We start from the raw sequence: 115,343 nt of genomic DNA, 5'->3' as shown, positions 1-115,343 counted from the left end.
CAATCTCAAAGGCCAATTCTGGGTTCAATTCGACTCCAAATACCGAAGTAAGTCATCCACGTATCGCCATTGCCGATGATTCTGCGTTCTGTTTTCGATATCCTGCAACAGTGGAACGGCTAAATAACCGTGCTGATGTAATTACGTTTTCACCACTTGCGGATGATCCTTTACCAATATGTGACGGTGTATATCTTCCGGGCGGCTATCCGGAGTTGCATGGGGCTGCACTTGCTGAAAGTCAAGCATTGCGTTCACTCGCCGATCGTGCGACTGATGGACTCCCTGTGCTTGCCGAGTGTGGTGGATTAATGACGCTTGCTGACTCACTCACCACGACTGACGGTGATACATATGAAATGGCGGGCGTTCTTCCGCTGAGCGTACAGATGGAAGATAGGTACCAAGCACTTGATCATGTCAAGTTGCGAGCAGACCATTCAACGCTTACTGCAGATACAGGGGAAGCCCGCAAAGGACATGAGTTTCATTACTCTGCAGCAACAGTCGACTCAGATGCGCGATTTGCATTCACCGTTGAACGTGGTGATGGAATCGACGGGACACATGACGGTGTAATTGAGTATCAAACACTTGCTACATACTGCCATCTTCACCCAGCGAGTGGTGCATTTGATACTTTTATTGAGAGAGTACGCTCATGATAGTATCATGTACGGTCATATACGGTCATGTACGTGTGATTCCGAAATCTTGACTTCCTCTCCGCCTCTCAGCAAGGATTTTCTAGGGCGAGATTTTGAACTGCTCTCATACGTTGAATTATTATTTGCGGTTAGAATCCGCTAGACAGGTCATCATTAATCGCGAGACACGCTGAGATTCCGCGTTGGACCACCGCATTCTGGACATGACTCCGGTTGATGATCAGAGGTTATTCGATTGCCGCACTCAACACATTCATACATATAAGGTGAATCCGCTGATGCGAGTCCGACGTACATACCAATGGCTGTTTCATGCGATTCTGAGAGTGCACCGGTAAGGTCAGTCACTGATATGATGCCAATAAATCGCTCGTCAGCATTTTCATGCTGTTCAACGGCAATCCTCTTGACGTTATGATCTTCCATCTTATCAACTGCCTGCTGCACGGTCGCATCAGACATGACCGAAATGACCGGTTGTGTCATTAATTCAGCAACTGTCGTCTCTTCAAGACTATCTACTGTGTGGATGCCACTGACAAGATCGGTTTTTGTGAGAATTCCAGCAGGCTCTTTCGCGATAACAGATCCAATATCTTCATCCAACAGGATCTCTGCAGCGTTGACAACGGATGTATCAGCACTTACTGAGTGGACTGGTGTCGTCATCAATTCTGTGACTGATTGCGTGAGTGATACGGTCATCAATACACATATTCATGGCTACATGTATCAATATTGTTTTTTCACCAGTTTCCACAGGCTAGTCTATACACATCAGTATCGTATCAATTAGACGTGGTGCTTTGAGTACTGTCTTCGCCAAAGGACCCTTGTAGACGCATCGACTAACTATGAGATATATGCGTCCAAACAACGCCGCCGCTGACCCATCAACGCTCGCTGATAAGCTTCCAGATCCACCAGCAGGATGGCAACGGAGTGATGCAACTGGTGGAATTACTGAGTATCGGTATGCAGGCGATGATGGTGTCTGTGCAGTTGCAAAATTAAGTATTCGTCCTGATTTACTTGGATCTGATGCCGTTCGCGTTGACCCAAAGCGTGGATGTAGCAGCGGTGAAACACGATATTATGAGTCAGTTGAGGCTGCTGTAGATGGTGTGACGGCTGAACTGCGTCGTGTGACAGAGTTGATTAATGAAGAATCAGCAAATCAATCTGAGATGATATCAACAGATAATCGCGATTCCGCGACGGTAGCTGAATTGAATGAGATGTCGTGAGCGTACTCTCAAGAGAATGAGTATAATCATATTTGTATGAATCACGTCCCTGATGCTGCTGTTGAAGCAATCGATACATTTGGTAAATCTCGTCTTTTTGGGAATCCAGAGCAAGTCAATGAGCAGCTTCGGGATGATCTTTCGATTAAAATCAGACAGACAAGAGGTTCATCGACGCAAATGGATAATGCCTCTATCGATGCCAGTGAAGATAATTGTAACAAACATGCTAAATCAGCTCAAAGCTCAACTGCATATATCATCTACTGCCGATATGAGACGGTGCACACTCACGCGCCACCAACACTCCGTGACCGTGGATCGTTTGTGACAACAATTGTTGATGCGATTGATTCACGTCTGAGATCCTGGGGGATTGACCCACCGACAGCATATACCTACAGTAACACTGTCGATGGAGTCCACTGGTATGATGGTCGACTTAACCCTCGGTGATCCGAATAAAACTGTATAACATCTCAGCAGAATTCCTGCACTTTATACCAATTCGATATCATATTCACTGTTGATAGTATGAAGAGGTATCAATAGTCAGCGTGAGACACTGATATGAATACAATCCTGGTTATAAGCGAACTCACTGTTTCGCTCAGATTTCTTCTTGGCATTATCGCGGCCGCTATCGCAACGATTGTGATGAACTATGTCATGGCAGAGCTTCCTGAAGGAAACACACCACCACGAGTCGCTGCTGGTGTGTTAACCATGTTACGGCCTGAGGACGCTCCGCGTCGGCTTGCATGGGTTGTACACTATGTTGCAGCTTTGTTAACCGGTCCACTTTTTGTCTGGCTGATTTTTTCTGTTGAGGCGCTTCTCAGTGATACGGCACTGTCAGTTGCTGTCTCCGCGATTATCCTGTACGCTCTTATGATTGGATTCTTTATGATTATCGTCCTGCCACAATCACGAGTTTCGGCATCACGAGTAAATACAATTCGTCGTGACTGGGCACTCACCGCCGGAGGATATCTTGGAGTGCTTGTACCATTGATTGGTGGCGTTTCACTTTTATTATCATGATGTAATGGTGAGTGAACTGCTTCAGGATCAAGCTCCAGAACTTCTTTTTTCACTCGTGTCTGTAAAGGAATGAATCTATTTGATGAATAATAGTCTTGCCGACTCAACAATTGCTAAGATACACCACGCACTCAAATTGAAAATTGAACTCAACTGATCGGGAGTTTCTCTGCGAAGAAATCAACATCTACGGTGTCGGATCCGTACGCATTGAGAAGATCAGTCTCAATGACTGATCGGGTCAAATTGATATCGCGATATACAGTTTATGACAGAGAATCTTATTATCTATAATGAACTGGTCGCATCAACACTTCTCGCTCTAAAGCTGTACTATCGAGTAAGCATAGATCATAATAAGCGCTGAAATCGGGCAGTATATTTTTTTATTCATTACTGCATGAATCGATTGCTCCTAACAGTGATATAAAATGCCGATATCCTTGTGTTTCAGTCGAGAGACTTTCTCCCTGGTTCTCTGTAATCTCAGTCCCGAATCACTGAAATACGTCCGAGAAAGCTCGCCGTTTGTAATGATAACTCATCTATAAATGATCGAGGCGAGTGTCTTGAGGGACTTTTCCCCAGGTACTTCACTTCTGACGTCTCTTGATGCACTATTGCGAAAGGAAACTCAGTATAGACCCGCTGATTCGAGCTTTGAGGGTCATGCTCCCGTAATAATGTGGGTAGGGTTCAGTGGCATGAAGATGTATATTCACATACTAGAGAAAAAGTATACATAGGTGTCTACCGCAAGTTATCAATCAATAAGATTACACAGATATACTTCTTGATAGTGATATTACATAAATTATTTGATGATACATCCCGAACACGCATCTCGTCCAGATAACATCTAATAATGACTAATCAGCACATGAATACAAAATTAAGTATTAAACAGGATACAGAATCACGAGAGCAAATACACACTCAGTCATCATCAACGGAGGAAGCGTATCAATGTGCACTATGTGAGCAGGAGTTTGCACCCTCTCAACTAGTGGCGATTTCAACGGAGATAAGTGATGATTCTCTTTGTCCATACTGCGCTGACTCGTTATTTGATGAGTCTGAACAAGATCAGATTAATACTCAAAAAGAATTGTATGACGATGACCATGCTGAAGGCACATATCGGCTCTCAGATGCGATACTGAACTCATCAGCAATCTCTGAAAATCCAACCCGGAACAGTCATGATAACTCTGGTCAGTCTCGGCGGGCATCCGCTGTCTCATGGACACCTCCACGCATCGGCGAAAACGAGGGAGTTCTCGGAGCAATTCTCTCGATTCATTCGCTCTCGCTATCATTACTTTGGGCAATTCATCGCACAAATGTTCGCCTAATTGAACGATTCTTTGATGAGGTCGATATTCAGACCCTAACAATCCTTTGGCTTGCGCTCTCAACAGCCCTGCTGATGGTGACAACGGTAACATGAGGTTCTCAGCTAGTGAACTCACCCCAGGACCAAGCCCCGAGGCAGTTGTCTCAAACCACTTGTACAACCGCGAGTGAAATGTTAAAAAAATAAATTAACTGAAAGCGGTAACCCCGTAGTGTATTTGCCAGATTGTATTGTGAACTACCCTGCCCTACCACGCTCGGGGCTCTGCTCGCCCCTCATTTGTTGGGGACGGTATTTCCTGCTTCGATGTCAGAATCATAATGAGGGCACAGAAATTCCAGACTTCACAGGCGAGTTCCCTTCACGCGTGGTTCGAAGTGTCCCACTCATGGATAGCCACTCCACCATACCCATCAGTACGTGTTTTGTGTCGCACTCGAACACTGTTGAAAATGTGGCGAGCATCGTGTGGAACACAGAAAGCACACAAGATAGTACATATACTGGTTGAACTGTATGATAGCGTGATGACGGCGCTGTATTCCCACCCTACTCACTCGCTTCGCTCTTCCCTTGAGGACAGAGACTTAGCGCCTCTTAGGTACTAAAGTTATCACCTCCAGACAGATTCGATATAGTTGGAGGGATAGTTGATGATCAAATTCAATATATAAATCAAATAACGCTATATAAAATTGTCAAACCGGAACATGAGACTATCAGGAACTGTGTCGCCGTGATATGTGGTCAGTGATTGCCGAACGTTGAAAACTCAAGAGTCGAAATCCATTTCAGGTCGAGTAAGTACTTCTCAGCGGACTGCCTCTGCCACCCGCTTCCAGTTAGTTTATTGCTTGAGGACAGGGTAAGTGCCCGTTAATTGCTAATCCGTTTTGAGTGAGCAAGCTGATCACATGCAAAATTAAGCAGAATAGACGTCACAATACAGATTTATTCTGAACAACACAGCGAGAGTTCCACAGGTAAGACCCGTGCTTACGGCGGTGCGAGGAGAAAGCCCCGCCGTTTAGTACTCCGTGAAACATTTTGAATCACAGGTCCTACGCAATGGTATCAGCAGCTACTCTATAACAAGATTTTGGATTGAATTCCTCAATAAGTTTTCAGGAGCACCACACGGCGGGGATGAATCCGACAACCCCTGCGTGAACCACGTTCGACGTGTCGAACGGATGGGTTAACTGACGAGATGCCGTATCGATACATAACCGAGGCGGTCTACCCGCCCCACTAATCGGACAATATCGGGATTCCCCGATTCCATGCAGAAAGCACCCCTTTCTGTTGTGGAACTCAGGGTGCAGTAAGAAGTACCTCCGAATCCCATGCCGGAATAGGAGTAACGGCTGGCTGGCACAGCCAGGAGCCGTCATCGAGGCGGCTACAAACCTTGAACATCCCAATCCAGCGGCGCGGTGCCGTGGGAATCTTCGCCCTTCAGGGCGGAGAGGATGTCAAATATAGGCGCGGACGCTCATGAAGCAACTGTGGCTTAATTAAGTTGCACTAGTTTCTCTGCTCTCGAAGGTCGCCTGAACTCATAATTAACGCCTAAAGCAGGATTTTTTTCGCTGTCGTCATTATGTTACTTATACCCGTACAGACTGATATATGCAGGTCATATAAGTTATAATATATGCGTCCAGCGACGCTAGGGTATGGTGCTTGATGAATTCACGTTGAGTCGCCGAAACGCATTAGGAGTTATTGCAGCAGCCGCAATTCCTTCAGGTATCCTCGCACAACTTTCAGATCAAAGTGCAAGGGACATGCAGACAGTGCATATGCAACGAATCGGTCGATATGCAACCGGTGAAGCTCTTGGTGGGGCTGAAATTGTTGCATTCCACCCACCAGAGGCTCGATTATTTGCCGTTAATTCAGGTGCTGGTCAAGTTGAAGTGCTTGATCTTTCTGATCCGACGACACCAAGTCAAGACACAGTTCTTGATGCAAGTGATGCGCTTGCATCGACAGACCTTGCAGTCGACACAGTTGGTGGGACAAATAGCGTTGATGTCAGTAATACATTGGTCGCCGCAGCTATCGAGGCTGATCCAGCAACAGACAATGGTGCGGTTGCGTTTTATGATCCTGCTTCGCTTGAGCTTGTCACCGCAGTTGAGGTCGGTCCGCTCCCTGATAAGGTAACATTTAGTCCAAATGGTAACTATGTTGTCGTCGCCAATGAGGGTGAGCCTGGTGAGTCGGACCCTGCAGGGTCTGTCAGTGTAGTCAATATCGCTGATGGTGCTGAGAACGCAACCGTGACGACAAGCACATTTGAGCAATATGATGGACAAGAAGCGCAACTTCGCGCAGAGGGTGTACATATCGCATCAGCCGGGGATGCACCGGCATCAGCATCGACAGCGTTTGAGCCTGAGTATACAACCGTCACCCCCGATTCGACGACCGCATTCGTTTCACTGCAAGAGAACAATGCTATCGCAACGATCGATCTTGCATCAGGAGACATTACGAGCGTCGATGGGCTTGGATTCAAGGATTTCTCGCTCCCAGGGAATGAACTTGACACGAGTGATGTTGACGATATTAGTCTTCAGTCATGGCCGATTAAGGGAATGTATCAGCCGGACGCGATTGATACATACCAAGTGGGTGGTGAGACATTCGTTGTTACCGCTAATGAGGGCGATGCCAAGGATTTCGAAGTTGGAATTTTGAAAAACCTTTCATTAGATCCGGCTGGATTTGATCTCTCAGAGAATGCATACGTTGATACCGTCGAGGAACTGAAACAGCCGACACATCTCGGGAATATGGAGGTCAATGAGGCGGCAATGCGTGAATTTGCTGACACAAATGGAGATGGTGCATACAGCGACATTTATGCCATCGGTGGTCGCTCATTTTCTGTGTGGCATCATACTAGTAGCGGACTGGAACGAGTATTTGACAGCGGGAGCAAATTTGAGCAAGTCTTTGCCCGAAAGTATCCGGGTGGACATCAAAATACTGTCGAGAGTGGTCCAGAAACTGAAAGTGTCACACTCGGGGAGATTGGTAATCAAACATATGCGTTCGTCGGACAAGAAAAGGGAAGTGGAATTACAGTGTACGACGTTACCTCACCAGGGGGGTCAGAGTACATTCAAATGGTGGTTAATCGGGACTATGGAGTGACTGAGGATGATCTCGAGGCTGCTGCTGAGGCAAACCCCGATACTGACTCCCCAGCCAGAGCAGGAGACTTCGCACCAGAGGGGCTCGACTTCGTCCCCATTGAGGATAGCCCGACCGATATGCCGCTCCTCTGTGTCGGGTTTGAGCTCAGTGGAACAATCGGGGTATTCGAAGTTGAGCCGTCCCCAGAGTAAAATAAATTAAAAAATGGTATTTCCACCGACAATTGAGATATAACTCAATCAACGCTTTTAGTATAGATGGTACAGGCGCAATACCACACCTGTTCACGGCATGGATACGCGCCGTCATACTGTGGTTTCCAACCGCTTTTTGACAACGGCGTATGTACTAGTATTGTCGTATTGGCTCTGACCCCGATGTAGCCGAGTGCCCGAAAAGTGGCGGTTTGAGTGTGAGTGTCCGCCCACGCTGGAAACAGGGTGTGCCCCATGTGGGGATCAAACAACAACCGTCGGGCTCTCGTCACCAATACAAGTAACTCCGAGTCCGGTGAACCCGAGTGCCGACCACTGACCGAAGCCCCTGTGGAAAAAACAATACAGGGACTTCACCTCGGTTGAGCATAGGAGTACCGGGGGCTGAGATGTGGCACTCCCTGGAGATTGCCCAGTGACCGGTCACACACCGATTCCGACGGTGGACTGGCTTGGTATTGGGAGTCTGCAAACCCAAACCCAAACTCAAACCCAAATCCAAAGCTGACACTCCCAACCCAGCGAAGCGGTGCGGTGCCGTAGGATTCCTCCCGGCTTCAGCCGGAGGAGGATATTAAAGAACTTGCATGTATTAAATCACCCCTTCAGGGCGGGGAAAATGTCAAGTTGTTTTTTATACGATCCGATTAATACGTGAATCTCAAGTTTGAAGCGAAAACTACCAATAGGTGAAGAGAGTCGAAATCCGCGAGAAGCACTCACCGCCGGAATGTGAATATTCCAGCGACAATAAGTGCGATAATAACTGAAATTGTCGCAATAACACCAATAATCGGAAGAGCACCTGCATTCATAATATCTGGAATCAGAGATGGGGCTGATGGTGTTGGTGTGGTGGTTGACGTTGGCTCTGGAGTTGACCCAACAACGTTCACACCACGCACCGAGACCGGTTCTGATTCAATTGAGTCCTGGCTCGCGATTAGGCTATATGACTCTGCGTTTGGAATTGAAACTGTTAACTCACCATTTTCGTTAGTTTGACCAACAGATTCGGCATTGCGCGTTATGATGACATCTGGGGCAGGTTCCTCATAGGCGTTTGTAACCTCGATAGAGACTGACTCACCAGCGATAATTCGATCGCTCGCAGTTGTAATATTTAGTTGTGGTCGCCGTGTCAACTCATATGTTCTTGTCTGTCCACTTTCATTAACCATGAGTGTTCGATTAATATCCTCATACTTTGGTTTCGTCACCGTCACTGGTACTTCGGTATTGATTGGAATACGCGCCACAGCACGTCCATCACCAAGCGTTTGTACATCACCAATACCAGAGATACTTATTGTCGCGCCGGAGACTGATTCTGGGGGCGAAAAGTGAGGATCAACAATAATAAATTCAGTCGTCACGCCCCCAGTATTAAGATTAAGATTAATATTTGTCTCACCATCGACGTCAATGGTTCGATTAATTGTATAATATGTCCGTTTCTCAGCTGTGAGCGTATACTCACCGGCTTCAAGCGTCTCAACCGAGAATATTCCTTCTTGTGATGTATTTCCACTTGCGACGGTTCGGTCATCCATCGTTAATGTGACACGGGCATCTGCAATAGGACCACTATTCGTGTCGACACCGACACTTAGCGAGGACCGCTCGGAGACATCTAATTCAACGCGTTGTTGATCCGCATTATCAATCACATAAGGGAAGTTCCGAACATAATCGGGATGATTGATGGTGATTTCAATTTGCTCACCCCTTGGCACGTCCACTAACACCATTCCATTGCTTGCTGTGTCTGCTGAAACTGAGTCTGCTCCCCATTCTGCTATGACAGTGACACCTTGGATAGGCTCACGTTCCTCATCAATGACTTCGACCGTTATTGTCGTAAGATTACTTTCCTGTGCCGCCACAGGAGGAACAGCAGTAAGGATAATCAATACAACCACCACCAATTGGAGTCGTCTGCAGTTCATATTCGATACACATGTAGCCACCACATAGCTGTGACCCTCTTCGTCCATTCCAAGTCGTCTTTCAGTACTAGTATTGGGTCTTATATGAGTACCGATAGGTTGTATTCGCATTACCTCTGTTTATCCAGTGACATCAATATCGACTCCTGAGTTACTCTGTTGATTATCAGGTAGATTATTGAGTGGCTCAGTGATATCCAGTATACTCGCACTTTCCTGCCATAACCGCCGTGCACTTGCCTCATCTCGCGCATCTGAGGATGGTTTCTTCAACTGTTGACTGGCGAGGTACTGCCCTGAGTAATCAGTCGCCTGTGATGATATTCCAGCAAATAACAATTCAGCAGCACCATCGTTGACAGTTGTGACACCCGGAACTGCTTCGAGTGACTGTATAATTCGTGGTAATGGTCCAGGGAGGAATCGCGTAAATCCACTTCCAGGAATCGCGCCAGGATGTACACACACTGCAGTGGCTGTGTATTTGCTTGCATCAACGCGCTTAGCAAGTTCAGTTGTGAACAGTATATTTGCCAGTTTTGAGTGATTGTATGCCCAAAACGCACTATGATCATCAACGGTTCGAGTTCGGTTAATATCTAGAGAGGCACCCTGATGTGCTGCTGATGCAGTCGTCACAACTCGAGCATCCGTATTGAGATGATCAAGAAGTTCGGTCGTGAGTAGATATGGTGCAAGGTGGTTAACGTGAAATGTATACTCAACGCCACAGTCAGTGAGCTGTCCATCACGAAAGACCCCACCGGCATTATTATAGAGAAGATCAATTCCGTCTGTTGTCGATTGAACAGTCGCTGCGAGCTCACGGACGGCGCTAACATCAGCGAAGTCAGCAGCAATAAATTCTGCATCAGCACCATATGCAGTCACTGTATCAACAACATCGGCACCAGCAGTCGCATCACGTCCATGCACGATAACGTCAGCACCGAGACGACCAAGCGCGATGGCAGCTGCCCGACCAATCCCGCTCGTTGATCCAGTGACGAGCGCTTGCATTCCGGTGCAATCAATATCTGCAACGCCCGCAAGTTGCTCTGGCGTCGAAGTCATATCATATGCTCAGTACTGGAAGGAATTATCAGTTGTTGGTAATGTGAATTTGTTGGGTCGAATCTGCAGTGAAAGTAACATAACTATCTTGGATGCATCATCTTGTGGTCATATCAGATCTATATGGAATGCTCCCTGCATCCTGTAAATCTCCGATGTGATTCACCCATGATAGGGTCGTATAATCATAATTCGTGATCAGCAATTACTTTAACACTTTATACAAACATTTTTTGAATATATAGTGCTATGCATGTCAATATTTGGATGTAATCTAACTATTTGAGCTGTCTAATTGACTTGAGGTGATTTATTTTATGATATTGCTAATTAATTATGAGTGAGAATCACTATTGATTAATAAATAAGGTCAAAATAGGTTTATATGTGAGATATTCGTTCTGAATATATCAAATGTGAGGTAAACATTACTATTTTTTATTCTTATTGCGCCCTACGCTAATAGAATAGACAATGTTATTTTCAATTTTCCGCGCTAGTGATTAACTCCGTTACCCATGTGAAGTACCACGGGCGCGGTGGCCCGTGGCTTCGCCGTGGTCTCTGGCGGGAAGCCAGCGAAACGACCGGTGGCGAATTTTAATTCCGCCCGCGCTCGTCTCTGGCGAGACTCGCGTGGAACCAGTAACACCCGAACACACCAAAAGTGCCACCGCAACAGAGGTCGTCTGTTGCTGCCGTGGCGGGCGTGTCCGTGGGCGTCCGCCCCTTCACATGGGCGCGATACAGACCCGGCGCACAGCGTCTTACCCCAAAATGGGTGCGCGGGTTTTGCGAGGCCGATAACGTGGGTTCCAAACTATAGTAGGGCGTCCCGATAGTAAAAAAATGGGACGCAGCCGAGCGTACGAGCTTCACCCCCGCCCACGGTGGGGCGGGGAACTCGCGCTGCTTTTCGTTTAGAGCGTGGTGGTGGGATATTCACATCGTTAAGACTCTTTGATATCTAATTAACTGTGTGGGAAGGTCGCTTTTGTGAATGCTGAGAGGGTAACCGACTGATAGTAATTAGTGCAAGTCTTTACCGCCGTGATTATCCGTGTCGGCGATGGGAGCCGCTGAACCCGCGTCATTCGACACTGTCAGTGAAACTATTCGAAGTAATCACTATGAGTTTATTTTCCGTGACTGTCTATTCCGATGTGTCAGATTTTCCTCCACCACATTAGATATGAAATTGCAGTAAACGACCACAGATCGGGCGACCCATGGATTTTTCGCTATTTCCTCGATAGTTGCATAAATATAATAGATTAAGGGATAGATATAACATTCACATCTGAATCTCATATTAATTTTCATGATATAATATATAAATTCTACCCGAAATTAGATGTTCATACCATTTTTTGACCAGACGTTTCATTTATTTCAGTTAATATCCGTGATGTCCATTCTATACGGTGGAATAACGACAGTACGTATGTTATAAGATTTTAATCGAATTGCACAGATAGTGACAGGATTGATATGATGATGTGTTTAATTATAATAATATCACATGTTTCATAATCAGCGCTAAATACTTCTGTCGATATGTATTTAATATCATATGTGTTCTCCAAGCATTACAGTTGTTTTATGAATCATCTTGATGTTTACATCCGATATAAACCAACTGCCACGGGGCTTAATCCCGAGACAAATCACAATTATATTACATTATGTTTGATACTAAACAATACGTGAGCACGCATTGAATCATTTAGCCATAATTTAACAATAAATCACAAAGAGAATAGTTTTTTACTTGTCTATCAGATATATAAGATAATGACTACTTCACAGACCGTAAGTGACGCTGCACAATTTCATGTGAGGAATATCGGTGGGATTGATGAAACATCAGTTGTCATCGAACCCGGTGTAACTGTGTTAACCGGTGAGAACGCAACAAATCGAACATCGTTTTTACAAGCGGTAATGGCGGCGATGGGAAGCAATGCAGCGACTCTTAAGGCGGATGCTGATGAGGGTATTGTCGAACTGACGCTTGATGAAACAGAATATCAACGAACTGTGTCTCAGACCGATGATACTGTTATTTTTGACGGTAATACGTATCTTGATGATCCGGATATTGCTGAAAGATTTGCATTTCTTCTTGAGGGAAATAATGCCCGCCGTGCTGTCTCTCGGAGCGCCGACCTTCGCGAGATAATTATGGAGCCGGTGGACATCGAGGAAATTAAGCGTAAAATATCGTCGCTTGAATCACAGAGGTCGGAGATAGATGAGAAGATATCCGATATCGAGTCGAAAAAGCAGGGACTTCCTGAGTTGGAAAAGCAAAAAAAGAATATTGAGTCTAAAATATCTAAAAAAAGAGAAGAGTTATCTAAAAAAGAGACGGAAATTGATGAAAGTAGTCGGAATATTTCGGATAGTCAAGAAAAAGAAGCTGAACTGGAATCAAAATTGGATGAATTACGATCGACTCGGTCAGATCTAGATTCAATCCGTCAACAAATTGAGACACAAAGAGAGAGTATTGAGTCATTACAGGCTGAACACGAAGAAAATAAAACAGCACTTTCAGAGTTGTCAAGCACGCCAGCAGCGAAACTCACACGTCTTGAACAACAGATTGATTCACTTCGGGATGACCGACAGGCTCTCAATGCCGAGATTTCACAACTTCAAAATCTTATCCAGTATAACGAGGATCAACTTGAGGATGGAGAGTATAATGTAATTGGGCGTATTAGCGACGATGTTAATTCAAAAACAGACACTGAAGAAAGTTCTAGTGGAGCAGATGCGATTACCGATCGGTTACTCGCTGATGAGAATACAGGATCTGAAACAGTTACATGTTGGACATGTGGGTCAGCAGTCGATCGCGAACAAATTGAGGCAACAGTCGACCAGTTGAAATCAGTTCGGGCAGACCGTGTCCAATCACTCAATGATGTGAAATCAGATCTTGACTCACTGAAGAGTGAAAAACGTGAAATTGAGTCAGAACAGACGCGTCGATCAGATCTTGAGAGCACGATTAATCGCATCACCCAAGAGATAGACCAACGGAAAAAGCAATTGGAGACGCTCAAAGAACAACGAAAAGATCTGACAGCGACAATTGAGACACTTGAGACTGAAGTTGATGAGCTTGAGTCTGAAAGCTTTGAAGATATACTCTCACTTCATCGTGAAGCAAACGAAGTTGAGTTTGAAATTAATCGACTTGAGTCGGATCATCAGTCGGTATCAAATAAGATTGAGTCAATCGAAGCAGCAATTGATCGTATCGATACGCTTGAGTCTGAACGGAAAACCATTGTCAATCAACTGGAGGACGAGCGGACGAAGATTGATCAGATTGAGCATGAGGCTGTCGAACAGTTCAATGCGCACATGGAATCAATTCTTGATATTCTTGCATATGAAAATCTTGATCGGATTTGGATTGAACGGACCCAAAATAAAGTTCGCTCAGGGCGGCAGAAAGTCGAACAGACGGTGTTTGAACTTCATGTAATCCGAACGACTGCAAGCGGAACCGCGTATGAAGACACTGTTGAACATCTCAGTGAGAGTGAGCGAGAGGTCACCGGACTTATTTTTGCCCTTGCAGGATATCTTGTACATGATCTCCATGAGACTGTACCGTTTATGCTATTGGATTCACTGGAGGCAATTGATTCTAATCGAATCGCTGCACTTATTTCATACTTCTCTGAATATGTCGAATATCTCGTTGTTGCATTGCTTCCTGAGGATGCACAATCAATTAATAAAGAATATGATCGGATTACAGATATTTAAATACAATTATTGATTAATTGTAACTCAATATGCGCTTTGAGTATCGTAACAATATAAAAATTGTCTAAATTGGCGTCTATAATGCAAATAAGTATACCAATTCGCATCAACAAAACGTAAATTTATAAAATAGTCACCATATGTTTTCGAACGACATAAACTTGAGTTTAGATAGAATGAGCAAAACAAAAAGGCAGAAAAAAGGATACAGATAGTTATGAGTACGAACGATAACCGACCTGCAAGTAAGGTCGCTCGCTTAATTGAGGAATATGAATTGGAAGGACTTGGTGCAGATCTTGAGGCGCGATGGACCGGTGATGATAATAAACGCATGAGTCTCCGCGACCTTGCGACGTTCTTCAATCAGCAGTTGCTTCGTCAGGCATTAATTGCTGCTGATAACGGCACTGGAGCACTTGATAACACTGTCGAGACGATTTATACCCGATTGACAAGTGATAATGTGAGTTCTGGTGTTCGAACGGACACACGCTCTCGACTTGAGCAGCGTGGTGTTGATATTAATTCGCTTGAGTCTGATTTTGTTACATATCAAGCAATCCGCTCATATCTCAAGGATTGGCGTGGCGCAGAATATCAGACAATCTCGGATGAGGCAAAGATTCAAAAAGATCTTGAAAGCATCCAGCGGTTGATGAGTCGGACAACATCCGTAACTGAAGAACGTATTGAAAAACTTCGGGAGACGGACCGAATTGCGCTGGATGCATTTGAGGTGCTGCTAGATGTCCAAGTTCTATGTCAAGCTTGTGGTGATCAGCATTCTGTTACAGAACTGCTCGAACGTGACGGTTGTCCTTGTCAAATATCTTCCAACGATTGACATTCTCCCGCTTGAAGATGCGATTATCCTGATCAATATTCATATTATATATTGGCGGCTCCGTTAAAATCCTCTTTTTCAGATATATGCTCACCTGAAACATCCGGTCATTGAGAGCCATCTGTAGAATCTTCTCATGTAGCCATAACGACACAGCTTACTATATCTTTCAACACTAAACAAAACTAAACAAAAGTATGAATCATCGCTGCGGGTTTGCGTTTGTGGTGTCATTCCTAATTGTAGGTGAGGTTTTTCGCCTGCTCATCGGAATAATCGACTGGGACATCCCGTCGCTGAAGAGTACGTATTGATTACTAAAGGCTTTGTAACACCCATGATGCTTTCTGAATGATCGGTGAGGTGTTGTATGAGCGAAGAAAAACTCGATCCAATTAAACAATCTCGTGGGGTCGGAATCGGACTGGCACTTGATTGGCTGACCTTTGATGGGCTGTCGTTTGTCGTCGATTCGGTTGTGAGTGGTATCGTGCTTCTAGTTGCTGGTATCATCGTCTGGTGGGGTGAATATCGCTGGGAGTTGACTGTTGGGACCGGGGTTGGAGTCGGGGTGGCTGGACTGGTCGCTCTCATCGACGTAGGGACCGACACCGGATTCAATGGGTTCCGGCTGGTCGGATTTATTATTGCGCCCGGTGTCGCGGATTACGTGCTTGCACCGGCCTATGGTAAAATCCAAGACGCCGGTGAACAGATCAGTAACCGGTAGAGGATCTGTCTTGACCATTCAGAGTGATCGGTCGATATTGTGACTGAGACAAGCGATAGTGAGTTCACGGAACTATTTCCACCAGTGCCGTGAGCGGGCGAACGAATCAAATTTCCGCTTGAGCGTAGAGTTGACCGTCTGTGATTGACTCTGTTAATCCTAAACGTCAGCGTCTAAATAGGTGTTCCATGCCTTGTGGAGCGATATGAACTCACGATGCTTGATCAGTGACCGAACTTCGTGTTGCCGGGCAAGTCGCCTGATTTTCTGGTCGTCCTGGCCTTTGTTACCGAGCAGAACATCAATACTCTCAGCGTTGCCCTTAACCAACGACGGAGCGATTTGGCTATCGTGTTTCCGAGTCATCGTCACGTGGAGGTCGAGAATTGCGTTCACTTTCGCATCGACCAGCAGCGTTACTTTGAGCTACTAAATCGTGAATTCGGCTTGTTTCGTGTAGTGTTTCGAAGCGTGACTGTGGTCAAATCCTGACGTATCAACCCCAACAACTCCGCTCGTCTGAAGTAGCGTGACGGAGAGAGTCGATAAGACACGCCATACGGTCATATCAAGTCGATAGAATGTCTTACAGGGCGTTGATGGCGTAGGAAGTTCAGCTAACACGAGGACACGACGGATGCGTGGCATATCGATTAATTCGTCAAGCGGTCCACGATAGATCGTGTTCTTCCGAACTTTGAGACACAGCAGAACAACGTGTTGGGGAAGTGTATAGCGGTGTTTAGAGAACTTCAAGAAGTACCGGGAGACTACTCGGCGGATCAGGCGGATCGCTTTCTCAGTAAAACGGAGAATTTGCGACTTCGGGAGGGGCTTCATCTCGTGGAATTACAGGATGAACATGTAACTCTCTGAGGATTTCAACAGAGATACATTGGCTGAAATTTTATCGGCGGTCGAGGCGAATACCCGAAGCGATTCATGCGGATTATAGCTAATACAGGTACAATACCACATAGTCTCAGACCGTGGACACGCGCCGTCGCAGCCGGGGGTTCCCGAACGGTCGAAACATGATGTATATATAACTGTCGGCGCACTGACTATGATCCCACTGTAGCCAAGCGCCCGAAAGGTGGCGGTTCAAGTATGAGTGTCCGCCCACGCTGGAAGCAGAGTGTGCCCCATGTGGGAAACAAAGAATAAGCACCGGGCGAGCGTTGACGTGAGTAACTCTGAGTCTGGTGAAACCGACCACTGACCACTGACCACCGACCACCGCTCCTGTGGGGAAACTAACACAGGAGCGCGTTTTCGGGTGAAGATAGGAGTACCGTGATTTAAGCTGTGATACTCCCAATTCAAAGAGGCTGTCCGTTCCTCGACCGCACACTGGTTCGCACGGCGTGTGAGTTCGGCAGCCTGTGAACCTGCACCTGAAACTCCCAACTCAGCGGTGCGTGTGGTGCCGTGGAATTCCTCCGCGTGTAGTAGTTCACAGAAGAAGTGGGTGCTTAACTAGACATACATCAGTCAGAATAGTTCTCTCGCATCGATTTAGTGAATCAGTTCACCCAGAAGTTTGTCGAATCACTAAACGTGGAGGAGGATATCAAGCAGACACAAGCCGAATCAGTTCTGCATCATCTGAGTCAATTACTGCATATATTGCTCCGGTATCCGGAGCGGCAGAAACAGCACGAATGCGCCATCCACGATTCGTGAGAAGATGATCAATTAATTCAATCTGTTGATTGTCAATACGGAACCGCGCGAGTGACTGTGAGGCTAATCCACCAACGAAAAGATCTCCCTGCCACCCCACAATACCACGAGATTTGCTGGCTGTTTCAGCATCATAAAACGCCATACCACTTGGCGGAAATCCACCACTTCCACATGGCCATGAATACACTGGTGCGATTACATCCTCTCGGTCACCGTGTGAGACACCAATCGGTTCATCACTCCCGTACTGGCAACTTTCATCTGCAATTGGCCAGCCGTAATTACCGCCAGCAGTCAGTATATTTATTTCGTCACCATCTCGCTCACCGAATTCCGTTTGCCAGATCGCATTTGTGTCAGGATGAACAGCCAGTCCTTGTGCATTCCGATGACCATAGCTAAATATTGCATCTCGCGCGGATGAATCATCAATAAATGGATTTGAATCAGGGATTGTTCCATTAAGATTCAATCGGAGTGTCGCTCCAAGATCGCTCCCTCGGTCTTGAGCGACATGATCTGGACCGAAGTCTTTGAACTGTCGGTCACCAACAGTTATATATAACTTATTATCTGGACCAACGATGACACGTGATCCAAAATGACCTGCTGAGTCGGCATAGGGACGAGCATAATAGAGTGCCTCGAAGTCAGTAATTCGAGGATCGTCGCGGTCCAGTCGCCCACGCCCGACTGCAGTTGTCGTTGCACCATCATCGCGAGCAACCGCATATGTCAGATATACCCATGATGGGTCTGGGAACGATGGGTGTATACAAACATCAAGCAGTCCACCTTGACCACGGGTAAATACGCCTGGTACTCCATTGACACGATCATATGTGCCCGCTGACCGATCAACAAGTAGCAACCGACCGACTCGCTCAGTAAGTAGTGATTTCTGAGTGTCGGGCAGGTGTGTCAGTCCCCACGGATGTGTAAGTCCAGTGAGGACAGTTTCAATTCGGACCTGCGATACTTGGGTATCTGATTGTGCAGATGTAGATGTCGTGGTGGATGCCATCTTGTCGGATGTTGTGATTCTCGAATCATCACTCTCAGTCCTGGTGCATCCAGCGAATACAGCACCAATACCAGCGCTCGAAATAAGAGGAAGTACACTCTGGCGGAGGTATGATCGACGTTTCATAAGTATTGTATCATATGTATTTATCACTGAACTCACCCCGGAGTCAACCCCCGAGGCAGTCGCCTCGATTACCTGTGCATTGCAAGTATGGGGATTTGTTTATTATCCTCTGAGTGCTTTGACAGGTGGATCATTTGCAGCTTTCCAGGCAGGGTATACCCCACTCAGGGTACTTGCAAAGACCGCAAAGGCAAATCCAGATAATAAGTGTTGGAGTCCTGCCCAGGTAAACACTAACATTCCGTCGCTGGCGAGAACCTGAAATAGTATATATCCGGCACCAAGTGATGCTATGGCACCAGCGATACCACCGATGAGACCCAAGAATATTGCCTCTGCGAGGATCATTCGAAGGACTTCACTACGGCGAATACCAACAGCTCTCAGCACGCCGATTTCCCCGCGGCGTTCAATTGTACTCATCAACATTACATTTAGAATTGCAACACTTGCAACAATCAATGAGATGGATCCAATGCCAAGAAGTGCAAGATTAAGCGTATTTAAAAATGAATTAATACTATCTTGTGTGCTTGCAAAACTCCTGATACTCAGGATTTCCTCACTGTCACGTCCCTGTTCATTGAAATCCGCTTCAAGTATATCTGCAACGGTGGTTGCAGCCTCACCACTTGCGGCGACAACAGTCACAGAATCGTAGTATTCCTGTTCAGAAAGTGCAGATAATGGAAGGACAAGTTCATTTCCACCACCACCACCGAAGCCATCCTCAGCCGCAAGAAATCCACGGATTCGATACAACGACCCGTCGTATTCAACAGGGTCGCCAAGTTCAAGTCCCAATTCACGAGCCGTTTCAACACTTACTAATGCACCGTTTTGAAGACGGGTGGGTGCTTTACCGACAGTCGTGTCATACAGTGCACTCGCCTTAGTAACCCCAACGACACTGACGAATACCTCCTGCCCATCCCGGGATTTAAGTGTGGTTTGATTTGTCTTTTGCGGGACAACTTCAGCATCAGCGATGATATCTCGCATCTGCTCAACTTGATCAATGGTGATACCGTCCTGCGTGCTATCTTGTCCAGAACTTACCGCCACTTCATTCGTCAGGCTACCCAAATTCGATTGCGCCTGCTGTTGAAGTGCAGCGCCAGCCATCCCAAGTGAGGCGATTGCAATAACACCGATGATGATTCCAAGCGTCGCTAACCCTGTTCGAATTCGATTGCGACCGAGATTTCGCCATGCCATTTTAACACTTGGAAACCGGCGGAAAAGACTGTCAAGACCAATCACTGCACGCTCCCATCAACGAGTCGAACGACACGATCAGCATATTCAACAAGTTGTTCATCATGGGTCACGGCGACAATCGCAATATCTTCTTCATTTTTAAGCCGCGTGATTTCCTCAAGAATTGTTTGACCAGTATCTTGATCAAGATTTCCTGTTGGTTCGTCTGCAAGCAGGATCTCAGGACGATTAATCAACGCGCGGGCGATTGCAACGCGCTGTCGTTGACCACCCGAGAGTTGATCTGGTGTGTGCTTAAGTCGATCCCCGAGTCCAACGCGTTCAAGTAAGTCAATAGCACGGTCACGACGATCAACAGATGTATCCCACATTGAGGGTAATTCGACGTTTTCGGTCGCGGTGAGCATCGGTAAAAGATAGAAACTCTGAAATACAAACCCGATTCCTGACCGGCGTTCTTCTGTCAGCTCATCTTCAGTATAATCTGTTACATTATTATCATCAAGAGAAACAGTCCCATGGGTTGGCGTATCAAGAAGTCCGATCATATTAAGCATCGTACTTTTGCCAGAACCAGAAGGACCAATAACCGTAACCATTTGCCCGCGGTCAGCATGGAAATCAATCCCTTTGAGCGCTTCAACGGTCTGTTCACCGCTTTGGTATCGTTTAAGAACATCATGAAGCTCAATGACACTCATTGTGTAACACGACGCCACCGATACGTACCTATTGCAATGACAAGTATCATAACGACAGCACCAATCGGAAGAAGCGGAAGACTGCCGAGGAGTCCAGCACTACCAGTGCGGTCATCAGATCTATCATTCGATTGCTGAGCCACCGCCGCAGCATCCTGTGCCTCGGTTGATGCATTTATTCGGTCTACAGGTAGTGAAATTCGCTGAGTCTGTTGAATGCGGTCTCCCTCGACGACATAGCCAACATTGACAGGGATTGTGTTAATATCTGGCTGTACCGATGCGGTAAGTTCGAATGTCGCAAATTCACTTGCTTCTATCTCACCAACAAAATATTCACCTGATGGTGATACAGGGGTTGTTGAACTCGTGTCGGCGATACTAAGTAGGACTCCATCAGCATTTGTACGACCAATATTTGCAGCGTCTCCGGTGATTGTCACTGCTGTACCACCCTGTGTTGTTTCAACACTGGTGAGTCGAATTTCTCCAAGCGCCTGATTGGTTGTTGCAGATACCGAGTGGGTTTTACCAGCAGCTTCATATCTTGCTGTGAACTCTAGTGGTCCACTGACACCACTCTCGGGTTCAAACGTGAGAGATCGGCTTGTTTCGGATTGTAGATTTGAAAGTAATTTTCGAGCAACAATATCTCCGTTCGCTGCTGCATTCACTGTAATGTCACTTAGATATGTATTTCCAAAGTTGGTGAGTTCAACTATTGTTCCGCCCGATTGATTCGAATTAGCGCGCACAGAAAGATCAACATTGACCCGCGGACGCTCAACAGTGATTGGGATCGTTTCAGTCGTTCGGTGTGTCACTCCATCGCTTGTTTGATAGATAATCGTACTAGTCAATGAATGTTGACCAGGCGATTCAAAATATGCATCATACTGAAATGTCTGCTCGCTACCAGATGCAATTGACCCACGTGTTCGTTGTGGTTCCTCAACTCGAACATCATCAACTGTGAGTTGGACGCCAGTAATTGCCTCATTATCACCGTTTGATACAGTGATATTTATTGGCGCAAGCCCTCCGGCGGCGACAGTTTCAGTTGTTGATGATAGAAGCGTGCTATCACGCTCAACGGAAACGTATACTGGCTTTTGGATGGAAAATACGCTTCCAGTATCCTCTTGCCCATACATTGTGACCGTGAGTTTCTTTTGTCCTGGTTCATCGAAGACAACCGAAAATGGTACTGTGACCGATGTGCCTGGTCCGAGCTTTCCGATATCATCAGCATTCTCATCAATCGATGGACCGTCAATGCTTACTTGAGATATTTTTACACTTCCAGTACTCGTCTCAGAATTTCTGAGTTCCGCATTGATGACTACAGCGTCACCTGAGGAGGGATTCGTTGGTGTCACATTGATCGATCCAATCGTCACATCAGACTGTTGAGCGGTTACAAGTGGGAGAATACCTGCAGTTATAACAATCATCAATATCAGAATCATCAAACCGCGGGCTTGCCAGTGACTCATATGGCTCCTTGGTATGCGCATGATGACTCAGGTCTGACGATGATGGAATCTCCTCGATGATGTCCTGTACAGTAATAATTCATGTGTGGATTGATTGATAGGTGAACAGTGACCTGTGTTGCTGCTGTATTATCATCGTAATATGCTTGATTGTACAATAGAGGGTTTACTCGCATTCATGATTGCAATTGATTTGATCTGGCATCAGAAACAAAACTGTCATGTGTAAGCGAATACACTGGGGATTTATATTTAGTGCGAAGAGCTGCAGAAACAGTAACATTTGTCTCCGCTTGAGATTTGAAACAAAATCACGAATAAGTAGCCGATAATTGATAATTAATTAACGTGAACCGCTCTCTCCCACTCACGACTATCGCTGTTCGTTTCTTGAAACTGGGGAGGGGATCTCTTTTTCGACCTGCCAATCTCAGCAATCATACCAATCTTAAATTAGCAGCTCAACTTGGGGTTAAATATAAATAGAATTTAATCGCAGTGATATATTTCAAGATACTGATTCAGAAGTCTTTGACAGTATAATTCATGTTAAATATACTATCATCTGCTATGCGGAGATCCTCATGCTGTATCGGATACCTCAAGTGACGCTGAGGTGGGATAAGATTCAAGAAATGACTCGATTCGAGTGAGTGCAGTTTTCAAATCATCCATTCCGGATGCATATGAGACCCGTAAATGACCCTCGCCACCGTCTCCAAAGACGCGTCCGGGCACAAGCGCAACTCGTTCTTCATGAATGAGTGCTTCGGCAAATTCCTCATCATCTTCCCATCCCGGTGGACACTTTGGAAAGACATAGAATGCGCCCTTTGCCTCAAAACAGTCCATCCCAAGTTCATTAAATCGTGAGATGACAAATTGACGACGACGATCAAACGCCTGACGCATTTTCTCGACGGCTGGTTCACATGAATTGATTGCTTCCATCGCTGCTGCCTGTGCGGTTGTCGGTGCTGAGAGCATTGTGTACTGATGGATTCGATTCATCGCATCAATAACTTCCTGTGGACCAAGTGCATATCCTAATCGCATTCCTGTCATGGCATATGCTTTCGAGAACCCATTGAATACGAGAGTTCGCTCGCGCATTTCTGGGAGCGTTGCAATCGAGACATGTTCATCATCATACCGAAGCGCAGAGTAGATCTCATCCGAGAGCACAAATAAGTCATGTTCACGAGCAAAAGTGGCAACATCCCTAAGTTCGTCTCGAGTCATAACCGCTCCGGTAGGATTATTCGGGTAACAGAGAACAAGTGCTGACGCCTCTGATGCATTAGCAGCAGTGAGATCTTCATATGTGAGGGTAAAATCGGTCTCTGCACGCGTTGGCACAGATCGAACCTCACCGCCAGCAAACGTCACAGACGGTGCATATGAAATGTATGACGGTTTCGGCACAGCAACAGTCTCACCTGGGTCAACAAGCGCTCGCATTGCAAGGTCAACTGCTTCACTGGCGCCAGCAGTGACAAGAATCTCTTCATCAGGGTCATACTCAAGATCATACTGTTTGACATGCTCGGAGATATTTGCCCGGAGATCACTTCGCCCTCGATTTGCAGTGTATGACGTTTTTCCACGCTCAAGCGCATCAATCGCCGCCGACCGAGCCGCCCATGGTGCAGAGAAGTCTGGCTCACCAACACCCAATGAGACAATATCATCCATCTCATCTGCTAACTCAAAGAATCGACGAATACCAGATGGCGGTGTTTGTTTTGCTCGCTGTGATAAACGGTGTATATTGCCACTAGTGTGGTCGGGATTCCTTATTTCATCGTTTGCCTGTTCTGATTCAATCGATGATGCTGAATGACCTTGCCGATCAGTCATGGTGACACAGCAAGCCTGTCATCCTCATCATTGTTTTCGAAATAAATACCACGTTCTTTGTATGTCGTCATTACGAAGTGTGTCACGGTTTGTGTTATTTCTGGAATCGGTGCAATTTGCTCGGAGACAAACGTAGAGATATCATGCATTGACTCCCCTTCGACTTCGACAGCAAGATCATAGCTTCCCGAGATAAGTCGGAGTGAACTTACCTCAGAGAATTTGGCGATTCGACGTGCAATTTTTTGATATCCTGTCTCGCGGTCAAGTTCGACATTTAGCTCTACCTCTGCACGGACATGATCTGTGTCAAGACGGTCCCAATCGACAACCGCTTGATACCCACGGACGGCACCTTCGGCTTCTAACTCGTCGACGAGCGCATCAACTGTCGCTGCGTCAACACCGAGTTGGCGTGCAATATCATCTGCGCTCTGTCGAGCATCGTTCAGCAACAAGTCGACTAGTTCCCGCTTCGTTGCCATACAAGTGCGAGGAGTGCTGGCTTGAAATGGTTTGCTCATATCGATTGTGAAAGATTGTGATTGTATTGAGGTATGTCTTCGATAAAGAAGCATATCAGTATGTGGTATAGATTCAGGGATGTGAATTTATATCAGCTCTTAGGGCGAACAGGTCGCCATCGTCGGACACGGCAGAATCACTCTATTCTCGCCTGATTCCTATTGTTGAAGAAGGCTGCCTGAGAATTAAAATAACGGATTGAAATCTCGGGTGAACAATCGAACATGGAATGATTCCGGATTGTTTGATTCATCCTGGATTACCGAGACCGCTGGTTTCGTTTGCACACCAGAACTCACAGATTCCTGAAGACGGCGAAAATCGCAGGTACTCTCTTCGAATCTGTATAACGTAGCGGTGTTGTTGAATCTACAACAATTGAGGTAAAGTATCTCGGGGATTGCTCCCAAGAGTGAATCTCGTCCACCAAACAAAACCACCAATAGTAATCTCTGAAAGTAACAATACCTATTACGAGTATTAACTGACAGAACTCATCAAAGCTCTTGATTGTGATTTGGATATCGAGAATGGTAATATATGAGCTATAGATCTCGAACCGCCTACAGCAAACCATTGTGTATATAGATACTACAGCCAGTCAGCAGATTCGTGATGTAATCTTCCTAGAGATATTTCGAAGTTATTCAATCTCAATCTGTGTTTCATTAGTGTTTGGGTCTTTTTTAGCCATTTCAATGCTCAATATACCATTATTATATTTTGCAGTAACCTCATTAGGGTCAACGCTTTTTGGAAGTCGGATTGAGCGTGAGACTGAGGCGTGATACCGCTCCTGCCGTATATATCCGCTATCAGAGTTTGACCCCATTTCGGATTCTTGATTAGCTCGTATCTGCAGTATTTGATTAGTTAATTGGACATCAATGTCTTCACGATTAAATCCCGGTAGTTCTGCAGTGACGACAAATGCTGTTTCCCGATCCTCAAGATCAACCCGGATTGTACCTGTTGGTGTTATCCCGGTTGATGATTCAGCCGTCAGTTGTGTTGCGGCCTCCTCAACGTTCTTGTGCATCTGCTCAAACAGTCGTTCAAGCTCTCGGAAGGGATTTTGTCGTTTTGTCATTGCACCAAATATGATTACTCTCTCAGGCGGAATAAATTATTTTATCAACTACGGTGTCAGAAGTGCAATTCGATAACCATCGTTTTTATATCCAGTTACATACATGTAATATAATATAATGGTCTTAGTTGAGTCTGATTCTGAACTGTCACGTGGTGATCCTGCACCATACTTTGAATTACCAGCAGCCGCTGGCGACACAGTTGCATTAGATGACCTGCTGAGTTATGATGCGGTTTTAATCGTATTTACCTGCAATCATTGTCCATATGCCGAGGCAAAGGTTGAGGAATTGAATCATCTAACAGAAACATATCCCTCGCTGGCTGTCGTTGGTATCAATCCAAATGACGCCGAGGCATATCCTGAGGACAGTCTTGATCGAATGCGCGAACGGGTCTCCGCTGATGAAGTTCGGTATACAGCATATCTTCGCGATGAGTCACAGGCGGTCACTGATGAGTATGGAGCGGTATGCACGCCCGATCCATTCTTATTCAATCGAAGGAGCTCCGGTGATGAAAGCCAATTTGAACTTGTATTCCACTCACGGATTGATGATGCAATGTCACCCAATGAAGCCGTGAGTGCTTATGAGATGCGACGGGCTGTTGAAGCTGTGCTCAATGATGAACCAATTCCACTAACAGAGACGCCATCACAGGGATGTTCGATCAAATAATATGATATCTGATATTGAATGACAACATGAGGATGACAGCACAGAGCTGCTGTCTGCGGAGGACAGATGCGACACCTGTGAACAAGAGACGACGATAATTTGATTATATATCACATAACAGTCGTCGGCAATATGACCAATGCTTATATCCGAAACCACAGTTAATTCAATTGGAACGCCCGATTACGCGCTCTGCTTCGGATAAAAATATAAAATCACTAACATTCGATAAGAGGCTAAAATAAATCAAGCAAGGGAGGGCAGTTTATATATCGTGTTAATTCTCATTCAGAGTCATTCGCTGCAAGTAAGGATGCAGCCTGTGTCAATGCCTCATCTGCGTTCTTTACTGCAGCAGATTTTTTTGCTGGGTATGCCTCAACCTTCGCACGAAGTGTAATTCCCTCACCACGGCGTATCATTCCACGGAATGCAGCCTGCTTGTCTAATCGGAGAAATAACTCAGTGTTTTCTGTAACTCGTTCATCAAGCTCTGATTGAAGTGTCTCAAATGACGGTAATCGTGCAAGCTGTATGAGAACATGCCGTATTGCATCGGCTGACTCCACACGGGTTGAGAACACAATAATTCGATCACCATGGTGACCACTGCTCTCCGTCCGGGTAAGAGGGAAATCCTCAGGGAGAATCGTTTGGAGTGCAGAATTGACGCGCTTTTCATCCTCAGTCTCATATGAGAATGTGCGTAAATCAATATAATGGAACGGTATCTGAGGCATATTCCTGCTTTAGCCTCAGGGGTAAAAAGACTCGCTTACTCAGACGCAGTGTTGTTTTCGTCTGTATTTGTTTCAGTTTCAACCGGGTCAAGTTGGTCTGCAGCAATACCAACTTCCTGACCATCCTCAAAACTGACAGTATATGTTGCATCTCCAAACATCGTTTCGACGACCTGTGTAACTGTTCCGGTCTTACCATCGAATTCGCTGTGCTTATCATGCAACACTACGCTGTCGTCTTCGTCAAATTCCATATTATATTGAGAACATGCGCCGGTGAAAAATCGACTGGTTCTATCATCCACTTATATGATTCATATTACATTAAACGAGCGCCAATTGACTGCTAGTTTATGATGAATGAATTTTTATAAAGAGAATTTACCGGTGATATAAAGAACACAGCGAGAGTTCTATAAATAAATAAGCCGAGTGCCTTGGGGCTTTGATACTGATATGACCCGAGGGTGAAGCCGGCATAGATAGGTATAGTCAAGAAAATCTCAAAGACGGATTAACGGTCTTCATCTACTGCTGGCTGTGGTAGTCTAGAAATGTGGTCCCTCTCAACGTCCGCCGCTGGCGGTGCGACGGAGGTTTCAACGGGTCATGGTGGAGTGACCGACTCCCACGGGCGCTGCGGTGTGTTCGGGTGTTACTTCCAGCCGATTCCTCATGGAAGAGGTCGGGAGGAATTAAATTCCCTTGCTGATGTAGTGCGGTCTCAACAGGGAAGCCTCCGGGGCTTGACCCCGAGGTACTTCACGGGTCACCCAACCCGTGGTAGTTTATGCGATGTCATCCAAGTTTAATAATCGCTAAATGACCCGGGAAGGAATGAATGAGTATGCAGTCAACTCGGCGTAAGTACATCGCTATGATTGGTGCTGTCGGCGGTGGGGCAATGACAGGGTGTCTTGGCGGAAATACCAATGCTGGCGGCACGAGTAATGACGTTACTGGACCACTCGAGTGTGACGTTGGTGCAATTGATCGTGTTTCATCGCTTCCAACGCCGACTCGGGGTTCGGATGATGCCCCAGTAACTGTTGCTGTATTTGAAGATTTTGCATGTCCTCATTGTCAAACATTCAGCTTAGAGGTCGCACCCAAGATCGTTTCAAACTATGTTGAACAAGGTGATGTCCAATATCAGTATTTTGACTTTCCTATCCCGGTGTCAGAGTGGTCTTGGCGCGCCGCATCTGCATCGCGTGCGGTTCATGATAAGGCAGATGATAAAGCATTTTTTGATTTCATAACGGGCGTGTATGAACAGCAGTCTGAACTTAACACCAATGGGTATCAAATTGTTCATGATATTGCGTCCCCGATTGAGGTTGACAATTGTTTTGTCGCCGCTTCTGCAAAACAGGAGCCATACCGGCCTGTTATTGAAGATACTCGACAACAAGGTATCGATCGTGGGGTTGACAGCACACCAACTATATTCGTTAATGGAATTCCTGTTTCAAGACCCGATTGGTCGAGTGTTAAATCTGCAATCGAAGCTGAATTTTACTGAGCCAGTACTCATAACAACCAGTCAGTCTGCCATCAGCAATGTCATTCGGTTAACTGCCTCGGAGGTTGACCCCGATGTGATTCAGTTAGCATAGTGACTGCATCATTTTATTCCATCTTACCATCTTAGTTAATATTTTATACGTGATCTTTAGGCATTAGATCAGCTATCGTCTGGCGATCAAGCCATCGACAGAGCTTCACAAGCTGCTCTGTTGCGGACTCAAACATTTTTTCACCTTTTTCAGGTGTTGCATCGGTTTGATCCCCTAAGACACCGTTATTGGTGTTATCAATTGCGTCATAGAATGTTCGTGAACCAAACTTTCGTGTATTATCATCTGTGAACTCTATAAGACCCTCATCTCTCGCATCCGCAAGACGGTCAGTACTGACTAACTCAGGCTGGAGATACTGGATCATCGCTGTTTCTTTGGGACCACCGTGTGGACCATTTTGTTCGAATAATGTGTCAACAAGTTCTGGGATGCTCTCATTCCACATCCATTCAATCGCATATAGCGTCTCATCATCACGGAGACGACGCCCAACTTCGCGGAGATGTTCAACATTTCCACCGTGGGCATTCACATAGATGACCCGGTCAATGCCATGGTACGCTAAATTCCGTGTGAGAGACTCAACGTAATCACGGAAGACTGGTGCATCAACCCACATTGTTCCATGAAATTGTCTATGATGCGGACTGACTCCAATATTGATCGGTGGAGTACAGAGATAGCCTGTCCGATCGGTGGCCTCGCGTGCAAATGCCTCTGCAATCAGATGGTCTGTCGACAGTGGGAGATGTGGACCGTGCTGTTCTGTCGAACCCAGCGGAACAACCGCGAGTGATTCCTCACTAATATATGAGTCCAATTCAGGCCATGTCTGCTCGGCGACACGCATGTAATATATAATACAGTCTGCCGTCATTCAGCTTTCGGTCTAAAGGAAACAGCGAGAGTTCCACGGGTCACCCGACCCGTGGTCGTTTACTGGTAATACAATAAGTATCAATCTGATATTGCTCAGTATATTGTTATTACTTAATTGTTATCATGATTATCGATAAACTCGATACTGTTTCACTTTTTATGATCTCCTTCTCAGTCGTTTGAGTTGCTATTCACTCATAAGTTATGAGAATAATCGATAGTGGCAACACAGTGGGCATGCATTATGTACACGAAAAATTTATATAAGTAGCCACGGTATGTATTAATACATTATGACTGAGTATTATGATTACGTCCTTGGCCTGATCCCACTTGCACTATTTGGACTTTCGGGCGGGCTGATAGAACTTGGATTGACGCTCCCACAAGCAGTACCACTCGCGGCTGGAGTTGCTGCTGGTATCGTCGGACATGCACTTTTCATCAATGGACCAGTGTCTGCAGCACTTGAGACACAATCTGATCGTTCCCAATCACGATCAGCCGAATCAGCATCTGCAGGACACAGAAGTGACAATGCAGCAATAAACGCTGATTAGATTGCTTATATTATATTTAATAATTTAATTTTTCCCGTATAACTAACGAGTGTGTTGAGACGATAACGAACGTACTCGACTCTGCACGTTTATAAACCGCCCTCAGAATGGAGAAAGAGGTGGTCAATATCTTCCATCAGTCCATCGAGATCGCGGTCTGGTTGATCGCGCACCCAGGAAAACATGTTGTAGATCGTCTCCTTGAGACCGTGTTCGAGTTGTGATCGGAGCGACGAGGCTTTCGAGACAAGTCGCTCCGAGGCGCTCGATTCCGGACCAAGCCGAAGAAGGCTGTAGGCCAGCATCTGAAGGTGCCAGTGACGACTGGCACCGTCAGAATCACGAACCTCGCAGTCTCCTAAGCCAAGATCCTCTTTCGAGTCCTCGAAGAATGTCTCTACTCGCCATCTGTACGAATAGCTCCGAATAATGTGTGCCGAAGGCGCGTCAATCTTGCTCGTCGCAAGATACTTTACTGGATTCTCTTTGTCCTCATCGGTAACCTTCTCTGTGATTACCAGCCGAACTTCACCTAATTTCGAGACAGGGACTGTCTTAGTCCAAATTTTGTACGTTTCACCGTCAACTTCTCGCTCTTCCTTGTCGATGCACTCTTCGAGCGCATCGACGCGTCTCTCTTTGTTCGCGTAGGTCACCTGTCGGTTGCCCCGTAGTGGTCCAATCCAGTCCTTGCCGTGTGATTCGACGTGTTCGATCAGACCGGAGTCATGAGCAAACCATGCATCGAAGAGGTAGGTGCCCGCAGGCACACCTACCTCTTCTTCTAATTCCGTGATTATCTCTCGTGCGAGGTCGTATTTTGTCTCCTGTTCGTCTTCCTCGTCCTCGTCGTCGGCCTTCTCGTACTGGCGAAAAGCAAGTGGATAGGACGTTTTATCATCGGTATAGAACGCGTAGACGAGGTTCTGTCCCCAAACAGGCTCACCCTCAGAGTGATCGTAGAACTCTCCAGCACCGGGAAGGGACTTCCCGGTTCGCTGGATGACTGAATCGTCAATAACGATATAGCCGTTTTGTGACCAGCGTGTCTCTCCGTGTTTTTGCAGTTCCTCTAACCGCTCGTGGTTGAGCTGATCCTCATCCCAATCGTATTCGGTGATGAACTTGTTGAGTGCTCGGTCACTTCCGGCAGGAAGGACCTCTCGTGCAATTCCGGTTACAGTCTTGCTGCGGCCCGCAGCAAGACCTGTCACGTACGTTTTGGCGTGAGTCGTTTGATGATATGATAGCGAGTCGAATTCATCCAGCACGTCGGTGCACGAGAGGAAATCCGTAATCGGCAGCATCAGGTTTCAATGCTGCCTACATCACGCCCCTACTTAAACGTGCAGAGCCGAGGAACGTATCAACACATGCCGCTATCCCTTCATACAGCGACGTGATGTGTGAATATGCGTATGCCACTAGATTTGACGAAAGCAATGCATGGTTTGTATTACCACTTTCTTCACTCGAAAATGGTGAAACCGGTGAGCCACTTGCAGTGATTAATACTGCAGTATTGAATCCGTTCAAGACGGGAACTGTAGGTATCATAGAAGCTGGCATCTTAGCCCAAGCGGATTCGCGGGTCGCTGGGATTATTATAAGTGGAGCACAAGCGTACAGACTACTTCGCGCACTCGACCACCGATAATTAAAGACAAAGATGAACGACAAAAAAGTCTGAAGTCCAATTGTGGGAGGATATTGGTTACTGGAGTCGATATCGCAAAAGAGCTGCAATCCCACCGAGGTTTCGCAATCGTTGTCCAGGATCAAACTCCCCAGAGAGAACCGTCACTGACCCGCCTTGCTGCTCGACATTTTGAAGAACAGTATCGACGTCAGTTGACCAATCACCAGAATCGCGTCGCTCCTCTCTGAGTTGATCATCAACGACAAGAAGATCATCAACAGCACCAAATTCAGCTGCCTTAGCTACTTCATCGATTCCGTATGCAATCTTCTCACCGGTTGCAATTCCTTCCATTAATTCATCAATTAACTCAGCCTCAGCAGAAATACGAGTCTGTGTCTGCACCTCATCGACAGCGCCACGTTTCAATACTTCGTGGACACCACGGTCACCAACAGCTGCTGTATCAACAATAGTCAGTTTATCTATAATTTCTGGGTTATTTGACTGGATATACTCCTCAGCGTCTTGTTTAGTGAATCCTGGTCCAGCCAGAATAATCGCATCAACATCCATCCGTGATAGGGCAGCTGCGAACTCTGCGAATAGCTCTGTTCGCGGCTGTGAATATTCACCTTTCCCAGTTGTCGCAGTTCGTGAGAATTGTTCTTCAGTCCCATACTGAGCAACGGTGTGAATATGCGCTTCGCCCTCCTCAATAGTTGCAACAGCAACATCAGCATTTTCAGCTGCCTCCTCAGCAGCTTCAATCCGCTTTCGTTGATCGGGAGCAAATTTCTTTGTCACGATGATTTCATCATGAGACTCAACATTTAGTGTGTGATAATGCCCGAGTTCATCCTCACGAGAGCAACTGATAATCTCACCACCGACTCGCAGTCGGTTTGCAAATCGAGCAAACTCAACATCCGCGACTTCGATCGTAACCACGAGGTGTTCGCGCTGTCCACCGGTATCTCGGAGATTTTCATCATTACGTTGGATTCGACGAGTTGTATCACCACCAACACGATCGCCCGGTTCTAGAACGTGTGAAAGATGCCACAGATCATCAACATTCTCAGGGACAAGTGTCCACTGTTCTTTCCCCTCCTCGCCGCGTCCGCGACTCGGAATGCGCATATTAGTAGTATAAATGCTCTCAGACAAAGATGCTACTATTCATCGACAAGATCACTCCCACCAGGTGGTAAGAACTCTTGGATTTTGTCTGGACTTGCAATCTTACGAACAAACGATTCATCAGCAAACCGATTGCGAAACTCGCGATAGGCTAATTTTGCGGCATCATTCTGCGCATAACGACCCGGTCGGACTTGGACCATTGTTGGAACTCGATCCGCAATTGCCGATGGGGGACCACCGATTACCTGTGTTTCATCCGCGCACTGAATTCCAACTGCTATTTCCGCGGCGACATCTCGAATGTATGTCCTATCGCCTCGAATCACGAATGAGCCTTTTTCAATATACTCTCCTGACTCCGGGGTTTTTGAAACCTGATCTGGGGTGACGACATATGCATCATCTGCATAACGTCCTTCCTTCCAGATTGATGAATATGAAATGGCAAATTGCGCGACTTCACGGCGCGTCTCCGCTGTGAGTTCAATCGGTTCAGCCGGCTCTGATGGACCACTTGCTTTGAGAATCGTGATGGGTCCACCATGTGCCTCTGTATGGAAGAATCGATCATGTTTATTGAGATATTTTTTGACGAGCGTCTCGTTTTGATCAGCATTACGCCCTCCGACAACAAGATATCCTGTCGACGTGTGGAACCACCGGAATTGCTCATACCAATCATCATTTTTTTGTAGTGGAATTGATGTCATTGAGAGCCATTCATCATTTGTCGGACCCATGCGACTCGGCTCGGTGCCAGTGTTAACTTTGTCTGTAACAGTTTCTGTGTTATCGGCATTATCTTCAGTATCAGGTTTCGCATCCTCACGATCCCATGCATCGCGACGCTGTTTCACCGCATTGAGTTCCTCACGCGTGTTTTCAATGGCGGTGAGTGCACCCTCTTTTTTCTCCTCAATTCGCTTGGCTTCCGTGTAACGCTGATCAGCATTCTTCTCAACGCCAACATCAACATTGACTGGCACACGCACGTCATCAATCTCGATTGTGACCATCGCTTCAGCACCGTCGACACTGACAACAGCCGCAGCAGCATCGATTCCACGCTCGGCTCCCATTGCAAATGTTTCACGAATTTCGTCCCATGAGGTATCTTCGGCTCTTGCTGTCTGAATTGTTTCGATTATTTCATTGACAAGTTCATAATTCGCGTATAATAGCTCTGCGCGGGATCGCTCTGCCTCAGCACGCTGTTCAAAATCATCAATTGCCCCCTCCTGTTGTTCGATAATCCGCTGCTTCTTTGCGATTTCTGCCGCAAAGTCAGGACGTGTCTGCCCTGATTCTTCTGCGGCTGGATTGCGGTCTACCTCTCGGAAATAGACATCCAGCGCGCCGTTGAAGCTATCATATGCTGTTACATCGAGATTTTGTTGTTTCCGTTCTTCAAGTGGGAATGGAGTGGCATCAATGACAGCATCGTCATCGGCGTATAATCGTGGTTCAAAATCCCCGCTTTGAAGTTGAGTCCCCAACGATTCAAGCGCAGTATAAATTGCACGATATATTTTGTCTGAGGTATTCGTAATTTGCGTTGTTTTGTCAATGCCCGCTCGTGCACACACTTCCTCAGCATAGAGCCCACCGAGATTCAATTGCGTTGCGAGTGTTCGAACAATGTCGGTGTCAGACTCATTCATCAGACTGACAAATCGGTCATATGTAACCTGGAGTGGATTCACACGGGAATCTGGGAACTCATATTGTGCTCCAGGGGCAACAGTTCGCGACTTTAATCGAACTGTTTCCAGGCTTTGAATGACTTCACCAGCCGAATCAACAACAGCGACGTTTCCGTCGCCGAATAACTCCACGATAATACGAGTCATCTCCTCACCACGTTCGAAGCTGAGGATCATAATACGGTCAAATTCAAACTGTTCAACGTTTACCAAATCTGCTCCTGACAGTCGATTTCGAAGCATCATCGCAAAATTTGGCGGTCGCTCAGGGGCATCTGGTACATGATCAGGATCAGCAGTGTGAATACGCTTTTGCGTACCGACCTCAATCAATAATTCAAGTCGTCCACGATCAAAATCACGCATCCGAAATCGAAGCAGATCATCGCCATATCGGTATGTCTTATCGACTTTTGCACCCGTGTATCGGCGTAATTCGGTGACGAGAGCAGCGATATCAACGCTTGTTAATTCCTGCTTCGGGTCCATAGATACTATATCTCTAGCACATTCAAAAGCCGACCGTTCTGTTTGCTTCAGTTGTTCTGAAAAAGCGCTGTAAGTGCCCGTTGGTCATAATTAGGAGTCAAACATGCATGTATAGTGCATACTCATGCAGATGACGTATAGCAAAACGTAAGTCTATTTCATTGGCTACTCTATCGGCAAAATAGATGGCTCGTACTCCAATTATCGTTGCTGGCGTTGTATTTCTCCTCATCATCGCTGGGTGCTCTGCACCGACTGCTCCGGGTCCAGATGATAGTACGTTTGAGTCGCTTCCTCAATCTGGTCTTAACGCAACGGAGATCGCTGATGCACACATCACTGGCCTTTCAGCAGCCGAGTCATATATAATCCAGACGGAACAGCGGACAGTGACAGAAACCACAAACGTGAGTGTTATACAGCAAACCGAAAGCACTCGTCGAATTGACCTCAGAGCAAACCAGGAGTTGCTTGTCGCAACGACAACACAGCAACAAGAGGCACAATCACAGTCACGATCTCAATCTCAAAGTCGTTCTGTTCAAAGTACTGATCAATATTACAATAATAACGGAACAATATATGTTAATCAAACACAATCAAATCAGTCGCAATACGCAATTCAACAGGGACAGCAGGCGACCGTCAATACAACTGCTCAGCGATCACTCATTGAGCGGCTAATCAACACAATCGAATATAGGCGTGTTGAACAGACACAGCGTGGTGACACAGCGGTTATTCGATATGAATTGCAGTCGGTCACCGATGTACAGAATCTTACGCAAACATCAACTGCAACTGTCGAAAACGCTACCTCAACACTTGTGATTGATGAAAACGGTGTTATCAGAGAGTTACAGCTTAACGCTCAGTTTAGGACTGATAGGCGAACACTCCGAATCAGATTTGCAACAAACTATACTCAACTTGGAGAAACAACGGTTTCTGAACCGAACTGGACTGATGATGCAAGAGAAGCAAGTAAAACGACATAATGCTGCAGCGAGTACCGAAAAAGGCGAACACTCTGCACTCAATCATGCCGATTTGATTACAATGATAATATCGAACGATGCCAGTTGAGTTAGCCACGACTAGTGAGCAGCGAGAAGATGTGTTTAGTGTACGTCATCGTGTTTTCGTTAATGAACAGGATATCAGTGAAACGCTCGAATGGGATGAGCATGACAATCCAGCGGCTCCAACTGCTCATTTCATCGCTTACAGCGGGTCACAACCGGTTGGTACCGCTCGGCTCAGGGTACTGAATGAAAGCGTCCCGGATGATGCAGACAACAGTGTTGCTTCGGATTCTGGTAGTGATATTGATGCGAAAATTAGTACTGATACTGATACTGATACTGATACCGATACCGACGCCGATACCGACACCTGTAGCGGTAATACCAAACAGTCAAATTGTAATCTTGAAACAGCGGTTACAGAGACTACTACTATTGGGAAAGTTGAGCGAGTGGCTGTTCTTGCTGATCATCGGAACCAAGGATGGGGAGCACGCCTCATGCAGACCGTTGAGACACACGCACGACAATGTGGACTCTCGATTCTTCGACTTCATGGACAGACACGTGTTGAGTCATTCTATAATGTATGTGGGTACAGCACTGTCAGTGACGTGTTTGAGGAAGCTGGTATTCCACATGTCTCAATGGAAAAGAGATTATAATGAGTCATGTCATCCAGCAGATATGCAAATTTTGAGAGTAAATAATAATTTTTGCGTGTTATTAGTAGAATCGTATCTGAATCATAATTTCTTTGCAACGTACGGTCCGTCCTGATGATACCCAAGTTTCTGCCGATAGTACTGTCGAGCACCGATTCCCGAGATAATTGCAAGTGAATCATACCCAGCCTCACGTGCCAGCTCCTCAGCACGAGTAATAAGCCGTTTTCCATACCCCTTATGTTGCCAAGCAGTATCTCCAGTAGATTCGGATTTATTAGCTGTTGCCCCAATTCCTGCCTCACTTCCATATACATGTAGTTCTCGGACCACAGCAGCGTTTTTAAGTTCGCGACGAACTGTTGCTCCTGGGAATCGAAGTCGGCAGAATCCAATGAGCAGATCTGCATACGAATCTTCAAACTTGAGGAAGTGTTCGGTCCCGCCAGCTACATCATATGTCATTTCATTCAATTCAATATGCTCAGGATCAGGGTCAGTTTCATTCAATCCTGCCTCACGTGCCCTAATATCACGAATCTCAATTCCCTTCTCATCAGCACGTTGACTGGCTAATTGTCTCAGGTTAGACTTCCATACACCAGCATCAATGAAATCTGCAGGGATATCACGTTGAACACGCTGAAGGCGCGTATATTCTGGAATCATCCCCATTACCTCTGCGATTATTTCTGCGGCTGTTTCATTATCAAGTGGTTCAAAATCATCGCGCCGCCATTGATCATATACGCGAGTTCCGCGTACAACAAGTGTTGGGTAGATCTTCAGATAATCAGGACGATATTCGGTGCGATTGAACAGTTGTCGGAAGTCTTCGCGGATCATCTTAGACGTCATTCCTGGTTGTCCAGGCATCATATGGAAGCCAACTTTGAATCCGGCATCGCGGAGTCGTTGGTTTGCATCGATTGATGCTTGCACACCATGTCCTCGATGCATTTCGCGATTAATCCGCTCATAGGTTGTCTGCACGCCAACCTCGACTTTTGTCGCACCAAGGTCAAGCATCCGGTCGATCTGTTCTGGGTCACACCAGTCCGGTTTTGTTTCAAAGGTTGTCCCGATATTCCGAATATCTGCAGTCTCATTCTCCGCAATGACGTCTTCAAGATACCGAAATTCAACATCTTCCGGATCAGGTTTAAATGATTGATCAGATGCAGGATCCGGTTTTGAATCAGTATCATAATCATTCATCGCTTCAAGCGCACGTTTGAGGAACCACTCTTGATAATCATGACTCCGTGAAGTCATTGTTCCCCCCATAATAATGAGTTCGACTTTATCAACCGGGTGTCCGATGTGTCGAAGTTGCTCAAGTCGGAGTGTTACCTGACCATATGGGTCGTATTCATTCTGCTTGCCACGTGCTGCAGCAGGTTCATGTCCAGTGTAACTCTGTGCGGAATCAAACTCACTTGCAGGACCGCCTGGACAATATAGGCATTTACCATGCGGACACATGTGCGGAGAAGTCATTATCGCAATTGGTGAGACACCTGATGCGGTCCGGACAGGCTTCCGCCGCACAACGGATTTGACATCATCGCGATTCGCCGCGGAGGCATGTGAAAGGATATCTGTGTTTTTTGGAACCTTTGGTGACCCATATTGTGAACAAGCATCTAGTTTTGCCGACTCGAGACTATCGCGGTCGACATCACCTGCGACGATTTGCTCGACAAGATGCTTACAGGTGCTGCGGAATGCTTCCGTCTCCGTTGGGTCAGGCTCTGATCCCGTGTCGTCTGTGTCTGTTTCAGTGCTCACTGTTTGGCTCCTATGATAGTGTATGTGATATCCGCTGTTGATAGATCAAAGTAAGGATCAAAATCAGTATGCTGATATATTGAGTATTGATCGCCAGATATATATTTATCCTGACAGGTATTCACTCGCGGATCTATCGAGCGGATGTCCATATTTGATATTCGCGCTGTTTTGAGGTTAAGCGTGTCGTTCGATACATATCCAATTGTTGAAAGAGTACTATAGCTAGCGATAATTTCAGAGATAAGTCCTAAAACCAACTGTGACGTTGTCCCTCGTCGTTTGAATGAACTGTCAGGGTAGACAAAATAATGTAGAGTGAACTGTACTGGGGCGTCAGTCGATTCGCTCGCGATATATTAGTTATTAATCTGTGCAACAGCAGCATCAACAACAGCATCGACAACAGATTCACGTGCCCCAGCAAGGAATTCAACTCGATTCTGTCGAACTCCAACGGCTGTTACGCCACCTTCAGGGACAGTATTCCCTGCTGCCGAAGCGACTGCACGGATATCGAGATCAGTCGTTGCATGCACGAATAGTTCATCAGTTGAATACACAACTGTCACTGATGACTCACTCCGTGTTTGTCGATGTAGTGTTTCTGAGAGAAGCGCTGTTGGTGGGAAGTCAAAGCGATGGCTGTATGCATCTGCATCAAGCTTGACGACTTCAACATTATCAGCTCGGTATGTCTCAAGATTCGCTTCTGCTGTTTCAACCTCGGCATCAAGTTTGAGTCTAAACTGTTCAGAGACATGCCCGGCAAGTCCGCCGTCGTCCTCGAACAGGAGATCGGTGATCAACTCACGTTTATCCTGATATGACTGATAATATGCTTCTAATGCAATTGCCTCACGCAGTTCACGCGTCTGTGTAGCATCATATCCAGCCGCGGCGGCGCGATCAATATATACTGACGGAGCCTGTGTCTGATCCCAATAGCTTACAGCAGGGAGATGTTCGAGTTCAGCCGTAATCTCACTGTTAATTGTTGCAGCAAGGTTTGCACCAACTGCTCCGGTTGAGATGGGGACCGCTGTCAAAGAGTCATTACTCTCTATGAGGGGTGAGACAACAGTATCCACCTCTGTAAGAATCGCCTCATCAAGATCGCCAGCGTCGATAACAATACGTGGGGCGTCATACACACCAAGTAGCTCAATGCCGTCAAGTGAATCAACAGTTCCGCCTACGCCAACGAGAACGACCAGTGGGAGCTTTTCATCATGCCGCTCGTTGTCTTGGAGCATTTGTGTCACGTCATTTGTTGCTGTGTCCATTCCATAGACAGGGTCGTCAAGCGGTCGTCGTGTGAAGAAATGGTATTCTGCGTCTGCACGCGCATGTTCCTCTTTGACAAGTGGGAGCACAGCTCGTTCAATCGCTGCTCCAGCAACGTATCCATCAGCTGTTGCGGCGTGTCGGACCACAATTGGGCGCGACTCCAACACGGCTCGTCGAATAGCTGTTGCAGCATCAACAAATTGCGAACTGAGCGCTGAAAGGGGATCATCAGTTGCAAGCACTGTTGCCGTTTCAGGGCGAGCTTCAGCGGTGAGTGCATCAACAAGACGGTTTTCAACGGTTTCTGCTGCAGCACCCTCAAGTGGTGTGAGTTCACTCGTCTCAACTTGAATCTCGCCACGACGGCGCTCAACTTCACCATTCAATCGAACGATATCACCATCACCTACATCAGGATATGCACGGACACCAGCCTCAACAAAGGCTGCACACTCAACAGTCCCTGACTCATCTCGAAGCTCGAAGACTGTTGGACCACCGGTTTGTCTTGCTTCAACAATTTCACCTTCAATTTGAACGTCACTTCCAACCCGATTAGAGAGTGAGTCAATCGAGACTGGCTCTCTGTCATCCGCGAGTTCATTCAACGCCTCAGACTCAGTTTTCTGAGGTGAATCTGAGACAGGCGGAGATTGGTTCGATAGCTCGTCATCATCGTCGTCATCCACATCAATACCTTGGGTGGTTGAGGATGGTGACTGTGTAGATGCGGCATTTGTTGCTGTGCTCGTTTTTTCAGCACTGACTGACACCGTTTCTGTTTTCGTTTCTGTTTCTGTCTCTGCCGCTGTTATTCCAGCCTCAGTGTTAGCTGGCTCTCCAGGCGTTTCCTGATCAGTATCAGCAGATATGGTTTCGTCGGTGCTTGCTGTTGATGTGTCCTCTGTGCTTGTCGCCGCTGGTGTCCGCTTGACTGTCGCAGCATCCGCGTCGGAACCTCCACGTGAGACTGACGGTGTTGCAGTAGCTTCTGTAGTCAACGCAGCATCTGTGTTGTCATCGGTTTCAGACCCAACAGGTTCACCATCATTTGCTCCAGTCGGGTCGTGAATCTCTGACCCACGGAATTCAGACTGTGATTGCCTAATCGACCAGCCAAGATCAATATTTCCGTTATCACGAACGTTTTTTACTTGAACAAAGACAGTATCATCAGACTCCCAATCGAGTGTTTCAAGTCGGCGGTCAAGTTCGCTTCGATGTAATAATCCAGTGACCCCCGAGGCTAGATCAATAAAGACACCAAAGTCTGCGAATCCATCAACCGTTCCACGGTAATATCGTCCTGCGGTCAACTGTTGTGGGGAATCTCCCCTGAAATCGAACCAAACGTCCTCATCATGCGTAATCCAATCCATTAATTACTTAGAGCAGTCCACGACTAAAACGATTGTCGAATCCCACTCATCACTTATTGCGCACTGATATCTCGTTATTATCTGATCATAAAATACTGAGAGACTGAAGCAATTCAACCCCGGCATCAATACCACCGAGTGCGGACCCATAGAGGAGCGTCGCAGGAATACCTGCAGCGATAACTGCACGCAGTGTGCTCGTTGTGTGTACCTCTCGTATTCCAATAATAAGCAATATACTCGCATATATTGCGCAAACAACTCGGAGAGCGGCGATTGGGATTCCAGCGATGATGCATGGTGCTGCTGCATATGCAACTATTTGCACTGTCTCGCTGACGCCTGCCCGATCTGGGACAACAAATATCAATACAATTGTCTGAACTGCAGCGGTGAGATGCAATATTGCCGGTGCAATAAGAAGTACAACCGCAAGGACTGTAATGCCAGCCGAAGTCATCAGGTTATTACTTAATTGAGGGATTTGCGACGGATTGCCAGCGAACAGTCCAACGACGTATGCGGTTGCAATACTAATAGCAAAAACAAGACCTGGTGCTTGATCGCCAGGTGTAACAGCACTGGCGAAAAACTGCCGGGGGGCGATAATAACAGCAATCCATGCCCGCACAACACCACGTGGTCCGCGTTCACGCCCACCTGTCGGCGTTTCAACCCATGTCGTCACATCTTGAGTTACTCATGCCGGAGAATATGACAGTTACGACATCGTGCCTCATAGGTCTCATCAGCACCGACGACGATTGTCGGATCATCGATATGTGCGGGGGAATCATCAACAAGTCGCTGATTCCGCGTTGCAGGTTCACCACATTGTGTACAGATTGCCTGTAATTTATCAACATATTCTGCGACCGCCATTAATTGTGGAAGTGGTTCAAATGGCTCGCCGCGATATGTTTGATCAGTGCCAGACACAACGACCCGATAGCCATCATTCGCTAGCGATTCACAAACAGACACAAGTTCAGTTGAGAAGAAATTTGCTTCATCAATGGCGACAACATCGACTGAGTCATCATTAGATGGAATTACTCCACCTGGGTTGTTTGTCCCGTCACCACTCCTGCATTGAGTGGTTGTCCGGTGATTCTGCTTTTTCTTCGAAAGTTCGTCTTTGATATTCCAGATATCTTCTCCTTCATTCGGAACAACCGCTGCTTCCCATTGTCGACCGACATGTGACCCAACAGTTGTCTCTCCATATCGGTCATCAACAGCAGGCTTGAATACAGCAATAGATTGACCAGCAATCTCGGCTCGTCGCAATCGACGGAGGAGTTCCTCAGTCTTACCTGAGAACATTGACCCCGTGACAACCTCAATCCAGCCGCTATTAGTGATTGCGCGCACATCACCCCGAGTACGACCAATAAAAAAATCCTTACGAAGGTCTCTTGCATGTGTTGATATAGCTGGGAAATACACACGCTCCATCGCTTCTGTCCATCTCTGAGACTGATTGGGTGTTGAATGGATTATACGGCTCTGCCAGAGATAAATGAGTAATAAGTTTGCTCCTGGCTTGCGTGAATTCTCATCTTGTATAGATACGAAACGAAATTAAGTAGATGATACAGAGTCCGCGCAGTGCCAGTAGTAATAAGGTCAATCAAACCCAAATGCCTGCGATACAACCGATGACACTGATGATATCCTACTTGTTGCACGATCATTTTTAATGTCACGCACAACGGCGCTAGCAACATGTTTCCCGTTAATGAGACACATCGGCATGCCGATTCCAGGATCGGTGAATGACCCTGCATGATACAATCCAGGGACGGCATCAGACCGATGAGCGGGTCGGAATGGACCGGTCTGTGTTAGTGTGTGTGCCAGTCCTAATGCTGTGCCATCCGGATATCCCATCGCCGCAAATTCACTAGTGCAGGCAGTCTCCTCGACGACGATCCGATCTCGAAGGTCGATGCCAGTGTGAACAGCAAGGTCAGTAAGTACTTTCTCACGGTACCGTTCACGAATAGCATCGCTATCATCAAGTCCAGGTGCGATTGGGACGAGAATAACAACTGTCGAATGACCATCAGGAGCGACTGTTGAGTCGGTTTGTGAAGGAACGTTAACATAATATGATGGATCCGTCGGCCATGTTGGATCATCAAATATCGATTCGAAATGTGATTGCCAATCAGTTGGCAGAATAAGTGTATGATGCTCGAGCGAATCAAGCTCACCCTCAACGCCTAAGTACAACAAAAACGCTCCAGGTGCGTATGTCCGCGACTCCCAGTATGAACCGTCGTGATCAGAGACCCCGTCGGAAAGTAGTTCACGGTCAGTATGTGCAACGGGGACGGTGCTAACAACACGGTCCGCGATATGAGTGTCTGCACTGGTTTGCACACGAACACCGGTGTCACTGTGGGCACGGCTAAGTCCAGTAACGGGTGTGTTTGTCTCAATATTTACGCCCAACTCGTGAGCAATAGTTTCGATACTATCGACGACGCTTGCAATACCACCTCTTGGATAGTATACACCCATATTAAAATCGACATGGCTCATCAGTGAGTATAACGCCGGAGTATTGTATGGCGACCCACCAAGAAAGACCAATGTATATTCAAGTAACTGCCGAAGTTTTGTTGAGTCGAAGTACGAGGCTATATGATCATCCATTGATCCAACAAGCGTAATGCCACGTGCTGCTCGGAGTAATCCGGGGTCAACCCAGTCACGAAAGCGTGGTCGATGTTTATATACGAATTCTTCCATTCCAATTTCATACGCATCTGCAGCCTGCTCAAGATATGTGTCAAGTGCTGCGCCTGCGCCGGATTCATATTGCTCAAAGAGCTCGCGTTGACCCTCTCGGTCAGCCGGCAATATTGCTGTGTCACCATCCTTCCAGAAGACACGATAATTAGGATCTAGCCGCGTCAGCGAATAATATTCTGTAGGGTCGTATCCAAGTTCATTAAAGAAACGTTCGAACACGTCCGGCATCAAATACCATGATGGACCCGTGTCGAATTGAAATCCTGATCGTTCAATGCGTCCAGCAACGCCACCAAGCGTATCCTGACGCTCAAGAATCGTGACATCGACACCGGCATCTGCAAGATAGCAAGCTGTCGAAAGCCCACTGAATCCTCCGCCAATCACAATCGTAGATGTCTCGCTGAGCGTATGCGTCATACTGTGTTTCTCTAAAGAAGCAGATGGCGATATGGGTGAAATATCCATCAACAATTATATTATATGCTGTTTGACTGCTATTATCGATGCCACAGTATTGTGGTCGTTCATCAGTGCAGGATTTGATGAGTCATATCAAAGGGTGTTTGAGCGCTGACTACATTAGAGACAGTGTATGACAAGTGCATTATTCATTGTTACGGAGGAAGGCTATTGGGGAGAAGAATGTATTGAGCCACTTACAACGCTTGATGACGCTGGAGTTACAGTAACTGTTGCAACACCTACGGGTGAACAACCAGTCATTGATGATCGATCAATTGATCCCGATGAGGTTGGTTCGGAATACGCTGATCATCTCTGTGATATTCATGAGAACGATCCTCGGTTAAATAATCCTGAAACGCTCGCATCTGTCGATGCAGCCAATTACGACGCTGTTGTGTTTCCTGGAGGTCATGGGACAGAATTTGACATCACGCATGACCAACATGCTCGAAGGGCGCTTCGAACTGCCGTCGAGGATGACCATGGTGTTGCACTCGTTGTATGTCATGCCGTTGGAATTCTCGCATTCACTCGCGGGTCCGACGGATCAATGCTTGTAGCTGGTCGGAATGTAACCGGATTCCCGAATGAGTGGGAAGAGGGAATCGTTGATGATGATGACTGCATGCCTGATGGACGAAAGCTCCCATATTGGGTTGAGGATGAAGTTCGAGCGGCTGGCGCAGAGTGGGATGCTGAACTTGATGCCGATACAAGTGTTACAGTTGATGGGAATCTAATCACCGGACGGGGACCAGGATCGAGCAGTGAGGCTGCAAAAACGTTGTTGGACAGATTGAACATTGAACCGACCGAAGCTAGCGCTAACGCTGACGACTGAATGGACTCTAGGTTGAAATGACAACAGCAATATAAATGATCATATTTTGACACATTTTGCTGTGTCTATATATGCCCTTTCCATTTTCAAAGCTGAACGCAGATTTTTTATCAGTCCCTTCTCCTTGCATAATTCACTCATTGAATCTGAATGCTCACAGAGATTGCTGACTCAATAATTGAGGACTCTAGGGCAATAAAACCCTGCGTATATAATATGTCTTTTTTATTACTCTACTTGTGATTCTGTGAGGTCAGCAAACACAAACTCAGCATTACTCCCAAGTGGATCGGTGACTTGTCGTGTACGAATATTATCGAATCCGGCGTTTTGGAGGTATGTGAGCGTTTGTTCTCGTCCAGGTGCAGAAAACAGCATCTCACCGCCCATCCATCCTCGACGGACTGTTTCATATCGTCCTCCTGGAAGTGTCATAAGAAGCGTCCCACCTGGGCGGAGGACACGCGTAAATTCGTTATAGACAGTCGAATGATTGCCACGGGGGACGTGAAAGACAGCGTGATAGGCGGTGATAGCATCAATCGAGTCACTTGCAATTGGAAGTTGTGTCATCTCCGCCTGAAGTAACCGTGCGGTTGGGACAATGTCGTGAGCAAGCTCAAGATTTTGTCGAGCGATATCAAGCCCAACGTTAGTGCCTGACTCAGAGAGATTATCTAGCGTTCGCGCTCCATCACCACATCCAACATCAAGAATAGTCGCATCCTGACCGACCATTGATTGAAGATCAAAAACAAGGTCTGCATCAGAACCGTTTGGATCACGACGTTGTGCGTACGTCTCGGCGATATCCTCCCATGCACGTTGTACAGCTTTCTTATTCATATGATAGCTATGGCTTGAATGATATTAATTTGCCTGGCAGAAAATTATAATCAGGTTGATTACATCGCATATGGATCAAATGATGGTCGGGTATCGATGTCAGAATCAGGCTCAGTTGGGCAGTCATACTGCTGATAAAGTCGCTTTCGAAGATCCGTATCAGACTGGGTGAATAACAGAACAACGCCAAATGGTATCTCATAGTTGTCGGCGCTTGGGCGGGCGGGATCAATGAATAATGCGGTGACAGCCGGATCATCAGTCCCAGGCACAGACTGTAACACTGATTCAAGCGGAAGCGTGCCAGTGAGAATATTTGGAATGAATGCACCATCAGGAAGCCCCGCTCGAGGTTGGACACAGCAAGCCCCAATGGGGGGTGCCGAGTCAGTGTCTGTCGATGACTCAAAGCCACCGTCGGGACCAGAATTTGACTGAGTGTCATCCTGATTGGCGAGTGTCACACACCGTGGTTCGGACTGACCGGATTCCCAGCAGGTATTAGCGACTGCTGGAAGCGTTGCATTGACTGCAAAGTCCATACGCACGCCACCAATGCGATCAATCGCTGTCAACCGCCACGCCTCTGCATCATCTGCTGGGTCACCTGAAATCGTTGCCTCGATTAAATCGCCAGTCCGAAGTGTGTCAACTGACTCCTGTATCGTTTCATATCCTGACTCATAGACCGTATAGAGCGTTAGCTCGTCAACTGCTTGCAGATTGAGATGTGGCACTGATGGAACAACACGGTAGACTCGAAAGCGACCTGATCGCTGAGTCATGAATATATCTACTGTACGTGCCGACGCTGTATATGTAGCTGGATGACTACTGTACTATTTCAATATAACTCTGATACGTATGTGTCAAATCAGATAATAATCATTCGGCGAAGTAACTTGTAAAGAACCCAGAAAGAAACGCCGAAACAGCAACTGCAAGGACAACATCACTTAGATCCCATGTATCATCACTATCAGCCATCGCAACTGTTGCTACGACACTAATCACGGTCGAAACAATGCCGTTGATAATATCAGTCCGTATTGGCATATATGATATAATACAGTGGACTCACATATATCTGCATATATCTGTATAACCGTATGAGACACTCCATCGAAACAGTACCATCATCGACGCACAAAATTCAGCATATGGAAATAAAAGCCTCACCATTAAGAAGTATTACGTATATACAGAATATGTGGCTGACTCACTGCTCGTATACGACGGAAGTAACCCAGCGTTTCGTGCGGCTGCAGCGACGGTAACATGCCGTCTTTCTAATGTTCGACCAATTCGGTGGGAGTCCAAATCAGTGCAGCAAATATTGGAAGCCCAATTTAATGCACATCCATTTGTATTCGCACTCATCGAAGATGAAACAATCTATGTCGGCGCTGCGACGATACGACGTATTCTTGAAGAATATAACGCTGCGAAACCACTGGTGGAAACACTCGAAGGTCTATATCCTGTCGTATCCGGACCATTTGGTCGAGTCGTGCACGGTCGTGAGCCAGCAGATATCAACGGGAGTTTCTCGTTGAAACCTGCAGCAGAAAAACAGCTTGTATCACTTCGCCAACGTCAGGAGATTCCTGTTGAAGCCACAGACACAGAAAACACCGATTCCGAAGTTGATGAGTCAGATTCACACGATATGCCAAATGAAAATGACGTTTAAAATTACTTTATGAATCACTGCACTCATAGACAGTTTCATGACGTAATTCATTCGAACGAACCCAATATATTAAACGGTCGATCAATCGGTGTCCCGATATTGAGAAATATGTTTGATTCTCAACTCGGTGACAGTGCATGTACGGAATGTTTCGATAATGATCCCCTGACGTTCTTGTTTTAATTTTTTTATGTATGACTGAATCTACTGATTCCGCGCAACGGTAGCGCGGAACGGGTCCGCCTCTGGACGACATGAAATTCGCTGTGTCGTCGTGAGGCCACCTGCTGTACAGTATTGGTCCACAAGACCATGTCGCTCGTCCATTGAACCTGCCTGCCATGCGCGAACGGCTTTTGTGGGAAACATTCGATTGCTAAAGCTGACGATAACTACACCATCATCATCAAGCACACGAGCAAACTCATCAAACACACGACCAGGATATTGAAGATACTGCACAGAAAGAGCACAAGTGACAGCATCAACAGAATTGTCTTGGAGTGGAAGCACTTGATTTTGATTTAAATCCTGGCAGAACCATTCATCAAGTATCTCATTTTCGCTGAGTTCGGCTGCATTAAGCCCATGACCAATGATATGATCATATGAAATATCATCTGGAAGGTGTGAGATCCAACTGCTCATCGCATCGAAGATGCGGTCATCAGGTGAAAGGACCGATGAATATGTATCAGTGAGTCGGGTTAGAAATCCATCGTCTGCATGTGTCACAAATCGTGGAGTATCATAAAATGCAGTATCAGATCGAGCATCTCGTTTTGCTCGGTCTTTCTCAGAAAGAAGCGGTGATATACTCTGCGTTGTCATAGGGTTAATATGAAGTCAATCGGTTTGAGTCCCCCGGTATTTATCACAATGTCTGTTGTCATATATAAGATAACATCAATAGTAATAAAAATTTCCTCAATCCACCGAAGTACATAATTATGCGGCAGTCGGTACTTCGAAATCGGCTTATTGATACAATTAGGTCCAATCAGCAGGAGTTTCGGGGGACTCTCTCAGATCTGATAGATGCAGGTCATCTTGATAACATAAATCAAGAAATTCTCCAAGATAATGTCGATAATATCAGATCAAAGAGCGGTGAAAACGTTAGCGCACGTGAGATGATGCTGCGATGGCGACTCCAGGTTCTTGATAATATTCAATTTGGACTTACACTCACTGGACCCGCATATGAGGATAACCCAATTCGATATGCGAATCAAACGTTCCGAGAAACAACCGGCTATACTCTATCGCAACTCCGCGGATCGAATCCTCGGATACTCCAGGGTCCGATGACGGAGGCCTCAGCAATCAACGCGCTCCGAGAAGCGACCCAAATCTGGGAACCCGTAACAGTCACGCTATGGAATTATCGGTATAATGGAGTACCATTTCGAACCCGGCTTTCAATCACTCCACTTCGAAGAGATGATGGAATGATCACGCACTGGCTTGGCGTACAGAGTGTTATTGACTCCTTGACCGAACTCTCAAAGCCAGAATCGGAAGCAGTAGGCAAGAGGATGTCCAAACGCAGATTCGATCTCAACTCTGAGATAATAGGAAAATATAAGCTGGAATGAATAGCCTAGCTCATCTAGTGTTCACTCTGATTCCGTTGTAACTGGGCGGGATCTATCGTCAGCCGTGTTGGCTTCGACTTGCGCATCCCACAGTGCTGCATACGCTCCGAATTCTTCAATAAGTGTCTCATGTGTTCCAGACTCGATGATTTCGCCATCATCAAGTACGATAACACGATCAGCATCTCTGATTGTTGAAAGTCGGTGAGCGATGACAAATGCTGTCCGGTCTGCAATCAGCCGATCAATACTCTGTTTAATTTGCTCTTCTGTCTCCGTATCAACATCACTTGTTGCTTCGTCAAAAACGATAATTGATGGGTCATTAAGTAGCGCGCGAGCAATCGCGACGCGCTGTCTTTGACCGCCTGAAAGCTTGATTCCGCGCTCACCGATTTGCGTGTCATACCCTGATGGGAGAGCAGAGACGAATTCATCTGCAGCTGCTGCTTTTGCGGCTTCAACAACCGCGTCACGATGTGAAGATGATCCTTGACGCTCGGATTCAAGAACGTCACTGTCACCGTATGCAATATTCTCAGCAACTGTCCCCGAGAATAAATATGGATTTTGCTCAACAACAGCAATCTCATCACGAAGCGCTTGGAGGTCATACTCGCGAATGTCTCGACCGTCAATGCGAATTGTTCCTGAATCCACGTCGTGAAGCCGGGAGACCAGTTTCACAAGTGTTGATTTCCCGGCTCCAGTCGCGCCAGCAAGTCCAACTGTTGTTCCTGGTGGGACATCAATTGAGATGTCTGTAAGCACTGACTCACGATCCGTGTAGCTGAAGTGCACATTTTCAAATGTTACTTGTCCATCAATGTTATCTGGGATAACAGGGTTTGCTGGTTCAGTAACTGTCGGTGTTTGTCCAAGAAGTCCAAAGACACGTTCAGCACTTGATTTAGCAAGTTGGTATTTATTTGCAGATCGACCGATTCGTCGCATCGGTGAGTAAAGTCGACGAAGGTATAGGAAGAACGCTGCAAATGCACCTGTCGAGATGACTGCTTGCTCGCTGGTAGATGCGGTGATTATCGAGCGTCCACCGATGAGTAACACAAGAACAAACACAATGCCGGTAAGCAACCGAAGACCAGCGAAAAACGCCCGACGGATACGGAGTGCAGCAACCTGCTCATCGTGGTAACTACGACTCTGTTCAGCAACGCGGTCACGCTCAAACGCATATCGATTGAATACCTTGACAACAGCGACACCACCAAGATTATTTTCAAGTCGGGTATTAAGCCGTGAAACTGTTTCTCGAATCGATTTATACCGCGGCTCAATCCATTGGAGGAACCCAGCACTCGCAATACCGATCAGCGGAACGGGTGCGAGTGCAATGAGTGCGAGTGTCGGTGCATAATACCAGAGAACAACCGCAATACCACTCACAGTTGCAACAACCCGAATAAGTTGTCGAAACTCTGTATTAAGAAACTGTTCAAGACGGTTGATATCACTATTGAGAATTGACAACATCCCTCCAGTTTGATGTGATGCAAAGAAATCCATTGAGAGATGTTGGAGGTGATCATATGTATCGTTACGAAGATCACGTTGGATTTTCTGCGCTGATGACTGGAGCAGATAGCGCGATCCAAAACGAGTAATAGAGCGGATAAGATATGCCAGTGCGGCGATGACGACAAGTTGCTCAAGAACGGCGATACGCGCTGCGGTACCTGTGATTTCCCCTGCAGTAAAAAGCCCAAGATCAGATAATAATCCGGGATCACCGCTTCCAAGCACAACGCGATCAATCGTTGTCGCAATGATAATGGGTGGGACAAGTCGGGCACCACGGGTGCCAATTGCGGCGAGCACACCAAGCAGAAGTCGGAGCCAGTATGGACGCGCGTACCCGAGTAAGCTAGTCATTGGGTGCCCGTCGACATGTTGTCGAATATCGCTAAAGCCGCCATTATCGGTACTCTGATCTGTCACTGATATAAAATACAATGATGAAAGGCAGATGTTTGTGAAAGACGATGCATGACGTATGAACCGACGCCGATATTTTCGTTCTTGTCTGTCATATTGAGAATAATCATACGCAAATGTATGCTAATATCAATTTATTTGAGCACCATTTCCTTCCTCATACCGCTTCCGTTCTTGAGTCGGATGATTTGTGATGTATACTTTCGTGTGATCTGGAACATCGTCAGTGACCCATGAGTTGGCACCGATACTCACATGATCTCCGACAGTCACCGGACCAAGAACTTTAGTTCCGGCTCCGATGACAACATGAGCGCCAATATCAGGATGTCGCTTATATCCCTTCTTCAGTGCATGCTGCTCTCCCTCTTCTTGTTCAAAATGAAGCGCCCCAAGGGTTACATCTTGATATAGTCGCACCCAATCACCGACAGTTGCGGTTTCACCGATAACAACGCCTGTTCCATGGTCAATGAAAAAATATTCACCAATTTCAGCACCTGGGTGAATATCAATCCCTGTTTGTGTTTTTGCGTATTCTGTTAGCTCTCGTGCATATTCAACTGCGCCTTCCTGATACATAATGTGTGCAACTCGCTGCATTGCGACTGCAAGGAAGCCAGGGTATGACCGGATGATTTCAGTATAACTTTTTGCAGCAGGGTCACCTTTGTATGCAGCTTCAGCATCTCGTTTGAGTAATGTTCGTATCTCTGGAAGCGTATCAAGAACATTTGTAACGACTTCATCGGCATTAACGCCTGGATATGGGCAGATTCCCGCATGAAAGAGATTACCAAGTTCATCAAGTGTATCGAGTATAGCTAATTCATCACGAATCAGTTCAGGTGCGTTCCAACAGGTTGGAAAAAATAGCTCCTGAAGATAAGATATTTCACCACGGCGATGCTCGCGCTCTGGAAAGCAAACAGAGACGTTTGTCGGGTACGGGTCAGTATCCGACTGATAAGCCTCAAACAACTTTTCGTTGGCGTCACCAGCGTACCGATATTCCATATTATTCATTCTCACTGCGGAAGTATGATATTAGCGTCTTCATATCCAGTCCTTGGATAATACGTTGACATTATCTAGTTCATATCGTCACTCATCATTTCAATATGGTAATAAATAATGTTCGTATGCAGCATTCACGGAAGTCTTTTGTTAATCTCTCCCCGAAAATTTGGATATATTCGGTGACGTTACCGAATTACAGGAGATATCATCGGACATGCATGAGGTTACAGTCGTTACAGATGAAGCGACGTTTACAGAAACAGCAGCACAAGCACCCGCAGGGGCGCGCGTTCCAATTGAAATAGAATTCACTACTGAAGACCCATTCACAGCGTATCGACGAGCGAGGACAGATACTGATGATGGAATATATTTAGAGACCACCGGTGGACAGTCCGGGTGGGGATACTTTGCAATCGACCCAGTTGAGCGTATTCAGGTGACTGGGTCAGCAGCATCAATTGGACAACATCCCCCTCAACAAGAAAGTATGGCTGAAAGAGGTGATGAGAGAAGCCAGGGTCGCGGACCAAGTCTTGATGAACTCGATAGTATCTTAGATCGCGAGACACTCATTCGTGGGGGCTGTACGGTCCCATATCCTTGTGGTGCGTTTGGATGGCTCTCATATGATGTTGCTCGGGAACTTGAATCAATCCCACAGACAACGCCACCGAGTGACCTCCCACGAGTACAGATTGGAGTTTTCGACCGTGTCGCTGCATGGGAAGAACCACGTTCGGATGGATCTGTAACAATGCACATTACAGCGTGTCCTGTAATTGAAGCAGACACGAATATAGGAGATGTGTATGAGCGCGGACTTGCGCATGCACGCGATCTCGTATCCCGTATTGATACCGGCACCACTTCCGTAGATGAACCATCGGTGTCTGCAGCAAACAATGCAATAACATTCAAGAGTGAATGCGGGACGGCAGCGTTTGAAGATCGCGTCCGGCAGATCAAGGAATATATCCGAGATGGAGATACGTTCCAGACAAATGTTTCACATCGTTTGAGTGCACCCGCTGCAATTCACCCTGTCACAACTTTTGATGCACTTCGAGAGGTGAATCCTGCTCCATACTCCGGGCTAATCGAATTCCCCGGTGTTGATCTTGTCAGTGCGAGTCCAGAGCTATTACTATCAGTCGATGGTGAGCGAGTGAGCACCGAACCAATCGCTGGAACGCGACCACGGGGTGAAACATCAGCAGATGATATCGATCTTGAAACGGACCTCACAGAAGATAGCAAAGAGCGTGCTGAACATGCGATGCTTGTCGATCTTGAGCGAAATGATCTTGGGAAAATCTGCAAGTATGGAACCGTTGATGTTTCGGAGTACCGTCGTGTTGATCGATATTCTGAGGTAATGCATCTTGTCTCACTCATTGAGGGGCAGCGACAGCCACAAACACAAATTGCCGATGCTGTCGCAGCGGTCTTCCCTGGTGGAACAATCACTGGTGCACCAAAGCCACGGACAATGGAGCTTATCGATGAAGTTGAGACAACGCGTCGAGGACCGTACACAGGGAGTATTGGAATCTTTGGATTCGATGACCGCGCAGTATTGAATATTACAATTCGAACACTTGTGCGACATGGTGATGAATATCGTCTCCGGGTTGGTGCTGGAATCGTTCATGATTCCGTTCCTGATCATGAATATCAAGAGACATTAGATAAGGCACGGGGACTCGTAAGAGCCGTTGATACGGCACTTGGTGAGCGAGGATCACTTACTGTCGGCACAACAGGGAATACATTAGACGAATCAGCAGCAAAGCAGGGCGCATCAATACAATCAGAGAGAGATGGAATAGAAACCGGTGATTCATCATGATTCTTGTTATCGACAATTACGATTCGTTTGCGTACAATCTCGTTCAGTACGTTGGGGAGTTCGACGAAGTCACAGTCCAACGTAATGATGCAATCGACTTAGATGACATCTATGCACTCGACCCTGATGGGATTGTTATCTCACCAGGTCCTGGGACGCCACAAGAAGCTGGGATATCGATAGACGTCTTTGCTGAACTGGAGTATCCGGTTTTAGGTGTTTGTTTAGGTCATCAAGCACTTTGTGCAGCACATGGCGCACCAGTCGGGCATGCGCCTGCTGTTGTTCATGGTAAATCATCAAAAGTGAGACATGACGGAAGCAATTTATATGATGATATATCCGATCCATTCGATGTTGGGCGATATCATTCATTAGCAGTTGAGCGACAAGATGTTCCCACGCCGCTTATCGAGACGGCTGCAACAGATGATGAGCAGGGTGTTGTCATGGGTGTTAGACATCCTGATAAACCGCATCATGGCGTTCAATTCCACCCCGAAAGTATTCTTACGAACGCAGGCAAGCAATTGATTAAGAACTTTTGTATGTCAATCGCTGACTGAGATGTGTCGATATTACAGTATTGGTTTTGTTTTTGACATCCTCCTCCGGGTTCACGCGGAGGAATCCCGAGCGGTGGGAGTTTCAGGTTCAACACTCCCACCCCCACCGAACAACCAGCCAGTGCGAATCTGAAGGGTTGTTCGCGGTCTGAGACGGGTGCGGGGGCGGGTGGGACTGCTGGCGGTGCCAAGCCGCCGGTACTCCTACTCCTATTCTCGACCATGTACGGCGTCCAAACGTTGTTTTTGCCTTGGGGAGTTCGGCAGGCGTTAGCAAACTCGGAGTTACTTTCAATGTTGCTTCCAAGCAGTCGGGCACAGCATCTGCATCTGCATCGGTTCAGCATCGGAACCGACCGTTCACCAGACTGGTTCCGATGATTGTCTTATTGCTTGGGGCGGACAGGCCGCCATCGTCGGACTGGCGGGAATCGCTCTGTTTCCAACCGATTCCTCTTTTATTGTGTGATTGCCTGTCATTTAAATATGTGTATTTTGAAATTTAAATCGAGCGATGACAGTAGGATTTTGGAGGGCGTGACGGCGCGTATCCACGGCCTGTAGTAGCTCACAGAAGAAGTGGGTGCTTGAGTAGACATGCATCAGTCAGAATAGTTCTCTCGCATCGACTGAGTGAATTAGTTCACCCAGAAGTTTGTTGAATCACTAAAGGGCGTGGTATTGCGCCTGCTCAGCATATAAGCGTAATCTCCATATCACTGATCGTGGCGAGATGAAATAGATGATACAGATACGTCCAAGTGAATCGCCGCAGGGTCAAGCCCTCAGGACATGCCCTTTAGATTCTGTAAGATAATATTTCTCTTTATTTTCAATCCTGTCTCATCTAACATGCCAGTCACTCATATAAGAAGTTGAGGATTTACTCATATCTTACCTCAAGAGCCCGACGACCTCAATATATTTAATATCAGCTTCATAGGTATAACAACTATTTCATGCTCAAATCAATATGGTATAGTATGTTTATAATGTAAAATCAAAATACGGCATAGAGCCACATTAAGAATCTATGACACTCATTATCGGCAAAATAATTATGAGACCAAGAGCCTTTTAACCTTCAGTGGAATTTGTCACACTGGGTACGACCCAAGACCAACTATGGCACAACCTGACTCATCCAGTTTAGCAGAAGTTCTTGATCGCGTGCTCGATAAAGGAATTGTCGTTGATACCTTTGCACGCATTTCACTTGTAGGTATAGAAATTCTAACCGTTGAAGCGCGCGTTGTGGTTGCTTCAGTCGATACCTTCTTGCATTACGCAGAAGAGATCGCAAAGATTGAACAAGCAGAACTCACTGCCGGCGCCGAGGCGTAACCGACGAGCCATCGGACGTCGTTTAGAGTGAACTGTGAACCAACCGTTAATTCCCAAATTTTTAATCGTAGTTTATTACCATAATCATGAGTGTAAGAAAAAAACGCGACGATATAGAGGCAACCTCTGAAGAGTTTAGAACAACCCAGCGTGAATTCGCAGGGTATGCTGATGACTTCGCAGCAGACGTTGAGACAAAACGCGACGTCAGTGAGTACCACGCGGCGTTTGAGACATTCGAGACAGAGATTGCAGAGGCGAGAGATGTATTCGTCCAGTATAATGATACATTCGACGCAGCAGTGGCTGCAGTTCTTCAGGATGTTTCCCAACGTCAGGACGATATCGCGGCTCTTCGCGCTGCATTTGAGAGATATCAAGATACGTTTGATGCTGATGTTTCTGAGTTACAAGATGTAAATCATCTTCTTATGGCGATTGAGGAATTCCAGACTGCAATTACTGAAACAGGTGCGGAATTCGATGCATATGCTGAGGCATTCGATGCTGATGTCGCTCAGATTCAGGATATCGATGACCTCCTCACAGCCATTGACTCAGTTGAGGATGCATTTGATGACGTCGAAGAAGCATTTGATGCGTATTCTAAGGCATTCGCCGCTGATGTTGATGCAATTCATGCTGATGTCGCTGCAGAAAAAGAGGCATTTGAAGCCGTTACGGATGCATTTGAGTCGTATCAATCAGAGTTCCATACTGTCGAAGTTCAAGCATTAATTGATGCAGTCGGTGCATTTGAGTCCGACATCGAGGATTTCAGCACTGAGTTTGAGGTGACAGCTGAGGAGTTCGCTACATACGTCGAAACATTCTATGGAATGTCGGACACTGAGAGTGATGCTGAGATCAAGTCTGAATCAGAACAAACAGAGCAAGTAGAAGTAAATACAGTAGGTGATGAGGGAAACGTGAGTAGGGCTGAGGCAGAATTCGAGACAACTTCCGCCTCAGCCGAATCTATAACTGAGGATGATATCAGCACCAGTGAAGGTACAACAGAGAGTATTGATATTGATGCTGAGTCAGAGTCAGATACAACAACAGACACTACTGAACTAACAATTGATACTCCAGATGGTATGGTCACTTGCCGTGTTTGCGGTGAACATTATCATGCGATCACAGAACCGCATCTGCAGACACATGGCATGTCGATTCAAGATTATCGTGCGGAGTATGGTGAGGATGTCCCACTCCGACCAGATGACGAAATACAATGACAAAGAACTCTCGCGAGCGGAAGGTGCGTGGATCACAGATTCGATCATCACGCGAAAATAAGAAGCGTCGTCGTGAAAATAAGTCTATCGAGCGTTTAAGACGAGCCGAAAGCGATGGTGGTTCAACCACAACATCAGGGTCAAACCAGCCAGGAACGTCCAGAAGCGCTGGCACTACTAGGGAGCTTGAAGATGAGTTCATTCCAAAAGAGCGTGAATTCATCGAGACTGATGCAGTGAAGAACGTTCGCCAGCGAATGGAACGATGGCTCACCGTTGACCGTCCGGTTCATTTAATTGGTCCGACGGGCTGTGGAAAAACCGCGCTTGCGATGCATGTTGCCCGTCAGCGTAATCAACCGGTTGTCTGGATTAATGGTGACACAGAACTCTCAACAAGCGATCTTGTCGGTGAATACGCAGAAAAAGAGCGGATATCAGAGCGTGATCAGTATATACACAATGTATTGAAGAGTAAAGAGATAGTCAAGGATCGATGGGTTGATAATCCACTGACACTTGCCGTTGAAGAAGGTGCAACACTTGTATACAATGAATTCTCACGAACCAAGCCTGTTGCAAACAATGTCTTATTATCTGTTTTTGAAGAAGGCGTTTTAGAGCTTCCAGGACAGCGTGGTGAATCACGGTATGTTGATGTCCACCCCGAATTCAGAGCGATATTAACCTCAAACTCTGTCGAGTACGCTGGCGTGCATGAACCACAAGATGCATTATTGGATCGTCTTATCGGTGTCTATATGGATTTTTATGACTTTGAAACTGAGGTTGAAATTGTCGATGCACAAACTGACGGTGATATCGGCATTGAGACCAGACAGCTTGTCGAAATAATCCGGGAGTTACGCGATCGGCTTCAGATTAATGTCGGAACGCGAGCAGCAATCATGGTGGCGGAAGGTGCAGGTACAGTCGATACAATTGATAGACAAGCACTCGTTGAACTCTCTGTCGATGCACTGGCATCAAAAGTCGCTCAGTATAGTGAAGTTCAAACACTTCGAACGGAAGTTCAGACCGTCATTGAAAACACTGACATTACCGTGTCATAAATTACGATAAAAGTGCCTCCAACAATGTCAAACAAAACAAAATGCGATGACAGATGGAACACGAGCAACTACAGTCATCAATGTGTTATTGACCATGATACGGAGGATAGACCGGCATGGTGGAGTAGTGATAACTATGACAAGTATGATGTCGACAGTTTGGTTGTCCAATCAGATTCCAATCAACATAACACATGTTCATCAAGCTTTAATCCAGTGATGATTCGAACTGATGGGGGTCGTGATAGCGAGGAGTCCGAGATGATGTCTGAGGAACGTGGAAATAAAAACCAAGCTGAGACAGTGAGTGAGACTGAAACTGTCGAATCTATTGGTATTATCGAAGCCCAAGAGTGTGCGAAGACAGCTGCTGAGGAATTGTTTGAACATGATTTTAAAAGTGTAATCAAGGTCGAAGCAGATGATAATAATGAATGGCGGACGGTGATTGAACTCGTTGAACGACGTGCTGTGCCAGATACGCAGGATATCATTGGTCGATATGAGATCAATCTTACTTCGACAGGAAATGTGGCTGGATATGAACTCGTTGAACGATATCAGCGTGGCGATATGAAAGAAGAACTATAATATTAGAAGCAGTATCGCGTGTCGACTCCTCAAATTACTGAGATAGGTAGAACAGGCAAATCAGAGGCGGGAAGCAACAGTACGTCGTTGTGAGCTGTTTTATTCATTTGAATGATTAGATATGTTATAACTCAAAATGATTTTTAGAGAAATATGGAGAGATCTTAATATCTAAACAACCTATGAAGCCGAGTTCCCCGACCCACTACTGCTCATGAAAACTTATTGAGGAATTCAATCCAAAATCTTGTCATAGAGTAGCTGCCGATACTGTTGTGTGAAACCGATGGTTCAAAATGTTTCACGGAGTACCATGGGGTCGGGGGTGAAGCCCGACACTCGAATCAGTGTTTTGTCTCCTCGATATACCGTTCAACCACTTTCTGACACCGCTCCCGTCACGTCGTTCCCACGTAGTATTCTACCGTCCAGAATCCACCACCCCAGAAATACGACTCCCGAATCTCGGGATCCCGCTCCAGCAACTGCTTACCCGGGTGTAACTTGAACTGCCGAGCAATATCCGCTAGACTGTGCTTCGAGTCAGTTTGCACAAACAAGTGTACGTGGTCGTCTTCGTCTTCGTCCGCGATCTCCAACGCCAAACTCCCGTGCCTGAAGTGCTGTCTTTTACCCATAAGTTCGTGGAGTCGTAACCGGACATTTCAGACGCTCTCAGAGATATTTTGAACGCAGCAAATCGAGGCGAGAAGCGACTCAGACAGTGATATCGGCTGTGGGGGTGACAGAACGCCGGTAATCAACTCCACTACAATTGTTCCAAAGAGATCCTGAAACTGTAGATACCGAGGATTTCAGTCGTGCTCGGCGATCCCATTCCGCTGAAATCCTGACTCGATTTGTGGGTAAGAGACAGGCCTGAAGTGGTCGGCAGTCTCATCAAAAATTCTCGCATATCGGCTTCCACGACATCGAGAACCGAGTGGCGATACTTGCAGGAACTAACCGAATCTGCATGACTACGATACTCTCCCATCCCTCATACCTATAGTTATCCCAGTCTGAAACGGTTGTCACAACATGGGTGAAGAGGCCACGAAAACCATTCACACGCGGCTCCACACAGCGTCTGGTGAACGGTCATGGCTTCACGACGGCCCGCCTCAACTCACGCGAGATATTCAACGACACTATCCGCCTCAAACAGCAAGAATACAATCGCACCGAGATACAGCGAGAGGTTGACCGCAACGACTTCCTACGGAACAACAACTGCGCGGTCGTCAGAAAAGCACTCCAAACATGGGACTCCTACCAGTCACTTCTTGACTGGTGGCGAGAACAAAATGACCCTGATGGCGGGGGAGCAAGCCGACACCACCAAGCACGGACAAGTCTGGTGCGTTCCCGCTTGCTTGCCGAGCAGGGAGTGCGAGCGCACGGCTAAGGGAATTACAAAAGCCTCGGATCGGGTCACCGTGCCCGAGGCTGTTTACTGGGTCCATCTGCCGGTCTCCCTGCCTAAAATATCGAGTATTAAACGTGGGACTTGTTTGTGGACGTAGACGAACGATTATCGGTCATTTTAATTATACGTGGTCAGCAAAAAGAGTGATATCAATGACGTTTCGAATTGCCGTCGCAAATGAGAAGGGTGGAGTTGGAAAAACAACCACAGCGATCAATGTCGCTGGCGCGCTTGCGGCGGCTGGATGCGAGGTATTATTCGTTGATCTTGATGCACAAGGGAATGGGACAGTTGGGCTGGGTCTCGAAGCCCAATATACCACCGAAGAGCGGTCACTGTATGATGCACTGACTGAGATCAACACCAGTAGTGCTATTTCGATTGATGATCTAATCTATGAACATACGGAATTTGACGTGATACCATCGCATATAGACATGTTCAATGCCGAAGCAGACCTCCAGACGGCGATGCGTGGGCGAGAACGGTTGTGGATGTTGTTTGAGGCACTCGAAGAATATGGTGATGACATGAATACAAACACAAACATAGGAGATTATGATTTCATTATTGTTGATGCGCCACCGTCGCTTGGAATGCTCACTGATAATGCATTATTAGCTTGCCGGAACATCCTTATTCCCGCGCTTGCAGAGGCTAGTTCACAGCATGCACTCAATATCTTGTTCGATCATATCGAGACAATTGAGGCAGGATACGGTATCGGAATTGACCCTATTGGCGTTGTATTGAATCGAATCGAAGTCGATGGTGAAGCAAATCGGCTTCGATCATGGTTTGATTCAGAATTTGCTTCATTACCATTATGGGAGATTCGAAACCGGGTTGCATTGAAGCGTGCCTGGGCGAATAGTGTATCAGTATTTGAGCATACTGAAACAACCGATATGGATGAACGATTTGAGAAGATTGCAAAGCATTTGATATCCAAGGCTGAACTCGAGAGGACAACGATATGACTTCGATATCCTCCTCCAAATGAACTCAGAGGGTCATAGATGATTGAAAGTCAAGATTACAGCCTTAGCATTGACATCCTCCCCGCCCTAAATAGCGCGAGGTTTTGCGCCTGCTCATCGGGTATAATGCTATAATTGGCTATTATGAGACGTTTTGAACATTTTATAAAATAGAATAGATAAGATTGATATCATATATGGGAAATTAACAACGGTGATATCAGTTTGTACACCCACCGTTACATTATTTATCATCGAGTTCAGTGCAAGATCATCATGTCATCTATCAATAAACTTTGAGGTAGACATGATTGATAGTATCAGATTATGATAATCGATTTATCAGTGCAGTGTTATAGCGACTATCACACCATCAATCACCTATGAGTGATAATTTATACACATATGGCGTCGTTGAACAGGAAGATATTGAACTCGTTGCCGATGGGGTTGGCGGTGCAGATAAAATATACACAGTCGAGTATCGTTCATTATCAGCTGTTGTTTCTGATATCGATACTACAGACCCTGAGCGAACTGATGAGGCTGTTACAAAGCATAATAATGTGCTGCAACAAGTTCTTGAATATGATGATGGTCGGACGATTGTCCCAATGAGTTTTGGAATGGCATTCAAAAATGGACGAACACTCAAAGGGATCCTCCGGGGAGCACGACGAGCATTGCGAAGCGCATTAAATGATATTGAGGGGACAATTGAATTGGGTGTGAAGGTCGTTTCAACAGGCGACGAATCAATCGATCAGTCATCGCTCCGTACAGATCTCAATGAACGTCTTTCATCAGTAAGTATCAATGAAACCGATGATGATCTCTTCAGTGATCGACTCATTTTGAATCGATCATATCTCGTCGAACGCACAAAACAATCTGCGTTTGATGATACAATCGACGAAATAAATAGTGACTATGGGGATGATGTAACGATTCAATACACCGGACCGTGGGCACCATACAATTTTGTCGATATTCACATCGGTGCAGACCAACAAGCAGGAAGAGGAGGTCGGTAATACATGTTACTTGTTGATGATTTATTGATTAATCCATTTTTATCATTACTAGATATTCTTCAGACAATGGCACTTGATGAACTGTACGACACTGATGGAATTCGTGATGAACTCAAGGAAAATCAGCTTCTATATGAGATTGATGAGCGCTCAGAAGAAGAGTACCGTGAGCGAAAACAAGAACTTGAGTTACAACTGAAGTTAGCTGATGAGATTAAATCCCAGATGGGAGATAAAATTGAGGTAAAAAAGTGATGCCACCAGACAATAATAATAATAATTATAATGATAATGATGATATCGGCAGTCCAGAGCACAATGACGCACTCAACGATAATAAAAAACCACGGACGTTTCTCAGAAAAATCCTCAATCGCTTCAAACTAGTCATCGAAGAACTTGCACAGATTGAGCAGCACGAGGACGGTCGTCGATCTCGAGGCGGAACAGCCACTAGTGGACAACTTTCGATTGATTACGACTATGATATCTCTATTGGGATTGATTCACACTTACAAACGGAAAAAGATAGGAAAACAAAAATACAGGCAGGTAATCTCTCGGGTGAGATAGACGATAACGATGAACCGCAGGCTAATACCACAGGGTGTGCGCCACATATCCAGGTTCAACCACGAAAGGATGGATTAGACGTGATTGCAGATCTGCCAGACGTAGATGCAGAAATGGTAGATGTGCAGATTGATTCAGACCGAGGCGAACTTGTTATTATGATTGCACATAAATCTCCTGGTGATATGACCAAATCAAAGCCAATCGATAACACACAGCAGGGTGAGTATACTAATACAGGTGAAATAACAGAGCGGATCGCAATTCCGAGCGGGATTCAGATTAGTGATACTCGATTCAAAAACCACGTCCTTACAGTGCATCTACAAGAGAGAGAAGAATAATACAATTTGATTACTATGTTATGTATGACCGGGCGTACGGTGGTGACCACGCTGGTTATACCACCAGCAATGAGATATAAATTATATTGAGAGTAATGCATGGTTGAGATTGGAAAGTAATATATGACAGATATACATCACAAAAAAGCAGAACAGGCAGTAAGGAAAGCAGAGCAAAACCGGAATAAAGCACGTCAAAAGCTACTTCAGCAGCGTCAGAAGTTGGCAGAACGACGAAAAAAGAACCGAGAGCAATCCGAAAAGGCACGAGGTCATACTAGTGACTCGATGAATCGAAATCCCTCAGCTTATTCAACCGTTCCAACGCAGAAGACAAACGAGCAGAACGCAGCTCGAAACGCTCACTCGACCGTTCCCACAGCGCCGCGGTATTCACAGATCTCCCCGAGTGAGCGACTCTTTGGTCTCCGATTCTACCGCGCTAAGCAATCTACTAATTCAAACGATAGTAAGTGACCCAAAACCAACACGCTCGCAGGGTGATCTTGCAGAGATGCTTGAGATGTTACTTGATAAAGGCGTTGTCGTGAATGCAGATGTTGCGGTCAGTGTCGGTGATACTGAGTTGCTTGGCATCGAGCTTCGAGCGGCAATCGCATCATTTGAAACCGCCGCGAAATATGGGCTTGAATTCCCGACAGGAACCGATATGGAACGTGTTGAGGAGGCTGCAAATGTAAACGATGATCCGAGGATGAACGTCGACACAAGCGCGGATGTTAACGCAACAGCAGAGCCTCGTGCGAATACGGAGCATATTGAAGAATCGGATAATTCATCGGCTGGGACAGGTGTCTCCGAATCAAGGATAATGACGGAGGAGCGTACAGTAGAATCTTCGGCGGATGGGTACAGTGGCGGTGATGATGAATCAGGCTCAGAGCGTGAGTAAGCATGGAACTCACACTTGATAATCAGGATAGCGATGTCAGTGGGGGCATCATTGCGCTTGTTGTAAGTGTTGTTGAGTTACTGGTTGAGGCTCTTGAACAAGAAGCAGTGAGACGAATGGAGTCTGGAAATCTCTCGGATGCTGAAGTTGAGCGACTGGGACGACAACTGCAAGCAATTGAGACAGAAGTTGAACAGCTCAAACAGCGTGAAAATATTGATGATGATGTGACTGAATTCAAGCGTGATCTTGATCATGTGGTCCGCGGTGCAATCAAACAAACGCGTACATATCAAAACGACGAAACAGCGGAAACGGCGGAGGCACATGATTTCATGTCAATATTTGATAGCACACAGACTGAGGATATACCCTCAAATTACACAGATAATATTCAATCAGAATGACAGCACATACTACTACAAACACAGGGGGAATAAACCAGATACCATTCCATAATAGACAGCGGAGACAGCAGACACAGCAGACACACCTGAGCAGACAGAGGATCACGGCTTAACAAAAGCGATGTATCAATGACTGATGATTCATTCTCCAGCGTCGAGAAGAGTAACAATGTGGGTGACGAGTCACAGACAGATGCAAGATCAACTAACATAGATAATGGACGATATATCTACTGCTTAGTCGATACAGGGTCACATATGTCTGAACCACCGTCTGACGATGAAATTGGGACAGATGGAATTGAGGGAGCATCACCTTCGATTGTCCATGCAAAGGGGGACGTAATCGATTCGAGTGGTCGTGTTGGGGCTGTTGTACACTCATGTACACAGACGTATGAAGCACCTAATTTAGCCACTGTACAACAACGGATCCTCAGTCATCAACGAGTCGTTGATGCTGCGGGATCAATATATGATACACCACTTCCACTTCGATTCAATACTGTTTTTGAGGGTGGTGATCAGAGCGTCCAAGCATGGGTGCACGATAATTATGATCAGATATACTCAGCATTAATGACACTCGCTGGGACGTGGGAATACCGGATCGGGCTTGTTTGGGATGCAAATCGGTTTGAATCATTGGCAGTCAAAACCGATGAAGAGTTACAGCGAATTGAGGATCAACGGACAAGCGCGAACGAAGGAACAGCATTTTTATTGAATAAGCAGTATAAACGGCGACTCGCTACACTGCGTAGTGAACGTCGGAACGAATTAATCGAGGTATTACAGACGAGCGTTGAGCCACTTGCAGCAGAAATAACTGAACAAGGGAGCCAAGATATTGACATTGGAGGATTAAGTGATCGTGAGATCAAGGGAAACGATGGTGAGACCGACACGTCAGATTGCGAGACTACGAGCGATACTAAGCGAAACGAAGACGAAGACAAGGAATTGATTGAACGGTTGGCTGTTCGAGTATCAGCGGATGCGGAGGCTGCGCTTGGCAACCGATTGGATGAATTTGTTGATCGGGACGGTGTCAGTGTAACATTTACAGGTCCATGGCCACCATACACATTCGCGCCAAATATTGGGTAGTATATGTATGCTAATCACATCTGATTGGAATCAAAATGTATGAAGCCAACAAAAAATGATACACACGCGATCGTTGAATTTATCGACGTGCTACTTCGAGAGGGTGCGGTTGTTCAGGCAGACGTGATTATTACTGTCGCGGATGTTCCACTCATTGGAATTAGCCTTCGAGCAGCGATCGCCGGGATGACAACGATGACTGAATATGGAATCTTCGAAGGATGGGATGCTGCCCATAGGACACAGACAGAGCGGTGAACTCCAAATTGTAATTTAATTAAATTGGACTAATATACTCGTTATCTTTGAACGATTGCCAAGGCGCTTCAGCCGTTTTCCTGGATTAAATGTAGATCGAATATTTGCGTATCACAGTTGAGACTGAATGTGACGCTCCGTGAGGACACAGATCATCACTCAACCGCCAGGCTGTGTCAAACAATAGACGCAACGATTGCACTTTTATACCAACCCTGTAAATCAGCGGATGCATGAAAGAAACAGTCGAGACAGATAATGCACCTGCCGCAGTTGGAGCATATAGTCAAGCAGCAACAAACGGTGAGATACTCATTACAGCCGGACAGTTACCAATGACGAGCGACGGTGAGTTGCTTGATGAAGCGTCTGTTGCAAGCCAGACCACACAGTGTCTTGAAAATATTGTTGCAGTGCTTGAATCAGAAGAGCTTAGACCTACAGATATTCTCAAAACGACCGTGTTTCTTGATGATATCGAGGATTTCGATTCGTTTAATAAAGCATATAGTTCATTCTTTGATTCGGATCCACCAGCCCGAAGTGCTGTCGGTGTCGAAGCTGTACCAAAGGGCGCAGCCGTCGAAATTGAAGCAATTGCGACTGTTGAGTGATTCCTTGGAGCAAGTTACGTGACGGACTCCGCACATGGTGACGAGCGAACTCACTGAGAGACCGTCGCGAACGGCTGTTCGCATATTGCGGTCAAAGAGTTGAGCTATTTCGGGAGACCGTTCCAGAGGCGACGTGACAGCATTTTGGGCGTTCCGACGCCTCTTCGAATACGCCGAATACCCGAGGAACACAGTGTCGAAGCCGTGCAGGTTGGTCCGCGCAATGTGTCGAGGCGGTGTTCGACGGATTTACCCACACGATAATAACCGTGAGCCGGAGTCTTTCGGGCACCAGCAGTGTGAGTGTGAGAACCACGCGAAATGAAATGGTTTGAAGAATGTCAATTTGAGGTATCTATGTCGTCAATAAAACGCAGACAATGGAAGCGCACCTGTAGATATGCGCTTGAACTGGGGGACATTGAACGTGAGTGGGGGGTACAACTCTCCTACTACTACTCAGGCATAGGACGGGAGTCCATGCTGATGTCTCGAGGGTTCGATCTGACCCCGGAGGCGATTCGTCTGTTTACCGATTGTATATAATATTTATTCACAAAAAGCGAGACAATATAGAGAAGCACGTTCTCGGAACTCAGTCAAAAAGAAAATAAAGAAAATTAAAGAGACTGACTAACGTGTTTATGTGTTTTTCAGAAGAGTCCGGTGATATCTCCATCAGCATCAATGTCCATATCCGCTGCTGCAGGATCGGCAGGAAGACCAGGCATGGTTAATACGTCGCCAGTGAGTGCAACAATGAATCCGGCACCGGCAGATGGATAGAGCTTTCGAACATTAAGTGTCCATCCGGTTGGTGCGCCCTTCTGACGGGCATCATCAGTCAATGAGTGGAAAGTTTTTGACAGACACACTGGAACAGTGTCGAATCCAAGTTCGCGCATGCGTTCGATATCATCCTCAGCATCTGTGGAGTAATTAACACTACCAGCACCGTATATCTCTGTTGCGACAGTCTCGATTTTCTCTTTGATTGTCGCATCAGCCGGGTACAGATATTCGAAATCCTCTGGATCACTTGACTCAACAGCACCAATAACACGTTCTGCAAGTTCAACACCCCCCTCACTACCCTCTGCGAAAACAGTGGACGATGCAGCCTTGACATTGAGGTCATTTCGACAGTGATTGAGAACAGCATTAACCTCAGCATCAGTATCGTTTGGGAAGCGATTGACTGCAACGACTACCGGTATGCCGAATTTCTGTAAGTTGGTGACGTGCTTATCAAGATTCACAAATCCTGCTTCCAGTGCGTCAACTCCAGCTCCATTGATCTCGTCGATATCTGCCGGCCACATATCAAGACCGTGATACTTGAGTGCACGGACAGATGCAACAAGCGTGATTGCATCAGGGGTCATATCCCCAAGTCGACAAACAATATTCATAAACTTCTCAGCACCAAGGTCAGAACCAAATCCAGCCTCAGTAACAAGGTAATCACCCATACCAAAGGCGGCTTTATCAGCAATCAGTGAGTTAGTTCCATGTGCGATATTCGCAAACGGACCACCATGCACGAACGCGGGTGTTCCTTCAATTGTTTGAACAACGTTTGGTTCGATAGCATCACGAAGTAGCATCGTAACTGGACCAGTTGCATCAATGTCATCAACCGTGATTGGTTCACCATCGTTTTCATAGCCCACGATTATGCGGCTCACACGCATCTTGAGATCCTCAAGATCGCTTGATAGACAAAGAACAGCCATTAATTCGGAGGCAGCTGTCAGGAGAAATCCATCTTCACGCGGGATGCCACCGCTCTCGCCGCCAAGTCCAATGACGGTCTCTCGGAGTGCACGATCATTCATATCAAGCGCTCGAGGCCACGAAATATCATTGACATCGACATCGAACTCATCGCTTTGGGAGAGTTTGGCATCAAGCATCGCTGCAATAAGATTATGTGCGGATGTGAGTGCGTGGAGGTCACCAGTGAAGTGGAGGTTGATTTCTTCCATTGGGAGTACTTGGGAATATCCTCCGCCAGCTGCGCCTCCTTTCACACCAAATACTGGTCCAAGTGACGGTTCGCGAATCGCAATCATCGCCTCTTCATCAAGATGATTCAGTGTTTGTCCCAATCCGACAGTCGTCACAGTTTTTCCTTCACCCATTGGTGTTGGTGTCATCCCTGTCACCAATATAAGATTATTTTCTCGGGTTTTAGCTTCTTCACGAAGATGATCAACAGCGTCGTGTGACAGCTTTGCTGTATACTCGCCATAATATGAGAGATCGTCATTTCCGAGGTCCCATGGTTCAAGCAGATCCCAGATAGGAGTCATATCTGCGTTCTGTGCGATTTCATAGTCGGTTGGAAATCCATCATCCTCACTCAGGTCAGTATCTTTCGAGTCGTTTGTCATCTATTCGAATACTCAATGACCGCTGCCTAAGAGTGTTGGCGAAGGTGACAGAAACGGGAGAAAACGGGTTTATTGATACTGTACTCACCACGTAATGTAAAAATTTCAATGTGATGAGTCGATAGGGGGAGACAACGACAATATCAATCATAAGATGACGTACGAAGGCGACAATGTAATCATGGGTCAATCAACGATACGTGGTATGGACTATCATGAGGCTGCCGACGTGCTTACTGGACTCCAACAGCGTCGGCCGAAACTCGGGGTTGAGACGACCGCGCGGATGCTTGCACACCTTGACAATCCCCATGCCTCAATCGACTGCGTACAGATTGCTGGATCGAATGGGAAAGGGAGCACCGCGCGTATGCTTGAACAAATTCTTGATGATGCCGGTCTTCGAGTCGGATTATTCACGTCGCCCGGATTAAACGATTTTCGCGAGCAAATCCGCGTGGAAGGACGAACAATCGCAAAGAAGCATGTGAGTAAATATGTTGAGCGACTTGTCCCGTGTCTCGAAACACTTCGGGCTGATAATGATGAGCCGACACATTTTGAGGCACTAACTGCTGTTTCGCTTGCACATTTCGCGGCGATGGATGTTGATATCGCCATTCTTGAAGTTGGTATCGGTGGTCGATATGATGCAACAAGTGCTGTCGACCCGATTGCAAGTGCTGTGACAAGTGTTAGTCTTGAACATACAGAGCTACTGGGTGAGACTGTCGATGTCATTGCACGTGATAAGGCGCAGGTTGCCCCAAGCGAAGCCCCTCTGATTACTGGAACAACAGGCGATGCACTTGCTGCTATCCGTGAGGAAACGGATGTGATTACAGTCGGGAATGATAGTGACTCTGAGGCTGATATTATTGCGACGGAGACAGGTATATCCTCACCAATCGAGAGCGCTGTTTCAATCGTTGGGTCTGAGTGGGCGGTCGAAACACATCTACCACTTGTTGGAGCTCATCAAGCAACCAACGCAGGGGTTGCTGCAACGCTTGCCCGGCAGGTGCAAGATGTCTCGATTGATACTATCGAAACTGGATTGCGTGGGGCAACGTGGCCAGGGCGATTTGAATTGATGTCACACAGCCCACGCGTTGTGCTTGATGGTTCGCATAATCCTGGAGCAACGGCAACACTTGGATCATTACTCGAACGATACGAGTATGATGAGTTACACGTCGTCTTCGCAGCGATGCAAGACAAAGATCATGAGGCGATGATACAATCACTGCCTTCAATTACGACTGCATACGCAACAGAACCAGCTGTCGAGCGCGCTGAAACAGCAGAGACGTTGGCGCCTATTCTTCAAATGAATGCAAAAACGGTCGAGACTATCCAATCAGTTCCCGAGGCAACAGAGGAAGCAATCGAAACGGCTGGAGCTAGATCGGATGATCTCGTGCTAGTAACAGGATCACTATATGCTGTTGCAGAGGCTCGTGATAGATGGACACGATTGCTTGTCCCTGTCAATCGCTCATCGAGTATCGATATTGGCGTTGGGAAAGAGAGTGATAATGCTGTAAGCGAGCGAGTAAACCCAGGGTACGCAGAAGCAATGTTTGAGACGGATAAAGCCGACGTAACCACACAGTGCTTTCGAACAACGCTTCGTCCAGCACAAGTCGAAATATTCGCCGATCATGTTGCTGCTGGTGGTGGTTTCTGTCATCAAACAACAGTTGGCAGTCCACAGAAGCTCACGGCGATTGTCTTTGGTGGAACAACAAGGGATTTGATGACATTATCCGACTCGCTCGTTGACGCTGGGCACGGACTGCGTCATGTTGGATCACAGTTACAGCGGCAGCTCACTGAAACAACACCTGTCTCTGTCTCTGGGCTTAACGATACACGAACTGCGGTGATGGGAATTTTGAATATTACACCAGATAGCTTCTATGATGGTGGTGAATACAATTCAGTCGATGCAGCCATGGATCAGGCTAATACGATGATTGATGCCGGTGTCGATATTCTTGATGTTGGGGGTGAAAGTACTCGACCTGGAGCAGAGCCCGTACCTATTTCTGAGGAAATTGATCGGATTGTGCCAGTAATCGAAGCGTTATCGAATTTAGAGGTGCCAATATCCATTGATACGCGGAAAGCAGCAGTTGCTGATGCTGCGCTGTCCGCAGGCGCTGATATCGTTAATGATGTCTCTGGATTCGATGATCCTGAGATGCCATTCGTTGTTGCCGAGCATGATGCTGAATTGGTGCTCATGCATAGTCTTTCAGCACCAGTCGATCCTGACCGGCGTGCAACGTATGATGATGTCGTCACAGATGTTATGAATGAACTCACTGAGCAGTTACTTCGTGCCGAGCGAGCAGGCATTCAACGTGATCAGATTATTGTTGACCCAGGATGTGGGTTTGGGAAATCACCGGCGGAGTCGTTTGAGCTGGTTGACCGAATTGATGAGTTTGAAGCGCTTGGATGTCCCGTGCTAGTTGGACATTCACGGAAATCAATGCTTGCAACGATGAACCAGCCGGATGATGAACGACTCTCAGCAACGATTGCAGTGACCACACTCGCAGCAGACCGCGGAGCCGATGTCGTGCGGGTACATGATGCTGGCGAGAATGCGGCTGCAGTTCGGGCAGCAGCTGCCGCAAAACATCCATATCGGGCTGAAGATGATACAACAGAGATAGACGCAGAAACAGAGGCAGATGACAGATGATAAATAATAAGGAGTGAATGTGGTTATAGAATCCTTACTTGAACAACTATTTGCAGGACCAGGAGTCGTTCGTGCTGTTTGTGCATTTTTCCTGGGCGTTGGAGGTGGAAGTGCTGTGCAATATCATTATGGATCGCAGCTCAAGATCGCACTTGATCGGTCAATGACACAGCCGTTCGTTGCCATCATATATGGGTTCATTGCATTCGGTTTGGTTAGCTTAGCTATCGTATATACGTACACACAGCTCGCTCAACTTAATACCGGCATAGGAGTGGTTGCGAATATACTTGGAATCGGTGGTATTGTTGCACTTGTTATCAGTCTTGGAACGCTTACTGGAGGAGGGTTCGCTGTGCTCGGAATTGGGCTGAGTGAAACACTTGAACTGACTGACCCGTGGGTTTCACTTGGATTTATTACCGGTGTCGCTGCTATTGGGTGGGTTGTGCTCCCTGCTTTGATCGCTGCTGCCGTGTGGGGGATACCTGCGGCGGTTGGGATTGGTGGGTCCGTTCGAGTATGGATTCACGGACCGAACCGGTGAGTCATATTGATATCCTCCTCTGTGCAAACGTGTGGAGGAATCGTGAGCGTAAGCGTGAGCGTGAATGGTGGAGATTTCAGGTTTGCAGTTCCACCGAACCCCGGCACAGTGAGAGTCAGTGTGGGGTTCACGGACTGTGGCGAGTCGAGTGGGACTGCTGGGACTGCTGGGAGTGCCACATCTCAGCCCCCGGTACTCCTATGTTCTATCGTGTTCGGACTCCCAACGTTGTTTTTGCCCTGGGGAGTCCGGCAGACTTCTGTGGACTCGGAGTTACTTTCTGCGGTGTTTTCAAGCAGTCGGGCACTGCATTTGCATCTGCACCGGTTCAGCATAGGAACCGACCGTTCACCTGACTGGGTTCCGATTCCTGTCTGAGTGCTTGGGGCGGACAGGCCGCCATCGTCGGAGTGACCGGAATCGCCCTGCCCTGTTCCCGATCTGATTCCTATCTATAGATAGGCTTGCCTGTCACTTCAAGCTCTGGAGTAACAAATCTCAGCATGGCTATTGCAGCGCAGATTTCCTTCGGGGTGTCGGATTCATCCTACGGCTTAACCCCTGTCTCTTACCCATAACTCAATACTAGAGGGTAATTTCAACCAAATCAGGCATGAAAAGAAGAAATCAATCAAATTTCCATCAGTATCTGCCCAAGATTAGAGAAGTATCCATGAAGCCGCTTGAAAAGCTCAGTTGAACTCGTTATTTCGGCGGGTTCTGCTAAATGAGCCCGCTTCGCGGCTCATTCAGCACCGAGTTCGTATCCTTCAGCCCACATGCGTAGCTTCTGGAGTCCTTTCCACATCGTCTCCCACCCTGGTGGCGGATCTGAGCCACGATCAAGATAACCGCCGAGTTTAGCCACGCTCACTGCGTATGATTTCCCATCTTGACCGCTCAATTCTGGAAATTTCGTTTCCAGAATTGTGCGCTCTGCCTCACTCAGCAGGACCGCCGGAGATACTGAACTATCACCACGAGCAAGTTCTCGTAGCTCCAGAACTTTCCACGCGATCACTGAATACATGCTCAACAACACTTCCATCCGCTCCCAAGTCTGCAGTTGCCGTTCTTCGATATTACAGCCACTCTTGAGCACTTTATGCCAGTCTTCAATTCGCCAGCGGAGGCCGTAATAGTCGATGAGTGTCAGCGTTTCCTCAAACTCTTCGACCGATTCAGTGGTGAGCAACACCCACTGAATCGGGTCGTCATTTTCACCGACCTCGTCGACTCTCACGACATTCACCTCGATTGAACCCTCTTGTTCAGGATTATTCTTTGGCGCGCGCAACTCACACGTTCCAGTGGCTATCGACAACTCCGCTGTTCTCGCTTCGCGCCCACCTCCCTGTTGAATCTCGATTGTTTTGCGACCTTGCTCGGCAAGGTCGCTGCTCCAGTCAAAGAGTTTTCCAGATTCACCATCATCAGTCCAAATCCGTCGGTTTTGACTCGCTCGGATGATGAAGCCAGCATTTTCCATCTCTCTGGTGACTTCCTCGTAGAACGCGAATGAATCTGCGCCTCGGTCATGGATAAATAGCGGGCGGATATCGTCGGCAAGCCAGTCTCTGGCTTGCCTGTCGCCACGGCTCCATTTCTCATGTTCACTGTCAAGTTGAATCGGCTCTGCTTTGCCGTTGGCATCGTACTTCTCATCGGCCTGCTGGTCCTCGATCAGCGGCTGCTGATCGATGACCCCAGTCATTCGATGGGTCCGTGGATCGATTCCGATCGTGGAGTGAAGCTTGATACCTTCGAGATCCATCTCAGAGTTGCCAATATCACCGAGACCCTCCTTGGAGGGATGTCTCGGAAACACGAGTTCGGTGGTATCGGAGACAATCAGGAGTTCGTCTGACCGACTCACTCTTGATTGCTGTTGCTGCTTGTGAGCAGAGAGAATCTCGTTGGGATCCACACTCTCATTATCGCAAAATCGGTATGTAGCTTTTGTGGACGCCCAGTCTCCGCAGGCAGCAGGGATGGACTCGGCAGGCGAGCTGCCGAGTTCATCCCCAAGTTGTACTAGTCGGTCACTCAGGCGCTTGTCTCCAAACTCGGCTGATCGAAACTCCGTTTGAATCCATCCTGAAACATCCATGTCACACAGCTGCCCATCTTCATCGAGTTCTGGCTTCCAACTCCGTGAGCGACGCCCCATCTACCAATCTTGGTTCGTCTACTCTTCCATTAGGACTTATGGGTAAGAGACAGGGCTTAACCCGCAGGTATTCTCCTTAATCATGTATAAGTGTGAAAATTTAGTAATTTTGATATTAGTTTGGTTAATATTTGTTTACATGGAGAGATCCGAAATCACTGAGCAACCGTATCTTCGCCGAATGAAGAATTTTTGATGAACGAGGGATAATAGAATAGTTAAATTTTCGAGACTATATCGTGTGGTCATCTTTCCTTATAATACTGCGTAGCAAGACGGTAGCAAACTCAGGATTTTAATCTTATGCGTGATAGTGATTAGTTCGAATAGTTTCACCGACGGTGTCGAATGACGCGGATTCAGCGGCTCCAATCACCGACACGGATAATCACGGCGGTAAAGACTTGCACTAATCAGTATGAAACGTTCATACACATTTTTCATTTTGCTAATCGCGAATTAAATAAAATAAATGCAGTATTGTGAGAATATATTTGAAAAATTAGTTCAGAGTAGAGGTTGGTTCAGTCGCTACTTTCGACGTCTGCACCTCCACTAACATCTTGTGGGTCAACGCCAGAAACAACGTCAACGTCATCTGACTCTTGTGCGCGCTCAGCAAACTGCTCTGAAGCGAGTATCTCATATTCATTATCAAGTCCAAGATACACCGTATAGCACATCAGCACTAGAATTACCGCAAACGGAAGTCCAGTTGTGATTGATGCCGTCTGCAATGCGCTAAGACCACCACCGATGAGCAATGTCGCTGCAACGGTTCCCTCGGTGACCGCCCAGAAGATTCGTTGTGTTTTTGGAACGTCATGTTTGCCACCAGAGGTTAGATGATCAATCACAAGCGATCCAGAGTCTGAAGAGGTGACAAAGAATGTGATCACAAGCACCGTTGCGAGTAGTCCTGAAAGCGCACCGAGTGGGAACTGATTGAGCATTGCAAACATCGCGATTGTTTGTCCCTGATTCGCGACTGCGGAGGCAACACCGCCAGCACCCTGAAGCTCAACCCAAAGAGCAGACCCGCCGAACGTTGAAAGCCACATGAATGAGAATAATGATGGAAGGACGAGCACACCCATCACGAACTCACGGACGGTTCGCCCTTTCGAAATCCGAGCAATAAACATACCAACGAATGGTGACCATGCAATCCACCAGCCCCAATAAAAAATAGTCCAACTACCCATCCAGCCTTTCACTGTGTATCCGCCTAATGCGGCTGCACCGCCAATTGTGCCGGTGAAATAGCTCAGGCTAAAGATACTTCCAAGATATGCACCAAGTCCATCAGCGAATGAACCAAAAATATACACTGTCGGTCCGACGATAATAAGGAATCCAAGGAGTCCAAACATCAAGTATAGATTCACTGTGCTCAGGCGCCGAACACCATCATCAAGTCCTGCAGCGACAGAGGCAGTCGCAATCAGGGTAATACCAGCAATGAGTAGTACTTGTGGGATTGTCCCGGTCGGAATATTAACTAGCCCAAGTGTATCACCAAGAACATATGAAAGTCCAGTATTGACTTGTGAGACACCCAATCCAAGAGACGTTGACAAGCCAAATAGTGTTGCGAAAACCGTTACAAGATCAATTACGTGACCAGGCCATCCATATATACGCTCACCAAGAAGCGGCCAGAAAATCGATCTGAAAGTGAGTGGTAGTCCGCGATTAAATGAGAAGAACGCAAGCCCAAGCCCGACAAGTGCATAAATAGCCCATGGGTGAAGTCCCCAGTGGAAGAACGTTGTCGCCATTGAGGCAGTTGCGGCTGCAGCTGTTCCGCCAGCAGCATCAAACGCTGGTGGAACAACCATGAAATCCGATGCGGAACTACCAAAGTGCCACATCGGTTCAGCGACACTGAAAAACATCAATCCAATACCCATTCCGGCACTGAATAACATCGCCATCCAAGAGAAGTCACTAAATTCTTTTTCAGCCTCAACACCACCGATCCGAATGTTTCCGTATTTACTTGCAGCGAAATATATTACTGTTAGAATAAACAGATTCACTGAGGTAATGTAGAACCAACCGAAATTACCGTTAACGAAACTGAAAATATCGCTATAAACGCTTGCTGCTTGTTCACCAAGGGCGATTGTTGCTGCAACAAATGCAACGATCACAACAAGTGAAATGGGGAAGACAACTGGATGAATATCAAACCCAAGTCGTTGGATATTGGTGTCACCCGGCTCGCGGTCAGAGTCCGGATGAAAGAGTTCAACCTGCAACCCATCGGACATCTCGTCATCACTACTTGCCATACGATACCTCCAGGATTAGTCGTCGATATTGTTGATTCAGTATCATCGTTTGCGTGTATTGGAACATTTATAGGCGTGATCGCGTAGATTATCTGATATTCTTACTTTCAGCGACTCTCCTGATTCTTGATGAGAGTGTTTTATGCGCATATATCAGATCGTACATCACGCCGAGCCATATGTTATACAAGCTCAATATTAAGCAACTGTTTATCTCTATTAAATCTTGGGCTTTTTAGCGTCTGAATCGGATGATTTCGGCATTTTCGGTCGTCATAGCCGTGATATACTATTAAAAAAGCATGCGCGAGCAGTGATAGGTATTAGAACGTATCAATGGGTGATATATTCCTCATCTTCTTCGATAAGTATCATGAATTGGCATGATGCGGCGTCGATTGATATGCTGAGATATCCATCTTGACGCAGCAGTACTCTTTTGTTATTTCACCGGTCATTGCACCGACATGGTAGAGATGCTTGCGACGCTTGCTGCAGGAGTTGTCGTTATTTTGTTTATTATTGCGCTAATTGCTCTATCAGGTGGCGAGTTTGCTGTAGCTGGTGTTGTATTTCTTAGCGCGAGTATTATTATATACCTCAGAGAAACTCAGTTGATTGATCAATCCAGTGACTAATTAATTCATATATCTTGATTATCATATAAAGTTGGTATATACTGGTTGTAATTGATTATACATATGGATATGATTGTATATTTTGAGATAGTCATAGTCGATAGAAATACCCGTATATCACTAATACGTGATTTCAGATACTGTCTGCATCCATTCGATGAGTAATCACGGGCGTTGTTGATGATCGAACGACTTTCTCTGCGGTTCCGCCAATAAGTGCTCCGACTTTCCCACGATATGCTGAACCGATCGCAATGACATCAATATCGGCTGTCTCAGCATAATCAGTGATTTCCTCACTTGGGGACCCAGTTCGCGTGACCTCCCGACAATCGACGTCATGGGTTGCTGCTAATTCACAGGCTTCACTGAGTACCTCTTGAGCATATTCTTCATATTCCCTTCGAACCTCTTCCTCATTATCGCGAATTGATAGTGCGCGTGGGACGCCAGGAAGGTCAATCACATATAGTGCGTGGACCTGAGCGTCAACAGCAGCAGCTAGTTCAATTCCGTTCGTTGCTCCCTTCTTTGCCTCGTCGCTCCCGTCATATGGGATTAAAATGTTATCATACATTTTCGGTTCAGTTTTATTGATATATCGCATTCATGAATAACCTTCCGCAGGTATTATCAGAAATGTTCAATTATCTGTCAGATTTAATCAATTAAATGTACACTCGATATCAGGGTGTCATAGAACGATTCACACACCTCAGTAGCTTTCAGAAAGCCAGCATCTGAGAGATAAAAAATATTGCCGCTATTCAAAAGCAGCAATAGCAGTCCTCTCGACCGATATCAGAAAACCATGCTAACCGTTCTATGACACCCTCTCGATATGACTAATCTTGCCACAGACTTGATATATTTAAGACAATTAATATAGAAAATCCTGCAGTTTCTTTTTATTATCGGTTACATATGCCTACAAAAATTCTAATCGATTGAGATCATAAATTTAACACTAGCGTGAATTGCCTCGGGGTCACATCTAGGTCCAGCGGCATTCTCACTGCATTTGTGACTTACAGATACAGTGAGAATCAATATGATGTTTATTATTTGTGGTAGTTCATATGCTGGGCAAGTCAGTTTTTGAAGTGTACGTTCTGTATCAAATTCAGAGATATAGGATTATATCTGCCGGGGAATCACAGGCGCTGATATGTTCCTTATTATCGGGTCTTTTCCCTATGATAAGAGAATATTTTGAGTAGTTTATATAATTATATCCTCACTCAAGCACTGCGTGTCACATCCTGCACCGGATATCCAGCGGATTCAATCGCATCAACGATTGTGGCTGTATGTTCAGCACCACTTGCTTCGACAGTAAAAACAAGATATGCTTCACCGACAGCAAGGTTAGCAACAGATCGGTCATGACGGACATTATGAATATTCGCTCGCTGATCAGCAATAATACCCGAGATATCAGCCATCTTACCAGGGCGATCATCAATCCGTACCCGAAGACGGATTCGTTGACTGCGCTGTGTCAACGCATGAACCAAGACTGTTTGAAGACCTGTCATGTCGAGGTTCCCACCACACAAAAGCGGCATTACAGTTTCACCGCGCACATCAACATCACTACTCAGCAGTGCCGCAACGGAGGCCGCACCCGCACCTTCAACAACTTGCTTTGCGCGCTTCATCAACAGGAGGATTGCTCGGGCAATCTCAGTATCGGATACAGTCACAACCTCATCAACATTTGCTTCAATCAATTGGAGTGTCCGTGCTGAAATTCCACCAGTAGCAATACCGTCGGCGATTGTATTAACTTCATCAAGCGTGACCGGGATTCCTTTATCAAGACTTTCATGTACTGTTTCCGCACCGGTTGCTTGTACCCCAATAATCCGTGTCGATGGTGAAAGGTGCTTGATCGCTGTTGAAACACCACTAATGAGTCCACCACCACCAATCGGGACAATTATTGTGTCTGCGTCGGGTTTATTATGATACATTTCGATCCCGAGTGTTCCCTGACCGGCAATAATATCGAGATCGTCGTACGCGTGTACAAACTTTGCATCGCTTTCCTCAACAGCCTCCTTCGCATGAGCCATCGTCTCCTGAAAGTCTGTACCAATAAGCTCAACAGTCGCACCGTAAGACCGCGTTGCATCAACCTTTGCCTGCGGAGCGCTTTCGGGCATGTAGATTGTCGCATTTGCATCGCATTTCGTTGCTGCGAGCGCAACACCCTGTGCGTGATTGCCGGCGCTTGCGGCGATAAATCTATCAGCACCTGCTCTAACAGCCTGGCTAATTTTATTATATGCACCACGGGTTTTGAATGAGCCTGTCCATTGGAGATGTTCCATCTTAAGATACACCTCTGCGTCAACAAGATCACCTAATGAGGTGCTTATCTCGACGGGGGTGGATTTGACAACAGTTTCATCATTGAGTCGCTCTCGCGCTTGCTCAATGTCAGAGTATGTAATTGGGAGCGTCTTTTCGGCGTTGTTGCTGTTGCTACGATTACCGTCTGTGCCTGGTGGTGCTGATGTCATGATTTGACTGAATCGATTTATTTCAATTGCTATCGGATGATCTTCTCTCGTTCTTGGTCGAACAATGGCTCATCACGCACTGTTGCGTTGTAATTCTCGCCTTCACACTGTATTTGAACACTCGTGCCAGCGTCAGCATACGCTGTCGGGAGATATGCATATACGATTGACTCACCGATGGTGTATCCAAAGTCAGCAGCCTGCACATACCCGATGGCATTACCATCAGCATGAATCGGACGACCGCTTGAGAGGATGTCCGTTGAATCATCAAGAGTAATTGGTGTCAGGATACTATCGATACCTTCAGCACGGTGAGCTTGGACACCTTCTTTCCCAACAAAGTCAGTTTCAAGATCGACAGCAAATGAGAGTCCTGCTGCATCTGGGGTTGCGCCGGTATCAATGTCAGTACCCCAGAGAGCGTAACCTTTCTCGAGACGCATCGATTCGAGTGCTCCAGCACCCATTGGTCGGACATCAAGATCTTGTCCTGCTTCCCAGAGTGTCTCCCAGAGTCGTTCAGCATACTCAACAGGAGCCCAGAGTTCCCAGCCGAGTTCACCAACATAGGACACACGCAACGCTGTAACCGGTACCTCACCGACATACATCTGTTTTGCACTGAAATATGGGAATCCGTCATTCGAGACATCTGCGTCTGTAACCCGCTGTAATAATAATCGAGACTGTGGACCCCATAGTCCAATCGTGCTTTTCGCACCCTCTTCAATATGAACTGAAACGGTCTCAGGTGCATGCTCTCGAAGCCATGTTCCATGCACACCAGGTGAACTCCCGCCGCCGGTCGTTACCATATATCGTTCATCATCAAGACCGACAACGGTGATATCTGCGAGGATGCCTCCACCTTCATTTAATAATAATGAGTATCGGACATCACCTGGGTCAATGGCAACATCGTTACTGCACATCCGCTGAAGATATGATTCAGCATCAACACCTTCGACGATGATGCTACTGAAGGAGGTCATATCGAACATCGAGACCGCATTACGCGTGTGTAGATGTTCTGCTCCCGTGATTGGCGAACGATTGATACTTTCCCAACCGTCCTGTTCTGGGATTGCTTCGGCGTGTTCATCAGCGAGGTCGGCATTGGACTCATACCACTGTGGCGTCTCCCACCCACCTGATTGATAGAATTCTGCGCCTAACTCTGCTTGTTTGTGTGAGAATGGACTCGTCCGGAGACCACGGTGTTCGCTTGGCTGCCACCGCGGTTCAACGATACTGTAGACTTGTTGATATCGCTTTGCCCCTTTGTCAACGAAGTACTCGGGCTCCCCAGCGTGTGGAGCAAATCGACGGACATGAACACCACTTGTATCGACAAGACCATCATCTAGTCGAGGAATGCCGTTCTCCATCCACTCGGCAACGATACGACCATATCCACCAGAGTGTGTCCACCAGATTGCAAGTGCACTCCAAAGCCCATCAACCTCGGCTGTCGGTCCGATCGCAGGCATTCCATCAGGAGTAAATACAAAGATTCCATTCTCTGTTGCGGCATACTCTGCGTCTGCTGTCGCTGGAAGGAGTTCGTCGAATGCCTGTTTTGCTGATTTCTCACGGGTAGGATGCGTCGGCTTCTCCCAATGTTCACGGGTAAACCCACGGACTGATGCTTGTGAATCCTCAGTATTCGTCCCCATCGAGTTAGGATCAACTGAGAGTGTCTCGTGATTATAAGATCCTAGCCCGATGGCATCCCCGTGGGTTCGGAAGTAAAGTGAATTATCCTGATCTCGACCAACAGGACGGTTTGGACCCTCACTCATATGCTCTTGAATATCACGATTGCCCGGAACCTCAAGTCCCTCAGTGTTTGCACCGATGTTTGAATCTGTTGCCGCAAGTTCAGCCATTGGTTCGGTAACAACATATTGATGCTCAACTGGAGCAATCGGGAGATCAATATCTGCTAATTGTGCAGTCTGATATCCCCAATTATTCGTTGCAATTACACAGCGGTCACACTGAATCCGACCATTATTAGTTTCGACAGCCGTAATCCGTCCATCTGTCACAGTAAGGTCAGTGACTTCGGTATTACCATAGAAATCAGCCTCTGATTGCTCAATATACCACTGTAGTGCTGCGATTCCATCAACTCGACCATCGGTCGGCGAGTAATAGCCGCCAAGAATCTCATCTTCATTTACTAAGGGGAGATATTCAGTGACTTCTTGTGGTGAGAGCAATTGCGGTTCTGGAAGCCCATATGATGTTGCCCATTCAGCGCGGCGCTGGAGGAAATCCATTCGATCCTCGCTCCGAGCAAGTTCAATCCCGCCAACTTCGTCATAGACACCAGCATCTGAAAGGAGTCGGCTTGTGTAGTATGCTGTTTTCGTCTGAAGTTTTGACGGGGATGTCTGAAACATAATTCCTGGTGCATGCACCGAGGATCCACCGGTGACCGGTAATGGTCCCTGATCAACAACGGTAACATCCTCAGCACCAAGTTCACTCAGATGATACGCAACGCTACATCCGACAGCGCCAGCCCCAATGATAACAGTCCGTGATCGGCTGGGAAGATTTGAATCTGATGTGCTCATTTATTTCATCTGTCGATGATTCTGTCAGAAGTATAAAGACAACGGTGACACCGAAAATCATCAATAAAACAGCGATTTCAAAAACTCGGGGTGACAGTTTCTCAAGACGACGAGTCAATCATGAGGAATATGATTATCATATGAGATAGTAATGCGCATCACTGTCATATGAATAGTTTATTAATTTGATATATAATGATGAATCGGTCAGATACCAGATAATCGAGAGCGTTGGTTAGACAAGTGGTTCTTCGCGAACTGTGGCAGCGTATCGGTCGCCCTCAAATAGGATCTCAACATCAGTCCCTGGCTCAGCATATTCTGGTGGGAGGTAGCTGTAAGCAACGCAGGCACCGACAGTGTATCCGTATTCAGCGCTGTGAATATATCCAAGCGTCTCATCATCATTGACATCGAACACCGGTCGATTATCAAGAATCGAAGCATTCGGGTCATCAAGCGTTAGACAGGCAACTTGCTTTGCACGCGTTCCACCATCGGCTGCGGTAGCTGGCTGTTGTTGTCGTGATTTAATTGCATCCTTGCCAATGAATTCTGTGTCAAGATCAACAGCCCATCCAAGATTTGACTGATATGGCGTGTGCTCAGTATGGAGGTCTTCACCCCACAATCGGAAGCCTTTCTCAATACGGAGTGCGTCAAGAGCTCCATTGCCATATGGGCGAAGTCCATACGGTTTACCTGCCTCAAGTAAGATCTCCCAAAGTCGTTCACCATACTCTGAAGATGTATACAGTTCCCAACCAAGTTCGCCAGCATATGAGACCCGTAATGCGGTCACTGGAACATTCTTTACATAGAACTGTTGACTAGTGAAGAATGGGAATGCATCATCTGAAAGGTCGATATCTGTAACTTCTGAGAGGACCTTTCGTGCGTTTGGTCCAGTGCAGACCATTGCTGCAAGGCTTGAGGTTGCATCGTTGACGATGACACCCTCTGGGGCATGTTTACGCACCCATGAGACATGATTATTCCCGACTTCACGCCCCGTTGTAAGGACTAAATAGCGGTTTGTATCAGTTCGAGTAACAGTAATGTCAGCGCGCACGCCACCGCCCTCGTTGCACATGAGCGTGTATTTCACCTCGCCGATGTCAAGATCCATATCGTTCGTACAGAGCTGCTGAATGAACGCGCCGGCACCGGATCCTGCAACCTCCATTTTGTTGAACGCAGTCATATCATGCAGTCCGACGTTTTCACGGACATTTAGAGCCTCTGCACCCTCAATTGGTGACCAGTACTTTCCTTCCCAGCCGTTTCGATCTGGTATCTCATCGGTATAACGGTCAACGAGATCAGCGTTGGATTCAAACCATTGTGGCTCTTCCCATCCAGCCTCAGCCCACAGTTCAGCATCAAGTTCCTTATGTGAGTGGTACATCGGCGTTCGACGGATATCGCGCTGCATGTCAGTCCACACCCATTTTGGATGCATTACATTGTAGACGATTCGGTATTCTTCAGCACCGATATCGCGGGCAAAGTCCCAACTGCCTTCATGTTCATCAAATCGATTAACATCGCAGTGAGAGACATCCATTGGACCATCATCAAGTCGAGGAACACCGTTTTCCATCCACTCTGCAAGTGCCTTTCCAGCACCACCAGCGTGGGTGACCCAGATTGCAGCAGCGGTCCAGAGACCGTCATACTGCTTGACAGGACCCATCACAGGAAGCCCATTTGGTGACTCTGCGAACATGCCATTGTATTTAAATTCTAATTCTGCGCCGTCCGTCGCTGGCAGTAACTCATCACTTGCTTGTCGGGGGGGCTTATGTGGTCGGTCTGGGTGTGTAGCGGTGTTCATATGTTCTTCGGTGAACTCATGAACTGACCCTTGTTCACCGTCAGGATCGTTTGTGCCCAGCTCCTGTGGGTCAGGGACAATTGGGTCGTGATTGTACGACCCAATGCCATATGAGTCACCATGTGTTCGATAATACATCGCGTTGTCTTGATCACGGAGGATTGCCCGGTCAGGACCGACCAGCAGTCGCTTTGCTTTCTCACCAGAAACATTCTCGTAGTTGTCGAAGAGCGGATGATCGGTGATGTCAGTATCATTCTCAGAGAGTTCAGCAAGCGATTCTGTCATCGTATACTGATGTTCGACTGGTGTGACTGGTATATGAACATCAAGTTTCTCACCAAGTTGACGAGCCCAAATGTTAGTGGCGACGACAACCTCGTTACACTCAATTCGACCATTCTCTGTTTCAACGGCTGTAATTGAGTCGTTTGTCACCTCAACATCCTCCGTTCGTGTATGTGGGACAAATTCTGCACCACGGTCGATTGCCTCGCGAGCGAGCGCATCGCATGCAATAACACCAGACACCTGACCGTCTGTTGGTGAGTAATAGCCGCCAAGAATCTGATCTTGATCGACAAGCGGGAGGTGGTCTGTTACCTCTTCAGGTGAGAGGAGCTGTGGATCCGGGATTCCCCATGCCTTGGCATGTTCGACACGCCGCTGGAGAAATGCCATTCGCTCTTCACTGCGTGCAACTTCAATGCCACCTGTTTCATTGTACGCCTGTTGCCCGTCAGCACCCTCAAGATCTGAGTAGACTTTTCGACTGTAATTAGCAAATTGTGAGAGTTCTTTTGCCTCGGCAGTCTGGAACATGATACCTGGCGCGTGCGTGGAGGACCCACCAGTCGTGGGCATTGGACCTTGATCCACGACAACAACATCATCGCGTCCAAGTTTCGTGAGTTGGTATGCAATATTGCAGCCAACAATACCGGCACCAACGATAACTGTACCAGCTGATTCAGGAATACTATCGCTCGGATCCATATATCGAACTGTCACACTGCAGTGCACAAATAGATGTTGCCAATACAGCGCTCTTACACAACATGACAAATTTATATCATAATTGATTCAGGATATCAAGAAGCGCCATATCTTGGATAGCACACACAGTGTCATATGAGTAGATGAGAAGATGATACTTAATTTGGATTATATAAACTGCTCAGTCCAAATATAGTATCAATCATGCACTTCATTTCTCCAATGATCTGTATTCGGTGAATCTTTAATCACTCACGCGGAGCAGCATCATGACTGCGGACAGCATCAAGGAGCGAACATAACTCATCAGTTGCCGCGGTGAGCAGTTCTGCCCCTAACTCGGCACTTGCCTCACGAGGATCACCAACAACGCCGTTCTCAGTGAATTCGGTTGAGTCAACAGCAAGATTAACACTTCCCTGCCAATCACCCCATCTATCACTCGCTCCCGCTGCTGCGTCTGTGAGACGATCAGTATGCACGGATTCTGGACGAGTTCGCTCTAACAGCGACGTTTCAATTGGTCCTGCGTGCCCCATTGATGAAGTATGCTCGCCAATAGCCTCAAACCAGGTAAATGGGACTGCATATGCATTATCATGACGGATGATTTGTGCGGTAACAGCCTCAAGTGCAGGTATATTACCGCCGTGTCCATTGACAATCACCACATGATCCCACCCATGACTGGCAAGACTCCGTACAATATCTCGAACATACTGCCGGAAGGTCATCTCATCCGTCCAAAGTGTCCCAGTAAATTCGCGATGTTCTTCAGCGATGCCGACGGGTACCGATGGGGCAACGATGACTGAGTCCGAATACTTCTCAGCAGCATTCTGCGCGATTACTTCAGCATCAAATGTATCAGTACCGAGAGGAGCATGTGGACCGTGTTGTTCGGTGCTTCCAATCGGAAGTAATCCAAGATTTGTGTCAGTCGTCTCAAGATCAGTCCATGTTTCATCCTCAATGTGCATGCTACCGCTGCGGGGTCAGGAGTTAATTATTCTGGGAAATTGTGATTATAAGATGGCTATGATGACACTCTGAGTCGGTGATATTCATCTCACATTAATGTCATTACTACAGAGTGATTGTTGTCCGGAAGTTTTTGTCGCCACCGGTATTGAGGTTGGTATGGGAGTGGAACCGACACAACACAAAACCACGACACGTCAACTTGGTCAGACGCCAGCGAGGGATATCTCGGTGACAGTTCATCGCTATCGCGGTGGCGACGGACCAACGGTGTATGTGCAAGCCGCACAGCATGGAATTGAACTCAATGGTCCTGCAGCACTTCGCCGGCTTCATAATCGATTATGCGACACCAAATTGGCAGGAACCGTAATTGTTGTTCCAGTTATGAACCCATTAGCATTTGATGCACGATCATATGCAACACCAGATGAATATGATGCCCAGTATCCAAATGTAAATCGAGTATGGCCGGGAGCCGACGATGGAAGTTTTCAACAACAAATTGTGGCTGAGTTGTGGTCACTAGCAGCCAGTGCTGATGCAGCAATCGATTTACATACAGGAACTCCTTCGATGCTTGAACATGTTCGCGTTGTTGAAGACGATCATAAAGCAACCGCGTTGGCAACCGCTTTTGGGACAAACTATCGGCTTATCGGCGATGGACCAGTAAGCAGTCAGTCTCCTAGCGAAGTCTCATATACTGGAAATAGGGATGAGACCTCGAACGCTGATGGGAGTGTACGCAAAACACAAGATGGAGAGGATAATCGATATACACAGCCTGCAGAGACGTTTCGAATTGCGATGACACGAGCTCAGATTCCAACGATTACCGTTGAACTCGGCAATAGCCGCACCGTTGATCGCTCTGTTGCTGAGCGTGGAGCCATTGGCGTCTGTCGGGTATTGAGACAGCGCGGGATGCTTACTGAGTCGGACATGTTAACCGATCAACTTCCGGAACCACCAACACAACATGAGCTCAAAGATGATATTCCAGTCTCAATCACACCATCATCTGGCTTATTCGAGCCAGCAGCAAACTGTACCGTCGGGTCGAAAGTCACCGATGGGGAGACACTGGGTGTTGTTTATGATCCAACGACATTCGAGGAGCAAGCAACAATCGTCGCACCTGGATCAGGCGTGATTTACTCATTATCGCATGGTGGAACAGTCTTTGCCGGTGAACGTGTCGCGAGTATTGCAACACCTATCGGCAATGAAAGGCATACAGATACTTGAATACCCTCATATTTTATCACACACTGTTAGGGGCTCACATACTATGGTATAGTTTGTACATGTCGACAAAGTTGCAGTCATCGTTCGACGCTCTCTCACGTGTGATCGAACAGTTCGAGTCTGACGGTAATGTTGTCCGGCAGGTTGAGGCAACAACATCAACAACAAAATCCGAAGCAGATGCTGAGCTGTTGACTGCAACAATATCTATGCCGCTGTTACCACAGTTGGAATCGACAGACGCTACTGATGAACACATAGATACCGGTTCTGAATCTGAATATGGGATCGATTCCACTCCAATTGCAGCTGAGATGACAGATGAGCATATATGCGTATCATACACGCTCCCGTCAATACAACCACCAAAGATTGATACTCCGGTTAAGATGCAACCAACCGGCGCAGAGATATTAAATGGAGATGCTGTTATACGCATCGAAGTGACTATTGGTGAGGATACTGCGAATGCTGAGTCTTCATCTGATGTAGCAGATACGATTGCGTCTACGCTAGGTGTGCGCAATGGTGAATCTAAAGGTGAAGGTGGAGGTGAAGGTGAAGGTGACTCTGAATCTGAATCTGAATCTGAATCTGAATCTGATCGCGATAACACACAGCTGGGAGAGAGGAGTTGGCGGTCATCGGGGTCATCACAATCACCATCATCAGCTGAGGGTGTATTTGGTGGATCAGTAATAAGCTCAAATGACGGGGCGAATTCAGCTGATAATTCAGCGGTAATTGCAGATACCGATGCCTGTCAGACTGACGCTGCTGATGTCACAGTCGAAGATGAATTATCACAGGTCCGTGATGACTCTGTTCCGCCATATGAAGATGAAACGTACCTTCAGCGGTTGTATGAACGGTGTAATACGTTTTCTGAAATGAGTGATCGAATTGAACTTGATGTTGCAGGCGAGACCGTTCGGCGATATATGATTGAGGCAGGCGTTCATTCTCCAACAAAATATAATAATACGGATAATACCGATCAAAGCAAGAAGACAGATTCCCAGAGGAAGGAGGTTATAGAAAGTGAACCGACATCAGATGATATTGGGCGCATTGGCAGTGAGCACACAAATAGTGATACACATACAGATGCGTTGGCTAATGTGAGCACCGGATCAACTGATCAGGAAGTTGCTAATACGAATCCTAATGAGCAAACGCACACGCCACGGTCAGATGTAACGGGGAAGGTTGATAAAGTCGAAACACTGTCGATTGCAGATGAACAACTTGTAACAGATGGTGCAGGACTACCAAGCAATCTCGAGATTGCTGATGTTATCGATGCAGTTGTTGGTTCGCGAACAGTATATGAGGTGCAACGGCGACTTGGGATTGAATACAGACAGACGCGGGATCTGCTTGATCAGTTGGATATCCTTGATCTGGTTCTCAGACGGTTATCAGGGGGACCTGACCCTGACCGTGGCGTGAGCTACGAGGCAATTGCGACGCGAATTCAACAGTGTGCACAAACACAGTCAAAGACATCAGCACATACAAGATCTGGAAGCTCTTCGGGAGTCAGTGCGGCTGGCGTTGATGCTGACAAATAGGATATTTTTATTCGATGGTGTATATTTATATCTGTAGTCTTACGCAAAGTCGGTCGCCGAGCATCAGCATCGGTAATTGGGCTTGGGGGAAACACTAGACCCACAAAATTTTGGATTTATAAATGGGTTGGTAAACTCACCCATAGAGCAAAATATGGGTGTATACAATTTATATTAAACATGGCACTTGGAGCGCAAAGCGCCGTTGATCAAGATGGTGTAAGCAATCTCCTGAGGGGAGCACGGTTTGAGTTGATGCCGTTCGACAGTTTCAATGACGAGTTGGAGTCACTGCCAGCCGGATCAAGCATTGCAATCACAACATCGCCACAGCTAGGCATTGAACAAACCGTTGAGCGCGCAGAAGAAGCAGCGGCTCAGGGATACGAAGTTGTCCCACATATTGCTGCACGATACGTCGAAGATGAAGCACAACTCGCGTCAATCGCAGAACGACTCAGCGATGCCGGTGTTAACGATGTTTTTATACCAGGTGGCGATAGGGAGGAGCCCGCTGGTGAATTTACGTCTGCATACGACCTGCTAGAGGTGCTTGACGAGCTTCCATATTCGTTCGAGGATATCGGGATCACAGGTTATCCTGAAGGACATGATTTCATTGAAGATGAAGAACTCGCAATGGCGATGGATCAGAAGGCACCACATGCAACGTACATTGTGACACAGTTGTGTTATGATCCGGAGACAATCCTCGAATGGGTTGAATCCACACGTGAACGCGGTGTAGACCTTCCAATTGAGATTGGCATTCCTGGTGTGATGAACTATCAAAAGCTCCTTCAAATCTCACAGAAGGTCGGCGTTGGCGATTCAATCAGATTCCTTCGAAAAACAACAGGCGTTTTTGAGTTTGTTCGGCAGCTTATTGGATCACGGGGTGTCTATGAGCCTGATGATCTTATTAATGGGCTCTCCCCATACGTGGAAGATGAGTATTATAATATCCGCGGTGTCCACATCTATACATTCAATCAAACACCTGATCTCGAGTCATGGCGACAGACTCGGCTTGCCTGAGGTAGGCTAAATGGAAAGCAGCGCGAGTTCCGCGCTACCGTACTCGGGGTACTTCACCTGGTTCACTTGTTGCTTCCGTGAAAATAAATCAAGATAATCCCCACCGAGAACACGACGTTGCAGAAACTGATGGAGTATGTGTCTACCACCGTCAGTGTCCAGAATTCACGTCGCCGATTACGGTCGTTTCAGATCTGCTGTATGTGTCGAGATTGTATTAATCAAACATCTTCATGATCATTCGATAATACTGAAACTATTATATTATTCGACACTGCCGCCAACCTCTTTCAGTATGCTTGTTAGTATATAAATGATGCCAGCAGATTTTGACCCTGACCGGGTTCAAACGGTTACATTCGATTCGTATAGTACACTCGTTGATGTTGAGGCAGCTGAACAAGCGCTTAACAGACGTGTTGAAAGTCCAAGACCGATCTCACGACTATGGCGATCACGCTCACTTGCATACACCTTTATTGCAAATCAGATTGATACATATCAGTCATTTTATGAGATGAATCGAGACGCACTTCAGTACGCACTTGATGCACACGACGTTGCGTTATCATCGAGCGAGCGCGATGAGATCCTTGCTGTATATCATGAACTCGATGTTTTTGATGACGTGCGTGATAGCATTGAGCGACTTAATGCAGCTGGGTACGACTGTTATGTTCTATCGAACGGAAATCCTGAGATGTTATCTACAATGGTCGAACACACCGGGATTGGGGATATTATCGCTGGGGTAATCAGCGCCGCAGAGGTGTCGGCATTCAAGCCTGCTGCGGAATTGTATCGACATGGTGCAGCACGGACTGGAACGCCGATTGGTGCAATTGCTCATATCACTGCAGGATGGTTTGATATTGTCGGCGCTGTGCATGCTGGCACACAGGCAGTCTGGGTTAATCGGAAAGAGACCCCGTCTGAGCCGTTCGGTCCTGGTCCTCATCTTACCGTTGAGACACTCACTGGTGTGTGTGATGCTCTCAATATCTGAATGCGTGTGCTGAGCATCATTGGTTGGTCATATTAGAGCGAAGACATGATTAGGCTGATGCTCGCAAATCAGTGACGAAAGAGGCATACCGCCGGATTCCGTGAATCGGGATATGGTACTTTCGGACGTGTTTCTCGCGCCCATCGGGATTATGGCGCTCGCAGCACTCATACCGATTCTCATTCTTTATTTTATTCAACCTGATCCACGTCGTGTTGAGTTACCAACGGTTGAGCTGTTGTTTGAAGACACGCAACAGGACGCCTCACGACCGCTGTTTGACCGAATCAAGCAAAATCTGTTATTGCTGTTGCAAATTCTTGTTGTCATTCTGCTTGCCGTATCAATTGCTGGACCGTACATCTCTGTTGCAGAGTCACAAACTGTCTCTGAAACAATACTTGTGATTGATGGGAGTGCAAGTATGCAAGTGAATACCGGTGATGGAACACGATTTACAGCTGCAATAGCTGCTGCGAGGGAAACGACAAGCAGCACTAATTCCGTTATTTTCGCTGGATCTACATCATCGGTTGTGCTTCGGTCTGGCGGCGCATCAGAAGTACAGACAACACTAGCAGAGTTACGCCCAACTGATGCGCCCGGGAATCTCAATGCAGCAATCTCACGCGCAACTGCGATTGCGGGGGAAAACGCACGGATTGCTGTATTTAGCGATTTTGCAGGTGATCGTTGGCGCCAGGCTGTTCAATCAGCGCAAGCGCGGGGTGTACAAGTATCACTTCAGCAATTTGATCGTGGAGGGGCAAACGTTGGCATCACCGCACGATCGTTCAGCCGATCAAATGTGACATTAACTATACAGAATTTTGCCGATAGAGAGGTTAGACGTACAGTTACACTCGGGAGATCTCAGATATCATTAACACTTACTCCCGGTGGTGTGCAGCGAGTAACACTTCCAGTGCCCGCTGGTGGTGGTCGCGCTCAATTAACGCCGAGTGATGATCTTTCGATTGACGATGTCGCGTATATAGCTGCGCCATCAGACCAGCGAGTAAACGTTTTATTATTGAGTAATGACCCGAATAGCTATCTTACGACAGCGCTGTCTGTAGTTGAAGAGGTATCATTGACGGTTGCACAACCACCGACAGCGGTTCAAAATAACTATGATGTGATTCTCTATAGTGATCTTGAATCAGAGCGTCTTCTCGACGGAAATGTTGAAGCAGGGCGTGATGTCCTCGCCAATGGTGGTGGTGTTGGCGTCATCGCACAGCAATCGCCACCAGCGGCATACCGTGACCTCCTGTTAATTGACCCACAGGGAACAGGGTCAAATCCAGCCCTTGACCGACCACAGCAAAGTGAGCTTACACGAGGAATTGGATTTACGCCACCGGAAACATACCTAACTGGGTCACTAACCGGAGGGCAGTCACTTCTTGCAACAACAGATGGAACTCCAATCCTTGCAACAGAAAGACGGGCAAACGGACGGGTATTATATTATGGAAGCGTTGTCGACAATGATCCATTCCGATTCAATTACCAATATCCAGTCTTTTGGAAGCGAGCGATATTTTATCTCGCCGGTCGTGAACCATTATCGACACTTAATCAACAAACGGGGGCACAATTACAGTTTGAGAACGTGACAGCAGTTGAGACGCCAGATGGTGAATCTATCGACGGGCAGGTTATTTCACTTGATCAGACCGGATTTTATTCTGTCGGTGGATCCCAGCGTGGTGTATCGTTATACAGTAGTACTGAATCTGCAGTCGCGGTTGAATCACTTGATGAGCAATCATCGGAGATTGATGCTCAAACGCGTGAGCGAGAGACACAGGTTCCTCGTCCACTCGGGTGGATAGTTGTTCTTGGCGGAGCTACTGTTATTATTGGAGAAATTGTGCTTCTTCGGCGGCGAGGTGACCTATGATGATAATGAATATTACTATGCTAAGTTATGATGTCCCGCTCAGTGTTCGGACATCGTTTGGTGATATTGTCGTCGGACTTAATCGACCACTTGCGCTCATCGCTCTACCAATTGCGATTGCAGCCGTCATTGGATTCATCAATTATCGTGCGTCAGGGACCGCATCAGCGCGAAGTCGACGGCTTTTTGCTATATCCCGAATCACAGTTATTGCACTACTCGTCTTCGCAGCCGCTGGTCCATTCACTGTTATTACAATGGAGACCACAGGCGATCCATCTGTCTCCTTACTCGTTGATCGTTCAAATAGCACTGCTGTCGGTCCAAACCAAACTGAAGAGTTAGTCGAAGGGATTGAATCTGAAGGAATACCAGCGACTGTCTCAACAATCGCCCGTGGAGAACGCTCACCGATTGGGGATGGGATTGCTGCGAATCTCCAAGAAAATGGGTCAGTAGTCGTTGTCTCCGATGGACAGGCAACCGGTGGACAATCGTTATCAGCGACAGCGGAATTTGCACGGTCAATAAATGCAACCATCAGCACCGTTGCATTTGATTCGACACAGACTGAACGATATGTAACACTCACCGGTCCCTCAAAGACAAGTGTTGGTGTCGAAAGTCAAATTCTCACGAGAGTCCGCGGTGTGGAAGCGACTGACCCAGTGACAGTGACGGTGAGTATTGATGGTGAACAGGTTACAGAGGAGACGCTTGATAATGGAACTGGACGTATTCCCGTGAGACATACATTTGAGTCAGTTGGTGCACATAGAGTTACCGCGGCAATCGAAAATGATGACACATACTCACAGAACAATATCGCTCGATCAACAATTCGTGTTGTCAATAAACCAACAATATTGTATGTGTCACAGGGAGAGTACCCACTGCAATCATATCTTCAGCAGTTGTATACCGTTGAAACGGCTAGTTCCGTCCCTGAAACGCTGGATCCATACTATGCAGTTGTCGTCCAGAATACAGCAGCAGATGATCTCGGAAATATTGAGCGACTCCAGCGGTTTGTTATTGATGGAAATGGGCTTCTCATGCTCGGAGGTCCAAATGGTTTCGAGGGTGGTGGATATGATTCATCATCAATCGGAACAATACTTCCAGTTCAAGTTGGTGAAGGGACGCCGGGAAGCGCACGCGTCATTCTTGCAATAGATGTCTCCGGGAGTACCGGGAGTGGGATGCAAATTCAAAAAGCAGTTGCACTCAATGCACTTGGTCAATTAGGTGATTCAACAAGTGTTGGGGTCGTTGGGTTCAATCGACAGGCCTACGAGGTAGTTGGACTTGAGCAACTTACTGAAAATCGTGATACCACGCGCCAACGTATCCGACAACTCCGCGCTGGCGGTGGAACAAATATTGCGAATGGACTTCGTGGTGCAGAGGAGATGCTTGATGGACAGCGTGGGACAGTCATCCTTATTAGCGATGGTGTTGACGCTCGGAGTCGGGCAACAGTCGTTGCGGAGTCACTTGGAAGACGAGGAGTACGTGTAATCACCGTTGGTGCAGGACAGCGCGTGAACGAACCGCTGCTAGAACAAATCGCGGATATCTCTGGCGGGACGTATTTCCAAGCAAATGAGACTGATCGTCTTCGGATTTTATTCGGTGGGAGTGGTCGGCAATTTGACGGAGAAGGATTGACGATTGTTGATTCAGGACATTTCATTACAAGTGGTGCTGAGGTGACAGCAACGCCTGATCAAGTAAATGATGTGTCTGTTCGCCCCGGAGGGACATTCCTCGTTGCTGGCTCAAATGGAGACCCAGCAGTTGCCGCATGGCGGTATGGACTCGGACGTGTTGCGACCATCACAGCATATCAATCGGGTGGTGGTCTTGGTGGACTTCTCAACGAACCAGACTCATTACTCGTCACTAAATCAGTTAATTATGCGATTGGAAATCCAGAACGAAAGACAACAGGGGTAACTGGCGCTGATGACACTCGTGTTGGATCACCAGCCACAATCACATACCGTGGGGACTCTCCACCAACAAATGCCTCAGCCTCATTCCGTGCGGTTCGTGATGGTGTCTACCGTGCAAGTGTCACACCCGAAACAGAAGGGTTCAAAGAAATTAGCGGAGCGACATATGCTGCAAATTATCCTGCCGAGTACGCCGGATTTGGAACGGCGCCAGCCCTGAGTGAGGCGGTCAGAGCAACCGATGGTCGTCAGTTTGAGCCGAGTGACACCGCTGAGATTGCGGAATTTGCAAGACAACAATCAACCCGAGTTCGTGATGTTGAACAGCGATGGGAATGGGTATTGATAATTCTTGCACTCGTTATATTTGTCACTGAGGTTGTAATTCGGCGGGTTCAAGTGTACCAGGGTCGTACGCAACAGGAGAGTGGACTCACATGAGTATAATTGGCCGGTCAATTAATATTGGATTAGTTCTCATACTGTGTCTGACTATCGCTGGCACTGCTGGGGCGACATTATTTTACCAGGAGTCGGTTGAAGGGCTTGATACACAGAATAGTCAACTTCAATCACAAAACGAGCAACTCCGAAACGATCTGAACGAGGCTCGATCGGATCTGGAGAAAGCGAGAGAACAAATGCAGGAATTAAACGAGTCATTGGAAACGGCTCGCGGAGATGTCTCACAGGTGTCTGGAAATCTTCAGCAAACTGAACAGCAATTATCAGAGACACAAACAGAGCTCGCGAATACAGAACAAGATCTCCAAGCCGCAGAGCGTCGGGCTAATTCACTGGAATCAGAGGTCCAAAACCTCCAGTCAGTCAATCAAAACCTCCGTGGTGAAGTTGATGACCTCCAGTCCGAAGCCGAGGATCTGCGAAATGAAGTGTCAAATCTTGAAGGGCAGGTATCAGATCTTGAAGGCGAGGTTTCGAGTCTCGAGAGTGAAAACGACCGGCTTGAAAACGAAAATGACCTCCTGAGATCACGAGTTGATCGTGCCTGCGCACAGATTGAGGGAGATAAACCAGGTTTCTGTTGAACATCACTAATCAATATATATTTGATATGCATACTGAGTAGTACGGCATATCTTAACATATACCACTCACGCACTAATGCACCGATCACATGACAGATAATAATCACTCACCCGTTGATGACGATCAAAACACAGATGAGAGCAAAGATGAACAGACCGACCCGGAGTCATCTCAATTTGATCCTGACCCATTTGGAATCGGTGAAGCTCCGCCTGATGAGAGTGTCGATACAGACGCACTGACACGAACGACCGTTGATGAGACAGCGAACAAAAGCGCAAATCCGGATGTTAACGCACCCACTGGTGGAGTGAGTGAGAACGGAAATAACAAACTAACTGACGAGGTATCTGCTGAACAGTCCCGTGGTGGCATAGAGACCCAACAAGAACAAATTAAGCGTGCACTTGCTGAGATCCGTAAGGAAGGGTTCAAGATTGCGGTTGTTTATGCAGTTGTTGATGCTGCTATTGTAACACTTCTTATAAATATTATTTTATTATTTGTCGGGATTCCATTAGGGATGCCGTCCCGTGTTCCAATCCCATCAGCGATAGTGACAATACTCCGAGATACTATTGCAATTACAATTACGGAGCCGACCATTGCAACTGGGGCAGTGCTTGGAGTTGGGATTGGATTGCTTATTATTCCAATCGAGGTCGGGATTCGGATTCGACGCCCCTTGGTTGATCAATTTGCAGCCGCAAACCCATCACTACAGGAGTCCTTACAGACCGCCCGTGATGCAACTGAAGCAAATCAGCAATCAGCAATCGTTAAACGATTATACGATGACGTACTCAAAGGACTCAACCAAGCTTCAAGTATTGGGTTAATCAACCTTCGGCGAGTTGCAACGGCTGTCGTTATTCTCATGATTCTCAGTGGAGCAACAGTGCAGTTAGCAGTCGTCGATTTATCACTTGACGAATTTGGAGCAGACTCAGCAGTAACTGTTGCTGGTGATCGTGAGGAGACTGAATACTCTGGATTGAAGAATGGGTCTTCAATCCTTGGTGATGAAACGAGTATTCGTGAGGGGCAGCAAACACAGAACGCGACTATTTCCACGAGTGGGTCCGATGGTGGAGGAAACGCTGATCGTGACTCACCCACCGCATACACAAACAGTGGCTTTAGCGCTGAGGACGTCCAAACTCAGCAAGCCGCCTTTGATAGCGATGAAGCTGTGCAAAATGCAGCGCTTATTCGAGAGTACAACCTCGCAATTCGAGACAACAGTGATCAAACTGATACAACAGCATCGTCTTGAGATTGAATGAACTATTCTGGCGGTTTTGAAGTGCATATCTGGTTGATGTTCATTATTCAGAATAAATATAGGATACTTGACATAATTTGTTCGTGACTTGGTTTGAATTCAGACAGAAGCCACAAAGTTTTCACTGTATTCATCGACAGGATAGATGCGCTTGGGCACCATTAGATTATATGCCTATACCATATATTGTATATCCATATTGGTCAATTGCCCAGCTTTTGAGTCTAATTGATAATCATAGTAGTATATTAAACAGATTGAATTATAATAATAATGATAACTAACGCCAATGCCGGAATCAACACCAATATTATTCGTAAGCGAGATATGAATAGTGAGTATTTAGACCGATGAGTGAGACCAATATTGATGTCGATATCGACGCATTACAGGGTCGTCTTGCTCGCGTTCGTGAAGAAGTTAGTAAGCGGATTATTGGACAGAAAGCAATTGTTGAGCAGCTTTTAGTCTGTATTCTCGCAGACGGGAATGCGCTTCTTGAGAGTAATCCGGGTCTTGGGAAGACGACAATGATTCGGACAGTTGCTGACGTGACTGACCTAGACTTCTCACGTGTGCAGAACACGCCGGATCTAATGCCATCAGATATCACTGGAACAGAAATAATTCGCGAAGCAGGTGGCGAACGCGAGTTCGTTTTTGAACGCGGGCCTATCTTTGCGAACGTTGTCCTTGCAGATGAGATTAATCGGGCGACACCAAAGACGCAGGCAGCATTGCTTGAAGCAATGCAAGAAAAACAGGTGACAGCAGCTGGTGAGACATATGATCTTCCTCGCCCATTTTTTGTTCTTGCAACCCAGAATCCAGTTGATCAAGAAGGGACGTATCCACTTCCAGAAGCCCAAACTGATCGATTTTTATTAAAGCTTGTTTTAGATTATCCCTCTGCAGCTGAAGAGCGTGATATTGTCACCCTATATGCAGAGGGCGAATCTGTTCCACCTGTTGACCGCGTGCTAACGCGTGATGAACTTTCAACAATACAGTCGCTTGTTCGGGAGGTGCCTGTTGCGGATGACGTTCGTGATCAAGCAATCGAACTTGTCAGAGCAACACGAACCGCAGATAATGTAGATTTCGGTGCCAGCCCACGTGCCAGCATGGGACTTATTCAAACTGCAAAAGCGCGGGCATTCCTCCAAGGTCGTAATTATGTCTCATGGGACGATGTTGCGGCAATGGCACGTCCGGTGTTACGACATCGGATTTTGCTTGACTTCCGTGCTGAGCGTGAGGGTATGTCGACCGATGATGTGATTGATAATCTACTTACAGCATATACGTGATTAATCCTACATTTCTTGAGGAGGTTGACCGATTTGACGCGAGTCTCGAGCAGGAAGCAACAGGAATTCAACGTGGAGAACAGGAGTCACCCGATGTTGGTGAAGGACTCACGTTCAGTGATTATCGGCGATATTCACCAGGTGATGACACGCGGCTCATTGATTGGCGACTTTATGGACGAACAGGAGAGTACTATATTAAGCAGTTTGAGGAAGAACGAAATTTAACAGTCCACGTCCTTGTCGATGCGAGTGCATCGATGGACTATGGTGATCCAGATATTGACACACATAAATTTGAATTTGGGGCGAAACTTGGATTGGGGTATGCATACCTTACTGCCGAAGCACATGATGATTTTAAGTTTTCAATATTCAGAGACCGACCTGAACGACTTGATGCTGGGACATCAACGCGTGGAGAGGTGCTTGGATTAATCGATCGGGTCAATGAGACAACACCGAGGGGGGAGACAGACTTCGCCACGGCGTTGGAGTCATATGCTGGGCTAATCAATTCACGGTCGCTCATTGTCATTATTACAGACTGTCTGGGTGATCTTGATTCGCTTGAGAGTGGACTTGCATCAATTGCACAAAATGATGTAATTCTCATTCAGTTACTTGCACCGGGAGAAGTTGATCCTAATCCTGCTGGTGATACAATTTTTGAGGGGGTAGAATCTGATGTGAGTCAGCGAACATATTTCGGTGGACGACTTCTTAAGCAGTATCGTAACCGCGTTGATGCATTTATTAATGATGTGGAAGCTCGAACACAGCGATTACGCATAACGCATGCGTTTGTTCCGACAGATCAGGATTTCTTCGATGCGTTCGCAACAACATGGATTGGATAAGTAATGGTTTTTACCAGCTTGCAGGCGCTTATGCCCCATCCTCAAGAAGTACCGTAGCAAAGCGCAAAGCGCAAAGCACAGCAGGGTGGGAATACACGCAAAGCACGTCATAGAAACAGGAAGTCCCGCGCTCACGGCTGAGTATGCCTGGTGATTAATCTGACTGCGGACAGTGGGTCCTTCCTTACTTTCAGATGTGTATTCTCGTGGAGCGATTGAAAGAACCGAGAGGAAATAAATCAATGTCATCTTTTTGTTTCATCTTCATACGGTTGCGCGCGAGCGCATTAATACCGGTTACACAGTGAGGACCGTCAGACATTTGTCAGACAATTTGGCTCAATACGCGCAGGGGTGAGGTGCAATGAGGCGAAGATATTTAGCTTTTCTCGCGGTCGATGTAGATATGCAGCAAGAGGATCCAGGCGCAATTTTCCGAGAGATATACCGACAGTTTATCGGACCGATTGAAGATCGGCGTGAGGTATATCTCGGATTCAGCCTGTTTTTCATTGGTGTCGGATTGGTCCTCGTGTCGATCGTCGCGTTCCTGTGGAGCACGACATACTCGAGTTTCGGACCAATTAAATACGTGTTCCGAGAGGTTGCTGTAACAGCTGGCGCAAGTGGAATACCGATTATACTACTTTCAACGGCAGTGTTATTGCCAGTTTCGCGACGTGTCGATCTGATTGGAACTGGCGGCGTTATTGCATGTCTACTCGCAACTGCGCAGTTTGCTGCTGTATATCCACGAGCAGCGGCGTGGAATCAAAGTAGTAGTCTTATTGTGAGTGTCTACGCGATTGGTGCTATTATCGTGCTAACAGCTGCCGGGACAGCCCTCTCTGGATATCGAATTGAGATGGTGGTAAATGCAACAGCCACACAGGAATCAGCGACGGACAACCCCGAAACAACGAGTGAATCTGAGGATGAGGAGGATGAGATTTCTGATGAACGCGTCGAACGACAGATCGAGAGTGCAATGGCGGCTGCCGAACTCAACTGGGGTGGTGTTGAGCGTGATGATGGTCAAACGCTCCAGTTCACGGCTAACGAAGATGAATATGATGCACGTAACGTGACAAAAGCAGGAGTGAAGGAGTCCCGTGGAGGGAGCGTTGACGACGCCGTCGAGGGATTACAGGGTCTTCGGGGAGACAAACGTAAAACCGAAAGCGGATCAGGCACGTCTGAGCAGGCAACGGCACTCGCAGACCTTCGGGCAAATCTTGATGAGTCAGCAGATGCAGTCGGTGAGAATGAGGATGAACCGTCATCAGACGCAGATTATGACGGACCAATCAAGCCATCGCCACTCAAACCGGCGAATCAAGGTCCGATCGAGCGAATTCGCCGATTTATTCAGTCACTCATTCGCTGAAAGTAGCGTGCCGATATAATTACATATCATCATTTACAGTTGTTTTATTATCCTATCGATTATCTCATCGATATGTATTGAGGATACTGTCTCGATGAACGTATATCAGCACCAGTTAAGATGAGGAGAAACGGTGAAGATTTTTATCTATTCCTTCTGAGTTAATGATATGGCCAAAGGCCTAGATGTCGGTACAATGAACATTCTGTCTGCTGAGCAAGAGGATGACGGAACGAAGTTTGTTCAGCAGCGCAACTCGTTCGTTGAGATCGAATACAGCGACATGGCAGAACAGATGCTATCGCGAAGTCAAGTACTCCATATCCGGAAGGATGATAAGGTGTACGTCGTCGGCGACGACGCTCTTAATTTCGCGAACATATTTAATAAAGAAACACGCAGACCGATGGAGGTTGGAATCCTCTCAAGTGATGAGTCATCGGCAATTCCGATGATCAAACTGATCACTGAACAGGTGACTGGTGACCCGTCGATCCCAGATGAGAAGCTATTTTTCTCCTCACCAGCGGATCCAATCGACTCAGATGTGTCGACACTATATCATCAGAAAACGCTCGAATCGATGATATCTGATATGGGATATGATCCAGAGCCGATTAATGAGGGAATGGCTGTCATTTACAGCGAACTTGCGGGGAACAACTTTACAGGACTTGGCGTTTCGTTTGGTGCTGGTATGACGAATATCTGCTTGTCATACTATGCTGTGCCTGTGATGAAATTCTCTGTTGCTCGCGGTGGGGACTGGGTTGACCAACAAGCTGCACAAGCAACCGGCACGCCAGTTGATAAAATAACATCAATAAAAGAAGACGACTTTACGCTTGATTTCACAACTGATGTTGGTGGTGTTGAGGGAGCGCTCTCAATTTACTATGAGAATATGCTCGATTACGTCATTAACAAGATTGCTGAAGAGGTTGACGAGGAAGATATTGAGGAGAATCTTGATGTGCCTGTCGTCGTGACAGGAGGGACTTCGAATCCAGATGGCTTTGAGGATCTATTCGACAAACATCTTCGTGACGTTTCGATTCCGTTCTCTATCAGCGATGTTCAAAGTCCTGATGATCCGCTATATAGCGTTGCTCGGGGAGCACTTGTTGCTGCGAGATCCGAAGAAGAGTCTGATGGTTCGACCGTCAGTCAGCCGTCGCCTTCCTCTGAGTGAATAAAAACGCAGTGATGCCGGTCTGAGTTCAATGCCAACGGATTGTAATTAATCAGTTCGCAGTTCATCTGTGAAAAAGGTGTCACGAACGAATAAATCGCCGTATTATCAAGCAAAACAGGTCTATCTTTGCACCTCAGGGATGGCTGTTTTTTATATTCAATTCCCAGAGATTCAATCTCATTCTCTAATATACTCTATCGAGAATGTATCTTGAGATGGCAGTTTACATCACAAAAATTAATTAATATTAATACTGCATACCGAATCTTAAAGTTACGACGCAATCGGGTGGTTATTTGATAACTGAATTCATACCTGTATATCCAACTTCGCAGTTAATTACTAGAGCCATGATCGGTGTGATTGCGATTATCCCCCGTCTCCGTCGTCGTCATTTGCATTTGCATCTTTGGAGGGTTGATCTGAGTCCGAGTCAGACCCAGCATGAGAGTTTGTATCCATGCTGGAGTTGTCATCCGGACGCATGGATGCATTCTGTTTTTTCTGTACATCCTCAGCGTCGGTATCAGTACTGGTATCAGCAGTAGCATCGTGGAACCGCTTAAATGCATCATCCCACGTTTCTGATTCTGGTTCAACTGATGCTGGCGACGTCTCAATGTTTGCAAACCCACACTGGTCACAGTACACTGCTGTTGACCCACCGTCGATAGAGATGGTTGTGAGCTCTGTTCCACAGCGCGGACAGTGCATAAATTGTTCTTCTATTCCATGGTACTTTTTGTTTCCCCCCCATCATTTCATTTGATAATCAATTATGAACTAGGCATGAAGTGTTCAGATGAATTCAGCTTCTGAAATTACTCAGGGGCAGAGTGAACTACCCCACCCTGCTCGCGCTGACGCGCTCGCTGAGGGTGGGGCTTCCTGTTTCCACGACGTTGTCAGACTGCGTCTGACAGCCCACCAGACGGAGTCTGGTGAACGCGCTTTGCAGGAACCACCGTGGTTCCCACAGGGAGCACAGTCTCCACAGGCGTCGACGAGAGCTTCGCTCTCGTTCGCACATCAGAATCGGTCCGCGATTCTGAGGACGTACCTTCGGAGTGACCCACTCCTATGTCGGTAAGTCCGCGAGAAAGAATGTTCCACGCTACGTTTGCGTCTCTATCCGCTTCGAAGCCACAGGCAAGACAAGAATGTTCACATACCCACAGCTGTTTGTCGGTTTCGACCCACACTGAGCGCATTCTTTTGTGGTGCCTTCGGGTGCAACTTCCACGAAGTGCGTGCCATCACGCTCACACTTCGTTTCGAGCATATCGGTGAAGGTATTCCATGCTGCCGAAGCCATGTTGCGGCTGTTACGCGGCGATTCCAGCATTCCTTTCACGTCGAGGTCTTCGACGGTCACCAAGTCGTACTCCCGAGCATAGTAGTTTGAGAGTTTGTGCAGGAAATCACGCCGCTTGCGTTTGATGTCGAGATGCCACTCAGCAACACGCCGACGTTGCTTCTCCCAGTTGTTCGACCCGTACTCTTTGCGCGAGAGGTTCCGTTGCTCTCGTTCAACTCTGTCGCGTTCTTCCGAGAAGTCGAGTGATTCGACTGCTGTGCCGTCTGTATCGCGGGCATACTTCAGAATCCCAATATCAATCCTGACCATCTCGCCAGTGTCAATATCCTCCAGCGGTGGCTTGGCTGGTGGTTCTGTGTCCATCTCGATGCCGAAAATAGCGACCCACTCGCCGGTTTTCGCTTTTTTGAGCGTGACTTGCTTGACTGTGGCATCATCAGGTAGGGGTCGGTGAAGTTCGATACGAATATCATCGAGTTTCGACAGCGACAACGATAACACGGTCTGACCACCCTTCTTGTCGAGTTCGAAGCCAGACTGGTTGTAAATGAAACTGCGAAACTCGCGTGGTGATTTCCACCGGAGTTCACCAACCCTGTAGCCCTGTTGTTTGAGTTTCCCGAGTGCTTTGATATTTTTCGCAATCCGCATGACGGTGGGTTGAAGCGTCTTCGAGTAGATGTCGGTGAGTGCGTCCCATCAGTTTTTGAGGTCTGTCTCTTACCCACAACTCGGGTCAGGATTTTAGCGGAACGGGATCGGGATCGGCAAGCACGACTGAAATCCTCGGTATCTACAGTTTCAGCATCTCTTTGGAACAATTGTAGTGGAGTTGATTACCGGCGTTCTGTCACCCCCACAGCCGATATCACTGTCTGAATCGCTTCTCGCCTCGATTTTCTGCGTTCAAAATATCTCTGAGAGCGTCTGAAATGTCCGGTTACGACTTCACGAACTTGTGGGTAAGAGACAGTTTTTGAGGTCAAGAAGCTCGTTACGAATCGTGCGGACACGCTGTTTGACGGTGCCCTGGTCTTCGGGGGTCTGGGTGAAGCGATACAGGGCGTGGTTGTAGAGTTGGCGACAGGTATCGCGGTGGTAATCCAGCGTTTCACGCTGGCTTTCGGTCGGTTTGAGGCGATACCTGTAGTTGTAGTTCATGCTCGTTGGTCTTCGACGCACTCTTTCAACACATCCAGTGAGACTTGTCCTGTCGAGATGAGACAGTACGAGTTGTTCCAGAAGGAGTCGCCCCAGGTCGGTTTTAACTTCGTCTTCGTACTCGTTGTGGATGCGTCGAGCAGTTGCACACTTGACAGAAGTGAAGACTCAGGGGCTTGTTCCCGAGGTACTTCACTGCCCTCTGCTGTCTACTGATACCAAACCGGCTTAGATCTTCAGCAATTATATAGGGGTTCGAAGCTGTTCACTCAATCTATTTTGAGTCATGTTTTGCAACACTCTGTTGTTCATTTGATGTTTGCTCTGAAGAGGCTGTATCATCTTGTGTCTCGATTAACAGTGCGCGATCAAGAACTCCTTCCTCGGTAGATATCCCCAATTCACTACCTGATTCAACGGCATCTGTCGTTGCATTCATTAAAATGGTCTGTGCGTCGCGAACTGCTCCATCCGAGTCAGGAGTAACTTGATCATATGTACCGTCACTGTTCATTACCCATCGCCGTCGGTTATCGGTAAGTGTTACTGCAAGGATATATCGAAGCTGTCGGCGGATGTGTGTGGCATCGACTGGTGTAATCGCTTCAACACGATTATCAAGATTACGTGTCATCCAGTCTGCAGACCCAGTATACCATGCTGGCTCGCCACCGTTTTCAAAGTAGAATATGCGTGAGTGTTCGAGAAATCGACCAACAATAGAGTGAACGGTAATGTTGTCACTCACACCCTCGATACCTGGACGGAGACGACAGATATCTCTGACAATAAGATCGATATCGACACCAGCCATTGACGCCTGATACAACTCAGCAACGATATCAGGATCTTCAAGCCCATTGATCTTCGCCACGATACGAGCAGGACGCCCAGCACGTGCATGTTCCGCTTCGCGACGAATAAACTGGGTAAAGCGTTCACGCATCGTCACGGGAGCAATCAATAGCTTCCGGAATTGGTTACTGAGCGTTGGACCAGTAAAAGAGTTGAATACCTTCGTAAGATCCTGTCCAATACCAGGATCGGAGGTCAAAACACCAAGATCAACGTATCCTTTTGCGGTCTCAGAGTGATAATTACCGGTTCCGACGTGTGAATACAGCTGTACACTCTTGTCTTCTTGTCGAACGACCAGTGCCGTTTTTGTATGGGTCTTCAATCCAACAGTTCCATAAGCAACATGAATACCCTCCTCTTCAAGTCGGCGTACCCACTCAAGATTATTTTGTTCATCAAATCGAGCTTTAAGTTCGACCATGACTGCGACTTGCTTGCCATTATCAGCAGCATCGATCAGACTTTGAATAACCTTTGAGTCGCTTGCTGTTCGATAGATAGCAGCCTTCACCGCGAGTACATCCGGGTCATGTGCAGCAGCCTGTAAAAAATGATGAACAGTGCCCTCAAATGAATGGTATGGGTGATGAACAAGAATATCATCTTCTTGAATCTCAGTAAAGACATCTGCGGGCTCATCACGAGGATCAACACCTGGACCACGCATGATTCGAGGATGAGGCTGTGGTGTCCATGACGGGGTCTTGAGATCTGAACGATTAATTTTAGTAAGCTCAAATAGCGAGCGGAAATCAATTGGACCTTTACGATAGAATACCTCTGCATCGGTCACATTGAGTTGTTCCTTCAGCACAGATATTGATTGCTTTGGCATGTCAGCCGCAACTTCGACTCGAACAACCGTTGCAAATCGTCGTTGCTCAAGCACTTCCTCAATCATGTTAATCAGATCCTCAGCGACTTCCTCATCGCGTCGAACCTCTGCATTACGAGTAACTTTGAATTTCGAAACATCAATGATGTCAACATTCGGTAAGAGAAGATCGAGATTTGCCTCAATCACATCCTCAATAAGGATATAGCCATGACTCATCTCCGGAATTTCAACGAATCGTGGTTGATTCTGTGGGATTTTAATCCGAGTGAATGTAAGTTCCTCATCATTTTTATCTGTTTCACGAGAGAGAACAGCAAGTGACAGGGAAAGATTTGAAATAAATGGAAATGGGTGTGCGGGGTCAAATGCAAGTGGAGTTAGCGTTGGCAAGACAGATGTCTGAAAATGATTACGAAGTTGTGTTTGTTGTGATTCAGTGAGTTCGTCGTGGGCGTGAATATGGATACCTTCGTCTGCAAGCTGTGGTTTGAGTTCGTTTTCCCAGCAAGCAGTCTGCTCACGAAAGAGTGGTCGCGCTGTATCGAGGATTTCTGTCCATTGTTCGTTTGGAGTTCGACCATCTGGCGTTGTCTCTGTGACTCCTGCCTCGATTTGTTGTTTCAACCCACCAACTCGTTTCATGAAAAATTCGTCCATGTTTTTTGTAAAGTAGGCAAGGAAACGCGCACGTTCAAGCAGCGGATTGCGCGCATCAAGCCCTTCGGAGAGCACACGCTGTTGGAATGCGAGTTCTGATAGCTCTCGGTTGAGATAATACTTCTCGTCTGTGATATCAGGAGAACTCATGAGATAGGGTTCGTAATCGAAAGGCATCCATCCTAATATAAGTCACTAACGACCGTTTGTCTCATATCTCCATATCTGATTATCTCGCGTGCGCTTGTGAAGAATACGGTATCAGCCTCAAATCCGATCCAGAAGCGCGGACGAGTCAGACGTGTCCCGAGTCTGGCGACCACGAAGAGATAATTCACCACGGAGAGACGCTGATGTGTCCATGCAGATTCAAGAGGCACGCCGACCTCACAGCGTCAAAGACGTTCATCGGGAAAACAGCGATACGGAATCAGGTCGATGGCACAGTCCGTGCGATTCGAGTGAGACGACCACGATTGGTCGAGGAAACCACACCCTCAACAAAGTCTCAAAGAAGTGCGGACAAAATCCGCAAGTTGCCATCGTATGTCGGTCGTTGAACTTCTACCGGAGGAATCCTCGCGCTTTGGCGCCGGGAGAGTATCAAACATCAGGAGTCATACTGTGCGTCACTGAAAAGGGGAAAGAATAATTGCTTCCACGGGAGCGTGAAAGCCGTTCGCTCTGGTAAACTGTGAGGGCGTACAGCGGGAATTATACTTACCATTCGGCGGTACTGAACCGCCGTATGTACATTGTGCATGTGATATAAACAATTCACCAGTTGAATTTCTCACCTCGAAACAGCGAATCTCACTCAGTGTGAATTACTCTCACTACTCAATCGTCAGTCACTTTCTCTCAGATGATATTGTGAAGTACCACGGATCAGGTGACCCCTAGCGCCTGTGTTTACAAGTTGAACAAGGCGAATGCCGCGGGGCTTGACCCTGAGGCACTTCACTCCTGCATTGCTGACGCAACGGTTTTTAATTCATTTTGTGTTTCGATCTCTGGTTGCGGTTTGTTCCGAAGATAACAAAGCGAAAAGTGCTTCATGAAACTTTGAGTCTCCACCAGTCCCTGATGCCGTCAATTGGCATTGAGAGTGACTCTCACAGGTCAATAGATCCAACGCTCATCTGTAGAAGCGAATACCCGTGGTTTCGATCCTCTCTGATCACAGGTGTCAGTTCGTTACTCTGCCGACTCTACACCCAATCTTCCGCAGGTACTGACTGCTACACATGAGCGTTATCGGTGAACTTCCACTGATATCACAGAGTGATTCATATATTATCTACGAGTGACCCATCAATACCATCAGCATCAATCTGAATCTCGAATGAATCATGCACAAGCCAGAACTCTCGTTTGTGATGACCATCGGGAATAGGATTAATCCGGGCATCAACAATACCTGTTTCAGTGAGACGGTCAAGCCGCCGGTATGCGGTTGGTCGAGACATTGAACACGCCTCAACGAGAGTATCAACTGACTGTGGATCCGAATCAAGCGCACACAGGAGTGCACAGACATACTCATCTGCAAGGAGTTCAACTAACTCTCCATTTGGCACAGATGCCGTTTCACTCGTGGTTTCAAGACCGCCGGATTCATCAAGCGACCCAGTTGGATATGCATTCGTCGTCATCGCATATATGATTAACATAATCTATCCAAGTACTAATGGAAATACTAACTGTTTGTGAACTGTTATCACAGCTATCTATATTGATTACTCTGGTCATCACCGTTATTTGCAACTGCCACTGCCACTTTGCGTATGGCGACACGCGGAATCGATATCAGTGTTAATTTTGAGATTATGATGCGGCTGAATGTTTCTATCTTAGAAGTGTGCAGGCGTCATTTATACTAGACAGAAAGAATGTCAAAGTGTGACAAGCCATCCTGCAATCACGCAATTTGAGCAGGTCAGATGTACGTTTAGCTGGACATCAATCTGGTATGCATTAATACTCAGACTTCTAAAATCAGCCCTTCGAGCAATGAATGTGACGCTGAAGATACAATATCATGCACCCGTCCAGATAGTATCCGAGGGCGCGAGGCAACAATTAGTAATTCAATAATCACAGTAAGTCAGCAAATCAATGAATACTGAATCATCTAATAATCAGAATGATACCACAGCAGAGAAAGGATCGGGCATGGGTGGTGACCGTGATCGACAGATTCTGATTGCCGGCGATGGTGTTACCGCGACGCTAACAGCTGGATTCGTCGAACAAGCCGGTCTCGATCCACTCCTCGCAAGTGTTGGTGCAGACCCTATCCGAACAGGGATTGTCGTATTCTGGAAACCAGGATTACAATTACTCGAGCGGATTGGGCTTCGGCGTCCAATTGAGCGTCATGGATCCCCATTGACAGAGCTCATGTATCATAACATAACAGAGTCAGCAGATCAAATAACCAAAGTTAACGAACCGACGCCAACAGACCCATCGCTGATTGCTATTGGACGCTCAGATCTTGAATCAATCTTTGAATGGTCAATTCGTAAGCGTGTTGATACAACAGATCGGATTGTGAGCACGGTAACTGGGACAACAGACACTGGACCTGAACATATCTCATCATCAAGTCCCACAGCATGTGCGAGCTTTAATGACAATGTCACAGAACGATTTGATGCAATCGTAGCTGAACACCGCGGCGTACTTACAACAGCGACAGATACTGAACGCTCATATGGCAACGTGCATACATGGTCATTTCGTTGGCCAGCGGAAACATCGGCTCCAGTGCACTCAATTGAACTGTGGGGCGAGCAGATTGCTGCATTTATTATTCCCATCGGGACCGACGACGTGTGGGTTCGACTTGTTGCTCGAAATGATACCTCAGCGGGAGCGACAATTACGGTTTCAGATCTCGAGTCACGGTTTGGGACACTATTCAATCCAATTGAAGATCCGTTTGACCAGCTTAATCAGCATGATATTCAGTATGGACGAGTGAGCGATAGTCACCCGATATCAATCGCGATGAACGGTATTGCACTCGTTGGGGCTGGTGCACGATCAGGTGTTCCAGGAGATCGCTTATGTCCAACACTCGGGTGTGAAGATGCATGGGTCCTCGCAGATGAACTTGCGTATGGTCCAGAGGTGGTTGAAGAAGCGCTATCAGAATATGAACAGCGGCGACGCCAGCGGATGAAACAGCTTGTGAATGCGGTCCCGGTATCAACGTCTCGACTGCCAACAGATTGCTCGGTGTTTGTCAAACGCCTCGCCGGACGGCGGACGATTGCATTTGGAAATATGCTCGAGTGTTCAGTCCCAGCCTCAATCCAGTCAAGCAGTATCTAAGCGGAAAGCAGCGTGAGTTCCTCGCGCCACCGTGCGTTGGGTACTTCACTTTGATCAACTATCTGTCGTAGTATAAAGAGTCAATATAGATAGCCCTCAATCATTCAGGTGGTAATCTCAGTTGACATCACGATTACGCGGATGTATGAATACGTTAACAATAGATGTCAATGACACCGTCTCTGACTCAAGCTGACGCACAGACAAAGAATGCATCTAAGTCCGGATCTACCGAAACTGAGCGTGATGACGATGACTCGATGCATATCCAGGAACAACAGCATCCATCCAATGAAATAGCGAATACCATTACAGCGACAATGACGATGGATAATGAAAATGAGGACGTCGATGCGCCTCCGCATCTCGAGCTTGTTGATGATGAATTTGCCCGTACAATTATTATGACACTTTGTGATGGCTCAAAACGAGGGCGAGAGATAGCGTCTATTTGTGATGCTTCTCGACCCACTATTTATCGTCGGCTAAATAGACTTGAGTCGGCTGGATTTGTGAGGACAACCCAAACAATTGGACCAGATGGGCATGAGTGTAAAGAATTTGAACTCATTCGCGATCGACTGACAGTCTCAATTGGTGATGGGTCGGTCGTTGTTCAGGCACATCTTCAAGAGTAAGCTGGTGTGAAAATATCATAATAGTTCACGCTCTTGCCTAACTGAGCGAAACATCAACTAGATCAGCGATATTGTTACTGGCTAGCGTGCAAGATGGAGGGCGCGAGTGCAGCACAGTGCCTACACTATCTACAGAAGGGCAATCAGTCAGTTGATGATGATTGTAGCGCGTCGTTATACCCATGAAGAACGAAATTGCCGATCCAGAGCAGAGCGATAACAACGCCTACCAAATAATAAGTGCCTGTGCGATTCCGTCCACAGTTCTCGCAGCTGAGAGGGTGATTCCAAGCATAATTAAGATTCCTATCGTGTCACGGAGAGACCAATCAGACATAATTCAGGTGTTTACAGCGTCGATAATATATTTTACTGCCTCTTTTACAATGCGAGAATCGTGGTCTACATCAGTCAAAATCGATTCGTTGCATCTGTTGAATTTAACCTCTGTATCTTGCACAGCTCAATCTCCCAGATTTGAGACAGATGCCGCTGTTTCACTATCTTCGGTAAGAGCCATAGTTCAAACTACACGGCAACGACATCCATGCATATCGTTTCGGATCTATCAAACTCAACAAAGAGATATCAGTCGGTGAGTATGGTATGATGGTTCAAGCATGGATTATTGCTACAATCGGCTCAATCAGGGTGATTACGACAAATTCCCGAATAACAACTCGAAAATACCATGCTCTCCAAGTCGAATGTGCTTATTCACCGTTGGCTGAGTAATACCAAGTGTTGCAGCGACTTCTTCACCGCTACTTTCACGCGGCCAATCGAAGTATCCCATTGTATGAGCGGTTTCAATTGCCTCAAGTTGTCTGTCTGTGAGTTGTTGTTCAAGTTGACCGCGAATCTCTTCTGGTGTTGAATTTGTCTCATGATGCTGGCGCTGTGCTGTGAGTTCAAGTCTAGGGAACGCTTCTATCATCCGCTCAACGATTGTTCGTGTATTCGCTTCTTGTGGAAGTTCAATAATGAGGGTTGTTTCTGATCCATCAGCACGGCATTGCCGAAGAATGCCACCGCACTCGGATATAAGAGACCCAAACCATGATGAGCCTTTTCGCTCGATGATGATTGCGCTCTCCCTTTTTGCAACGATATCTATGTCACCAGGAAGTGTATTTTCGGCGGTTTGAATAAGCGTTGATGGAGTATCGTTGAATAGTGTATAATATACGCTGACAGATCCATCCTGACGCCTTACTGTTCGATCATGACGAACACGCCCATCAGTTTGTGTGGCAACGCGAGCAAACGGAACAGCCATTTTATGACCACGGAATTCTAATTCAATTGTCTCATCAGATTCAAGCGCGCGCTGGCGTTCAAGTGCGGTAATCGCATACCCCACTGAGGTACCAAGTTGTGAAAGAACGTCAACCGTTCGGTCATTGAAGGCATCAGCACCGGTGGCTACGACTGTAAGAACACCATATGTAATGCCTTCATACGAAATTGGGACTGCGCAGATTGCACCGATACCCTCTCGAAGAAGAACTCGCCGCCAGGCTTGTTGTCGACCGGTCTCAACAAGCCCACTGATTGCTACATATGAGTTTGTCTGCCATGCCTCGACCGTTGGATGACTCTCAGCTATGAGGCTATTTTGAGCATTACTATCGCTGCTATCAGCGTCTGATAGCTCCTCTTCAGCATATAAATATCGTTCAACTGTGTCGGTATCGATCCCTGCTGTTGTCTGGACAGTGAGCTGATTGGTTCCGACTGGTGCTGTCGAAACCCAAGCGCCATTGAATGGTTCAACGTCAACAAGTTCGTCACAAACCGCCTCATGGGTGTCTGCTCGTGATGATTGTGTAGTAATTGCTGCCTCGACACGCTGTGTCAACTTAGCTATTGACTCAAGTCGACTGGCTCGCTCGGTTTGTTTGGTCAATGCTGCCTGCTGTGATTCAAGTCGCTGTTCACCACGAAGTCTATTGAGTGCTGCTTCGAGTGTCGCTGCAAGAATACTTGCTATATCAAGATCAATATCTGTTGACTGCCAGACGACAAGAACACCATTGCGTCCAAGTGGAAGAATCACAGCCGTCTCAAATGTGCCCACATTGAGACACGAACCTGTCTCGGGCTCGATATGTTGAACCGTCTCATCAACAAATGTCTTCCAAGCAGGCGACTCAGCAGGTGTGAGAGATTGGAGAGAATCAGCCGTCTGAACGGGAACAGCAGGACCGGTGGCTATTGGGTCAAGTGCGCCTGTGTCATCATTATAATGATAAACAGCCGTTGCGGGTATCTCAAGTGCCGATGCAGCAGCCTCAACGGCGATCTGACCTGCATCATTGACACTATCTGCAGTTGTTAGTTTCGCTGTTGCATCATGGAAAGACTCGATTCGCTCTTGCTGTTCCCGCCGGGCGGTAATATCCCGACCGACGACGACGACACGTAATGTATTATCATCCCACTCCGTTGGATAATAATCTGAGTGTATCCAACGAACTGATCCATCAGGACGGAGTATGCGGTACTCACGACTGTACCGGTCAGCATAGTCGCCATCCTCTATTTCCTCAACAATTTGTGTTACCCAGCGACGATGTGATCGATAATCGTCTGGATGAAGTGTTCCAAAGAAGCCCTCTTCATGCACTTCATGTAGCTCTGAAAGTGAGCGTCCCCAGATGTCAGCATACCCTGAGCTGATTATCCCCCGTTCTGAGTTATCACTTATAAGACTTTGTGGTGTCGATAAGAAGATTGCTTCATCAATTCGATCAATGATAGCTTGCAGTCGTCTCTCATGCTCACGAACTTGTGCGGCTCGCTCAACACGATTAAGAGCCGTTGCTGCATGCCCAGCTAATACTTGTGCAGCGTCGACAAGGTATGACTCATATTCCTCACGATCACGTTCACCTGCAATCAGTAGTCCATGATCGCCGATTGGAATAGCAACAGCAGTGGTGAGTGGATTCCCGGAGCGATGATTAACCGGTGAGTATGTCGTTGCGTCACCCTCAGTGAAGATGCCATATTCAGGTGACTCTGAGTCAAGTAGTTGCGCTTCCGATTTATCTGCTCTGTCAGGTGTCAATTCGGTATTGACACTATTGGTTGATTTACTCGGATTCTCAGAGGTGAGATTGCGTTCATTCTCACCCTCAACACCGATAGTGATTTCAGGGGAGTCACCACTTGCATATATCAACGCATCCTCAGCGACTGAGTCATCTATTGCTGAGTCCAGTTCGGAGGCTGGATGAACCCAGCATGTGGTCAATGGAAGCTCAAGAGCCTCACGAACAGTCTTAACAACAACATCATGAATCGCAGCCTGTGAGTCAGCATCTTGAATATCATCGATAGCACACTGGAGATTTTTCACCAATGTTTCTCGATGTTTCCGCTCTGTTATCTCTTGAGACGTTGAGAGAAATCGGGATTCACCGTTGATCATTGCTGGGGATCCCTTGACAAGCATCACTCGCTCATTGCCGTTAGCATCCTCTAACACCCACTCATATTCTTCAGGGGACCCAGAGTTCATGACTCGGTCGATAATCTCAGCCCCTCGCTCGGCTGTATATGAATCATCACTGGAAGTTACCCACTCATCAGTGTTAATGAGTGTTTGGCGATCATATCCCAGCGCTGAGCACATTGTATCGTTGACTTCAACTATATCTTTTGTTTCTGGATCATGAATACTAATCCCTGCGCTTACTTTGTTGAATATCTCGCGATACGTTCGCTCACTCTCACGAATCTGCTCCTCGCGTTCTTTTCGATCAGTGATGTCTCGGACGCTTGCAAGGATTCGCCGATTTCCTTTGATTTCAATTGCCCTCAGATGTACCTCAATGGGGAAAACCTCTCCATTTGACCGCTGTCCGCGCCACTCAAATAGCTGTGACTCACCAATATCAAGTTGCTTAATTCGTTTTAGTGCTCGATCATACCTGAACTCGGGATCATCTGGAAGGACAGTATTGAGTGACTTGTTTTCGAGCTCATCTCGGTCACAGTCATACATTGAACAAAACTGCTGATTGACATCAAGAATGTCGCCTCGCTGTGGTTCATGTAAGACAAGTCCATCTGAAACGCTTTCAAATAACGTCTGATAT

91 protein-coding genes and 6 pseudogenes (2 of these 97 only partly in view) are annotated in these 115,343 nt (G+C 46.8%); 53 read left to right on the top strand and 44 right to left on the bottom strand.

Going from position 1 to position 115,343, the window contains the following annotated elements:
• Positions 1 to 665, top strand: partial view of a cobyrinic acid a,c-diamide synthase gene (locus HQRW_RS04495; RefSeq protein WP_014555635.1) — the 3' end only. The gene continues 700 nt to the left of window position 1, outside the view; only the last 665 of its 1,365 coding nucleotides appear in the window; the start codon falls outside the window, past its left edge; the stop codon is at positions 663 to 665.
• Positions 666 to 821: 156 nt separating this feature from the next.
• Here HQRW_RS04495 and HQRW_RS16770 read toward each other — a convergent pair whose 3' ends face one another.
• The gene (locus HQRW_RS16770) at positions 822 to 1,373 is read right to left on the bottom strand and encodes a rubrerythrin-like domain-containing protein (RefSeq protein WP_014555634.1); all 552 of its coding nucleotides are present in this window, start codon (positions 1,371 to 1,373) and stop codon (positions 822 to 824) included.
• Between the two features lie 158 nt (positions 1,374 to 1,531).
• On the opposite strand from HQRW_RS16770, the gene HQRW_RS04485 reads away from it, so the two are divergent.
• From HQRW_RS04485 to HQRW_RS04460, 5 genes are all read left to right on the top strand, one after another.
• On the top strand, positions 1,532 to 1,915 hold the full coding sequence (locus tag HQRW_RS04485) for a hypothetical protein (protein ID WP_231852418.1): 384 nt from the start codon (positions 1,532 to 1,534) through the stop codon (positions 1,913 to 1,915).
• 36 nt (positions 1,916 to 1,951) lie between these two features.
• Positions 1,952 to 2,371 carry a hypothetical protein gene (locus HQRW_RS04480; protein ID WP_014555632.1) on the top strand — a complete coding sequence of 140 codons (420 nt, stop codon included), beginning with the start codon at positions 1,952 to 1,954 and terminating at the stop codon, positions 2,369 to 2,371.
• A 114-nt stretch (positions 2,372 to 2,485) separates the two neighbouring features.
• Positions 2,486 to 2,959: a hypothetical protein gene (locus HQRW_RS04475; protein WP_014555631.1), complete on the top strand. Its 474-nt coding sequence runs from the start codon at positions 2,486 to 2,488 to the stop codon at positions 2,957 to 2,959.
• Between the two features lie 880 nt (positions 2,960 to 3,839).
• Positions 3,840 to 4,409, top strand: a complete 570-nt coding sequence (locus HQRW_RS04465) for a hypothetical protein (RefSeq protein ID WP_231852417.1) — start codon at positions 3,840 to 3,842, stop codon at positions 4,407 to 4,409.
• A gap of 1,586 nt (positions 4,410 to 5,995) precedes the next feature.
• Positions 5,996 to 7,678: a choice-of-anchor I family protein gene (locus HQRW_RS04460; RefSeq protein WP_014555629.1), complete on the top strand. Its 1,683-nt coding sequence runs from the start codon at positions 5,996 to 5,998 to the stop codon at positions 7,676 to 7,678.
• Between the two features lie 743 nt (positions 7,679 to 8,421).
• Here the strand turns inward: HQRW_RS04460 and HQRW_RS04455 are convergent.
• Both HQRW_RS04455 and HQRW_RS04450 read right to left on the bottom strand, forming a co-directional pair.
• Positions 8,422 to 9,627, bottom strand: coding sequence for a carboxypeptidase-like regulatory domain-containing protein (locus HQRW_RS04455; RefSeq protein WP_231852415.1), 1,206 nt, complete (start codon positions 9,625 to 9,627; stop codon positions 8,422 to 8,424).
• 144 nt (positions 9,628 to 9,771) lie between these two features.
• Positions 9,772 to 10,725, bottom strand: coding sequence for an SDR family NAD(P)-dependent oxidoreductase (locus HQRW_RS04450; RefSeq protein WP_014555627.1), 954 nt, complete (start codon positions 10,723 to 10,725; stop codon positions 9,772 to 9,774).
• A gap of 1,794 nt (positions 10,726 to 12,519) precedes the next feature.
• On the opposite strand from HQRW_RS04450, the gene HQRW_RS04445 reads away from it, so the two are divergent.
• From HQRW_RS04445 to HQRW_RS04435, 3 genes are all read left to right on the top strand, one after another.
• Complete coding sequence (locus HQRW_RS04445) at positions 12,520 to 14,514, top strand: archaea-specific SMC-related protein (RefSeq protein WP_014555626.1); 1,995 nt, start codon at positions 12,520 to 12,522, stop codon at positions 14,512 to 14,514.
• A gap of 217 nt (positions 14,515 to 14,731) precedes the next feature.
• A complete protein-coding gene (rdfA, locus tag HQRW_RS04440) occupies positions 14,732 to 15,361 on the top strand; it encodes a rod-determining factor RdfA (protein ID WP_014555625.1) in 630 nt (209 codons plus the stop codon).
• Between the two features lie 370 nt (positions 15,362 to 15,731).
• Positions 15,732 to 16,091: a hypothetical protein gene (locus HQRW_RS04435; protein ID WP_014555624.1), complete on the top strand. Its 360-nt coding sequence runs from the start codon at positions 15,732 to 15,734 to the stop codon at positions 16,089 to 16,091.
• Between the two features lie 72 nt (positions 16,092 to 16,163).
• Here HQRW_RS04435 and HQRW_RS04430 read toward each other — a convergent pair.
• The 8 genes and pseudogenes from HQRW_RS04430 to HQRW_RS04395 form a co-directional block, all read right to left on the bottom strand.
• Positions 16,164 to 16,931: pseudogene (locus tag HQRW_RS04430) on the bottom strand (IS5/IS1182 family transposase).
• Positions 16,932 to 17,664: 733 nt separating this feature from the next.
• Positions 17,665 to 18,930, bottom strand: coding sequence for a PQQ-dependent sugar dehydrogenase (locus HQRW_RS04425; RefSeq protein WP_014555622.1), 1,266 nt, complete (start codon positions 18,928 to 18,930; stop codon positions 17,665 to 17,667).
• A gap of 102 nt (positions 18,931 to 19,032) precedes the next feature.
• On the bottom strand, positions 19,033 to 20,148 hold the full coding sequence (locus HQRW_RS04420; protein ID WP_049892264.1) for an ABC transporter permease: 1,116 nt from the start codon (positions 20,146 to 20,148) through the stop codon (positions 19,033 to 19,035).
• Positions 20,149 to 20,189: 41 nt separating this feature from the next.
• Entirely contained in the window at positions 20,190 to 20,852 is a 663-nt protein-coding gene (locus HQRW_RS04415) for an ABC transporter ATP-binding protein (protein ID WP_014555620.1), read from the bottom strand.
• Positions 20,849 to 22,348, bottom strand: a complete 1,500-nt coding sequence (locus tag HQRW_RS04410) for a COG1361 family protein (protein WP_014555619.1) — start codon at positions 22,346 to 22,348, stop codon at positions 20,849 to 20,851. The genes HQRW_RS04415 and HQRW_RS04410 overlap by 4 nt, the downstream gene beginning before the upstream one ends.
• A 582-nt stretch (positions 22,349 to 22,930) precedes the next feature.
• On the bottom strand, positions 22,931 to 24,208 hold the full coding sequence (locus tag HQRW_RS04405) for a pyridoxal phosphate-dependent aminotransferase (RefSeq protein ID WP_011571087.1): 1,278 nt from the start codon (positions 24,206 to 24,208) through the stop codon (positions 22,931 to 22,933).
• On the bottom strand, positions 24,205 to 24,693 hold the full coding sequence (locus tag HQRW_RS04400) for an Lrp/AsnC family transcriptional regulator (RefSeq protein WP_014555618.1): 489 nt from the start codon (positions 24,691 to 24,693) through the stop codon (positions 24,205 to 24,207). Before HQRW_RS04400 ends, HQRW_RS04405 begins: the two co-directional genes overlap by 4 nt.
• 683 nt (positions 24,694 to 25,376) lie before the next feature.
• Positions 25,377 to 25,823 (bottom strand): Hsp20/alpha crystallin family protein, encoded by a 447-nt coding sequence (locus HQRW_RS04395; protein WP_014555617.1) that lies wholly within the window; start codon positions 25,821 to 25,823, stop codon positions 25,377 to 25,379.
• A gap of 118 nt (positions 25,824 to 25,941) precedes the next feature.
• Here HQRW_RS04395 and HQRW_RS04390 point away from each other — a divergent pair, with 118 nt between their 5' ends.
• Complete coding sequence (locus HQRW_RS04390) at positions 25,942 to 26,505, top strand: thioredoxin family protein (RefSeq protein ID WP_014555616.1); 564 nt, start codon at positions 25,942 to 25,944, stop codon at positions 26,503 to 26,505.
• A 284-nt stretch (positions 26,506 to 26,789) separates the two neighbouring features.
• Here HQRW_RS04390 and HQRW_RS04385 read toward each other — a convergent pair whose 3' ends face one another.
• Together HQRW_RS04385 and HQRW_RS04380 are read right to left on the bottom strand one after the other, a co-directional pair.
• Positions 26,790 to 27,245 (bottom strand): RNA-binding protein, encoded by a 456-nt coding sequence (locus HQRW_RS04385; protein WP_014555615.1) that lies wholly within the window; start codon positions 27,243 to 27,245, stop codon positions 26,790 to 26,792.
• 35 nt (positions 27,246 to 27,280) lie between these two features.
• On the bottom strand, positions 27,281 to 27,499 hold the full coding sequence (locus HQRW_RS04380; protein WP_014555614.1) for a hypothetical protein: 219 nt from the start codon (positions 27,497 to 27,499) through the stop codon (positions 27,281 to 27,283).
• 587 nt (positions 27,500 to 28,086) lie between these two features.
• On the opposite strand from HQRW_RS04380, the gene HQRW_RS04375 reads away from it, so the two are divergent.
• Positions 28,087 to 28,770 (top strand): DsbA family protein, encoded by a 684-nt coding sequence (locus tag HQRW_RS04375; protein WP_014555613.1) that lies wholly within the window; start codon positions 28,087 to 28,089, stop codon positions 28,768 to 28,770.
• A gap of 137 nt (positions 28,771 to 28,907) precedes the next feature.
• On the opposite strand, the gene HQRW_RS04370 is transcribed toward HQRW_RS04375, so the two are convergent.
• Entirely contained in the window at positions 28,908 to 29,678 is a 771-nt protein-coding gene (locus HQRW_RS04370) for a creatininase family protein (protein ID WP_014555612.1), read from the bottom strand.
• Between the two features lie 322 nt (positions 29,679 to 30,000).
• Between HQRW_RS04370 and HQRW_RS04365 the strand changes: the two genes are divergently transcribed.
• Positions 30,001 to 30,267, top strand: a complete 267-nt coding sequence (locus tag HQRW_RS04365) for a hypothetical protein (protein WP_014555611.1) — start codon at positions 30,001 to 30,003, stop codon at positions 30,265 to 30,267.
• A gap of 89 nt (positions 30,268 to 30,356) precedes the next feature.
• On the opposite strand, the gene HQRW_RS04360 is transcribed toward HQRW_RS04365, so the two are convergent.
• Entirely contained in the window at positions 30,357 to 31,574 is a 1,218-nt protein-coding gene (locus tag HQRW_RS04360; RefSeq protein WP_014555610.1) for an IS701-like element ISHwa4 family transposase, read from the bottom strand.
• Positions 31,575 to 31,669: 95 nt separating this feature from the next.
• Between HQRW_RS04360 and HQRW_RS04355 the strand changes: the two genes are divergently transcribed.
• On the top strand, positions 31,670 to 31,924 hold the full coding sequence (locus HQRW_RS04355) for an ornithine cyclodeaminase (RefSeq protein WP_014555609.1): 255 nt from the start codon (positions 31,670 to 31,672) through the stop codon (positions 31,922 to 31,924).
• A gap of 57 nt (positions 31,925 to 31,981) precedes the next feature.
• Here HQRW_RS04355 and HQRW_RS04350 read toward each other — a convergent pair whose 3' ends face one another.
• Positions 31,982 to 33,049: an mRNA surveillance protein pelota gene (locus tag HQRW_RS04350; protein ID WP_011571077.1), complete on the bottom strand. Its 1,068-nt coding sequence runs from the start codon at positions 33,047 to 33,049 to the stop codon at positions 31,982 to 31,984.
• Between the two features lie 35 nt (positions 33,050 to 33,084).
• On the bottom strand, positions 33,085 to 35,244 hold the full coding sequence (gene rqcH / locus HQRW_RS04345) for a ribosome rescue protein RqcH (protein ID WP_014555608.1): 2,160 nt from the start codon (positions 35,242 to 35,244) through the stop codon (positions 33,085 to 33,087).
• 185 nt (positions 35,245 to 35,429) lie between these two features.
• Here rqcH and HQRW_RS04340 point away from each other — a divergent pair, with 185 nt between their 5' ends.
• Together HQRW_RS04340 and HQRW_RS04335 are read left to right on the top strand one after the other, a co-directional pair.
• Positions 35,430 to 36,242 carry a DUF7537 family lipoprotein gene (locus tag HQRW_RS04340; RefSeq protein ID WP_014555607.1) on the top strand — a complete coding sequence of 271 codons (813 nt, stop codon included), beginning with the start codon at positions 35,430 to 35,432 and terminating at the stop codon, positions 36,240 to 36,242.
• 77 nt (positions 36,243 to 36,319) lie between these two features.
• Positions 36,320 to 36,934 carry a GNAT family N-acetyltransferase gene (locus tag HQRW_RS04335; protein WP_014555606.1) on the top strand — a complete coding sequence of 205 codons (615 nt, stop codon included), beginning with the start codon at positions 36,320 to 36,322 and terminating at the stop codon, positions 36,932 to 36,934.
• 81 nt (positions 36,935 to 37,015) lie between these two features.
• On the opposite strand, the gene HQRW_RS04330 is transcribed toward HQRW_RS04335, so the two are convergent.
• The 5 genes from HQRW_RS04330 to HQRW_RS04305 all read right to left on the bottom strand — a co-directional run bounded on the left by HQRW_RS04330 (position 37,016) and on the right by HQRW_RS04305 (position 44,625).
• Complete coding sequence (locus HQRW_RS04330; protein ID WP_014555605.1) at positions 37,016 to 38,725, bottom strand: tRNA uridine(34) 5-carboxymethylaminomethyl modification radical SAM/GNAT enzyme Elp3; 1,710 nt, start codon at positions 38,723 to 38,725, stop codon at positions 37,016 to 37,018.
• A gap of 359 nt (positions 38,726 to 39,084) precedes the next feature.
• On the bottom strand, positions 39,085 to 41,394 hold the full coding sequence (locus HQRW_RS04320) for an OB-fold nucleic acid binding domain-containing protein (protein WP_014555604.1): 2,310 nt from the start codon (positions 41,392 to 41,394) through the stop codon (positions 39,085 to 39,087).
• 85 nt (positions 41,395 to 41,479) lie between these two features.
• Positions 41,480 to 42,082: a YIP1 family protein gene (locus HQRW_RS04315; RefSeq protein ID WP_014555603.1), complete on the bottom strand. Its 603-nt coding sequence runs from the start codon at positions 42,080 to 42,082 to the stop codon at positions 41,480 to 41,482.
• An 8-nt stretch (positions 42,083 to 42,090) separates the two neighbouring features.
• Positions 42,091 to 42,768 (bottom strand): thymidine kinase, encoded by a 678-nt coding sequence (locus tag HQRW_RS04310; protein WP_014555602.1) that lies wholly within the window; start codon positions 42,766 to 42,768, stop codon positions 42,091 to 42,093.
• 255 nt (positions 42,769 to 43,023) lie between these two features.
• Positions 43,024 to 44,625, bottom strand: coding sequence for a phytoene desaturase family protein (locus HQRW_RS04305; protein ID WP_014555601.1), 1,602 nt, complete (start codon positions 44,623 to 44,625; stop codon positions 43,024 to 43,026).
• Positions 44,626 to 44,752: 127 nt separating this feature from the next.
• On the opposite strand from HQRW_RS04305, the gene HQRW_RS04300 reads away from it, so the two are divergent.
• Positions 44,753 to 45,466: a type 1 glutamine amidotransferase domain-containing protein gene (locus tag HQRW_RS04300; RefSeq protein WP_011571068.1), complete on the top strand. Its 714-nt coding sequence runs from the start codon at positions 44,753 to 44,755 to the stop codon at positions 45,464 to 45,466.
• Positions 45,467 to 45,694: 228 nt separating this feature from the next.
• On the opposite strand, the gene HQRW_RS04295 is transcribed toward HQRW_RS04300, so the two are convergent.
• The 3 genes from HQRW_RS04295 to HQRW_RS16080 all read right to left on the bottom strand — a co-directional run bounded on the left by HQRW_RS04295 (position 45,695) and on the right by HQRW_RS16080 (position 47,368).
• The gene (locus HQRW_RS04295; protein WP_011571067.1) at positions 45,695 to 46,312 is read right to left on the bottom strand and encodes a class I SAM-dependent methyltransferase; all 618 of its coding nucleotides are present in this window, start codon (positions 46,310 to 46,312) and stop codon (positions 45,695 to 45,697) included.
• A 59-nt stretch (positions 46,313 to 46,371) separates the two neighbouring features.
• A complete protein-coding gene (locus tag HQRW_RS04290; RefSeq protein WP_014555600.1) occupies positions 46,372 to 47,097 on the bottom strand; it encodes a hypothetical protein in 726 nt (241 codons plus the stop codon).
• A gap of 100 nt (positions 47,098 to 47,197) precedes the next feature.
• Complete coding sequence (locus HQRW_RS16080) at positions 47,198 to 47,368, bottom strand: hypothetical protein (protein WP_011571065.1); 171 nt, start codon at positions 47,366 to 47,368, stop codon at positions 47,198 to 47,200.
• Positions 47,369 to 47,522: 154 nt separating this feature from the next.
• On the opposite strand from HQRW_RS16080, the gene HQRW_RS04285 reads away from it, so the two are divergent.
• A complete protein-coding gene (locus HQRW_RS04285) occupies positions 47,523 to 48,005 on the top strand; it encodes a hypothetical protein (protein ID WP_014555599.1) in 483 nt (160 codons plus the stop codon).
• Between the two features lie 204 nt (positions 48,006 to 48,209).
• On the opposite strand, the gene HQRW_RS04280 is transcribed toward HQRW_RS04285, so the two are convergent.
• Positions 48,210 to 48,836: a class I SAM-dependent methyltransferase gene (locus HQRW_RS04280; protein WP_011571063.1), complete on the bottom strand. Its 627-nt coding sequence runs from the start codon at positions 48,834 to 48,836 to the stop codon at positions 48,210 to 48,212.
• Positions 48,837 to 48,955: 119 nt separating this feature from the next.
• Between HQRW_RS04280 and HQRW_RS04275 the strand changes: the two genes are divergently transcribed.
• A complete protein-coding gene (locus tag HQRW_RS04275) occupies positions 48,956 to 49,603 on the top strand; it encodes a PAS domain-containing protein (RefSeq protein ID WP_014555598.1) in 648 nt (215 codons plus the stop codon).
• A 21-nt stretch (positions 49,604 to 49,624) separates the two neighbouring features.
• Here the strand turns inward: HQRW_RS04275 and HQRW_RS04270 are convergent, their stop codons facing one another.
• Both HQRW_RS04270 and epsC read right to left on the bottom strand, forming a co-directional pair.
• Positions 49,625 to 51,496, bottom strand: a complete 1,872-nt coding sequence (locus HQRW_RS04270) for an ABC transporter ATP-binding protein (protein ID WP_049892262.1) — start codon at positions 51,494 to 51,496, stop codon at positions 49,625 to 49,627.
• 192 nt (positions 51,497 to 51,688) lie between these two features.
• A complete protein-coding gene (epsC, locus tag HQRW_RS04265) occupies positions 51,689 to 52,576 on the bottom strand; it encodes a serine O-acetyltransferase EpsC (protein WP_011571060.1) in 888 nt (295 codons plus the stop codon).
• A 217-nt stretch (positions 52,577 to 52,793) separates the two neighbouring features.
• On the opposite strand from epsC, the gene HQRW_RS04260 reads away from it, so the two are divergent.
• The 6 genes from HQRW_RS04260 to HQRW_RS16765 all read left to right on the top strand — a co-directional run bounded on the left by HQRW_RS04260 (position 52,794) and on the right by HQRW_RS16765 (position 59,246).
• Positions 52,794 to 54,431, top strand: coding sequence for an anthranilate synthase component I family protein (locus HQRW_RS04260; protein WP_014555596.1), 1,638 nt, complete (start codon positions 52,794 to 52,796; stop codon positions 54,429 to 54,431).
• Entirely contained in the window at positions 54,428 to 54,997 is a 570-nt protein-coding gene (locus tag HQRW_RS04255) for an anthranilate synthase component II (protein ID WP_011571058.1), read from the top strand. Before HQRW_RS04260 ends, HQRW_RS04255 begins: the two co-directional genes overlap by 4 nt.
• Before the next feature lie 1,125 nt (positions 54,998 to 56,122).
• Positions 56,123 to 56,341: a gas vesicle protein GvpA gene (gvpA, locus tag HQRW_RS04250; protein ID WP_011571057.1), complete on the top strand. Its 219-nt coding sequence runs from the start codon at positions 56,123 to 56,125 to the stop codon at positions 56,339 to 56,341.
• Between the two features lie 86 nt (positions 56,342 to 56,427).
• Positions 56,428 to 57,582 (top strand): gas vesicle protein GvpC, encoded by a 1,155-nt coding sequence (locus HQRW_RS04245; protein WP_014555595.1) that lies wholly within the window; start codon positions 56,428 to 56,430, stop codon positions 57,580 to 57,582.
• A complete protein-coding gene (gene gvpN, locus HQRW_RS04240; protein WP_014555594.1) occupies positions 57,579 to 58,655 on the top strand; it encodes a gas vesicle protein GvpN in 1,077 nt (358 codons plus the stop codon). The genes HQRW_RS04245 and gvpN overlap by 4 nt, the downstream gene beginning before the upstream one ends.
• A 12-nt stretch (positions 58,656 to 58,667) precedes the next feature.
• Entirely contained in the window at positions 58,668 to 59,246 is a 579-nt protein-coding gene (locus tag HQRW_RS16765; protein ID WP_394324571.1) for a gas vesicle protein GvpO, read from the top strand.
• A 344-nt stretch (positions 59,247 to 59,590) separates the two neighbouring features.
• Here the strand turns inward: HQRW_RS16765 and tnpA are convergent.
• A pseudogene (tnpA, locus tag HQRW_RS04230) lies at positions 59,591 to 59,869 on the bottom strand (IS200/IS605 family transposase); the annotation flags it as partial.
• Between the two features lie 418 nt (positions 59,870 to 60,287).
• Here tnpA and HQRW_RS15405 point away from each other — a divergent pair.
• The 11 genes and pseudogenes from HQRW_RS15405 to HQRW_RS04180 all read left to right on the top strand — a co-directional run.
• Positions 60,288 to 60,620 (top strand): annotated as a pseudogene (locus HQRW_RS15405) (RNA-guided endonuclease TnpB family protein); the annotation flags it as partial.
• 207 nt (positions 60,621 to 60,827) lie between these two features.
• Positions 60,828 to 61,655 carry a ParA family protein gene (locus HQRW_RS04225; RefSeq protein ID WP_014555590.1) on the top strand — a complete coding sequence of 276 codons (828 nt, stop codon included), beginning with the start codon at positions 60,828 to 60,830 and terminating at the stop codon, positions 61,653 to 61,655.
• Positions 61,656 to 62,038: 383 nt separating this feature from the next.
• The gene (locus HQRW_RS04220; RefSeq protein ID WP_011571052.1) at positions 62,039 to 62,689 is read left to right on the top strand and encodes a GvpL/GvpF family gas vesicle protein; all 651 of its coding nucleotides are present in this window, start codon (positions 62,039 to 62,041) and stop codon (positions 62,687 to 62,689) included.
• Between the two features lie 3 nt (positions 62,690 to 62,692).
• Entirely contained in the window at positions 62,693 to 62,944 is a 252-nt protein-coding gene (gene gvpG, locus HQRW_RS04215) for a gas vesicle protein GvpG (protein ID WP_011571051.1), read from the top strand.
• Complete coding sequence (gene gvpH / locus HQRW_RS04210; RefSeq protein ID WP_014555589.1) at positions 62,944 to 63,606, top strand: gas vesicle protein GvpH; 663 nt, start codon at positions 62,944 to 62,946, stop codon at positions 63,604 to 63,606. The genes gvpG and gvpH overlap by 1 nt, the downstream gene beginning before the upstream one ends.
• A gap of 123 nt (positions 63,607 to 63,729) precedes the next feature.
• The gene (locus HQRW_RS04205; protein ID WP_014555588.1) at positions 63,730 to 64,083 is read left to right on the top strand and encodes a hypothetical protein; all 354 of its coding nucleotides are present in this window, start codon (positions 63,730 to 63,732) and stop codon (positions 64,081 to 64,083) included.
• Positions 64,084 to 64,120: 37 nt separating this feature from the next.
• Positions 64,121 to 64,519, top strand: coding sequence for a gas vesicle protein GvpJ (gene gvpJ / locus HQRW_RS16890; RefSeq protein ID WP_065757384.1), 399 nt, complete (start codon positions 64,121 to 64,123; stop codon positions 64,517 to 64,519).
• A 2-nt stretch (positions 64,520 to 64,521) separates the two neighbouring features.
• Positions 64,522 to 64,926: a gas vesicle protein K gene (locus HQRW_RS04195; protein ID WP_014555586.1), complete on the top strand. Its 405-nt coding sequence runs from the start codon at positions 64,522 to 64,524 to the stop codon at positions 64,924 to 64,926.
• A gap of 129 nt (positions 64,927 to 65,055) precedes the next feature.
• Entirely contained in the window at positions 65,056 to 66,036 is a 981-nt protein-coding gene (gene gvpL / locus HQRW_RS04190) for a gas vesicle protein GvpL (RefSeq protein WP_014555585.1), read from the top strand.
• 39 nt (positions 66,037 to 66,075) lie between these two features.
• On the top strand, positions 66,076 to 66,294 hold the full coding sequence (gvpM, locus tag HQRW_RS04185; protein WP_011571045.1) for a gas vesicle protein GvpM: 219 nt from the start codon (positions 66,076 to 66,078) through the stop codon (positions 66,292 to 66,294).
• 233 nt (positions 66,295 to 66,527) lie between these two features.
• Complete coding sequence (locus HQRW_RS04180; RefSeq protein ID WP_014555584.1) at positions 66,528 to 66,908, top strand: Rid family detoxifying hydrolase; 381 nt, start codon at positions 66,528 to 66,530, stop codon at positions 66,906 to 66,908.
• Positions 66,909 to 67,561: 653 nt separating this feature from the next.
• Here HQRW_RS04180 and HQRW_RS04175 read toward each other — a convergent pair.
• The gene (locus HQRW_RS04175; RefSeq protein ID WP_014555583.1) at positions 67,562 to 69,304 is read right to left on the bottom strand and encodes a formate--tetrahydrofolate ligase; all 1,743 of its coding nucleotides are present in this window, start codon (positions 69,302 to 69,304) and stop codon (positions 67,562 to 67,564) included.
• Positions 69,305 to 69,509: 205 nt separating this feature from the next.
• Here HQRW_RS04175 and folP point away from each other — a divergent pair, with 205 nt between their 5' ends.
• Both folP and HQRW_RS04165 read left to right on the top strand, forming a co-directional pair.
• Positions 69,510 to 72,020 carry a dihydropteroate synthase gene (folP, locus tag HQRW_RS04170; RefSeq protein ID WP_014555582.1) on the top strand — a complete coding sequence of 837 codons (2,511 nt, stop codon included), beginning with the start codon at positions 69,510 to 69,512 and terminating at the stop codon, positions 72,018 to 72,020.
• Positions 72,021 to 72,039: 19 nt separating this feature from the next.
• Positions 72,040 to 72,567, top strand: coding sequence for a hypothetical protein (locus HQRW_RS04165; protein WP_231852414.1), 528 nt, complete (start codon positions 72,040 to 72,042; stop codon positions 72,565 to 72,567).
• Positions 72,568 to 73,312: 745 nt separating this feature from the next.
• Here HQRW_RS04165 and HQRW_RS04155 read toward each other — a convergent pair.
• Together HQRW_RS04155 and HQRW_RS04150 are read right to left on the bottom strand one after the other, a co-directional pair.
• On the bottom strand, positions 73,313 to 74,737 hold the full coding sequence (locus HQRW_RS04155; protein ID WP_014555581.1) for an IS4 family transposase: 1,425 nt from the start codon (positions 74,735 to 74,737) through the stop codon (positions 73,313 to 73,315).
• Positions 74,738 to 75,261: 524 nt separating this feature from the next.
• Positions 75,262 to 77,034, bottom strand: a complete 1,773-nt coding sequence (locus HQRW_RS04150) for a BCCT family transporter (RefSeq protein ID WP_011571040.1) — start codon at positions 77,032 to 77,034, stop codon at positions 75,262 to 75,264.
• A 467-nt stretch (positions 77,035 to 77,501) separates the two neighbouring features.
• Between HQRW_RS04150 and HQRW_RS16075 the strand changes: the two genes are divergently transcribed.
• The gene (locus tag HQRW_RS16075) at positions 77,502 to 77,672 is read left to right on the top strand and encodes a hypothetical protein (protein WP_011571039.1); all 171 of its coding nucleotides are present in this window, start codon (positions 77,502 to 77,504) and stop codon (positions 77,670 to 77,672) included.
• Positions 77,673 to 77,805: 133 nt separating this feature from the next.
• Here HQRW_RS16075 and HQRW_RS04145 read toward each other — a convergent pair whose 3' ends face one another.
• The 5 genes from HQRW_RS04145 to HQRW_RS04125 form a co-directional block, all read right to left on the bottom strand.
• Positions 77,806 to 78,249: a universal stress protein gene (locus tag HQRW_RS04145; RefSeq protein WP_048066966.1), complete on the bottom strand. Its 444-nt coding sequence runs from the start codon at positions 78,247 to 78,249 to the stop codon at positions 77,806 to 77,808.
• A gap of 664 nt (positions 78,250 to 78,913) precedes the next feature.
• Positions 78,914 to 80,200: a threonine ammonia-lyase gene (gene ilvA / locus HQRW_RS04140; protein WP_014555580.1), complete on the bottom strand. Its 1,287-nt coding sequence runs from the start codon at positions 80,198 to 80,200 to the stop codon at positions 78,914 to 78,916.
• A gap of 29 nt (positions 80,201 to 80,229) precedes the next feature.
• Positions 80,230 to 82,788, bottom strand: a complete 2,559-nt coding sequence (locus tag HQRW_RS04135) for a GcvT family protein (protein WP_014555579.1) — start codon at positions 82,786 to 82,788, stop codon at positions 80,230 to 80,232.
• Between the two features lie 235 nt (positions 82,789 to 83,023).
• Positions 83,024 to 85,621, bottom strand: coding sequence for a GcvT family protein (locus HQRW_RS04130; RefSeq protein ID WP_014555578.1), 2,598 nt, complete (start codon positions 85,619 to 85,621; stop codon positions 83,024 to 83,026).
• 248 nt (positions 85,622 to 85,869) lie between these two features.
• On the bottom strand, positions 85,870 to 86,601 hold the full coding sequence (locus HQRW_RS04125) for a creatininase family protein (protein WP_014555577.1): 732 nt from the start codon (positions 86,599 to 86,601) through the stop codon (positions 85,870 to 85,872).
• A gap of 160 nt (positions 86,602 to 86,761) precedes the next feature.
• Here HQRW_RS04125 and HQRW_RS04120 point away from each other — a divergent pair, with 160 nt between their 5' ends.
• From HQRW_RS04120 to HQRW_RS04065, 12 genes are all read left to right on the top strand, one after another.
• Positions 86,762 to 87,853 carry a succinylglutamate desuccinylase/aspartoacylase family protein gene (locus HQRW_RS04120; RefSeq protein WP_065757399.1) on the top strand — a complete coding sequence of 364 codons (1,092 nt, stop codon included), beginning with the start codon at positions 86,762 to 86,764 and terminating at the stop codon, positions 87,851 to 87,853.
• Between the two features lie 59 nt (positions 87,854 to 87,912).
• Positions 87,913 to 89,427: a hypothetical protein gene (locus tag HQRW_RS04115; protein WP_014555575.1), complete on the top strand. Its 1,515-nt coding sequence runs from the start codon at positions 87,913 to 87,915 to the stop codon at positions 89,425 to 89,427.
• Between the two features lie 180 nt (positions 89,428 to 89,607).
• Positions 89,608 to 90,465 carry a methylenetetrahydrofolate reductase gene (locus HQRW_RS04110; protein ID WP_011571031.1) on the top strand — a complete coding sequence of 286 codons (858 nt, stop codon included), beginning with the start codon at positions 89,608 to 89,610 and terminating at the stop codon, positions 90,463 to 90,465.
• 313 nt (positions 90,466 to 90,778) lie between these two features.
• Positions 90,779 to 91,471, top strand: coding sequence for a haloacid dehalogenase type II (locus tag HQRW_RS04105; protein WP_014555574.1), 693 nt, complete (start codon positions 90,779 to 90,781; stop codon positions 91,469 to 91,471).
• A gap of 112 nt (positions 91,472 to 91,583) precedes the next feature.
• Positions 91,584 to 93,380 carry a vWA domain-containing protein gene (locus tag HQRW_RS04100; protein ID WP_014555573.1) on the top strand — a complete coding sequence of 599 codons (1,797 nt, stop codon included), beginning with the start codon at positions 91,584 to 91,586 and terminating at the stop codon, positions 93,378 to 93,380.
• Complete coding sequence (locus HQRW_RS04095) at positions 93,380 to 95,779, top strand: vWA domain-containing protein (RefSeq protein ID WP_014555572.1); 2,400 nt, start codon at positions 93,380 to 93,382, stop codon at positions 95,777 to 95,779. The genes HQRW_RS04100 and HQRW_RS04095 overlap by 1 nt, the downstream gene beginning before the upstream one ends.
• The gene (locus tag HQRW_RS04090) at positions 95,776 to 96,387 is read left to right on the top strand and encodes a hypothetical protein (protein WP_014555571.1); all 612 of its coding nucleotides are present in this window, start codon (positions 95,776 to 95,778) and stop codon (positions 96,385 to 96,387) included. The genes HQRW_RS04095 and HQRW_RS04090 overlap by 4 nt, the downstream gene beginning before the upstream one ends.
• 89 nt (positions 96,388 to 96,476) lie before the next feature.
• On the top strand, positions 96,477 to 97,664 hold the full coding sequence (locus tag HQRW_RS04085) for a DUF7502 family protein (protein WP_065757383.1): 1,188 nt from the start codon (positions 96,477 to 96,479) through the stop codon (positions 97,662 to 97,664).
• Between the two features lie 359 nt (positions 97,665 to 98,023).
• Positions 98,024 to 98,983, top strand: coding sequence for an AAA family ATPase (locus HQRW_RS04080; RefSeq protein ID WP_014555569.1), 960 nt, complete (start codon positions 98,024 to 98,026; stop codon positions 98,981 to 98,983).
• Positions 98,980 to 99,843 (top strand): DUF58 domain-containing protein, encoded by an 864-nt coding sequence (locus tag HQRW_RS04075; protein WP_014555568.1) that lies wholly within the window; start codon positions 98,980 to 98,982, stop codon positions 99,841 to 99,843. The genes HQRW_RS04080 and HQRW_RS04075 overlap by 4 nt, the downstream gene beginning before the upstream one ends.
• Positions 99,844 to 100,249: 406 nt before the next feature.
• Positions 100,250 to 101,230 (top strand): DUF7139 domain-containing protein, encoded by a 981-nt coding sequence (locus HQRW_RS04070; RefSeq protein ID WP_231852412.1) that lies wholly within the window; start codon positions 100,250 to 100,252, stop codon positions 101,228 to 101,230.
• Between the two features lie 169 nt (positions 101,231 to 101,399).
• Positions 101,400 to 102,422 carry a disk-shape morphogenesis protein volactin gene (locus tag HQRW_RS04065; RefSeq protein ID WP_014555566.1) on the top strand — a complete coding sequence of 341 codons (1,023 nt, stop codon included), beginning with the start codon at positions 101,400 to 101,402 and terminating at the stop codon, positions 102,420 to 102,422.
• 372 nt (positions 102,423 to 102,794) lie between these two features.
• Here the strand turns inward: HQRW_RS04065 and HQRW_RS04060 are convergent, their stop codons facing one another.
• From HQRW_RS04060 to ppk1, 5 genes and pseudogenes are all read right to left on the bottom strand, one after another.
• The gene (locus HQRW_RS04060; protein ID WP_014555565.1) at positions 102,795 to 103,139 is read right to left on the bottom strand and encodes a zf-TFIIB domain-containing protein; all 345 of its coding nucleotides are present in this window, start codon (positions 103,137 to 103,139) and stop codon (positions 102,795 to 102,797) included.
• 127 nt (positions 103,140 to 103,266) lie between these two features.
• Positions 103,267 to 104,394: pseudogene (locus HQRW_RS04055) on the bottom strand (RNA-guided endonuclease InsQ/TnpB family protein).
• Positions 104,395 to 104,691: 297 nt separating this feature from the next.
• The gene (locus HQRW_RS14830; RefSeq protein ID WP_077260057.1) at positions 104,692 to 104,904 is read right to left on the bottom strand and encodes a helix-turn-helix domain-containing protein; all 213 of its coding nucleotides are present in this window, start codon (positions 104,902 to 104,904) and stop codon (positions 104,692 to 104,694) included.
• A pseudogene (locus tag HQRW_RS14825) lies at positions 104,901 to 105,063 on the bottom strand (transposase); the annotation flags it as partial. The gene HQRW_RS14830 and the pseudogene HQRW_RS14825, both read right to left, overlap by 4 nt.
• A gap of 115 nt (positions 105,064 to 105,178) precedes the next feature.
• Positions 105,179 to 107,407, bottom strand: coding sequence for a polyphosphate kinase 1 (gene ppk1 / locus HQRW_RS04050; protein ID WP_231852410.1), 2,229 nt, complete (start codon positions 107,405 to 107,407; stop codon positions 105,179 to 105,181).
• 83 nt (positions 107,408 to 107,490) lie between these two features.
• On the opposite strand from ppk1, the pseudogene HQRW_RS14820 reads away from it, so the two are divergent.
• Positions 107,491 to 107,810, top strand: a pseudogene (locus HQRW_RS14820) (zinc ribbon domain-containing protein); the annotation flags it as partial.
• 736 nt (positions 107,811 to 108,546) lie between these two features.
• Here HQRW_RS14820 and HQRW_RS04045 read toward each other — a convergent pair.
• The gene (locus HQRW_RS04045; RefSeq protein WP_231852408.1) at positions 108,547 to 108,912 is read right to left on the bottom strand and encodes an ArsR/SmtB family transcription factor; all 366 of its coding nucleotides are present in this window, start codon (positions 108,910 to 108,912) and stop codon (positions 108,547 to 108,549) included.
• 463 nt (positions 108,913 to 109,375) lie between these two features.
• On the opposite strand from HQRW_RS04045, the gene HQRW_RS04040 reads away from it, so the two are divergent.
• Together HQRW_RS04040 and HQRW_RS04035 are read left to right on the top strand one after the other, a co-directional pair.
• The gene (locus HQRW_RS04040) at positions 109,376 to 110,599 is read left to right on the top strand and encodes an FAD-dependent oxidoreductase (RefSeq protein ID WP_014555561.1); all 1,224 of its coding nucleotides are present in this window, start codon (positions 109,376 to 109,378) and stop codon (positions 110,597 to 110,599) included.
• A 164-nt stretch (positions 110,600 to 110,763) separates the two neighbouring features.
• The gene (locus HQRW_RS04035) at positions 110,764 to 111,237 is read left to right on the top strand and encodes an ArsR/SmtB family transcription factor (protein ID WP_014555560.1); all 474 of its coding nucleotides are present in this window, start codon (positions 110,764 to 110,766) and stop codon (positions 111,235 to 111,237) included.
• A 655-nt stretch (positions 111,238 to 111,892) separates the two neighbouring features.
• On the opposite strand, the gene HQRW_RS04030 is transcribed toward HQRW_RS04035, so the two are convergent.
• A protein-coding gene (locus HQRW_RS04030; RefSeq protein WP_014555559.1) for a PAS domain S-box protein crosses the window boundary here: on the bottom strand, positions 111,893 to 115,343 show its 3' portion. The gene runs 1,967 nt beyond the window's last position; the window shows 3,451 of its 5,418 coding nt (coding positions 1,968-5,418); its start codon lies beyond the right edge, outside the window; the stop codon is at positions 111,893 to 111,895.

The organism is Haloquadratum walsbyi C23, assembly GCF_000237865.1.
In the GTDB taxonomy this organism is placed as follows: Archaea; Halobacteriota; Halobacteria; order Halobacteriales; family Haloferacaceae; genus Haloquadratum; species Haloquadratum walsbyi.
Note: the sequence above shows the minus strand (reverse complement) of the source record. Positions and strands in the feature narration are given on the sequence as shown.

What these genes read in the sequence shown, in the direction of transcription:
- HQRW_RS16770 (WP_014555634.1), bottom strand. Translation starts at nt 1,373, where the DNA reads ATGACCGTATCACTCACGCAATCAGTCACAGAATTGATGACGACACCA.
- HQRW_RS04485 (WP_231852418.1), top strand. Translation starts at nt 1,532, where the DNA reads ATGCGTCCAAACAACGCCGCCGCTGACCCATCAACGCTCGCTGATAAG.
- HQRW_RS04480 (WP_014555632.1), top strand. Translation starts at nt 1,952, where the DNA reads ATGAATCACGTCCCTGATGCTGCTGTTGAAGCAATCGATACATTTGGT.
- HQRW_RS04475 (WP_014555631.1), top strand. Translation starts at nt 2,486, where the DNA reads ATGAATACAATCCTGGTTATAAGCGAACTCACTGTTTCGCTCAGATTT.
- HQRW_RS04465 (WP_231852417.1), top strand. Translation starts at nt 3,840, where the DNA reads ATGAATACAAAATTAAGTATTAAACAGGATACAGAATCACGAGAGCAA.
- HQRW_RS04460 (WP_014555629.1), top strand. Translation starts at nt 5,996, where the DNA reads ATGGTGCTTGATGAATTCACGTTGAGTCGCCGAAACGCATTAGGAGTT.
- HQRW_RS04450 (WP_014555627.1), bottom strand. Translation starts at nt 10,725, where the DNA reads ATGACTTCGACGCCAGAGCAACTTGCGGGCGTTGCAGATATTGATTGC.
- HQRW_RS04445 (WP_014555626.1), top strand. Translation starts at nt 12,520, where the DNA reads ATGACTACTTCACAGACCGTAAGTGACGCTGCACAATTTCATGTGAGG.
- rdfA (WP_014555625.1), top strand. Translation starts at nt 14,732, where the DNA reads ATGAGTACGAACGATAACCGACCTGCAAGTAAGGTCGCTCGCTTAATT.
- HQRW_RS04435 (WP_014555624.1), top strand. Translation starts at nt 15,732, where the DNA reads ATGAGCGAAGAAAAACTCGATCCAATTAAACAATCTCGTGGGGTCGGA.
- HQRW_RS04425 (WP_014555622.1), bottom strand. Translation starts at nt 18,930, where the DNA reads ATGAAACGTCGATCATACCTCCGCCAGAGTGTACTTCCTCTTATTTCG.
- HQRW_RS04420 (WP_049892264.1), bottom strand. Translation starts at nt 20,148, where the DNA reads ATGGCATGGCGAAATCTCGGTCGCAATCGAATTCGAACAGGGTTAGCG.
- HQRW_RS04415 (WP_014555620.1), bottom strand. Translation starts at nt 20,852, where the DNA reads ATGAGTGTCATTGAGCTTCATGATGTTCTTAAACGATACCAAAGCGGT.
- HQRW_RS04410 (WP_014555619.1), bottom strand. Translation starts at nt 22,348, where the DNA reads ATGAGTCACTGGCAAGCCCGCGGTTTGATGATTCTGATATTGATGATT.
- HQRW_RS04405 (WP_011571087.1), bottom strand. Translation starts at nt 24,208, where the DNA reads ATGACTGATCGGCAAGGTCATTCAGCATCATCGATTGAATCAGAACAG.
- HQRW_RS04400 (WP_014555618.1), bottom strand. Translation starts at nt 24,693, where the DNA reads ATGGCAACGAAGCGGGAACTAGTCGACTTGTTGCTGAACGATGCTCGA.
- HQRW_RS04395 (WP_014555617.1), bottom strand. Translation starts at nt 25,823, where the DNA reads ATGACAAAACGACAAAATCCCTTCCGAGAGCTTGAACGACTGTTTGAG.
- HQRW_RS04390 (WP_014555616.1), top strand. Translation starts at nt 25,942, where the DNA reads ATGGTCTTAGTTGAGTCTGATTCTGAACTGTCACGTGGTGATCCTGCA.
- HQRW_RS04385 (WP_014555615.1), bottom strand. Translation starts at nt 27,245, where the DNA reads ATGCCTCAGATACCGTTCCATTATATTGATTTACGCACATTCTCATAT.
- HQRW_RS04380 (WP_014555614.1), bottom strand. Translation starts at nt 27,499, where the DNA reads ATGGAATTTGACGAAGACGACAGCGTAGTGTTGCATGATAAGCACAGC.
- HQRW_RS04375 (WP_014555613.1), top strand. Translation starts at nt 28,087, where the DNA reads ATGAGTATGCAGTCAACTCGGCGTAAGTACATCGCTATGATTGGTGCT.
- HQRW_RS04370 (WP_014555612.1), bottom strand. Translation starts at nt 29,678, where the DNA reads ATGCGTGTCGCCGAGCAGACATGGCCTGAATTGGACTCATATATTAGT.
- HQRW_RS04365 (WP_014555611.1), top strand. Translation starts at nt 30,001, where the DNA reads ATGACTGAGTATTATGATTACGTCCTTGGCCTGATCCCACTTGCACTA.
- HQRW_RS04360 (WP_014555610.1), bottom strand. Translation starts at nt 31,574, where the DNA reads ATGCTGCCGATTACGGATTTCCTCTCGTGCACCGACGTGCTGGATGAA.
- HQRW_RS04355 (WP_014555609.1), top strand. Translation starts at nt 31,670, where the DNA reads ATGTGTGAATATGCGTATGCCACTAGATTTGACGAAAGCAATGCATGG.
- HQRW_RS04350 (WP_011571077.1), bottom strand. Translation starts at nt 33,049, where the DNA reads ATGCGCATTCCGAGTCGCGGACGCGGCGAGGAGGGGAAAGAACAGTGG.
- rqcH (WP_014555608.1), bottom strand. Translation starts at nt 35,244, where the DNA reads ATGGACCCGAAGCAGGAATTAACAAGCGTTGATATCGCTGCTCTCGTC.
- HQRW_RS04340 (WP_014555607.1), top strand. Translation starts at nt 35,430, where the DNA reads ATGGCTCGTACTCCAATTATCGTTGCTGGCGTTGTATTTCTCCTCATC.
- HQRW_RS04335 (WP_014555606.1), top strand. Translation starts at nt 36,320, where the DNA reads ATGCCAGTTGAGTTAGCCACGACTAGTGAGCAGCGAGAAGATGTGTTT.
- HQRW_RS04320 (WP_014555604.1), bottom strand. Translation starts at nt 41,394, where the DNA reads ATGGATTGGATTACGCATGATGAGGACGTTTGGTTCGATTTCAGGGGA.
- HQRW_RS04305 (WP_014555601.1), bottom strand. Translation starts at nt 44,625, where the DNA reads ATGGATATTTCACCCATATCGCCATCTGCTTCTTTAGAGAAACACAGT.
- HQRW_RS04300 (WP_011571068.1), top strand. Translation starts at nt 44,753, where the DNA reads ATGACAAGTGCATTATTCATTGTTACGGAGGAAGGCTATTGGGGAGAA.
- HQRW_RS04295 (WP_011571067.1), bottom strand. Translation starts at nt 46,312, where the DNA reads ATGAATAAGAAAGCTGTACAACGTGCATGGGAGGATATCGCCGAGACG.
- HQRW_RS04290 (WP_014555600.1), bottom strand. Translation starts at nt 47,097, where the DNA reads ATGACTCAGCGATCAGGTCGCTTTCGAGTCTACCGTGTTGTTCCATCA.
- HQRW_RS16080 (WP_011571065.1), bottom strand. Translation starts at nt 47,368, where the DNA reads ATGCCAATACGGACTGATATTATCAACGGCATTGTTTCGACCGTGATT.
- HQRW_RS04280 (WP_011571063.1), bottom strand. Translation starts at nt 48,836, where the DNA reads ATGACAACGCAGAGTATATCACCGCTTCTTTCTGAGAAAGACCGAGCA.
- HQRW_RS04275 (WP_014555598.1), top strand. Translation starts at nt 48,956, where the DNA reads ATGCGGCAGTCGGTACTTCGAAATCGGCTTATTGATACAATTAGGTCC.
- HQRW_RS04270 (WP_049892262.1), bottom strand. Translation starts at nt 51,496, where the DNA reads ATGACTAGCTTACTCGGGTACGCGCGTCCATACTGGCTCCGACTTCTG.
- epsC (WP_011571060.1), bottom strand. Translation starts at nt 52,576, where the DNA reads ATGGAATATCGGTACGCTGGTGACGCCAACGAAAAGTTGTTTGAGGCT.
- HQRW_RS04260 (WP_014555596.1), top strand. Translation starts at nt 52,794, where the DNA reads ATGCATGAGGTTACAGTCGTTACAGATGAAGCGACGTTTACAGAAACA.
- HQRW_RS04255 (WP_011571058.1), top strand. Translation starts at nt 54,428, where the DNA reads ATGATTCTTGTTATCGACAATTACGATTCGTTTGCGTACAATCTCGTT.
- gvpA (WP_011571057.1), top strand. Translation starts at nt 56,123, where the DNA reads ATGGCACAACCTGACTCATCCAGTTTAGCAGAAGTTCTTGATCGCGTG.
- HQRW_RS04245 (WP_014555595.1), top strand. Translation starts at nt 56,428, where the DNA reads ATGAGTGTAAGAAAAAAACGCGACGATATAGAGGCAACCTCTGAAGAG.
- gvpN (WP_014555594.1), top strand. Translation starts at nt 57,579, where the DNA reads ATGACAAAGAACTCTCGCGAGCGGAAGGTGCGTGGATCACAGATTCGA.
- HQRW_RS04225 (WP_014555590.1), top strand. Translation starts at nt 60,828, where the DNA reads ATGACGTTTCGAATTGCCGTCGCAAATGAGAAGGGTGGAGTTGGAAAA.
- HQRW_RS04220 (WP_011571052.1), top strand. Translation starts at nt 62,039, where the DNA reads ATGAGTGATAATTTATACACATATGGCGTCGTTGAACAGGAAGATATT.
- gvpG (WP_011571051.1), top strand. Translation starts at nt 62,693, where the DNA reads ATGTTACTTGTTGATGATTTATTGATTAATCCATTTTTATCATTACTA.
- gvpH (WP_014555589.1), top strand. Translation starts at nt 62,944, where the DNA reads ATGCCACCAGACAATAATAATAATAATTATAATGATAATGATGATATC.
- HQRW_RS04205 (WP_014555588.1), top strand. Translation starts at nt 63,730, where the DNA reads ATGACAGATATACATCACAAAAAAGCAGAACAGGCAGTAAGGAAAGCA.
- gvpJ (WP_065757384.1), top strand. Translation starts at nt 64,121, where the DNA reads ATGCTTGAGATGTTACTTGATAAAGGCGTTGTCGTGAATGCAGATGTT.
- HQRW_RS04195 (WP_014555586.1), top strand. Translation starts at nt 64,522, where the DNA reads ATGGAACTCACACTTGATAATCAGGATAGCGATGTCAGTGGGGGCATC.
- gvpL (WP_014555585.1), top strand. Translation starts at nt 65,056, where the DNA reads ATGACTGATGATTCATTCTCCAGCGTCGAGAAGAGTAACAATGTGGGT.
- gvpM (WP_011571045.1), top strand. Translation starts at nt 66,076, where the DNA reads ATGAAGCCAACAAAAAATGATACACACGCGATCGTTGAATTTATCGAC.
- HQRW_RS04180 (WP_014555584.1), top strand. Translation starts at nt 66,528, where the DNA reads ATGAAAGAAACAGTCGAGACAGATAATGCACCTGCCGCAGTTGGAGCA.
- HQRW_RS04175 (WP_014555583.1), bottom strand. Translation starts at nt 69,304, where the DNA reads ATGACAAACGACTCGAAAGATACTGACCTGAGTGAGGATGATGGATTT.
- folP (WP_014555582.1), top strand. Translation starts at nt 69,510, where the DNA reads ATGGACTATCATGAGGCTGCCGACGTGCTTACTGGACTCCAACAGCGT.
- HQRW_RS04155 (WP_014555581.1), bottom strand. Translation starts at nt 74,737, where the DNA reads ATGGGGCGTCGCTCACGGAGTTGGAAGCCAGAACTCGATGAAGATGGG.
- HQRW_RS04150 (WP_011571040.1), bottom strand. Translation starts at nt 77,034, where the DNA reads ATGGCAAGTAGTGATGACGAGATGTCCGATGGGTTGCAGGTTGAACTC.
- HQRW_RS16075 (WP_011571039.1), top strand. Translation starts at nt 77,502, where the DNA reads ATGGTAGAGATGCTTGCGACGCTTGCTGCAGGAGTTGTCGTTATTTTG.
- HQRW_RS04145 (WP_048066966.1), bottom strand. Translation starts at nt 78,249, where the DNA reads ATGTATGATAACATTTTAATCCCATATGACGGGAGCGACGAGGCAAAG.
- ilvA (WP_014555580.1), bottom strand. Translation starts at nt 80,200, where the DNA reads ATGACATCAGCACCACCAGGCACAGACGGTAATCGTAGCAACAGCAAC.
- HQRW_RS04135 (WP_014555579.1), bottom strand. Translation starts at nt 82,788, where the DNA reads ATGAGCACATCAGATTCAAATCTTCCCAGCCGATCACGGACTGTTATC.
- HQRW_RS04130 (WP_014555578.1), bottom strand. Translation starts at nt 85,621, where the DNA reads ATGGATCCGAGCGATAGTATTCCTGAATCAGCTGGTACAGTTATCGTT.
- HQRW_RS04125 (WP_014555577.1), bottom strand. Translation starts at nt 86,601, where the DNA reads ATGCACATTGAGGATGAAACATGGACTGATCTTGAGACGACTGACACA.
- HQRW_RS04120 (WP_065757399.1), top strand. Translation starts at nt 86,762, where the DNA reads ATGGGAGTGGAACCGACACAACACAAAACCACGACACGTCAACTTGGT.
- HQRW_RS04115 (WP_014555575.1), top strand. Translation starts at nt 87,913, where the DNA reads ATGTCGACAAAGTTGCAGTCATCGTTCGACGCTCTCTCACGTGTGATC.
- HQRW_RS04110 (WP_011571031.1), top strand. Translation starts at nt 89,608, where the DNA reads ATGGCACTTGGAGCGCAAAGCGCCGTTGATCAAGATGGTGTAAGCAAT.
- HQRW_RS04105 (WP_014555574.1), top strand. Translation starts at nt 90,779, where the DNA reads ATGATGCCAGCAGATTTTGACCCTGACCGGGTTCAAACGGTTACATTC.
- HQRW_RS04100 (WP_014555573.1), top strand. Translation starts at nt 91,584, where the DNA reads ATGGTACTTTCGGACGTGTTTCTCGCGCCCATCGGGATTATGGCGCTC.
- HQRW_RS04095 (WP_014555572.1), top strand. Translation starts at nt 93,380, where the DNA reads ATGATAATGAATATTACTATGCTAAGTTATGATGTCCCGCTCAGTGTT.
- HQRW_RS04090 (WP_014555571.1), top strand. Translation starts at nt 95,776, where the DNA reads ATGAGTATAATTGGCCGGTCAATTAATATTGGATTAGTTCTCATACTG.
- HQRW_RS04085 (WP_065757383.1), top strand. Translation starts at nt 96,477, where the DNA reads ATGACAGATAATAATCACTCACCCGTTGATGACGATCAAAACACAGAT.
- HQRW_RS04080 (WP_014555569.1), top strand. Translation starts at nt 98,024, where the DNA reads ATGAGTGAGACCAATATTGATGTCGATATCGACGCATTACAGGGTCGT.
- HQRW_RS04070 (WP_231852412.1), top strand. Translation starts at nt 100,250, where the DNA reads ATGCAGCAAGAGGATCCAGGCGCAATTTTCCGAGAGATATACCGACAG.
- HQRW_RS04065 (WP_014555566.1), top strand. Translation starts at nt 101,400, where the DNA reads ATGGCCAAAGGCCTAGATGTCGGTACAATGAACATTCTGTCTGCTGAG.
- HQRW_RS04060 (WP_014555565.1), bottom strand. Translation starts at nt 103,139, where the DNA reads ATGCACTGTCCGCGCTGTGGAACAGAGCTCACAACCATCTCTATCGAC.
- HQRW_RS14830 (WP_077260057.1), bottom strand. Translation starts at nt 104,904, where the DNA reads ATGAACTACAACTACAGGTATCGCCTCAAACCGACCGAAAGCCAGCGT.
- ppk1 (WP_231852410.1), bottom strand. Translation starts at nt 107,407, where the DNA reads ATGAGTTCTCCTGATATCACAGACGAGAAGTATTATCTCAACCGAGAG.
- HQRW_RS04045 (WP_231852408.1), bottom strand. Translation starts at nt 108,912, where the DNA reads ATGACGACGAATGCATATCCAACTGGGTCGCTTGATGAATCCGGCGGT.
- HQRW_RS04040 (WP_014555561.1), top strand. Translation starts at nt 109,376, where the DNA reads ATGAATACTGAATCATCTAATAATCAGAATGATACCACAGCAGAGAAA.
- HQRW_RS04035 (WP_014555560.1), top strand. Translation starts at nt 110,764, where the DNA reads ATGTCAATGACACCGTCTCTGACTCAAGCTGACGCACAGACAAAGAAT.